The following is a 115,343-nucleotide window of genomic DNA, read 5'->3' on the forward strand; positions in this document are numbered from 1 at the left end:
ACCGCTTCCAGATTATTGAGCCCGGCGGCGTCCATTTTTTCGCCGCCCAGGGCGCTGACCGATAAGGGCACATCCTGCAGCGACTGCGGACGTTTTTGTGCAGTAACCACGATTTCTTCCAGCGTCAGATTGTCCTGCCCATGGCTTGCCGCCGCAATGCTGAAGGCCAACAACGCCATTCCGACACGGTGGGCTTTTGCAGTTTTTATTGTCATGCTTCTCGCTCTCCTTTTAACCGGTTTATCGTCCGGTTTGTTGATTATTCTTTTACATTGGTCAGCTCAAATCGCTGTGCTTTTCTGCACCAGGCAACCACGCCAAACCCAAACAGGTACATGGTGAGGGAATAGAAGGCCGCCGGCAGTGCGGCCTGATCGGATTGCATCAATGAACTGGCGATGACAATCGCCATGGCTGAATTCTGAATACCCACTTCAATCATGGCGGTTGCGGCATCCGCGTTTTGCATGTGCAACAAGCGCGCGGTAAGCCAGCCTAACAACAACGCCAGGCTGTTCAGCATGACAACCGGGAGTCCGATGTCGGGCAAGTGCGACCACAACCAACGGCCCTGCGATAACATCAGTCCCAGGGTCATCAACACCATAAACGCCAGCGCTAAGCGACTGAACCAACGCTCGGAGGCCACAGCCGTGCGCGGAAAAAAGTAGCGCCATTGCATGCCGAGCAGTACCGGCAAGAGTGTGAACAACACCAAAGTTTGCAGGGTATCCACAAAGGGCAACTGCAAATCACGCGCGCCTTCACCCAATAACCACAGCACCAGATTGACCCACAGGGGAATCGACACCACGGTGATCAAGCCCGCTACTGCGGTCAGGCTGATGGACAGTGCCACATTCGCGCGCGCCAGATGGCTGAACAAATTGGAAGTGGTGCCGCCAGGACAGGCGCTCAGCAACACCAAGCCCGCGGCCAGACTGGCTTCTTGCGCCCAACCCAATGCCAGAAGCAATCCACACAAAGGCAGGCCAATGAGTTGCGCAAGCAGAATGGCAATGAAGTTGCGTTTCAGACGCACTACCCGGAAAAAGTCTGCCGGTGTCAGGCTGGCGCCCATGCCAAACATGACCAGCGCCAGTGCCCACGGCAGCCATTGTGCGATGCTGGAGGTCGCCAAGGGTCAGGACAGAAAGCTGTCGTCTTTTTGCAACATCAACTGATAGCTGGGCTGAAAATTTGCCCACTTCACCAGGTCCGTCGCGTTGTAATTGCGGGTTTTCAACGCCACCTCGTGGTTGATCAGGCGCGTAGTACCGGCCGCTTCAGCCAGCAATTGCGATCGACAAGCGCTTTCCATGGCCATAAACAAACCGCAGGCAATGTCGACCGAACTTCCCGTGGTCAGCAGGCCATGGTTCTGCAAAATCGCCGCCGGTTTGTCACCTAAGGCACGGGCGATGGCATCACCCTCCGCCGTTTCATCCACCACGCCATTGAAGTCGTTGTAGAGCGCGTGGTTTTCATAAAACATGCAGGCGTCCTGCGAAATCGGGTCTAACAATTTGCCCAACGCACTGAAGGCGCGGCCGTAAGGCGAATGGGCATGCGCCACCGCATTGATGTCGGCGCGCGCGGCGTGCAGGCGGGAGTGAATGGCAAAAGCGGCGGTATTCACCAACTGATCGCCCTCCACAATCTGACCCTGATGATTGACCAACACCAGATCAGACGCTTTGATCAACGAAAAATGCACCGCCACCGGGTTGACCCAGAAATGATCCGGCCGGCCCGGGTCCCGCACGCTGATATGCCCAGCCACGCCTTCGTCGTAGCCCAGATGGCCGAACACCCGGAAGGCGCCCGCCAGCCGTTGCTTGATGTAGGTGCGTTCCGCCTGCTCGGATTCGAATTCGCTGGGCGGCAGCTCGACTTTGGCCGAGCCGATGGTGGTACGTGCAAGTTCTCTGGCAAAGTCTGACATGGGGCTCCTGACTGATTGGCTGGCGTTATTGACACCTCCATGCTAAAAACATCCAATTAATCAATCCAATGAATAGTTATTGGATTAAACAATTCGTGCTGTGCATAGTTAAAAAGCACAGCTGCAAGGACCACTCAGGCCATGAGCAAACTCGATATCAATCTCCTGGCGGTGCTGGAAGCCATCTACGACGAGGGCTCCATCACCCGCGCCGCCGACCGCTTATGCCTGAGTCAGCCGGCGGTGAGCCACGCACTGAATCGCTTGCGCAGCACCTACAAAGACCCACTGTTCACCCGCCTGGGTCATCGCATGCAACCCAGCCCGCTGACCGAGCGCATCATTCAGCCGGTGAAAGGCGCACTGCGCACCCTGCGCGACAGCGTCAACGCCGGCGAGGTGTTCGACCCCACGCAGCTGCAACGCGAATTCCGGCTGGGTTTGCGCGACGGTATGAATACTGCGGTAATGCCCGCGCTGCTGGCTGAAGTCAACCGGCAAGCACCCGACGTGGCCATTGCCAGCCACCCCTGCCATCCGCAACAGTTGGAGGAATCCCTGGCGCACGGCACACTCGATCTGGCCATCGACCTGCTCAAGCCTGTATCCGAATCCATTCAACACGCCCGCCTGATGTTTGAACCCCTGTGCGTTGCCGGCCGGCCCGGCCATCCCGCGCTTCAACAACCGCTGGATACGGCCACCTACCTCGCGCACAAACAAGTACTCGTATCGCCCCTGCAACAGGGACCGGAATGGGTGGATCACGAACTGGCGCGTCACGGTCTGCGCCGGAGGATTGGAGCGCGCTGCCACTCCTATCTGTGCGCGGCCTATCTGTTGAGAGAGTCGGACTACCTGAGCATTATTCCCCGAGGCATCGCCCTGATTCTGAATGAACACATCCCACTGTCGATGTGCGATGTGCCGTTTGACGTGCCGACATTGGAGCTGCACGCTTACTGGCACGAACGTGCCGATAAGGATCCCGCTCATTTATGGTTTCGGGAAAAGTTACTCAATGCATTGCGGTCCGTGCCCTATATCAGCCTCGAATCCGATGCACCCAAAAATATGCTCCGGGCTGCACAATCCGCGTAATACCTCGCTGTTTGCCGCATCATCCCCAAACGCTCAAATCGCCTACCACCGATCACCTCAATGAACAATGCCTAAAAGGGTGTACAGGGTTTTTAGTGCGGCACTGTGGATGTTTTTCGTCCCGTTTTAGTTGTCCATTGCAAACTATGGGTCCACACAAGGAATTCATACAAGCGTGCGATAACACGAAGGGAATAAATAATAATCAAATAAATATAAGAGATTGCTATGAAGAAAAATATTCTTGCCCACAGCATCCAAGGTGTAAGCGCACTAATGGTCGCCTGCACTCTAAATGCACATGCACAGACCGACGTCGATTCAACCAGCTCGCCCGCCGCCAGCCTCATAACCGAGGAAGTATTGGTTACCGCGCGCCGTAAAGAAGAAACGTTGATCGAAATTCCAATGGCGGTTTCGAGCATCTCAGCCACAGAGATTGCAGATAGGAACTACACGAGCGCGAGTGATATCTACCGGACGCTGGCAGGTGCAGCCTCCCCTCGCGGACAATTGATCTTGCGCGGATTAAGTGGCGGCAACTCCTCTGCCCCGGGCACCACAACCACCTTTGTGGATGACATCCCTTATTCGTTCACCAATTTGTCAGACGTAGAACGGGTTGAAGTTCTGCGCGGGCCACAGGGTACACTTTATGGCTCCAATGCCATTGGCGGCACCGTACGGATCATCACCAAGCAGCCCCAGCTGAATGAATTCGAAGTGTTCAGTAATATTCAGGCGTCTACCGAAGCCGATGTTGACGGCGTCAGCAGTAACGGCACGCTCGGCGTGAATATCCCGCTGATTGAAGACAAACTCGCATTACGCGTGTCGGCCAACCGCGAGCATGAAAAACTCCAGATGGTGAATATGAACACTGGCCTGCAGGGATCTGTTGACCGCGGTTTTGTTCGCGCACGCCTGCTCTGGCAAATCAACGAACAGATGGATATGACATTTGGCTATGCCAGAGTCAATTATTCAGACCGTGGCACCGATACCGGTGACCGCTCGACACCTGGCTATCGCTATACCTACAGCCTGACCGAGAACACCAGTGCACCCTATGGCTACGATGTCGCATTTGACACAGTGGATTGCGACCCTGCCGCCGAACGCCCCGCGTGCATGGGTGGCAACGCACCCATCTCTGCCTCTGGTGTACCTGCAAAATACCAGATCTGGGAAAGCATAGATGGCTGGTACAAAAGCCAGTCAGATTTGTACACCTTGAACTTCAATCACGATAACCTTTTTGATCTTGCCACGCTGACTTACGCCGGCTCCTACCGCAAGTTTGATACTCAGTCACTGGACAACTGGTCGCGTCTCGACGCGGATGATTTGTTCAAAACTTGGATTATCAACGACGATTTCTACAATGAAACCACACATGAAGTGCGCCTGCAGAATATCGATGCCTCCAGCCCCCTGAGCTGGACGGTGGGGATGTTCTACGACAAAGTAGAAACCGATAACGCTCTGAACAACCAGAACCAATACCACGAAGCAGGTGATATCGCATCAGCAGTGGCAATGAACTGGTGGTGGGGTATCGACGTAACCCAACTGGGCATCGACACCTTTGGCAATCCCCAAAATAACTGGCGCAACTCGGTCATCAAAGATCGCGCTGAAGAGCTGGCCTACTTTGCCGATGTGGCATACACCTTCGATATCGGCGCTGCTGGCGAGCTTGAACTGAATGCCGGTGTACGTCACTACGAACTCGAAGACGAATACCATGGCGAAACCATGGGCTTGTGGTCTGAAAACGTAACCCAGACAGCGGGTGAAGAAAGCGGCGAGCGCTACAAATTCAGCGCATCCTGGCGCCCCACAGACACCATGTCCGTATACGCGCTCTATTCCGAAGGCTACCGTCCGGGCGGCAACAATGGTCCACTGGCGGGCTCTTGTGAGAATGACCCCAATGCCAGCCAACGCAAAGACCGTTACACCTCGGACGCCATCGACAACTACGAGCTGGGCTTGAAAATGTCGGCGATGGACGGTCGGGTTAACTTTGCAACAGCGGTTTATCAGATCGACTGGACCGACATCAAAACTAACGTGTACATGCCAACCTGTGGTTTCAGCTTTACCGCTAACGGTGGTGAAGCGCGTTCACGCGGCTGGGAATTTGAATCCACTGCATTGCTGACCGACAGCCTGAAGATGACGTTTAATACTTCCTATACCAATTCTGTGGTGCTGGAAGATAACGATGCCATCAGCGCCGAAGCCGGCGACGACATGACCATGGTGCCCGAATGGAATGCGTATCTCGCGCTTGACCAGTCTTTCACCCTGTTCAATAAGCCGATGAGCGTGCGGGGTGATTACACCTACTACGGTGAATACAAAACCCACTTCAACGTGCGAGATGAAGACGTAGTACCTGCCTATAGCTACTTCAATTTGTCCGGCCGTGTTGAGTTGTCAGATAACCTGCAGCTCAGCGCGCACCTGAACAACGTGTTCGATAAAGAGGCCATCAGCTATAAACGTGCTCGCAGCCGCAGTGAAAGCAACACCACGGCACAGCAGTACATTAACTACCTGTCAGGCCGTACGTTGGCAATCCGTTTGGATATGACCTTCGATTAATCGCGCCGGTGAATGACCCCAAGTCATTGGGTTAGCTAAAAAAAACACCCTGCGTTGCAGGGTGTTTTTTTATGAGCACATTTTAGTTAACCGCTATTCCTGAGTGCGTGGCATATGCCGCTAAAAAACCCAGGCAATTAAAAACCAGATCGTCAGAAAAAAACCGAAAAAGCCTGCCAGCATGAACTGGATCTCGCCCAGCAAACCGTCGCCGGCGGTGATCGCAAAAAAGGCCAGGGTTATCACGGTAATAAAAAAGCTGATGATGGCCGCCTGCTTGATGCCCACGCCGGGTTCTAGCGAGGTGGTGACGAATTCACCGATCATGGGCAGCATCAGCGCCACTGCCGCTGCGACAGCCACCAGTACAACGATGAGTACAATCAGCAATTTGCGCGCTTCAATCTTATCCTTATCGTCTGCACTCACCTGAATTCTCCTTTGTTGATTACTGCAATCAGGTCAATTCGCGGAACTTATTCGGATCGGGTATGCCATCCACTTCAAATTCGGGGTTATCACCGGCCGTAAACACGGTAATACGACCTACGCCGGTAATCCGGTTCAGAAAGCTCTGGTACACACGCACGGAGCGCACAGATTCCAGATTGAGCTCGATGCGTTCCTTACTCAGTAAGCCGCGCTCAAGCACCACTTCGTTATCAATGATTTCCAGCTTGGTGGCTTTGCACTTGACGTACCACACCATCAGGATAATAAAACCGATACCCACTGCACACAGCAACACACTCAGGATAAAGCTGAATGGACGCGCCTTGAACATGGCGGGATGGGCTGAAAACTTGACACCTGGACGGACAGCCGCCGCTTCTGAATCACTCATACTGTTCCTCTAAAGAGTGAGGTTGCCGGACACCTGAAGGTAAAGGAGCGGCCGGCAAAACGCAAATCCACGGTGCCGGCCAGTGGCTGTTAATCCGTTGCGGTATTCAGCAATCTCACTTCGCGCTGGGGGAATGGAATCTGAACGCCAGCACCTTTAAAGGCCTCGTAAATCGCGTGATTCACCGCATAGCGGGTCTGGAACAATTGCGCGGTTTCCACTTTGTAGCGAAAGCCGACATTGATGCTGCTATCGCCAAAGTCTTCGATACCGATGGTTGCCTGCTCGCCGTCCACAACGCCTTCCACGCCGGTGATCGCTTGCCGGATCAGACCCATGACCTGATCCATGTCCGAGTCGTAAGCCACACCGATACTGGCTTCCACCAGCGTACAGCCATGAGAGTTGTGCAATATTTCGCCAATAATGTGCTTGTTGGGAATGGTGATGATGACCTTGTCTTCGTTGATCAACCGGGTTTGCCCCAATTTCACTTCGGTCACCTGGCCACTGACGCCACAAACGCTGATGGTGTCGCCCACCACAAAAGGCCGGCCAATGATGATATTGAATCCCGCACCGTAGTTGGAAATCAGCCCCTGCGCGGCCAATGACACACCAAAGGTCAGTGCACCAATTGCGGCCACAAACGGCGTCACCGAAATGCCCAGCTTACCCAGCGCCACGATCGCCACCATGGCTACCACGATGATGCGCACCGATGAGCCGATAAACCGGCTCAGGGTGACATCGATGCCGCGTCGTTCACACAGATTGCTGGTAATTTTTGCCAGCTTGCCGGCGATCACCAAGCCGATGATCAATATGACTATCGCACCCAGTATCTGGAAGCTGTAGTTCACCAAAAATTCTGTGGCCAGGTTATACACCTGGTTTATCTGTTCCAATTCCTTTTCCATGGGGAAGCCCTGTACTGAATGCCTGCTACATTCTAACCAATTCTGCCAAATCTGCCCTATTCTTCTCGGCAAATGCGGTACCATGGCGGCAAAAGAATCACAGGGGAGTCACATGCCCAAACCTACACAACACCCCAGCTGGCAGGCCCTGGCCCGCCATCGGGACGCCATCGCCGAAACACCGATCAAGCACTGGTTTGAACAAAATCCGGCAAGAGCCGAACAGTTCAGTGCCCAGGCCTGCGGTATCTATCTGGACTTCAGCAAGCACCGCATCAACCACGACACCATGACATTGTTGCTGCAACTGGCGCGCGAACAACATCTGGAGCAGCGCGTGCAGGCCATGTATCAGGGCGAACCCATCAATACCACCGAACAACGCCAGGTGTTGCACGTGGCGTTGCGCTCTCAATGCGGCGCGCTGCCCGATCACATGGCCGATGTGTGCCGCGTAAATGAACAAATGGCCCGGTTTGTGGAGGCGGTGCACGCTGGGCACTGGCGGGGGCATACCGGCGAGCGAATATCAGACGTGGTCAATATCGGCATTGGCGGATCCGATCTTGGCCCGATGATGGTGACCCAGGCCCTGACCCCGTTTCACAAACCGGGTATCAAGGCACACTTTGTTTCCAATGTGGACGCCTCAGATTTGTGCGAAACGCTCAAGGGGCTGAATCCCGCCACAACACTGTTCGTGGTAGCCTCCAAAACCTTTACCACCACCGAAACACTCACCAACGCGCGCTCTGCGCGCGACTGGCTGTTGGCGGACTTAAAACACGAATCCGCCGTGGCAAAACACTTTGTTGCGGTCAGTGTGAATGTAGAAAAAGTCAAAGCGTTCGGGATCGCTGAGGACAACATTTTCCCCATGTGGGACTGGGTCGGCGGCCGCTATTCGCTCTGGTCTGCCATCGGTTTGCCCATCGCCCTGGCCTGTGGCATGGAACACTTCAATGCCCTGCGCGCTGGCGCGGCGGATATGGACAACCATTTTGCCAGCGCGCCACTGGAGCAAAACCTGCCGGTCATTCTCGCCATGCTGGGAATCTGGTATGTGAATTTCTGGGATGCACAAAGCCACGCGATTCTGCCCTACGATCACTACCTGGGCGCCTTTACCAAATACATTCAGCAGCTGGACATGGAAAGCAATGGCAAGAATGCGTACCTGGATGGCGGCTACCTCGAACACCACACGGGCCCCGTTATCTGGGGCGAAGTCGGCACCAATGGACAGCATTCCTTTCACCAGCTGTTGCATCAGGGCACCCGCTTGGTGCCCGTTGATTTCATTGTCGCGCTCAACAGCCATAACCCGTTGGGCGATCACCACGCCCAATTGTTCGCCAATTGCCTGAGCCAAAGCCGCGCGCTGATGCTGGGCAAAAGCGCGGCGCAGGCCGCGGCAGAGTTTGAGGCAATGGGGTACTCACCCGATCAGGCTGAGCAACTCGCGCACCACAAAGTCATGCCCGGCAATCGCCCCTCCAGCACATTGGTACTGGAGCACCTGACACCGCAGACACTCGGTGCCTTGATCGCGCTCTATGAACACAAAATATTTGTGCAATCGGTGATCTGGGGTATCAATGCATTCGACCAGTGGGGTGTAGAACTGGGTAAACAGCTGTGTAATGAAATACATCCGGTGTTGGTAAACAAGAATACCGAAGCGGATTTTGATGGCTCTACCAATACGCTGATCAGCATCTATAAACATGCCCACTGAATACAGGCCTTTTTTTGCGCGCGCAGCCGTCGACGCCCGCGCTTCGGCATTGAAGCTATGACAAGCTTGAACGCTTATCAACGCTTGCGCGCGCAGGTCGGCGAAACCTCCACCCGCACCTATGCGGCCAGGGGTATCCTTGCCGTTCGCTGTGAGCGCTGTCAATTGAAAGTCAGCCACTGCATTTGTGCACACCAACAAACCGGGCCATGTTGCGCCGATTTTGTGTTAGTTCTGCATCGGGATGAACTGTTTAAGCCCACCAACAGTGGCCGCCTGATCGCCGATTGTTTTCCCGACAATACATATGCCTTTTGCTGGAGTCGGCTGGCGCCCGAGCCTGCACTGATCGCGTTGCTGAATGATCCCGGGCGCCGGTGTTTTATTGTATTTCCGGCCGACGATGCCTCAGAACGGCCAGTCCATAGCCAGGTAAACGTCCAGGATAAACGGCGCACGACGTTTATTATGCTCGATGGCACCTGGAAGCAAGCGCGTCGGATGTACAACCTGAGTCCGTGGCTCGCCGCCTTTCCCGCATTGAAAATCAATCCCGCCGCACGCGCAGCCTATGTGAGCCGGGAAGCGGCATTCGAGCATTATTTGTCTACCGCGGAATCCGCTGCCCTGGCCCTGGACGCGGCCGATGACAAGCGTGCCAGCCAGCTATTGTTTCGCTGGTTCACCGTCTTTAACCAACACTACGGCGCCATGCGGGCCAATATGTCGCTGACCCAATGGCAAACCGCACAGGCAATCAGCCTTCAGCCAACGCCCGATTGAGCGAGGCCAGCTGGGCATTGAGGGGAAAAGACGCTGGCATGTTCAGCGCGCCCATCTGTTGGGCACATCGATTGGTCAGCAGGCGTGCGCCCGATCGGTCGCCTTGAGCCAGAGACAAATTCGCCGCCAGGCAATAGCCCGTGGCGTGCAGCGGGTGGTCTGTGGGGAAGCCGTCGCGCAAAGCCTGTCGCGCCAACGCCAGTTCGGCATCGGCGCCGGCATAATCCTGCATTTGCAACAGCGCTTGTGCCCAGCGCATGTGAAAATGGGCAGACTTGGAAGGCCGTCCGTATAATTGTCGTTCGCCAATCGTGCGCGATTGAGCCAACAGTGCGCGGGCTTTTTCCGTATCGCCCGCGCCCGCGTAGGCCAAGGCCAATTCGCCCAGCGTATACAGCGTCCAAAGATGGTCTGCGCCCAATCCCTGTTGGTACACAGCCAGCACCGTGTTCAGCGTACTGATGGCATCGGCCCAGCGTTGGGTTTCGTTATACATCACGCCCAGGCTGTAGGCCGGCGATACCGATTCCACATGTTCCGGCCCCAGCGTGACCGTAAAAATTTCCTGCGCCCGCCCGAGCAAGGTATTGGCTTGCTCGAACCGCCCCACATGCACGAGAAAATCACCGTAATCCGTATAGGCCCAGGCTATCAGGGGATGATTGGACGGGTGTAATTGTTGACGGCTTTCCAGCAATGCTTTGAAAGCAGCATCGGCGTCATCAAAGCGCGCGAGCTTTCTGAGCGAAAGCCCCAGAAACCAATGCGCATCCGCGATGATGTGCTGATCTGTCGCAGGTCCGGCTGACACCAATACCATCATCAGCTCGTCCACAGCGGCTTGGTAGCGGCCGATTTCAAACAATAATTTGGCGCGTTCAACCCGCACCGCCGACAGGCCCGGCGCGTCAACCCTCGCGGCATTGGTGACCGCGATGTCACAGGCCTGTTCAGCCGCGTGAGTTTTGCCTGCCAGGCGTAAATGGTTGCACAGAGATGCTTCAAGCGCGATCGTCTCTGCCCGCAACGCCTGCGCTTCGGCCAAGCGCTTGGCCTGTTGTAAATGGCTGACCGCTTTGTCGTATTCACCCCAGCCGCTGAAGGCACGCGCCACGGCATGGTGCAAGGTCATCAGTACGTTGGGTTCACCGGCGAAACGGGTGTCCATGGTGGTGACAATGCGCTCAACCATGAAACGCATTTCATTTTGTTTTTCCAGGTTGGCGGGCGCGGCATAGGGGTCCACGCTGACCAGCAGGTCTTCAGCAAGAAACTGAAGCAGCGCATCGGCCTGTGCATTATCCGTGTATTCCTGCCAATAGTAGGTACCCGCAGCGATGGCCGAAAGGCACAGGCAGACGACGGCTGCGATCAACACAGCAAACGACTTTTTTCTGACCGGGCGCACGGGCATGCCAGCGGGCACAGGTGGCTGCCGTGGCTCTGTCGCCATCCGCTCCAACGCGGCCGCCTCCAGCCTGTACCCGAATCCGTGCACGGCTTTGATGTCCACCGCATCGGGTTTAAGTGCAGTGCGCAAACGACTGATCGCCTTTGCCAGTGAATTTTCATGCACCACGCGGTTCGGCCAACCCTCGAGCAGCAGTTGCTCTTTGGTGACCGGCTCGCCATGGGCCGTCACCAGCGCGAGCAAAACCAACAGGCTGCTCCGGTCCAGTGACACCGGCTGTCCATTGCGGAGCAATTCCGGCGGCGACGCATGGAGTAATAGTTCGCCCATGCGCCAACTGTCACTGTGCGTGTTTGACACTTGCATGCGACCGACCTTACACCTTTTTCACAAACTCGGTTTTCAGACTCATGGCGCCAATGCCATCTATTTTGCAGTCGATGTCGTGGTCGCCATCCACCAGACGGATGCCCTTCACTTTGGTGCCCACTTTCACCACCAACGAGGAGCCTTTGACCTTGAGATCTTTGATCACCGTGACAGTATCGCCGTCCTGAAGAACATTGCCATTGGCGTCTTTGTAGACCTTGGCGACCGGCTCTGCCGCGACCGGCGCGTCTTTAGACCATTCGTGGCCGCACTCGGGGCACACGTGGTTCAACCCGTCATCGTAACCATAGGGAGAATTGCATTCCGGGCAAGGCGGGATTTGGCTCATCAAACTGCTCGCAAAACCGCCATTATAGGGCCGGAGTAGGACGCAGGTCACAAAACAGCGTGACTGATGATCCACATCTGGTCAACGTTGAGCCATGGGCTTTCGCGCACGGGCGTCTTTAATTATCCACACGTATCGCATACAGCAGAGAGCTTCCGCACGCTGAACCCAAGCGTCGGGCCGTAGCCATCCTTGGATATAAAAAGCCGGCGCGGGGCCGGCTTTGTGTATTGCCTGAGTCGCCCGTTAATAGGGCAGGAAATCAAACGAGTAAGTGAGTGGCGTTTGCAGCACGTTTTCGCTGGCAAAGCGGATCAGCTTCAACCGAGAAAGGATCTTGCTTTCCAGATCCGGGTCGTTCAGATCGCTCGACACTAACGAGGCCGCGCTCACCGAACCGTTGGGCTCGATGATCATCTTGACCACCACCTTGCCCTGCAGGGTCGGGTTTTTACGCAAGGCGCGGTTGTAAATAGCAAAGATCGCCGCTTTGTTTTTGTCCATCACGCGACGAATTTCTTCCTCGCTCCGACCGGACACTTCACGATTGTTCTTCTCGGCTTTTACCGCCGTACCGCCCGCGGCCAGTTTGGAATCCACCTTGGTGGTTTCGCGCCCGGCCATGGCCACGCCACCCGTATCGCGGCTGACTGCAGCAGAACTGATACCACCGGACGTGGCTTTGGCGCCACTGGTGATCATGGAGCGATCCATTTGTTCTGCTTCCGCTGCGCCGCGGGTGATGTTGGCACTGGCGATGTCGGAGGCATCCAACGCTTCGCGCATGTCCATCAGATCATCCTGGAATTGCAACAAACCGGACGTGGCGGCCTTTTCACGGGCTTTGGCAACATCCTGAGGCTTGGGCTCTTCCTTTGGTTTCTCTTTGGGCTTTTCAGGCTCTTTCGGCTTTTCCTTAGGCTTCTCTTCCTTGGGTTTTTCCGGCTCTTTGGGCTTGGGCGGTGGCGGTGGTGGCAGCTCTTTTTTCTCCAAAATAATTTTGGCCAGCTGCGGCGGCAACGCCTCGGCTTTTTCCCGTTCTATTTCCGGCACGTCAATCAGTGGCACCAGGATGCCCAGCACCAGAAACAGCGCCAGTAACACCAGCAGGATTTTTTTGTAGCGCTCGTTGTCCTGCTCCAAAGAGGTCCAGGGCAATAGTAGCGCCGGCGGAATAATGACTTGTCGTATGCTCATAGTGCCCGCCTCAACTGTCTTCTTCCGCAGTATTGCCGGCCTTGCTCACAGCAAGGGCAATATTGCGGTAGTCGTTTTGGGCACACGTGGCCATTACCCGCTTCAACAGCGTATAGGGAATACCCTTGTCACCCATGATGGTGACCGGGCGACCTATCTGCTCTTCTTCCGGCGTCATGCGTCCGGCCTTGGCACTCAGGTATTTCAGCTCCTGCGCCAAGGCCTGGATTTCATTGTCCTTGTCTGCCAGTACATCGGCGACTTTGGCAACCGGACGACTGCCCACCAGAATGTCATTGGCATTCACCCGGACCACCAGTGTGGTTTCAGGCATTTTTTCCGCCGATGACGTGGGCAAGGTAATGGTTTTGTCGTTCTGCAGCACTTCCACATCGGAGGAATTCACCAACAGAAAAAATACCAGGATGGTGAAAATATCCATCAGCGATACCAGGTTCAGCTTGGATTGCTGCTGGTTGCGCTTGTGGTGTTTGGCCATGCGTTTCGCGCGAAGGGACTGTTTCATTGCGCAGCACCTCCTTCGGCAACGGGTGACGCATCAAAGGCGAGATTAGCCGGCGCATCGCCCAGAGAAATATCCGGGAACAGCACGGCATCCACCTCATTGGCGGCCACGACAGCTTTAAACGAACGGGCGGTATCCATAACGGAAACCAGGGTTTGGTAGTCGGTGTCTTTTTGTGACAACACCACAATGTCTCGCTTTTCTTCACTCAGCTCTTCCAGGCGCGCTTTGACGGCCTGTAAAGTTTGCGACAGGGTTTCGTAGTCCTGCTCGCCCGTTTCCGCATTCACGGGAATGGCGCGCAGCCTGCGACCGGCCGGCTGATTGATGACGAACCCCTCTTTGTAAATCACCACTTCCAATGAGTACTGATCGGGTTTGTCCGGTGTGGAGGAGCTATCAGCCGCCAGGTCGGGCAGCTTCAGGTCCAGCACCGTAATGTGCGAAAACACCATGGAGAGCAATAACACCGGCACCAACACGATCATGAGGTTCATGAAGGACGTGATGTCCAACTCCGCCTCTTGCTTGTGTTTGTGTTTGCGTCTCAACATGAGTCAACCTATGTGTGGGTGTATTTCAGCGTTCTGTAATGCAGGCAGTCGCTTACTGACCACTGTCGGCTGTGCGGGTTTTGGTGGCCACCACGCGCGCATTGGCCATCAGGTTCAGACACTTAACGCCGGCCATTTCCAGGCTGTCCACAATTTCGGTGGTTTTGGTCTGCAACATGGCGTGCAGCAGCAGCAAGGGAATTGCGGCAATCAGGCCGAATGCGGTGGTGTTCATCGCCACCGAAATAGACTGGGACAAGAGCGTGGCCTTTTCGGTGGGATCGGCATTGGCTACGGCGGTAAAGGCGGCAATCAGACCGATAATGGTACCCAACAGCCCCAGCAGGGTGGCAATATTGGCGAGTGTCGCCAGGTAAGGCGTACGCTTTTCCAGACGCGGCACCACTTCCATCACACCTTCTTCCATCGCCAGTTCGATGTCGTCGCGACGCTGGGATTCGGCCATGCGGGCAACACCCGAGGCGACCATGCGGGCGACGGGAGCATCTTCCGAATTACCCAGTTGCACCACTTTCTTGTATTCGCCCTTGGACAGCAACGGCAGGATGCGATCAAACGCGCGCCGATTGGAAATCTTGGCGTGGGTGAGGAACAACCAGCGCTCGATGGCAATGGCTACACCAACGATCAAAACGATAGAGATCGGGTACATAAAAGGTCCGCCGTCCTGAAAGAAACGGAGGATGGTGTTCATAAAGTCCATAACTGGCTCCTCGGGTTGGATTTTTTAATGCACAGAGCTTAGCAGGCCCCTCTGCATTGATTTTTTAAAGTTTGTGTTAAAGAAAAATGTTTTTATGCAAATCAGTTATTCAGTAATGGTGGCGCTGTGGGTATCCGGGATCAACGCTTCCAGCGTATCAATTTCGCGTTTGAGTTCGTTGCGGTCCACCAATGCGAACACATCCTTGAGCGCGGAGTCCATCGAACCTTCAGGCGCCTCACCCCGCTCCGCATTCTGCCAGGGGATGATGTAGAGCACTTTTGGTTGTTCCTGGTTACCGGTAACCGTGGTGCTCAGGTTGACTTCCTGTGCGTCGGCCGCAAGGGCCAGCAAGCAACCCAATGTGAATAATCCCAGATTTTTCACTCTGCATTCTCCTCGCTATCGGGCGCTGATTCCACCGGTGCAGCGGGCGCGGGCTCGGCGGGCAAACGCCGCTCCAGATCGACAATCCACGCGGTCATCAACCGGTCGTCCTCCGCTTGCAACGCCTGAAACTGGCGGTACTGTTCCAGCGCATCCTGCAAGCGACCCATATACAGGTCGTACAGGATACCCAGGTTTTTATAGCTGTCGGCATGGTCGGGCCACACGGCTAACGCCTGTTTGTAGAGGGCTTCCGCCTCGTTGAACTTACCCTGCGTACGTTTAATGCGGGCCAAAGCGTTCATGGCGTAAATGTTGTTGCCATTCATGGCGATGGCATTTTCATACTGGGCGACCGCGTCATCCAGCCGGGTCAGGCCCTCGTACACGCGCCCCAGATTGAAATACAACCCGGAATAGTTCGGCCCCAGCGCAATGGCGTCCATCAACAGGGCTTCCGCTTTGGCCCATTGTTTGTTGACGATGGCGGCATTGGCTTTGTCAAACAAGGCGCGCACCTGCGCGTTGTCCGGTTCAGGTGTGGCGTCGTAAGGGTTCGGGCCCGGGCTACGTTTGACAATGACGCCCTCTGGTTCACCCTCTGGCAGTACTATCTCCGGCTCGGGTTCGGGCGCGGGTTTAGGCGCCGTGCTACAGGCCGCCAGCAGGAACAGGAGCGCCAGCGCGAACACATATTTAACGCAACGCATTGCTGTATTCCTCCACGGCTTCGGGCTTGCGATAACGCGCCGGCAGCAAACGCTCCAGTTCTTTGAAGCTCTCTTTGACCCAATCGTCATAGGTGCCGGTCCAACTGCGCTGGGCGTTGGCTTCAAAAATTTCGATGGCCTGTTCTTCAAACGGGAACGCCTGCTCTTCCAACAGAATTTCGTATTGCTCCAATTCCAGTTCATCCAGGCCCTTGGGTCTTTGTGAATCCATCAGATCGCGCGACAGTTGCGAGTAAATCGCACCGATGCGGTGACTGGCCTGGGTGGTGTATTCGGCCACGCCGTATTTCATCAATCGTTCATACATACCCAGCGTGTCCTGCAGGGCTTTTTTCTTTTTCTGCAGCGATTGTTTGAGCGGCAGCTTCAGCGGAATACGCTGGAACTCCTGGTAGAAATCGTCGGCGCGCACGCTGGTGGCCATGGCCGCCAGGGTAATGGAACGGTCACTCCGCTGTTCACCGGCTGTGCGATCGGTCTCGATGATTTTTCGCAGCCAGTAGTCGCGGTTCTGGACATTACCCGCTTCGCGGTAGAGTTCGCTCAACCGGTATTGCGCTTCCAGATTCTGGCCGAAGGGCTCAGGGTAATTGTGGGCGTACTCGCGGTAAAAATTAATCGCCTGATCCTGATCGCCATCTTTTTCATAATACTCCGCGGCCACATACAGACTTTGTTGCTGCAATACCGGGTCGCCACTGGCACGCGCCTGCTTGAGCAACTCATCTGCGGCCAGCGACCAGCGCGACTGCTTCTCGTAAATCACGATCATTTTTGGCGTGATGGTGGCGGTCAGTTTGTTATCCGGATAACGCTTGCGGAAATCCAGCAACAACTGCTCGGCTTCATCGTAGCGCTCCAGCGCCATCAGATGGTTGGCCGCGTCGTACTGGGCGCTGATGGCAATTTCGCTGTTGGGCGCCAGGGCCTGGACCCGCACCAGCTGATCCACGGCCGCCGCCACCGAACCCGCCGCCAGCAACTGCTCGGATGATTTGTACACGCTGGCCGCGATACGGGTGGTGATATCTTCCCGCTGCGGATCGTTTTTCGGCAGCAGATTCAGCACTTCGGTATAGGCGACTTCAGCCTGCTGGTACTGCTCCGTGTCGTAATAGCTTTGGCCCAGAATCAGCCACGCGGTTTTGCGCAGGTCCTGGTTGGCTTCCGGCTGCCACTGGGTTACCCGGGTCGCTGCCGGAATCGCTTCCAACGGACGGCCCTGCTTGATCAGTTCGTTAGCGGCCTGGGTGAGCACGGCCACCGCCCGGCTGTCGGTGGCAAAGGTATCGGCGAAGCGCAGGCTGCTGGCGATTTTTAATTCTGTCCACGCGGCCCGGTCATCCACAGTCAGCAGTTCGCTGTCGAGCACACGGTCGGCGGCCAGCAGTGCACTGTAGCCGGCTTCCGCACCACGGGCAGGATCTTTGTATTGGTAGGCAACGGATTCAAACGCAGCAAACGCCTGCTCCATCTTGCCGGCCTCGTACAGGGCTTCGCCCATCAGGAACGCCATCTCGGAGGTTTTCGGATCTTCCGGGAAGGTGCTGATAAATTCAGAATACCAGAGCGCGGCCTGCTCATAGTGGCGGGCGCGTTTGGCCACCAGTTCCGCACGCACTTTTTCCCGGTCTTCCGGTTTGACGGCTTTATCCGTGTCCAGTTTGGCGAGATCGGTGCTGACCTCCTGGGCGCTGCTGTGCTCGTAGCTGGCCAGTTCATCCAGATAGGTATGCAGGTAGGTTTTGATCGGCTGGCGCTGTTCCTCGCTCAATCCGGTCCAGAAGGCACTGGTAAAACCGTAGTTGCGCACAAAGGTTTCTTTCGCCGGCAGGATCAGCGAAGGGAAATTACCAAGGCCGTACACTTCGATCTGGCGCACTGAAAATCCGGGGGAATATTCGTTCAGCGCATTGTGCGCCACGTAGTGCCCGTAGGTATCGGCGCTGTCGCGGTAGCGCTCTTTTTCCAGGTAGAGTTCGCCCAGTTTTTCGTACAGTAAATGATGGTAATGGCGTTTACCGATATCCGCGTAGGTTTGCTCGATAGTGTCGGGGCCGTCCAGGTAGGAGAAGGTCACCGCCATGATCCGCAAAGAATCATCCAGCAGGTTTTTGTTGGATGCTGTCAGGCTGTCTGCTTTGGCGCCTTCCGGCAGTAACAAATCCAGAACCGCAGTAAACGAATCCAACGACTGCGGATACCATCCCCGCTTGAACATGGCCCAGCCGCGCATGTAGTTGGCGTTGACGAAATAGGGTGTGGCCGGACCGAAATCGATCACTGCCTGATAGCCGTCGGCCGCTTCCACGTAATCGCCACGACTGAACGCCGCTTCGGCGCGGCGGAATTGCGCCTCGGCAACAAATTCCGCGTCCGGATGTGCTTCGGTCAGTTGGGTCAGTGTTTGTGTGGACTCTTCCACGGCGCCGGTCAGAGCATAGGCCTTGGCCAATTGGTAGATGGCTTCCTGACGCGCTTCTGGCTTGTAATGCTCATCCATCGGATAAGCCAGGAGTGCCTGGTACTGGTTAATCACTTCCGCGAAATAAGGCGCCGGGTCTTCCGTGCCCTCCAGCAACTTTTGTTCGGCGCGCAGCATCGCCAATTCTGCCAGGCGCTCGTGAATGTCGCGGCGAATGGATTCGTCTTCGGCCACTTCCAGAGCGGAATGGTAGCGCGCCTGCACTTTGTCCAACTCGGCGTCGGCGACAATCGGCTTGACCTCGGGAATGCGCGCGGGTTCAAGCTGTTCGAGTTTCGGGCTGTCGTCAACCAGCTCATCGTCCAGAAACGAACAGGCCGGTAACAGCAGAGTGCCGGATAGCGCAATGGCGCAGGCGAGCGGTTTCAGGTTTGCGTACTTCATCATCACTGCTTTAACCGCTCATCGTAGAGACGCGCAATCGACAGACGTGCACGCGCCAGATAATTTTTCACCCGTACTTTGTGGTCATTGAGGGCCTGATCCAGCTGCGCACGCAGTGCGGCTTCTTCCGACGCCAGCTGCTGTTCCAATGCAACCGATTCAGCGGCAATGCGCTGATCGAGCAGCCCCATACGCTGCTGGTAAGGCAGGATTTCCGGCGCTTCGTCAATGGCCTTTTGCAACGACATCTGGTTAGACGCCAGATTTTCCAGTTCCTTATCCAGCAACTGCAAAGAGCGCTTTTGCTCCCACAAATTGGCGGAAAAAGATTCCTGTGCGTTCCACAACAGGATGCCGCGATAAAAATTCAGCTGTCGCAGTTCTTCTTCGTAGTCGTCGTCTTCATTCAGGGCTGCGAGGTTTTCCAACGCGCCGTCCACAATCTCCAGATTGTCGATGGCATCTTCATCGGTCAGCAGGGCCAGGTAGTCGCGGTTTTTTTCCACGCTGAACAGCCAGGCCGCCAAGCGGGATTTTTCGTCGCGCAGCGCGGCTTCCTGTTGCAACTTGCCTTGTTCATTCATGCGCGCGAGTTTTTCGGTGCGCACCTGGCCCCGCTGGACCAACAGGTCGGCATAGATGCCAAGCTTCTGTTGCCAGTCTGCCAGTGTGCTCTGCAAAAACAGCAGATCGCGGATGGCCTGAACCCGGGTCTGAAAATCATTGCGGGCGAACACTTCGCCTAAAAAAGCTACTTCCGGCTGCAACGCCTGATCCAGGTCGAGCGCGAACCAGCTCTGGTTGCCGCGGGTGTCACTCTGGCGGATGCTGTTCAGCAACAATTGCTGACTGAGTTGCTGGCGGATGGCTTCCACTTTCTGCAATTCACCCATGAACACCTGTTCCGCGCCTTCATAGGCGGCCAGGGCATCCACATCGGCACCCAGCTGCTCGTAGGCCCAGGGCACTGCCATCAGGCTTTCCAATACACTGGCCTGCTGCAATGAGCCGTTGGCCAGTTTCTGCCAGGGCGAGAGCGCGTTGGGCCAATCCTGTTTCGAGGCATAGGCCCAACCCAAACCCAACAACGCGCGGTCGGAATAGGGGCCGGACAGACGCACTTTCTGGAATTGCGCTACGGCCTTGTCGTACTCGCCTTGCTGGATATGAACATAGCCGCTGGCGGTGTAGGCGCGGTCGCGCAGTGCGCGCTGGATTTTTTGTTGCTCGGGGTTGACGCGCAGCGGCGTGGAAACCACGCGGTTGAGATAAGTCTGGGCCGCCACAGCATCGCCCTCGCGGCCCAGTGCGACACCCAGGTTATAATTCGCCAACTCGCCCCACTGCTCGGGATTATCGGCCGCTTCGTACAGGGCGCGGGCTTCTTTGAAGTCGTCATTGCGCAACAGGATCTGCAAACGCATGACCGCCAGTTCGTGGGTCAGCCGCTGATCGATGTCGGCCGAAACCTGTTCAAAACTCTGCCGGGCGCCGGCCCAATCACCCTGTTGATATTGCAGTTTCCCCAGATAAAACCAGGCCGTATCGCGCACGGCCTGCGGCCGGCTGGCGTCCAACAAGCGGGTGAACACATCGCCCGCGCGTTGCTCCATGCCGAATGCCAGGCCGATGGAGCCGGCAATCAATTCGGGGTTGTCGCTGTGGCCCTGAATACCGCCGCGTGCTTCGGCCACCATCAGTTCGCTCAAGGCGCCGAAATAATTGCTCTGGTAATACTCGTACAGGGTCACGCCGTAGCGTAAGTCGGCCACGCTGCTGGGCAATGGCTCATCGGCCAGCGTTGTACATGATGCGCCTAGTCCGACCGCCAGCAGCCACGCGCGCAAGGAAAACGTCCGCACGATCAGCTATCCCATTCCTTGATATCAAACTCCGGCTGCATGGTGGCGGTGGAATCCGAAATGCGGATCTCCAGCACCTTGGGATCTTCGTCTTTGTCGATGGTCAGGCGCGCGCCGCGCTTGTATTCACGACCATCCGGGCCTTTACCCACGAAAATGGCGCTGACTTCGTGCGCACCGGATTTCAGGTTGCCCAGGTACAGGCGCTGCACGCCGCCACGGAACAGCGCATCCAGTTGCTGGCCGGTGTACAGATGGCTGGCCACCAGCTCGTCGTCGATCATCAGCTTGACCGCATCGAGGGTGAAGAATTTGCCCACGTCCATGGATACAAACACACTGATCTGCGTGGTGGCAGGAAACAGCAGTTCTTCTTCCAGAATCAACAGGTCGCGGTTCAATTCCAGTACCCGCTGTTTGAGGGATTCCACTTCACTGGCATCCTGGGCCTGGAGCGGCGCGGCCAATATGGCCAGGCCAAACACTGTCCCCAAAGTCTGCTGGAGCCTGCGCTTTAACATCGTGTGATTCCCTCAAAAATTACGTCTAAGTGTCTGATTTTTATGCAACTGCCGGGCTGGACACAGTCAGCGACCCGACAGTGTAGGGGTTCCATAGTACTGATTCTTTGGCACAGGCCACAAAAGGCGGATTTTACCGACCAAAGGCCCGCGTCACAGCTGGCCGAAAGCACTAACCCCTGCCCTATTCTGGTGCTGCCAGGCCACGGCTGTAATGCACCTGTCCGGTGGCGTCGATCACAATGGCGTCAAAACCGGGCAAGCGATCGATCAGGGCCAGGCCCCGCTCAGCCCCCAGGATAAATACTGTAGTGGACAAAGGGTCGGTATCAAAGCCCGAGGGGCCCAGCACGGTGGCACTCATCACGCCCTGACTGGCCTTACCCGTGCGCGGGTTAATGATGTGGTGTTCACGCTCGCCCGTGACCGGATCGAAAAAGAACCGCTCATAGTCGCCCGAGGTGGACATGGCGGTATCGGTTAACGGCAAACGCAGCGCCAGTTGCTGTTCATCGCGCGGATTTTTAATACCCACCATCCAGGGCCGGCCGCGTTTGTCGCCCAGAATGCGGCTGTCACCGCCGGCGCTGACAGACGCATGGGCAATGCCTTTTGCAGCCAACAGGGCGATGGCGCTGTCGACCGCATAGCCTTTGGCAATCCCGCCCAGGTCGATACGCACATTGGGGTGGATGAATTGCACCGTCCGGGCGGTCTTGTCCAATACCACCAGCCGGTAGTCAATCGCCGGCAACAAGGCCTCGCGTTCTGCATCGGTCGGCGCTTTACCTTGCCGGTAATCGTAGCGGTAGCCCACCGAGGCAAATGTAATATCGAAGGCACCTTCCGACAGCCGGCTCATGTAGGCCGCTTTATCCAGTATCTTGAACAGCGGCGCCGAAATGGGCACTGGCGCCTGGGCCGCAGTTTGGTTGACCTTGTACAACTCGCTGGTGTCGATCCAGGGGCTCAGCCATTGGTCGATGCGGCGCATCTCGGCCAACACCTCCAGGGCGGCCAGCTCGGCCTGGGCCGGGTCTTCGTGCCAGAGCTGCACGATGATTTCTGTGCCCATGGCCTGGCCGGTCTGGTAGTGCCAGTCGGCTCGGACGGCCGCCGCGCCCACTAGCAGCAGCGCAGCGCACAGGCGCAGGCAGACGTTCACGGCAGTTTCACATCCATCACAAAGCCGCCGTCGCGGGCTTCAAACCCGGCCATGCCGAGCATGTTTTCCCACTGCAGGCGATAGGATTCGGACAATTGCAGCTGCGTGCTCAGCAACATGTCGGGGCCCGCATGGGTAAGCGTGATCTCGGGTGCGCTGGCAAACCATTGGATCGCCTTGTCATCGCTGATGATATCGGCGGTAAACAGGGGAGTCTTGTCACCGGCCACCCCGACGGCCAGATTGAGGTTACCGAAGCTTTGCCAGTCGCGCCCCATCAACACGCTGAGGTTCTCAATCCGGCCGCTGCCACTGAGGCCGGTGATTCGGTTGCCCGAGAGTGAGAGTTCATCCAGCGCCAGCATCAATTTGCCGTTGGCCTCAATGGGCGCCATTAAACGAACAAAATTAGCGGGCACGTTGAGACGCAGATCGGAAATGCGGGTCTCACCGCCCAGGCCCGCGCATACCCGGCCCTGGAATTGTTGGCTGCTGAGACTGGCGCTGATGCGGGCGCAGGCGTTCAGGCCCAACAAGCTCATGGGTTCCAGTCGCCAGTCCAGTTCACCCAGATCAAATACCAGCGCGCGGCCGCGCACAGGTGCCAATTGCAGCCGTGCCGATTCCGCCGAACCGGTCCACAGGCTGCCATGCAAGCCGCTCAATTGCAGGCCACCGGCCGCCGCCGCTTGCGCCACCAAAGTGGCCGGTGCAGTCACCAACAACCACGCAGGCAGGAGTAACAGGGCAAGCAGTATCCAACGAAAATACACCATGGGTTTCCTTATCGGGGCTGTGCGAGACGCGCGGTGACCAACACAAAGCCGGCTTTCTCGGTGGGATTGACCGTCAGCTCATTGATGCCAACGCCTGCCACCGCTTCCATTTCATGCAACCAGCGCCACACCGCTGGCGTGGGCGCCGCTTCCAGCCGCACACATTTCGCCTTGCTGACCGGGCTGAATGCCCCGGATGGTGAGGCCGTGTTTGCGCAGACTGTTATCGATCAGCTCGGTCATGGAGCCGCTGGGCCGGCTGGATTTGCCACCCTTGCGCTCGGCTTCCAGACGCGACGCCAATTGGTCCACTTCGGCAAACACCAGACGGGTCGCCTCCAGTTGGCGCTCGGCCTTATCGCGCATGCCATTGACCGGTTTGATGATGGCCACCCAGGTCACCAGGATTGCAATGGCCAGACCGCCCACGGCCAGCAGCGCCTGTTCGCGCAGCGGGCGGGCGTAGAGAGACTGGGTAACGGATTCGGGCAGTTTCATCGCCGGGTCACCTTCATGCGGGCCTGATGCACGCCCTGGTTCACATTGACAGACAGCACCTCGGCGCCGAAGCCTTTGGTTTTCAGTTGATTGCTCATGGCTTCAATGTCGGACAGCGCCGGCGCCTGCACCGTGAGCCGCAATTCCTGTGCGTCGTTCAGAAATTGCAGGTTCTTCACTTCTACGCCCGGCTGTTCCACCAGCACCGGCACCGACTGGGACAGGATAAACAGCGCATTGCTGCCGCTGGACTGATTGCCGAGGCGCGACACCTGGTTGCGCAACTGCTTGAGCGGATCACTGATGGCGCCATTGGGCACCGCCGCGCGGTAGCGTTCGGTAATGGCGGTCTTCAGGTCCTCGGTCTGGCCGCGCAGCAATTGCCATTCGGTCAGGGTCAGGCCCAGATGCAGCACCACCGCAGCGGCGGCTGCGATGAGGGGCAGTTTGATTCGTTCAAACCAGCGTGCCAGGGGCATACGGGGAAAGAAAGGCGCCACCGCCAGATTCATCACCTGCGCCTCATCCGCCGCCAGGGGCTCTGCCAACAGGGATTTGAATGCGACCTTGTCAGCCAGTCCTTCGGGCAAAAGCTCGAGTAATTGATCCATCGCCTCGCCCTCTGCGGCCAGTAAACGGATCTGCTCGGGTTTGCTTGCGCGCGCCGCGCTGGCGAAGAAGGCGCGGGCATAGCTGATCCGCACACTGCCGAACAATTGCGGTGCCAGACGGTAAGCCAGTTGCTGACCATCGCTGTACAGCGTCCAGATGCCCGGCTGGGTCGCCGGCAACAGATCGGCATCGCTGACAATGTGGGTGACCGCCAACTCGCGCGCGTGAAACGCGGCCAATGCGTCAGCGAGTTGATCGCGCCGGGTATAGGCCAGATTCACCCAGTCATCGCCGAGCTCACCGTAGACGAAATGCAGCTCGTCCACATCGTCAATGATGTCTTCTTCCAGCTGGTAGGGCGCGAGCTTTTTGTAAAACCGACGCTCGTTTTCCGCCAGCGACAATCGGCGGGTAATCACCTGATCGCCCGGCAAAACCAACACCCAGCGCGCCAGCGGATCATCCACTGCCTGCACAATGGCATCGAGCGTGTCTTCACCTTCGGCCAGCCAGTGGCCTTCGCGGCGCTGGCGCCAGCGGTAAACGGCGGGGCTTTCTTCCGTGGCAGCGGCAACCAGCCGGCAATAAACGCCATCCAGGGATTGCGCGGCGGCGGGCTCCGCGGCCATCGACTCATTTACCAGAGTGTCTGTGGTCATCGTCTTTTCTGTTCGCTGTTGTCCCTGCCCTCATCCGGCACGGATCGTCGATTGTCGTCGTTCTTATCTTCAGCGCTGTCGCTGTCTTCATCCGGCCGGGTCTGACTCGCCAACGCCTGGATGGAGGTGGCCTGACCGGAGCTGTATTGAGCCAATACTTTGATCGTACCCTGATCCCGGTTCAGTAGTATACGCCGGTTGCTGGTGCGGTTTCCCAATTCGACTTCTACATTCAGCCAGAAGTAAGCCGTACTGATCGCCAAACCGTCAGGGTTCATAGTGCCTCCACTTAACAGCGCATTCATATCGGGCTGGTTCGCCAGATCAGCACCGCTACTGAAATAGCCGTCGGGCATACCCGTGCGCCAACCATCAAAGCCCTGCACATCCTGCAGCGCCAAAGGCACAATACTGTTTTCCTGATTCAGAGCCTGAATGATGGGCCCGTGCTTCTCAAATTCCAGTGTATTGATATTCAAATCAGCGTTACTGGGCAACACCACTAAATAAGGCTTAATTGCCTCATAAATTTCCGGCGTGATATGGCGAATCAGCTTCAGTTCCTCCAGGGATTGCATCTCGCCATTGGGCGGCACCCACGTCACCCCTTCCTGCTGGTATTGCAGTGATTCCGCGCCCCCAAACCCCGAAGCATTGTCATCATCATCCAGCCAATCCACCACCGCCTCGGTAATGGCGATGGCCAGGTTCTGATCTATGACCAACGGTTGCGTATCCGGAGGTGGATTTTTCACCTGACTGCCATCGAAGGTTTGCAAAAACCGTAAAAACCGGCGCTGACGTACATCGAACCGATTGGGGTCGTTGGGATTACTATTACTGTTTAATTGTTTACTCAGTCCATTGAGATTGATTTTGCTCTGGGCATCTTCCAAGGTCCCGTAAAGCACACCGCCCTCGATGGGAAACATCTGACCGTTGGTCCAGTCTTCATCCGCATGATCGACTTGGCCGTTTTTGGCATCGTCTTCGAGCACAAAGCTGGCCAACGCAATCGCACCATCCATGTAGGCATTTTGTTGGGCACCAAGCACCCGGTTTTCGGCGCGCGCCTGCATCAGCAACATATCGCCGGCGTAACTCACCGCCAATGTGGCCACCAGCGCCACGATCAGCAGCGCCATAATCAACACTGCACCCTGTTGCCGGGATGGTTTCATTCTTCGATCCCCAACAGCAACACGCGCTTGATCTCGCCCATATCCTTCAACTCAACGGCGATTTCAACCGCGCTTGGCAGACTGGCCTGAGTGGTGCGGCCGGTGCGACCGGCAGACGGCGGCCACTCAGTGGACCAACCACTTTCATCTTTGGGGTTAGCGCCTGGCGCCAGATAGCGGAAGGTCAGGTTATTCACATCTGTTAACAGGCGACGCGCCATCGACACATCTTCAAAATACACTTCATCCCCGGGCGCCTGCTCACCAAAAATTTCCCGGTCGATGGGCCGGAAAAAACGCCAGAGCGCGCCCTGGTGCCAGGCATAGGTCACATGCTGAAGATCAGACCGGCGGCTGATACCAAAATTTACCCAGTCGCCGCGCACAAACTGCAACAAACGATGCTGCCGGTCCAGAGTGGCCAGCAAATTTTTGCGTTGCTGTTTGATGTCGCGGGTTTCAAATGCTTCGCCGTAACCCAGAAAGGTCTGGTCTTCGGTCGCCTCGGCGCCGGACAATGTCTGATCCACTTCTTCGGCTTTGAACAAGGCGTCCTTGCCACCGCGGATCGATCGCAAATCCTGTTCGATGACAATAAAAAAACGATCCAGTTCAGCAAACTGGGTCGACACCGCGCGGCCGGATTCCATGGAGCGCGTGGCCACGTGAAATGACTGGGCCGCCATCATGGCAATCAGTGCCGCAATAAAAATTGCGATCAGCACTTCAACCAGGGTAAAGCCGCGCGCCCGATGCATCTCAGTAGCTCAGAATAATCATGAGGCCCGCCAGCGATTCGTCGGGCGATTTGCCCACCTCAATCTGGAGCTGTTGTTGTTTGATATCGTCAAAGTTGGTGGCAGTCATGCGCCAATACCAGCGCTGCTCCACCATCTCCACTTCACCGTTTTCGGAATCGCCCAGCTTGCCCGCCCCCAAACGATTTTGCAGCTGGTACTCGGCCGCCTTGTTCTGGGCCACATACAGGGCAATGGTTTTATCGCGCAGCATGGCCTGGGCATCGATCTGGGTCTGCATCTGGCCCAACAAGGCGGGCAAGGCCATGCCTACCACCATCAGGGCCACCAGCACTTCGACCAGACTGAATCCGCGTGCGCGCTTCATGGTTCCCACTCGTCGGCCTGGACCAGATCGCCGGTAAAGTCCACGGTCATCAACCGGATGGGTTTGTCGGCCAGACTGAAACGCAGTTCAAAATTGGAAATCTCGCCACTGCCGCTGAATACCACCTGCGGGCTCTGGCTTTCTTTGTTGAGGTCCACCGGTTGTTCATCCAGGCGCAATTCCAATTGGACAAATTCGGGGATTTCACTGGCGGCAAACGGCGCTTCGGCATCGAGCCAGTTGCCGCCACGAAAGCGCTTCCATTCCAACCGGGTGGTGCCCTGAAGGGTCTGTGACAGTTGTAAACCCACCAGGTCGCCTTGCAGGGCTGCGTTCTCATCGGCGTAACGCAACATCTGGAACAATTGGTCGAGGTCGTTGCGCGCGCGTCGCTCTTCATTGCCACCCACGTTGAAGTTGACCATGCCGATGGCCAGGCCGACCAGCAACAGCACTACCATCAACTCGATGAGCGTAAAGCCCCGCGCGCGCATGGTTTATTCTTGCTCGAGATCCGCCGGGTTCATCCAGTTGCCAATATCGGCATTCTGGCCTTCGCCGCCGGCCACGCCATCGGCTCCCAGGGTGTAAATATCAATTTCACCGTTCTCGCCCGGGCTCAGGTAGAGGTAGGCATTACCCCAGGGATCTTTCGGCAGTGAATCCAGATAACCATTGGCCGGATAGCGCTTGGGCACCGGGTCCAGCGAGGGCTTGTCTACCAGGGCCTCAAGGCCTTGCTCGCTGGTGGGGTAACCGAAGTTATCCAGGCGGTAGGTTTTCAATGCGGTTTCGATGGATTTGAAATCGGCAAACACTTTTTGCACGCGGGCGCCGTCGGCGCGGTCCAGTACATTGGGCGCGACGATACTGATCAACAGACCCAGAATCACCAGCACCACCATAATTTCAATCAGCGAAAAACCGCGGCTCAATTGTTTTTTCATTGCGTTTTACTCCCTAAGCACACACGCCCGGATGGCTTTATGTGTTTTACACCATGGTATTCATTTCAAAGATCGGCAACAGGATGGCCATGACAATGCCGGTCACCAGCACGCCCATGATGACCACCACCAAAGGCTCCATAATGCCCAGCGCGGCGGCCAGCCGCCATTCCAGTTCGCGGTCCATGTTTTTGGCCGCGTGTTCCAATTGTTTGTCGAGATCACCCGAGGACTCGCCGCTGGCCGTCATCTGCACCAACAGTGGCGGATACAGCTTGGTTTTTTCCATCGCACGCGACGCTCGACCCCTCTTGTACATCAACGGCGAGTTTTTCAGTGGCCTTCATCATCACCGCGTTGGTCATCACCTGGGTGGATATTTTGATCGCGTCCAGCAAAGGCACACCGGACCCGGCCAGCAGCGCCAGCGTCGATGCAAAGCGCGAGGCGTTGATTTGCGCGGAGATCTCACCGAATACCGGCATGCCCAGAATGATCTGGTGCCAGCGCAATTTACGCGACGGTTTTTCCAGCCATTTCTGGATAAAAATAATTCCCAGCAATACAGAACAAGGTCCACAAGCCCCAGTTGGCCAGGTAGTTACTCACCACTATCAACACTTGGGTGATGGTGGGCAATTCGCGACTGGAATGGGCGAATACCTGGGTCAGCTCCGGCACCACAAAGGTCATCAGCATGGCGATCACCCCGATGCTCACCACCAGCAGCACCACCGGATAAATCATCGCCATTTTCACCCGCTGGCGGGTTTCAAAGGTACTTTCGGTATAGACCGCTAACCGGTCCAGCACCGGCCCCAGATAACCTGCACTTTCGCCCGCGCGCACCAATGCGCGGTACATGGAATCGAATGCCTGTGGTGCTTCCGCCAGCGCCTGGGCAAAAGAGTGCCCCTCCAGCACGCGCGAGCGCACCTGCAGAATCATTTCTTTCACGTGCTGTTTGCGCTGCTGGTTAGCGGTGGATTGCAGTGCTTCCACCAGCGGCATCCCCGAGTTCAACAGCGAGGCCAGTTGACGGGTCATTACCACCAGATCGGCTTCTTTCATACCGCGCTGAAAGCGTGGCATTCTGAAGCCGGTGCTCACCGACGATTCACCTTTGCTGGCCGAACGGCCCGCCGGCTTAACGCTGATGGGCTTCAGATTGCGGCCGCGCAAATCAGCGCGTACCGCGCGTTCGGAATCGCCTTCCACAACCCCTTTTTGCTGGCGGCCGGCGGCGTCAATGGCTTGGTAGGAAAATGCGGGCATGGGTCAGACCTAGGTGAGCGTGGTAACGCGCAACACTTCTTCGACACTGGTTTCGCCGGCCAATATGCGCTGCTTGCCCGCGTCCATGATGGACGGGCTGAACTTGCGTGCGTAGGCCACCATGGTTTGCTCGCCTGCGCCCTCATGGATCAGTTGCCGCATGTGGTCATCGATGACGATGTGTTCGTAGATGCCGAGCCGGCCTTTGTAGCCGGTAAAACTGCATTTCTCGCAACCTTTGGCGGAATAGATTTCCACATCGGCCGGGAAGCCCAGTTGCTCGCACTCGGCCGGGGTCGGTTTGTGCGGCTGTTTACAGGAACACAAACGTCGCACCAATCGTTGCGCCATCACCAGGTCCAGACTGGACGACAACAGAAAGGCTTCCACCCCCATATCCAGCAAGCGGGTCACCGCGCCGATAGCGGTATTGGTGTGCAGTGTAGACAGCACCAGGTGACCGGTGAGCGACGACTGCACCGCAATGCTGGCGGTTTCGCCATCGCGGATTTCACCAATCATCACCACGTCCGGGTCCTGACGCAGAATGGCGCGCAAGCCGCGCACGAAGGTCATGTCGGCCTTGGTGTTCACCTGGGTCTGGGCAATGCCCGGCAACAGGTATTCCACCGGGTCCTCGATGGTCATGATGTTGCGTGAACGGTCGTTGATTTCCGTCAGGCCAGCGTACAGGCTGGTGGTTTTACCGGAACCGGTGGGACCGGTCACCAGAATAATGCCGTGCGGTTTTTGCAGGGCGCCGGCAAACGCCTTGTGGGTTTTTTCCGGCATTTGCAGCTGGTGTAATTTCAACGCGCCGGCGGCCTGATCGAGAATACGCAATACTGCGCGCTCGCCGTAGGCGGACGGCAAAGTACTGACCCGGATATCAATGGTGTGGCCGGCCAGGGTCACACTCATGCGACCATCCTGAGGCAAACGCTTTTCGGCGATGTCGAGCCGCGCCATCACCTTAATGCGGGAATTGATCAGCGGCGCCAACTGCGGTTTGGCCTGCATGATTTCATTTAACACGCCATCCACGCGAAAACGCACAGCCACCCGGTCTTCACAGGGCTCCAGGTGAATGTCGGAGGCTTTGGCTTTAACGGCCTGGGCGAGAATCGCATTGATCAGGCGGATCACCGGCGCATCGTTATTGCCGGCCAGCAAATCACCCTCTTCGGGGATGTCGTCAATCAGCTGGGACAGATCCATGTCGGCCACCGCCTGCTGCGCCGCATCAGAATCGTCGTGGTACACATCTTTCAGACGTTGTTTGAAATCGGCCTCGGCAATTTCTTCCAATTCAAACGGCTCGGCACAACAGCGCTGCAGTTCGGCCAACACCTCGTGGTGCAAGCCCGGCTTGTGCAACAACTTGCCCTCGTCCAACAGAACGCCGTGAGTCTGGGCAAAGCTGAAGGGCAGCAGATCACTCATGGTCAGTTACCGCTTTCTTCCGCCTGGGCTTTGGCGCCGGGCGTGACAAATAAGTCACCTTTTTTCGGGTCCCACGGGGCCATTTTATTCTGTTGCGGTGCTTCCAGAATCCAGCCCTGGTTGCTACCGGTTTTTTGCTGCATCTCGTAGATGTACTGGTATTTTTCTGCGGTGGCGCCGCGCATGGATTCATCGTCGCGCAATACCGTTGCGCGGATAAACACCATCAGGTTGGCTTTGGTGACGCCGGTGGAAGTGGACTTGAACAGGCGGCCCAGCAACGGAATGTCGCCGAGGATCGGCACCTTCTGCTCGCCGGTTTGCACGTCGTCACTCATCAAACCGCCCAACACAACCACCTCGCCGTCGGCGGCCAGTACGCGGGTTTCAATGGTGCGCTTGTTGGTGATCAGGTCAGTGGCCGACACTTCGTTTTTGGCAATACTGGACACTTCCTGCTTGATATCAAGCACCACCGAATTACCTTCGTTAATGTGTGGTGTTACCTCCAACATGATACCCACGTTCTCGCGCTGAATAGTCTGGAACGGATTGGAGCTGGAATTGTTGGTATTGGTGTAAGAACCGGTGACGAAGGGCACATTCTGGCCCACGTTGATGGTTGCAGTATGGTTGTCGCTGGTGAGCAGGCTCGGTGTGGACAGGATGTTGGCATCGGTCTGGTTTTGCAGCGCGTTGATCAGCACAACAAAATCGGTACCGCCGGTGCCGGTTTTGATCTGGCCCAATGTCTGGCCAGTGATGCCGGCCAGAGTGCCCACCAATGTGGCCTCATCGTCGTCGTCATCTCCGTCATCGTTTGTGGTCGCACCGGCGGCGACGCCGGCGATATTGCTGTTAATGCCGACGAGCCAAAGGTCCCATTCTGGGTACCGAAACCATTGAATGCCCAGGTTTTTGGCATTGGTATCGAGGATTTCAACGATGATGGCTTCAACCAGCACCTGCGCACGACGGATATCGAGCCGCGCGATCACGGCTTTCAATGCAGCCAGTGTTGAAGGGTCTGCGGTGATCAACAAAGAGTTGGTATCTTCATCCGCCTCGACGCTGGTTTCTGTTGCGGTGGCGCCTTCACCCTTGTCCATTTTGGACATATTTTTCACCACGTTGGTGAGTACGGTGGCCACTTGTTTGGCGTCGGCATATTCCAGATAAACCACCTGCACGTTGCCGCTTTGCTGCTGCGGCATGTCCAGGCGTTTGATCAGTACTTTCACTTTGCTGCGCGACAGATCGTCGCCGGAAATCAGTACACCATTGGAGCGCTTGTCTGCCACCAGCATGGGCGCGTTGTCGCTGCCGCCTTTGCCGGCTTCCTGACGCTGTAATTGGGTGAGCATGCGCACCACATCTTCGGCACCGGCATGCTTCAGCATCACCAATTCGGTATCGAACACGGCCGCTTTGTCGATGCGGTCGATCACTTCCTGCAGACGGGCAATATTCGATTCGGTGTCGGTAATGATGATGGCATTGCTCGGATCGTAGGCGGCCATGTGGGCGTGTTGCGGCACCATCGGGCGCAATACCGGCAGCGCTTTGGACGCTGCCACATTTTTCAGCTGGATCACCTGGGTGATCATGCCGTCGCTGTTGCGGGTGGCGGTTTCGGTCACCGGCAGAGGCAAACTGCGGGCCTCTTTGGAGGACACAATCCGGGTCACATTGCCGGATTCAATGGCGGCAAAACCGTGCACGTCCAGTACCGCGAGGAACAAATTGTAGAGTTCCTCCTGGGTCATCTGCTTGGACGAAATGACCTTGATGCGGCCTTTTACCGACGGGTCCACAATGAAAGTTTTGCCCGTGGTTTCCGCGACGTACTTCACCACTTCCTGAAGGTCGGCATCCTTGAAGTTCACCGTATAGGTGGGCTGCTGCGCCAGTACCGGTGCGGTCGCCAGACCCGCCGACAGGATGCTCGCGGCCAGGAGCGCCGGAATGAAAAGTTTCTGACGGTTTTTCTTGTTCTGCTTCATCATGGGGAGGTCTTGTAAAAAATGCTTACTCCAAAGACACTTCCAGGGTCTCTTCCTGGCCGTTTCTGAGTATGGTCAAGGTTGCTGAACGGGCTTCGCGCAATCCACGCGCCACGTCTACTGCCACGCGGGTATCTGACAAGGCCGTGCCATTCACTGCAGTCACCACATCGCCCGCTTGTAAGCCCATGGCATCAAAAACCCCGCGATCACGACCGGGGCGCACTTCAAAGCCCACCACTTCGCCGGCTTCGCGCTTCAGGCTGACTTTGACCACATCGGCCAGCGACTCGGCGGTGAGCTCGTTGGCATTGGCGTACTTGGTGGCCACATCGCGGCTGATCTTGGCGCTCGCCCGCAGGGGCTCCGGCGCCTTGGTTGCCGTTGGCTTCGGACGCGCGCGATTCGCTTCGTCGTACAGCCAAAGCAACTCGAAACGACCATTATTCTCCAGCAGCACGCGATCGGACAGGACTTTACTTAACTTGACGTTGGCGCCGCCCGGCAGGGCATCACCAATAGCGTAAAGCGCCTGGCTGGCGCCGTTGGCAATAATGGCCATATCCCGGCTGGCGTCCTCGGTGGCGAACACCCCCATCAACTGCAGTTGCAGCCGGGTTTCCTGGGCTTCGTCTTCAATGGCGGGCGGTGCCTGCTCTACCACCGCATCCACCGTGGCCTGGCCAAAGGGGTTGAGCGCGGCAAACTGATCGATGTCGATGCCCAGGCTGGCGGGCTGGCTGCTGAGCAAGGGCAGATTGACGCTTTCGCCGGCCACCACGTAATTCGGCGCCGGCGCGGCCACCAGCCAGATCAGGCGGGCCGCAGAGGCACACAACCAGATCACCACCGCGAGCATGCCCAGCCGCTGCCACCAGAGCAGCGGAACGAGGTTTATCAGGCCGGACATCTGGGCTACCAATGTGCGGGTAGCGGCCGGGAACTGTGTGACCAGGCTGTTAATGGGAGGCGTCCTCAAAAATTATTATCAGGGCTTGGCTGCAAGCCCCCGGCATTTCTTGCCGGGGCCACATCATAGCAGGTGTTTGACCGAGATTTGACATTAAGGTTTCAGCAAGGCGGCGGATTGTGCCGGCGAATAACTACAAAAGTATGAATTCCCCGCAATAAAACGAAAAAGGGGCCAACAGGCCCCTCTTCGCGGTATCAGCGTGCCAGTTCCATCAGGTCGGGCTGGTGATCACGCCGTTACAAATGGGCTGGAACGCGGTCATGCTGTCCAGGTCATTGCCCATGCCATTTTGCGGGAACCGGGTGGAGAAAAGGTTCTGCTCGTTGTGCAAAGCCATGTAGTTAAGCACCACCGTTTCCACCAACAGGTTGACGTTGTTGGCGGCCACAGAACCCCCGGTCTCCACATCGCCGCTCGGGCGCATCCAGCCCAGCTGGCGGTGGGTTTCCTGCAGATCCGGTGTGGCGCCCAGCAGTTGGGCCCGGCCATTGGGGTTATAAACCAGGAAGAACGCCGAGGCGGTTTGCTGGTTGTCGCCGGTCCAGACGCCTTTGCCGGCGCCGTCGGGCGAGTTATCCAGCATTCCGTTACTGAATACAGAGCCGTCTGAGCAGACGTAGATCATCACCGGCATGCTTAGTTTTTGCGCATATTCCAATACCGCACCAATACAACGACCTGCGCGTAAATCCCGGCGCTCACCGGTAGCGCGATCACCGGTGTGGTAATCGTAGCCACCCATAGTAATGGTGCCAGCACCAGCAAAGCCGTTCAGAACCATCTTAGCAACCGATGCTGTCTTTCGGAATTCACCATCGCTGGCAAACTCTTCTGCACTGAACACGCCAGCAGGGCCGACCAAATCTGGGTCTAATTCCGGATTCAATGCAGAGGGCTCACCAAAGGCATTAGCCAAATGCGCCGATTTAACGTACTGGCAGCGCAATGTTTCCTGCACTGCCGTGTGCTCCTCACCTGAAAGTCCGGTGTCAATACGGGCTATTTTTTTGTCGCTGACCCGGTACATGGACTCCATGACCTTAACGATGTCATCCTTGGAGAGAAGACTTGTTAAACCGCCTACATCCACCAAGCCGGTCACGTCTGAAGGCCTATCTACTTTTGTCGGCCTAACTGCCGGGTCAATCATTGCAGCAGGAGCCATAGAGTTGCCTCCCGACTCACTGGAGCGCGAGCCTACTAAGGCAACAAGATTTCCAAATGCTCCCGCCTTATTGATACCGTACATGGGGTTGTGCGGATTATTGCCGGTGTCATTTTCCGAACGAGCCGGAATCACACAGCCGTTGGTATTAGGCGCAGCTAAAATTGCTTTTTCGAGTATACCGCGCAGCATCGCAGAGTCCGAATGGAACCGCAGCCCCAGCGATTCGTCGATAAAGTTCTCGGTACTGGAAGAAGGCACCATATCGCCCGGCAAACCCTGCTTGTTGTAGCCCGCTGTGGACAGAAAGTCTAATTGACCTCCACGCCCCCCAATCAACACATTAGAACCGGCAAAGTTGGCACCGCCCGCCAAATCGAAACAAACAAAAGGAATTTTGCCAGCACCATTTAGTGGAATATTGCAGTCGAAGACTTTTTGCAACACGTCCATTGAGAGTTCGCCGTGAGCACGCGCACTCAACAATCCGAGCGCGGTGGATCCAACCACCGCACCGGCGCCCAACTGAAAGCCCTGGGCGATCATGTCGCGACGGGATACCGGGCGGTGCATATTGGGTGTGACCAGAGCATCGTCAGGCTGGAAATGGGTTTTGAATTTCTTGCTCATAATAGTTTCCTCGCCCCGATTATTGCAGCAGCATCACGGCGCTACCGGTTGCGGCAGCACACACAGCTTTAACGGTGTTGGCGGTTTTGGTCACACAGTCACTGCTACAGCTGGTCGCTGTCATCGCATCGATCAGACTGTTCAGCTCGGTTTGAATTTCGCCGTCAATGGGCTGGTCATCCATAACCGCATTGCCGGTATTGGGCACGGTTGCGAAACTGTGGCCCAACATTGCCGCCACCAGCGGATCAATAATCTGTGACCGGCCAGTTGCATCGAACGCGCTGTTGACGTTGGCACTGAAGTTAAAACCGGGGAAATAGCTGGCACGCATGCTGGTGCTGTCCACCAGTTCGTTGCAGTACTGCACCGCCAGCTGGGTAATGCCCATCTGGTGCGCCGCCAGGAAACCACGCGGGTTTTCTTCCGTGGGCATTTGCTGTTTGACCAACTCAAATACCGCGTTCACGGCCGGATCGGTTTTGGACACCCCGGTCAATGCCGCCAGTGTATTGTTGATTTCTTCGTAGTGACGCAAACCGATTGCGGTCTGTCCCTCAATGTCGGCCGGCGTCGCAGGTGGCGTGGGTACCGGCTCGGTGCGTGCAAAGGTATTGCTGCCGGCCTGGTCGAAGGTCAGGAAGAACTGATCCGAGGTCGGGCCCTTGTCCAGCGGGATAATGGTACCCAACTCGCTCAATACCACTCCACCCTCAACATAATTGCCGCTGCTGATTTCAACATTCAGGTTGGCATAAGCCTGACCTACACTGGCTTCGCGGCCGTTTACCCCTATGCGCATACCCGACAGGGTAAAGGGCGCTGATGGCGCGGCGGTGTTGTCCAGGCTGATGAAGAACGGCTTGTTAAACAGGTAGCCGTAGTTATCAAACTGCTGAACTTCAAACACCACAAACGCATCGGGCATGTCCACCAGGTGGCTGACGCTGAACAGCAGGAAGAATTTCTCCCCTACGCCGGCGTCATAATTGGTCACGATATCGGTGTCGCTGAGCGTGCGGTTATGGATCGCCAGCAAACGCACGGCGCCCAACCAGGCATCACCATTTGACACTTCTGCACCGAGCGCCAGGGCAAAACTCGGATCCCAGTTGGCCAACAAGCCGGGCTCGAGTTCATCTGCATCCGAAGACAACTCACCGTTCACGTAAATGCGGCGACCATTGACCGGACTGTAGGTCATTACCACGTGCTGCAATGTGGCCTGCAGCACTTCATCGGCGTTGGGGGTAGACAGCAACGGCATACCATTGGCGTCGTTGCCGGTGGACGACCGCAGGGCAAAGTCGTAGTTGTACAAGGTCTGGCCAACGGTGAAGTTGCGCGCCGTGTCGCCACCGGAATAGGTGATGATGCGCGCCGGGCCATCCTGGGTGGTGTTCTCGGGCACAACCCAGGCTTCGATGGAAAATTCATTGGTGGCGGTCAGCAAATCATACAATTTGCGGCTGGCCTGGGTTGAACCCTGGGCTTTACCACCATTGAATTTCACGCCCCAGGCACCCAGCCACTCGTGTGGCCCGCTCAGGGTTAAATGCAGGGCAGGTGACACGCCGGAGGTATCGAACGCCGTGGAGCCGGAACCGGTCTTGAACTGGTACAGGGCGATCACGTTGTTTTCCACTCGGCCGCCGGAAGACGCCACAATGCCGTCGTCCGCCAGGTTTACCGCCTTGGAAATCACCAGCGCAGGGTCCACTTCCACCGGCTCGATGCTATCGGCAAATGCGCGGATGGCCGCTTCCATTTCGTTGGAGGCCGACGGACAGTTATTGCCCCAGCAATTGTGGAACTCGTTGCGCAGCCGGACCACCAGGCGGGAATTTTCCGGCGTGTCCAGGCTGATGCGCGAACGCGCCGCATCATAGGCTACCTGTATATCGCCTTCGCCCAGATAGGGCTGCTGCTGGTTGGCGCTGGTGCTGGAATGGCACTGGCCACAGTAGGGTTGTAAAAGATCGTACACCGGCTGGAAGCCATCCGGCGTGGCAGGGAAACTTTTCGACGCGCCCACGTCTTTCAGCTCTGGCGCGGTCAACACCACCGTGTTGGAAATACTGCCGGAGGCTTGCGCCCAGCGGGTAATCCAGGTGGTCATGGTGTCGGCACAGGCGCTGGCTTCGGTTTCCCAGCAGTTGTGGCCGCCACCGACTTTGGTGACCAGTCGCGACGCAGCCGGGTTGGACAGATCCACCAGGGTATTGGCGATGGCGTAAGCCTCGTTCACATCGTCGCGGCGGACGAATTGAGGTGACTGACCGCCGTCAATGTGACAGGCACCACAGCGGTCATCGGCCACCAGGTTATCCCACACATTGATTTTGAAACTCTGCACATCGTCCGTGGCCGGCGCCGGGCCGGTATAGGTAAATCCGCCACCGCCGTTGTTGCCCTGATTGGGATTGTTGTTTTCAATCGTTTGCGCGCCGGAACCTCCGCCGCAGGCCACAATGGCAGCCAGGGAGACGGGGAGCAGGACGCGACCGAGTAAAGTGATAGTTGTTGTCATTGGTGCGCCCCTCAATTGCTGCTCAGGCAGTAGTCGGCCGACTCAGCAAAGACCTGCTTGAGTTGGTAACCGCCACTTTTGAAACTGGTAACCATGTCGCTGACGGCCGTGCGGTCGGCGGCATTGCCCGGCTCGCGCAGGCACACGGTTTTGAACACACGCTTGACCTGGCATTGCGCAAACGCATCGGAATGCGCCAGCTCCATGCCCATGGTTTTGGCGCCGTTGCCGCTACCGGGCAGGGTCTGGTCCCACCCCAGCAGCTGATTCTGGCCAGCGCGCCAGTAGTTGTCCCACTTGTCGTCGGGGGTCACAAAACCGTTCGGGAAGGTGGTGCTGTTGATGTGGTACTTGGCCTGCACCCGGGTGCCGGTTTCCGGGTCTGTTTCGCCGGCACTGTTGTAGACCAACTGGCCGTTTTCGCCGGTCAGGTCATTGTCTGCATCGTACTGGTAATTGTAGTAGGCGAAGGCCTGCGCCAAGGGGTCCATGCCGCTATGGCAACCGATGCAATTGTTGTTGAACACCCGGCTGTCACCGCCCGGACTGCGGCTCACATCCTGGCGGATGCGATCGGGGGTGCGGGTGATATCGTGCACCTGCTCCAGGTCCATGCACAGGTGATTCATCAGGGTAAACCGGAACATGGCGCGGTTGGTGCCCGCGATGAAAAACGCTTTGGCCGCTGCGCGGGTGGTCATCAGACCGGCGGTGGCCTCTGCCTCAAGTCCCGTTACCTGGGTTTGGGTGCGCTCCACCAGATTGTCTTTCAGGCTCGCGCCACTGGCATAAAGCTGGGCGTAATGGTTGTTGTTGTTGTTGGCGTAGGCGGGCAGCCCCAGGCTCGGGTCGCCCACATAGATGATGTTGTCATACAGCGCGGTGCGGAAATCCTTACCGTCGCGCACGATGCCAATCACGGTGGCCACATAATCGTTGAAATCCCTGAACACGTCGCCGTCGCGGTTGGTGGCCGGCATGAATAAGTTTTTCAGGGTGACCGCATAGAAACCTTCGTTTTCCATCGCGGTATTGGCGGCTGCAACCACGTTGCCGGCATCGATGTCGGCCGCCATGTCCAGCAGCACCGCCTCGCTGGGCGGGACGCCGGCAATGCGGTCGTGGATCATTTTGGCTTCTTCGCGCGCACCGGCCTGAACGGCAGTGGCACCCGCAGCCAAAATCAGAGCACCTGCAATCTGCAGGGCACGGGGAGTAAATGTTTTCATAGTGGCTCTTGTTCCTGGCTCGCGTTGCTGGCTGGAGCGCCCGGTCCGTTAGTGTAAAGCGCCGACTGGCGGATTCCTTGACGGCTCATGAGCCGCTTATTACCGCCTGTCAGTGACCACTTCCAAGATGTGATGAGGTTCAAATAATTGCTTGGCGAGACTTTCTAAATTCACTGCAACTGGAACACTGTATCAACATCCGAGCTGATCAATCCGCGAACAAACCCGCAAATCGCTCAAAAGTGTGCTGCTGTTCACAGCGAGCGTAGTACGAAGGTACCAATCAGGTGCCTGCAGAGATTCACCGGCACAGGGAAGTTTGCCAGCCCCTCTCGGCGCTGGCACCCTTGTAGCCGCCACGCAAGATTCCGTGGCCCTGAAAAAGAGTTGTTCATTCTATGCACATCGCCAAATTTCACCGTTTGCCCCTCGCTATGGGCCTGGTGGCTTTGCTCAACGCCTGCACATCCAGTGTCGAAACCGGCCCCATAGACGACCTGGAGCCAGACCCGGTTGTCCTGGATGTGCCCATGGCCTACATCGACCGCCCATTGCCGGTGGATGAAGACGACAACCCCATTGAAGACGATGTGCTCATGCCACAAACCTTCATGGCCGGCGCGGTGTTGTACCTGAAAGACCGCGCCTCCAGCTCAGCGGCACAGGTGGATATCACCTCTCAGGCCTGGCCAGAGGGCGAGTTGTACGACGTGAAGGATCTCACCGCCTCTTACGACGGTGAGCGCTTACTATTTGCCATGCGCGCGCCCAACATTGAAGGCGCGGACGAAGAAGACCAGCCGCGCTGGAACATCTGGGAATACGACATCCCTTCCGCTACCCTGCGCCGGGTCATTGCCGACGACATTCAGGCCGAAGTGGGCCACGACGTGGCACCCCGCTATTTGCCCGGTGTCGAGCGCAAAATTGTGTTTTCTTCCAACCGTCAGACCCGTTCGCGCGCGATTCTGCTGGACGACAGCAAACCCCAGTATTCGGCCCTGGACGACAGCCGCAACGAAGAAGCCTTCGTGCTGCACGTGATGGACAATGACGGCACCAACATCCAACAGCTGACCTACAACCAGTCGCACGAGATGTCGCCACTGGTAATGCCCGATGGGCGCATTATTTACACCCGCTGGGACCGCGTCGGCGGCAACAATCAGCTGAGCTTCTACACCATCGATCCCTACGGCATGCACCAGGCACTGCAATACGGCTATCACAGCCAGGATACCGGTACCGGTGGCAGTGACGCGGTGCTGGTGCGGCCCCAGGCCATGCCCGATGGCCGCGTCTTCGGCATCAATCGCGCCCGCATCAGCCAACGCTTTGGCGGCGACCTGGTGGCGGTGGATGTGACCAACTTTGTGTCTGCCACCCAGCCGGTCAATGGCGGCACCGGTACAGAGGGGCAGGTGTCCGTGTTTCCACTGCCCCTGACCACCGATGATTCGCCCGCACTGGCCGGCAGCTACTACTCGGCCCAGCCATTGTTTGATGCCACCAACCGCTATCTGGTGAGCTGGAGCCGTTGCCGCGTGCTCAATCCGGACACCGGCCTGCCGGTGAGCTGCACCGAAGACAATCTGGCAGCCGCCGATGTCCAGCTGGCCGACCCCCTGTTCGGGGTTTACATTTTCAATGCCGATGAGCAAACCCAACAGCCGATTCTGCTGCCCACCGAGGGTCGCATGCTGGTGGAACCCCTGTTGCTGATTCCGCGCACTCCCGACAACCTGATACCACCGCCGGTGGCCGACATTGACTACGATGCCGCCCTGGCCGAGGAAGGTCTGGGCAGCCTCTACATCAAGAGCGTCTACGATTTTGACGGCACCGCCAGCCTGGCAATTGAATCCGTGCGCAATCCCGCCAGTCCCGAGTTCGCCGCCCGCCCTGCCCGCTTCTTGCGGTTGGTCAAAGCCGTGTCCATTCCCTCCGACGAGGTGCTCGACTTTCCCAATACCGCCTTCGGTCGCTCGGCCGCCAATGGCATGCGCGAAATCCTGGGTTATGTGCCCATCGAGCCGGACGGCTCGGTCATGACCAAAGTGCCGGCCGATGTGGCTTTCACCTTCGACATCGTCGATGTCAACGGCCAGCGACTGAATGCTGGCTTGCGCCACAACAACTGGCTGCAGGTACGCCCCGGCGAAAAACGCACCTGCAATGGCTGCCACACCCGCCAGAGCGAGCTGCCCCACGGCCGTATAGATGCCGAAGCGCCGTCTGCCAATGCCGGCGCACCCACCGATGGCGTGTTCCCCAACACCAATCCTTTGCTGCCGGCGCTCATGGGCGAAACCATGGCAGAGGCCTACACGCGGGTTAATGGCGGCGACGTGCGCACCCCCAGCGTGAATATCGAGTACACCGATGAGTGGACCGATCCCATGGTCACAGCGCCCGAGGCCGACTTCAGCTATGCCTACAGCGAGGTCCCTGCCAGCCCGGATAACGCCAATTGTGGCCTGAAGGGCTCACCCTGGAACGGCTTGTGCCGTGTGACCATTCACTATGTGGACCACATTCAACCGATATGGGATCTGGCACGACCCGACGCCGTGGACCCGATGATCGACAACCAGTGCAGTGGCTGCCACCGCGCCACCGATGACATGGGTGTGCTGATTGATCCCGACGACCGCGGCCAACTGGAGTTGACCGCCGATCCGGACCCCCAGCAACAGGCGCACTTCGTCAGCTACCGCGAGCTGCTGTTCAACGATGTGATTCAGGAAATCAACGAAAATAACCAGCTGGTGGATAAACTGTTCCCGGTGTTTGATGCCAACGGCAACCCGGTGTACCTGGTTGAGCGGGATGCCAATGGCGATCCGATTCTGGACGAAAACGGCAATCCCATCCTGATTCTGGACGAAAACGGCATGCCCATTCAGGAAACCGAAACCCGTAACATTCCGGCGTCCATGAGCAGTAACGGCGCCGCCAACAGCAACCGGTTCATGAACAAGTTCACCCAGGCACCGGGCACCAACGACACCGTGGATCACCGCGGCATGCTTAAGCCCGGTGAGCTGAAACTGTTGCGCGAATGGCTGGATCTGGGCGCTCAGTACTATAACAATCCCTTTGCAGTGCCTGTAAACTAGGCCCTTTACTCTAATCGCGGGTGGCTCGTTGCCACCCGACTAACAATAATTCAGGCCTCCTTTGCATGTGGTTTAAGCAACTCAGCTGCGTATTGATAGCCGGACTCTTCAGCCTTCCCGGTTTTTCTCAGTCGGAAGCGACCTGACAACGACGGCTGGTTTGGCTTTTTTGCCGAACAACCCCCGCTGATAGTCACCGTGGACGACGCCTATATTGAAATGCGCACCGGCCCCGGCCGCGGCTTTCCGGTATTCCACGTAGTGGAAAAAGGCGAAGCCATTACCTTACTGAAGAAGCGCACCGACTGGGTCAAAGTCAAAACCAAGCGCGGCCAGAGCGGCTGGGTTTACCGGCATCAGCTGGCGCTGACCTTGGGTCCCGACCAATTACCGGTGACACTCAAACCCAGCGGCCGTGACCTTTATGAAGACCACAGCTGGGAATTGGGCCTGGCCATGGGCCAGTTCGGGGGCGTCGATTCGCTGAGCTTTTACGCCGGTCACCGCTTTACCCCGAATCTGCAAATGGGCTTCAGCCTGTCACAGGCCACCAGCCGCATTGCCGATTCCAAAATCGGTTACCTGCGCTTGCAACACCAGCCCTGGCCACATTGGCGCATTGCCCCCTTTTTCGAGTTGGGCGCGGGCGCCATCCACTCCACCAAGCGCTCGGCACTGGACCAGCCGCTGGACAGCACCGATGCCAGCTTGTTGATCGCCACGGGCGTGAATATTTATCTGAGCCGCAGCTTCATGGGCCGGCTCGAATACAACAACCATAGAATTCTCACCAGCCGGGATGAGAACGAAGAGGTCAGCGAATGGAAAGTTGGATTCAACGTGTTCTTTTAAGTGCGCTCATCGGCCTGCCAATGGCCGCGGCGGCACAGGACCAAAGTAACACCGAGAGCGTACTCGATAAAATTGTCACGCCCGATATGGAACGTCGGCACATCGAAGAAGATCAGCTGGATACAGAGGACTTCGAAATCGGCGTGTTTTATGGCTACATGAGTATCGAAGATTTCGCCGGCAGCTGGGGCCCGGGCCTGCGCGCTGCTTACCATATTTCCGAGGACTTTTTTCTCGAAGGCAATTACGGCCAGCACACCGCGGGCTTGAGTTCGGCAGAGATTGGCGGCGGCCTGCCCTCACTCACTGACGAGCAACGGCAATACACCTATTACAATCTGAACCTGGGCTACAACCTGTTTCCCGGTGAAGTATTTATCAGCGACGACTGGGCCTTCAACTCCACGTTTTATATTGTCGGTGGCGCGGGCAACACCACCTTCGCGGAAAATCAGCACTTCACCTACAGTTTTGGCGCCGGCTTCAAAATTTATTTTACCGACTGGATCAACCTGCACATTGATGCCCGCAACCACGTGTTCGAGCGCGAGCTGCTGGGCTACAACAAAAAGTGGGTCAACAATATGCAAGCCAATGTGGGCTTGGCCATTTTCTTCTGATTGAGGTACGCATTATGCTGAAAAAAATGCTGATTCTGGGCACCCTGTTATTTTCCGGTCTGGCACTGGCCTCCGGCGAACTCTCCGGCCCCGCACCGGATTTCACCCTGAAAAGCCGCGACGGCAAAAATATCCGCCTGTCCGATCTGCGCGGTCAGGTGGTGATGCTGAATTTCTGGGCCTCCTGGTGCGGTCCCTGCCGCCAGGAAATGCCGATTCTCGACGACCTGTACAAGCGCTACGGCAAAGCCGGTTTCACGCTGCTGGGTGTCAATGTGGAACAGGATTCTTCGCTCGGTGAAAAATACCTGAAAGACACACCGGTTAATTTTCCTATCCTTTGGGACCCCACCTCCAAGGTCTCGCAGATGTACAACGTGGACGCCATGCCCAGCACCGTCATGATCGATCGCGACGGCAACATGCGCTATCTGCACCGCGGCTACAAACCCGGTTATGAAAAAGACTACAAAAAACAAATCAAAGAGCTGATCCGCGAATGAAACTGGCCATCGTTGCCTTACTGGCACCTTTTTGCGTGGCCTGCTCCAGTGTGGAGCCCTGGGTCAAACCCTACGAACGTCAGAATCTGGCCGATCCGATCATGGCAATGGACCGCGATCCCGTCTCGACCCAGTACCTGAATCACGTGTATGAAGCGCGTGAAGCGGCGCGGGGTGCTGAAGGGGGATCAGGAGGTGGCTGTGGCTGTAATTAAATATTTGCGCACAGGTCTGCTGGCCGTCGCCGCAGTTGCAGTCTCTGTGCAGGCAGCGGTATTGCCCGAGGATCGCATCGATGTGCTTTACCACGGCTACGATGGTGGCGGTGCCGAAATCAAGGGCCCCAGTATTCTGGTGCGCAAACAATTTGCCGATACGGTCAGTGTTTACGGCAATTATTACGTGGACATGGTATCGAGCGCGTCCATCGATGTGGTGACCACCGCCAGCAGTTACGAAGAAGAGCGCACCCAGTATTCCGTGGGCGCCGATTACCTGACCGGCAAAACCACCATCAGCGGTGGCATTACCCGTTCCACAGAAAATGACTACGATGCAACCACCTACGGTTTCGGCGTCAGTCAGGATTTTTTTGGCGACCTCACCACCTTGTCGATGGGCGTGTCTTTCGGCGATGACATCGTACGCCGCAACGGCGATGAGGAATTTGAAGACGAAGCCAGCCGCGTGCGCTATTCGGTCAATTTGTCGCAAGTGATTACCCGCAACCTGATCATGGGTGCCACGCTGGAATCGGTCATTGACGAAGGCTTCCTGAACAACCCCTACCGCAGCGTGCGCTATTGCCTGGACGGCGACGCGGACACCTGCGGTTCGGCAGCCTACGAGGCCGAACTCTACCCGCGCACGCGCAACAGTGATGCATTGGCCATCCGCGCCAAATATTTTCTGCCCTACCGCGCCGCGTTAAAGTTCGAGGCGCGCGGCTATCAGGACAGCTGGGGTATTGAGGCCTACAACTGGGAACTCAAGTACGTTCACCCCATCAATGATCAGTGGCTGGTGGAAGCCAAGTTCCGGCAGTACAACCAGACCAAAGGTGCAGACTTTTACCGGGATTTGTTTGATTTCAAAGAACAAACTAATTTCCGCGCGCGCGATAAAGAACTCGCCGTTTACACCAACAATAATTTTGGTCTGGGCGTGACGTATGAAGTGCGCGCTGGCTGGCTATCCTGGTTTGATCGCACCACCGCCAATCTCTACTACGACTTCATGCAAATCAGTTACGACAATTTTCTCGATGCACGCCAGTCCGACAGCCGCTTCAATGATGCACCGGTGACGCCCGGACAGGAAGAAGCCTACGCCCTGGATGCGCATGTGATCCGCGCGTTTGTTTCGTTCTGGTATTGATGTATTGGTAGGAGCGGCGGGGCGGCCATCCGCTTCCCGGCCGCGAAAGGGTTAGCACAATTTCGATTCGATGGTGCCGTACCTTTCGCGGCAGGGAAGCCGCTCCGACAATTTACTTGGGGCACATATCCACCCACCAGAGATCCTTTTCGCACAGGGGGGTCGCTTCGGGCAATAACGGATTTTTCAGCGCGATAACGCGCCGCTCTGGCAATTTCAGCTGGCTGATCAGGTCACCAAAGTAGCACTGTCACCGGATCACCCACAAATGGCGCCGGCGTTTTTTGTGTTTGTGCTAGACGGAATTTTTACCGACCAACCCATCGCCCGCGCTGCCTGGCCGTTGGCGGTGGTGTGGGTTGCCGCCTTGCTGGTAAGTTTGTTGTTGCGTCTGGCGTGGAATCGCTGGCGTAAGAAAAAGGCCGAAGCACCGGCGGCGGAGGCCAATTAATCGCTTCAGTATATTCGCGGCGGGGCGGCCATCCGCTTCCCGGCCGCGAAAGGGTTAGCACAATTTCGATTCGATGGTGCCGTACCTTTCGCGGCAGGGAAGCCGCTCCGACAATTTACTTGGGGCACATATCCACCCACCAGAGATCCTTTTCGCACAGGGGGGTCGCTTCGGGCAATAACGGATTTTTCAGCGCGATAACGCGCCGCTCTGGCAATTTCAGCTGGCTGATCAGGTCACCAAAGTAGTGCTGGAATAAGTCATCAAAATCACCCTCGGCGATCATGCGTCGCAATCCTGCTTCAATGTCCCCGGCCAATTCAACGTCGTCCGGATGAACAAAAAAATACATGGCAGCGGGGTAGCGGATAATAAGGTGGGGATCCAACGCGAGTTGCGGTTGATGCTCCAGCTCCTGCAGCACTTCCGTCACTGAGCGCGGAAAATAGTCAAACCGGCCCGCCACCAGCATGCGGAACAAGGCGGCGTAGCCACTCCCCGGCACCACGGTGAGCTGGTTAGCCACCAACACCTCGGTATCGCTCCACACGTACATCTGGCCGGCACTGAACTGACGCAGTTGCTCCAGGTTTTTTACCCCCGCCAGCAAGTCGGTTTGATCCGCACGCACCAGCGCGACCCGGTTGCCCATCAATCCTTTATTCAGCGGAATCCGGATCGGGCGATGGCTTTGTTCCCGCTCGCGCGTGGTCATGCTCCAGACCACGTCCAGTCCCAGGCGGTTGCGCAAACGCAGGAAATTACGTGCCTTGGGCGCCTCGTGTTCGCTGGCACGGATCTGATAACAGCGGGGGCTGTTGGCCAGCGCCGAGCGGAGTAACTCGACCGGATAGGCCGCCCGCCAATGATCACTGGATTTGGGGTACACCAGTTGCCGGCAGCTATCGGTCCCGGCCAGTGCTACCGTCGCCGGCAACACCAACCAAAAAACGAAACACACAATGCGGACAGTGCCCATCCGACTCCTGGCTTTTGCAGTAACTAACGGCCCAGACGCTCGATCCCGGTCTGGATCAGACGTTCATGTTCGGGCGACAGTGTCTGTAAAGATACAAGCCCATTGCGCAATTCGCCAGCCATTGCACTGTCGGGTGGCAATAACTCGAGTATTTCAAAGCGTAGCAACCACTCTTCCGGGTAGTCAGAGAGCTTGTCGAGCACCGCCGCCAGCGCGGCCTCGTTTGCTTGGCCTGCGTTTCGCAAGTCACGTAACTCCTGATAGAGCGCAAATAACAGCGCTTCTTCGGTGCTGTGGTGCACCCGTTGGGTCTGCTCCGCAGGCGCGTGCTGATAAAGGCGATAGCGATCCTTATCGGCAGTGCCGCCGAACACGCTGACAATGCGGTCGCCCACAGCCATGTCGTAATTGCCCCAGGCGGGATCAAACAATACATCGCCCTCGGCACCATCGGGTTTGACCGGACCGGTGACCCGGCACTGGCTGAAAGAAAACAGAATGTTTTTATGATCGCGCCGTTCGATGTGATCCAGCTGCCCGGTGACTCGCACGCCCGACACAAAATCCAACACCACCGGTTGGCCCACGGCTATGCCCACCGCTTTCATCTCGTCGATGGTGTACTCGGACAGGCAGCGGGGCATGTCTTTGATCTTGCCCACCGGCGAGCCAAAACCCTCGGCGTGATAGTCGGTACTGTGGCCATGCAGCTCGCGATTGCCCCAGGCCAATTGCGTGGGACCTTCGGTGCCGAGATAAATCACATTGTCCATGGCATCGGTGAGCACGCGGACAAATTTGCCGCTGATCTGCAGGCCACTGTTGTAGACCGCGGTATTCACTGTCTGGCATTCGATGGCTTTGCGCAACGAACCGGCACCGCCCTTGCGATAGGCCATGCCGTGGGCAAAGGTCTCCAGTACCTGGGTCAGGTGTTTGCAGCTTTTGGTGACGAATAACTGGGGTTGTTCGCGAGTGATGTCGTAGGGCGTGTTAATCGCATCTACCGTCAGGGGCAGTTTGCGCACCCTGGTGTCATCGGTGCAGTTGACGCCCTCGCCCAACGATGAGAGCAGGCCGGCACCGAATATCTTGTAATTATCCACTTCGCCCACCAGGCCATACTCCACTGTCCACCAATGCAGGCGCGACAACAAACTGGCTTCGCTCGGTTTTTCCTGACTGTTGGTCGCCAGCGCCTGTTGCAAATGGGATTCCGCCTGTGCGATATCCTGTTCGGTTGAGCGGGGCGACTCTTTCACGATAGATAGGTGACGGATAGCTTCGTACACCGCGTAGTCGCTGGCGGTAGACAGGGCTTTCATGCCGATTTCGCCAAAGCGCTGCAAAAACTCTGCGTAGTCCACGTCCACGATAAACGGCGCGTGCCCGGCCGATTCGTGCACGATATCCGGCGCCGGGGTGTAAAGCATGTGGTGAACCGAACGCATATCCAGCGCGATCACAAGAATTTTTCGCGCCTGGAATTCCATGAAAATAGCCGGCGGAATAAAACCGTCTACCACCACCGCCTGCCAGCCGATGCGTTGCAGGCACTGATTCATATCGTCGATGGAGGGAATCTGGTCGAGGCTGATACCGGTTTTACGCAGCCCCTCCAGGTATACCGGATGGGCGTGTTGCGCCATGTGGCTCGCCAGCGATAACAGCAAAAACCGCCAGACCGCGTGATCGCGGGGCGTGTATTGGTTGTAATCCTGCAGTTTGACGAACTGGCGCAGGTGCGCGGGCAAGCTGGCTATCAACTCCTGCTGGCTCATAGACTTCCTCATGACAACGGGCATTGGACGCAGGCCGGACGAAATGCCGGCCAGAATGACTCAGTATAGAGTCTGTCCATCAGCAGTTTGTCTCTATTCGTGTCGGCAAGTGGGACATTTAAGGTGACTTTCACCGGAATATAGATCAATGGTGGTAAAAAACACCTAACCTTCCACCTCGAGCTTTTTAAACAGATCCGCAAACAAACGCCCGGGACGAGGCTTGGTCTGTTCACTGAAGGCCAACGGACGGCACAGGCTCATGGCGGTGATGCCGATGCGGTAGGTGTAGAGGCCGGCAGAGAAGCCCTGTGCGACCCGGCCCGACAAGCGCGCGAGCACTTCGTGAGACAAGGCCTGTCCCGCCACTTCCGACCCCAGCTCGATAGCGCCCATGGTGGCAATCTGGCGATAGACCTGAAGCAGTAACCGGGTTTCCAGAAACGGACTGGGCGGCAAGCCGTAGGCGCGAGCCACCTGCCCGATCAACGACAAATTGCCGGCCACCGCCAGAACGAGGTCCAGCGCCAGAAACGGGCTGGCCGCAACGCCCAGCGCCGTGCGCCGGGTCGCGCGCACAACCGCGGCCTGTGCCTGCTGGTCACATTGCGCGGCCAACAGTTGATCGAAATAATCAAAGCGCTCGTTGTCGTTGGCGTATGCACCGGTGCGTTGGGCCAGCCGGTTGAACCAGGCCGACGACGAGGGCAGCAGCCTTTTCACCTGTTCCGACCAGGGCCCGAACACGCCATCCACGGCACCGACCCGCAGTTGGCCTGCCTCTATACGCAAACCTTCCAACGCTTCTACCCGCCGCATATTGCGCCGGGCGCGCCAGAGCTTGTGGATCAACCAAACACCGGGAATGCCAACCAACAAGCCCGCCCCCAGTCCGAGGCTCCAGTGTAACTGGCCGGCACCCACCACCAGCATGGCGGCCTGCAGGCCGACAAAGCCGCCCACAAACCAGGCCGCCGCTTTAGCAATGCCGCTATAGGCCAGCAGCCGGTTGCCCGCCCAGCCCGGATCGGGCGTATCCTCAATGTCCTCGACCTCAGTGCTAGCCACCGCCAGTTGCTTTTGTTCTGCCGCTGAGATCGGCTCCAGCCAGGGGCTGGTCTGGGTTTTGGTGGGTCGGTTCACGGCATCAATTCCTTCAGTAACAGTTGGCACAGGTGATCCATATGGATGCTGGGCCAGGTGCTGTGGCTGGGATCGGCCAGGGGGGGCGGATCAAGCCGGGGCGGAGCCCAATCGGCCAGCCGGGTCCAATCATTGTCGGTTGGCCACCCCCTCGGTAAATGTGGGTGCTTAAGCCAGGCCGGCCCGGCAGGGGTCTCTACCCACAGCGCACGTTCGCCATCGCGTTCACCCAGATGGGTGCCGGCAATCGCTGACAACTCGAGGTGATCCACCTGGACCGATTCAAACCGGGCCGCCTGCACGGATTCGGCTACCAATGCCCGCATCAGCTCGGACAGCGCTTTGCGCTGACTGGGCAGCACGCAATCCAGTTTGGTGGCCACAAACGTGAGCTGTTCGATTTTGGGGGCCAACAGGCGATCAATCCAACTGTTGTGGCCGTAATGGAATAACTGCAGTACCCGGGCGAGCGATCGGCGTAATTCCTCCATCGCCAACTTGCCGTCACCCAGGGCACCGAGCAGATCAACCAGTACCAGTTGATGATCCACCTGCTCAAACACATCGGTCAGGAAGGGTTTAACCCAGTCCTGCACATAGGCGCGATAGCGCATCGCCATTTGCGCACCCCAGGAACCCGCCGGCCATTCGCTGCCATCCGCATTGACCATGGACAACAACGGAATGAACCGGGGTAACGACGCTGGCAGGTCGCCTTCGTCCAGGGCGTAGCGCCCGGGATTGATGATATGTAATCCGCGTGCTTTGCACGCCAGCAAGAAGGCGCGGTAATCGGCAAACAGAGATTCAAATACCGATGGCTCAAACGGAGCGCCGGGGTCGAGGTCAAGCAAAGCGCTGTACAGCGCAGGCGCCATGGCATTGCGGGGTTCGTTGTTGAACTGGGTGAAGCAATCCTGCAGCCATTGCTGGTGGGTCATGACCGCCAGAGGCAAGTCCATCAACCATTCACCGGGATAGTCCCACAGCTCCACCTGCGTGCTCACAAAACCCTTATTGCGCAGATCGCGCCACCGGGAACCGGGCTTTACCCTGACTTCCAACAGGGCACGGCTGAGCGCGCGGGTGGGCTCCGGCCATTCGCCGGTTTGCAGCCGTTGCTGTTGCTGCGCATAGGGGTAGTCGGGCAGGCTGCCATCGGTATTGAGCAACTTTGCAGATAGCCAGCAGTGGCCGATGTCGGGATACCAACCCTGCGCCTGCTGAAGGGGCAGGTGCTGAAGCTGGGTAATGAGGGATGTCAGCAAGGTGGATTTACCGGCGCCACTGAAACCGGTTATGGCAATACAGCGGCGATTGCCCAACGCACGGCGCAGACCGCGCTCGGCGTTGTGGGCAAGCTGGCTGGCGCTGTCACGCGACCGACGGGCCCCCGATTGCAGGCGCCGCTTGAGAGAATCAATCGATGGCAAGGTGTGTCCCTACATGGCAGAAGACCCTAAGCCTACGCAAAAATCCATCAAAACCCCAGTGACCGCTATCGCATGTCAGTTTCGCTTTAACGCCGACCCGGAAAGGGCATGATTTTGTCGCGTGTCACCGCGGCCGGCTGCCAGTGCGCACGCCAATACTCAAAGTCCTCACAGGTACGCGGCGGCAAGAAAAAATAGCCCTGCATCAACCGGCAATGAATACCAACCAGGTAGTCCATCTGTTCCTGGCTCTCAACGCCTTCAGCCACCACCCTGAGATTAAGCCCCTGCGCCAGCTTCATAATGCCTTCAGTCAGGCGCTGGTCCTGCGGATTGGTCAGTATGCCGTGAATAAAACTCTTATCCAGTTTCACCACATCAAAGGGCAAAGTGCGCAGATAGTTAAGAGAGGAATAGCCCACACCAAAGTCGTCGAGCGAGATTTTCAGCCCCATGGCCTTGATGTCGCTCACCACCGCCATCGCCACTTCGGCATCGGCAATGAGCACCGCCTCGGTCAGCTCAATGCCCAGGTACTCCGGTGGCAACTGGTGTGTCTCCAGCGCAGTGCGCAATTTTTCGAGGATGTTTTTGTCCCGGAAGTGCAACCCGGATAAGTTAATGGAAACCACCAGGGGCTTGCCCTGGTCGATCCACATTCTGGCCTGCTGGCAGGCCTGATCCAGCACGTAGTAATCCACCAGCTGGATCAGACCGGATTCTTCCGCATAGGGAATAAACACATCCGGCGCCAACAAGCCGTGTTTTTTATGGCGCCACCGCACCAGCACTTCACAGCCGTATACCGTGCCGGAGACTGCATCAATCTGCGGTTGATAATAAAGCCGGATATCGCCGGCCTTAACCGCATCGCGCAAATCATTTTGAACCATCAGGCGATGCTGCGTGGTTTTTTCCATCTCGCCATGGAATAACTTGTACTGGTTTTTGCCGGCTTCTTTGGCGGCATACATGGCAATGTCCGCGGCCCGCTTGAGGCTTGTCAGATCCGTACCATGTTCCGGATAGAGCGCGCCACCAATACTCATCGTCACGTCCAGTCGCTTGTTGTTCACCACGATGGGTTCGCTCAATGCACGCAATAGCTTGTAGGCTATCCGGTCGGCCGAGGTGGTGTGTTTCAGCTCCTCCGCCACAATCAGGAATTCATCACCGCCAAGCCGGCAAATAATGTCTTCATCTCGCATGGTGGCCAACAGCCGTTCAGCAATGGTTTTCAATAGCTCGTCACCCACGTCGTGACCCAGGGTATCGTTAATATTCTTGAAGTTATCCAGATCGATGAGAAACAAACCAAAAGGCAGGTTAACGCGCTTTGCGTGAGCCACCACCGAGCCGATTCTTTCTGCTAGCAGCGCGCGATTCGGCAGGCCGGTCAGCGCATCGTGAAAGGCCCGATGACGGAACTCGTCGGCCAGCTTCTCAAGCTCTGCCGTGCGTTGCTGGACGGTTTTTTCCAGCATCAGATCGCGTTGTTCAATCTGATCCAGCATCCGGTTAAAGTCAGCGGCCAGCTCACCCACTTCATCGTGGCTCATCACCGGCGCGCGCAAGGAGTAGTCGCCTTCCTCCGTGACTTTCCGCGACACCTGGTTCAGGGCCTGTACCGGACCGGTAATGGCTTTCTGTAAACGCAGGCTCAACAGATAAATCACTGCACTGATCACCATGAACACCAGCACCGCCTGCTCGACGGTGCTGGTCACCTGCGCCACCAGGCTTGCGTCACTCACGTAGGCCGTCAGTTCACCAATGGCTTCGCCGTCCAGAATCACCGGAATTGAAAAAGATTCACCACTGAAGGCTTCCGGGATGTTTTCCCAGGTATATTTCCGTGCCGCCTGGAACAACTCCACTGCCTGAAAGTCTGCGTCAGTTTTGGTGACGGAGATGGCGAGAAAATCGCCATCAACCTGCAAACTGCTCAATAATTCATGCGCACTTTGCTCATCCTCAAAGATCACCGCAGCGCTTATGTTGGTGGCCAGAATGGCTAATTGGGTTTCCACCTGATGATTGCGCTTGGTTTCCAGCAAGGCGATAGAGGTAGATAAATAAATCAGCGTTAATGAACCCATACCCAACAAAGCGCCAGCCATAACAATCGTCAGCAGACGCGTTCTGATTTTCCTGAATCTGAAGCCCTTCATCACGGATTCACCTCCCGGGCCAATCCAAGGAGTTTTGCGCTGATTTCAATATTATTGGTCTTGGCGTTGCCGCGATTAATATCGAAACTGAGTTTGGTACCACTCATCACCAGACTTACTGCGGCATCCGATGAATCCAGCCCTTCATCGACCACCAATAAGGTGCCAGACATCGCAGGCGGGTGATTCCAATTGCCCTGCACCCAAAACAGCAGATCGCAGTGGTTGGCCGTCTCGCCGGTGGGTAGCCAACGCACCGACAAGGCATCGCCGGCTTTGAGCTTGACCTTGTTCAATTCAACGGAAAGCTCCGGGTCTTCACCACTGATACACACCGTGCGGGCTTCGGATTCTTCCGGCCAATACACGAACTTGGTGAAGTAGTAGATGTAGGCCGCCTTGAGTGATGCCGTGCGATTTTGCGCAATTGCGTCGGCGTTCGGCATCAACGCCAACATCGCGGACAGGAGCAGCAACAACCTCACTTGAGCTGCCACTCCAATTTGACGGAAACCGCGGGTGCTACGCCGTAATCGCCGGTGTTGAAGATTTCCCGGGTCGCCTCAATAGTCACTGGCTGGCCCAGATTTCTGGCAATGACAGACAGTGAAGTTCTGCGGTTCAGCCGGTATTCAACCCGGGCGTCCAGCACCGTGTAGGCATCAAACCGGTTGGACCCGTCAACGTATCGTAGCCATGCGTCCAGCTGCCATTTGTCTGCGGGATTCCACAGACCGCGCACCGAATGCTGCCACGTTGGCACTCCGGCAGCATAAGCCAGATCGTCACCGATAATGCTGTCGCTCACGGGAATATCCATGTGGATGTAAGACCCGCTGTACTGAAAAAACACGCTCGATGCGGGCCGGTATTGCAGGCTCCACTCAATGCCGTCACTGCGCTGCTCGATGGTTCCCGTGGTCACCACTGGCAGATGCAAATAAGGCGTCCCGTCTTTGAGCCTGAGTTCAGGATCACCCACTTCACCGGCGCCCAGGATATTGTCGTAATCATGGCGATAAACGGTGATATCCAGATCAAACGCGTCCGACGCCGACCATCGATAGCCCAGCTCCCATGCCGTCAGTTCCACATCTGCCACCTGATTGCCATCGCTCACCAAAGAAATCCTGCTTGGCAGATTCGTGGGTGGGGACGGCGGCAGGGTCAGGATATCCAGTTCGCTCTCGCTGTTGAGCACCCGATTAGGCGTGCTTACAGCGCGGGACACCGCAGCCCACAAACGCTGGTTATCGCGAACTTGCCAGAGTGTGCGCAGCGAGGGTTGCAATGAACTGTCGGTCAGCGAGTTACTGTCATAGCGCAGGCCAAGGCTCATCAGAAAATCCGGATTGAGCTGCCAACTGTCCTGGAAAAAAATGCTAGTGGTAGAACCATTCTGTTCCGCAGGATTCAGGCGTACATCCAGGCCGTCATCGGTACTGGCAAAATAGGAGCTGGTATAGCGTGCATAAATGCCGGCGGTAAGCTGGTGACTGTTACCCCATCCTCCGGACCAGCGTAATTCCGCATCGATATTGTTGGTATCCCAGCGGTACAAAGAAGAACGGCGTACCATGTCATCGGTGCTCAGGCGCCAATCCCATTGGCCCGCGTCGGTAGGCAATTTGCCATACACCGCCAGGTAGTAGCCGCGTTTGGAATCGTCGCTCACGACAGCGATTGCGCCGGGCGGCGAGAGCGTCTGAACAGACCAGGGCACCTCTGATTCAACACCCACGGCGCCGGCGCGGATATCCAGTTCGCTACGTCCAAGAGGCATAGACACCGTGGCATCAAGGCGCAGATTTTGCCAATCCTGATCGTCGATCTGGGCGCGGCTTGAGTCCAGCCCTTGCAGGGTCTGGATATGCCCACTGAGGCGATAGTCAACGTCATCTCCCAGACGGCCCTGACCACCCACGAAGGCAGAACCCTTTTCCTCGCCCTCGCCCAATTGGGCTCTCAACTGCAAGCCCGGCTCACCCGACCCTTTACGGGTAATAATATTGAGTACGCCATTGACCGCATTCGCCCCCCACAGGGTGCCTCCCGGGCCGCGGATCACTTCTATGCGTTCAATGTTTTCCAGACTGACATTCAGTTCGTCCCAATTGACGCCAGAGAACAGTGAAGTGTATTGCGACCGACCGTCGATCAGGACCAGAAGGTAGCGCGAAAAACGGCCGCCCAGTCCGCGCGCGGATACCGCCCATTCCGTAGCGGTAATGCGCGAGACCTGAACCCCCGGCACCATACGCAGGGCATCCGGTATGTTTGATACGCCGCTGCGACGGATGTCTTCGCGGGTGATCACGAAAATGGCTGAAGGCGTATCCTGAAGCACTTCCTCGCGCTTGGACGCGCTGGTCACCACCGCATCCATTTGCATGAGTTCTTCGAGCGGAATGTCGATGAGATCGTCTGCGCCCATTTCGGGCATCGCATCGGCACAGGGTACAACGCCTGCCCCAACCAGACACCAAGCAATCATCCGACGCATACAGCAGCCTCCACACTAATGTAATAGTTATAGACGCTGCCGACGCTCGGGGTGATTCTTAGAATTTAACGTTCTATTCGGGCTTACTTTTATTAGAAGTGCGTAACCACCGATTTATAGGTTGCGGTCATTTTTTGCGGGTCGAATGGTGGCTTGAAAAAGCCGTGGTAATCACCCATTGGGTTGATCAGTGCTATGTGGGCCGAGTGATCCATCGTATAACTATCGCCCTGCATCACTTTGTTGAATGCCACATTCAACTGATTGGCAAAGCGCTTGATCTGCAGGAATTCACCGGTGACACCGATGAAGTCCGGATTGAAATAGGGCACATATTGATTAAGGATCTCTGGCGTATCCCGCGCGGGATCAACGGTCACCAGAATCACCTGAGTTCTGGCCTGCCACTCTGGATCCAGGCTCCCGTACCAGCCGTTGAGCTCGGCCAGGGTAGTGGGACAGATGTCAGGGCAATGGGTAAACCCGAAAAACACCAGACTCCACTTCCCTTGCAAACGGGCGCGATCAAACACCTGGTTGCTCTGATCGATCAGCGCAATGTCGGCAAAACGACGGGGCTGGTCAAACACAATCAGGCCATTGAGCTGCATTTCTATGTTGCTCATCTGCCGCGGCGTCAGCATTTTATTCAGAAAGCCGGCCAACACCAGCAGGATAAACAGTACCAGTAAGGTGACAGTGATTTTTATACCGCGCTTCTGCGCGGTACTTTGCTCAGTCATGAAAGGTCCTACAGCAATGTATGGGTCGGCGTGACCCAGTAGTGATCCAACAACATGATGACAAACAACGCCATCAAATAGACGATGGAATACTTGAAGGTATCCATACCGAATTTAGGGTCTTCACTGGTCAGCATGCGTACCGCCCAGTAGATAAAACCAGCGCCCAGACAAATGGCGCCCAGCAAATACAGCCAGCCCATCATGCCTGTTAGGTAGGGTAACAACGTCACCAAACAGAGGATGATGGTGTAAAGCAGAATGTGGATTTTGGTATAGCGCTCACCGTGCGTTACCGGCAGCATGGGAATATCCGCGTTGGCATATTCTTCTTTGCGATGCACCGCAAGCGCCCAGAAATGCGGCGGCGTCCAGGCGAAGATAATCAACGCCAGCAAAATGCCATTGGCATCCATGCTGCCAGTGACAGCCGTCCAGCCCAACAAGGGCGGCGCAGCTCCCGCCAGACCGCCAATCACAATGTTCTGTGGTGTGGCGCGCTTGAGAAACAGGGTGTAAATCACCGCATAGCCGAGCAGCGACGCGAGGGTCAGCCAGGCGGTCAATGCATTGACAAAAACCAGCAGGATGATCATGCCAGCAAGACCTAACAACAAGGCAAAGGTCAACGCCTGCAACGGCGCCAAACGCCCCTTTGCTACCGGCCGATTAAACGTGCGCGCCATGCGCTGGTCGATATGCCGGTCCACCAAATGATTGACCGTCGCCGCAGAGCCGGCACACAGGGCAATGCCCAGATTACCGAGCACGAGAATATCCAGGGGCACCATGCCCGGCACCGCCAGCATCATGCCGATGACCGAGGTCAGGATCATGAGCATGACCACGCGTGGCTTGGTCAGTTCGTAGTAATCCCGCCAGCCCAGCGATTGCTCCAGTGAAGTTGCGTTACTCATTGCGGTCTCCCGAGCGTTGCCCTGTTATTGTTTTCATTTCAATGTTCGCGCGTTAATTTCAACATGCGTTTGATATCGGCCAGCAAATCATTGCCAGAATGTTGCCGCTGATAAAACATCATGGCAAACCCCTGGTTATCCACCATGTAATAAATCGCGTCACGGCTGTTGGTCTGGGCCAACCATTGATGCCATTCGGCGGCATCGACCAACAGCGTTTCGCTGTCCTGATATTCATTGGCCAGGGTTTGTGCCAAAGCGGGATTCCATAGCGCGCGATCCACCAACACCCAACGCGCCACTTTGGGGTATTTTTCGTTCAGGCGCTTGTGCACCTGACGGGTCAGGTACAACGCTTGCTCGCAATCGGCTTCACAGGGCGACATGATCGGCACCAGAAAACGCCAATGGGCCTCGAACTGATCCCAGTTCACTGCGTTACCATCAACATCGGTCGCATTCAATTCAAACAACAGCTTGGCAGGTGTCAGCAGTTCGCCTTTGTTGATGGTGCCGGTGGGCATGCCGAGCCCGGTTTTGAACACCAGGTAGGCCGCTATCATCGGACCGAGAATGACCGCCAGCATGAGGTAGCCATTGCGGTTACTTTTTTGTTGCAGCGTCTGATCGGACGGCGCCGGACTGCTCACGTGATCATTGGACACGGTTACTTCATCCCTACACTTCATCATTATTATTGCTCTGCTGCAGGCCCAGCCATGGCAGGAGCGTTGTGTTGGTGCACACCAACAATATCAAGAGCGCCGCAGCCATGCAAAACCATTGCACCGCATAGGCCCGATGTTTTTCCGGGCGTACATTCACCACGGATTGCACAACCACCAATGCGGTAGCGGACACCGCATCCAGCTGTACCACTGCCTGCAGGTCCAGCCCACTGGCCACCCGCAAATCCGCGAGGTTGATATCCAGAATGCGAGGATCGTCCGGCGTAAGCGTCGCGGCCTGAGTCATCAGATTCAAACCGGGCTGGAGGATTTTGCCGGTCAGCAAATGGCGATCTTCAGCAAGATCAATCACCGGCAGGCGGCGGTCGGGGTATCCGGCTATCCAACCCCGGTCAATCAACAACCAGGTCTTGTCAGTTTGCACCGGCTGCAACAGGCGATAACCCACCTGACCGTGATAAACCTGATTGTCCAACAACCAAAACCGGGAGGGATGAAATGTGCCGGTCAGAACAACCGGCGTATGGGGCGCCAACGCTGTCAGTTGCTCACCGGCATGGCGGGAAATATCCAATGGCGCACTGAGAGACAGCTGCCGGGCTTCGAAAAGCATCTGTTGCTTCTCCCCCGCGCGGGACAATTGCCAGAAACCCAGACTCACGAGCAGTGGTAAAAAGCTCAGTCCAAGTACCAGTAACCTGATATTGGGGGTAAAACGAAATGCAACCGGGTCTGCTGCTGGCATCTGTACCTCATTGCCAGTGGGTCGTGTCGGGGGTTATGGTGTGACCCCGGCCATCTGAATGCATCAGGAAACGACTATGTGGCTTAAAGCGATCATTGTTTTGCTGTTTTTGGCTGTACTCGCCTCGTTGAGTAGCGGCCTGGTTTTTTTATTAAAGGATATCGGTCAAACCGATTCGCGTCGGACGTTATATGCACTTGGTATCCGGGTCAGTCTTGCCGCCTGTCTGTTGGCGGCAATTGCCTGGGGCTTCTATTCCGGCGAGCTGGCCAGTACTGCACCATGGGATCGCGCGCTGCGTTAACGCAGCGCGCTTTTACTGTTAACCAAACACATAGACAAAAATAAACAGGCCGACCCAGACCACATCCACAAAGTGCCAGTACCAACTGGCCGCTTCAAACCCGAAATTGTCATCGGATTTGAAATGCCCTTTCAGCACGCTGCGCAGCCACATAACCAGCAGCATGATGGTGCCCAGCGTGACGTGCGCGCCGTGGAAACCTGTGAGCATGAAGAAGGTGGTGCCGTAGATGCCGGACTCGAGCGTCAGGCCCAGGTCATTGTAGGCATGCCCATATTCCAGCGCCTGCAGTACCAGGAAGCCAAGACCCAGCGCCACGGTGATACCCAACCAAAGGTTAAAGCCTTTGCGGTTGTCATTTTTAATGGCGGTGTGGGCGAAATGGACGGTCACCGATGACGTCAACAGCACGATGGTGTTCCACAGCGGTAACCACGTCCACACGTTTTCCACCACGCTGCCACTGAGACTTTGCTCCGGGCCGACCACCGTGGCATTAGCGCCGTTTACCGCGGCATCCGGGGTGGTCATTAACGGCCACTGGTTTTCAAACCCGTTCCACAGCAGTTGATTGGTCATGCTGTCGTGATCGCCTTCGCCCGCCAGCCAAGGTAACGCGAAGGTGCGAATGTAGTAGAGCGCGCCGAAAAAGGCGGCAAAAAACATGACTTCAGAAAAAATAAACCAGCCCATACCCCAGACATAGGATCGTTTCAGCTGTGCAGAATTCAGACCATTCATGTTTTCATCGATGACCGTGGCAAACCAGTTCCACAACACCACTGCCATAATGAAACCACCCGCCATGAAAATCATCGGGCCGTTGTCATTGCCGTTGATCCAGTGGGCGGCACCGAAAACCGTCAGAAATAAACCGAGACTGGCAAAGATAGGTAATTTACTTTGCTCGGGAACGTAATAGGTTCCTTCAGTTGCCATATCGCTACCCCGCGTTATTTTATTTGTTCAGTTGTCCGGCTGCGTCAAGTGCTGCCACCTGCTCTGGTGCCACGCTGTCGGTGATATCGAACAACGTGTAGGACAGAGTGATGGTATTCACATGCGGTGGCACATCGAGATCGACAATAAACTGCAATCCCAGCTCCGCTTTTTCGCCGGCTTTTAAGGGTTGATTGTTAAAGCAAAAACATTCGGTTTTGTGAAAGTACTGTGCGGCTTTAAAGGGCACCACACTGGGAATCGCCTGCGCCACCATATCCTTGTTGGTCGGATTAAAGGCATGGTAGATCACATCCACGGGCTGCCCCGGATGAACACGGATCGATTGCACACCGGGCCGGAATTGCCACGGCATGGAGTCGTTATTGGTGGCGACAAACTGGACCACGATTTCACGACTGGTATCCACGGCGATGTCCCGTGCCTGATATTGCTCGCCGGTTTTGCCATTGAGTCCAGTGATTTCACAAAACGCATCGTACAGAGGCGGCATAACGAAAATCGCAAAGAAAAACATCCCCACACCCAGCGCCACCAATTTGGCGCTGAGCAGGGCGATATTTTTCTGCTGTTCGTTTGCCACGGCCGATTACTTCACTTCAGGCGGCGTGCTGAAGGTGTGGTATGGCGCGGGCGAGGGAACCGTCCACTCCAGACCATGGGAACCTTCCCACACTTCCGCGGTGGCTTTTTTGCCGTTGCGGATGGTCGCAATCACATTGAACAGGAACATAATCTGGGCCGCACCAAACAGGAAGGCACCGACTGAAGAGATCATATTCCAGTCTGCAAACATCATGTTGTAGTCCGGAATCCGGCGCGGCATGCCCGCGAGGCCCGCGAAGTGCATCGGGAAGAAGGTCAGATTCAAACCGATGAAGGCCATCCAGAAGTGGGTTTTACCCATCAGCTCGTTGTACATATGGCCGGTCCATTTGGGCAGCCAGTAGTAAACCGCGGCGGTGATCGAGAAAATCGCGCCCGGTACCAGTACATAGTGGAAGTGTGCCACCACAAAGTAAGTGTCGTGATACTGGAAGTCCGCCGGGGCAATCGCCAGCATCAGGCCGGAGAAGCCCCCGATGGTAAACAGGATCACGAACGCCACTGAGAACAGCATGGGTGTTTCAAAGGTCATGGAGCCTTTGAACATGGTGGTCACCCAGTTAAACACCTTCACACCGGTCGGCACGGCAATCAGCATGGTGGCATACATGAAGAAGAGTTCACCGGCAATGGGCATACCTACTGTAAACATATGGTGTGCCCACACAATGAAACTCAGGAATGCAATCGATGCTGTGGCATACACCATGGACGCATAGCCGAACAACGGCTTGCGCGCGAAGGTCGGGATGATTGCGCTCACGATACCGAAGGCCGGCAGGATCATGATGTACACCTCGGGATGACCGAAGAACCAGAACACGTGCTGGAACAGGACCGGATCACCACCGCCGGCGGCGCTGAAGAAGCTGGTGCCAAAGTGGATATCCATCAACATCATGGTCACCACGCCCGCCAGTACCGGCATTACCGCAATCAGCAGATAGGCGGTGATCAACCAGGTCCAGACGAACAACGGCATTTTCATCAGCGTCATGCCCGGTGCGCGCATGTTCAGGATGGTGGCGATGATGTTAATCGCGCCCATGATTGAACTCGCGCCCATGATGTGCACGGCAAAGATAAAGAAGGTCACGCTCGGGGGTGCGTATTCGGTCGACAAGGGTGCATAGAAAGTCCAACCGAAGTTGGGCGCACCGCCTTCCATCAGCAATGTGGAGGACAACATTGCAAACGCGAACGGCAGAATCCAGAAAGACCAGTTATTCATACGCGGCAGCGCCATATCGGGTGCGCCGATCATCATCGGCACCATCCAGTTGGCCAGCCCCACAAAGGCCGGCATGACCGCGCCGAACACCATCACCAAACCGTGCATGGTGGTCATCTGGTTAAAGAATTCCGGTTCAACGATTTGTAAACCGGGCTCAAACAATTCGGCGCGAATCACCAGTGCGAAAACACCGCCGAGTAAAAACATCGCAAAACTGAACCACAGGTACATAGTACCGATGTCTTTGTGGTTGGTGGTATAGAGCCAGCGGCCAATACCTTTTGCAGGACCGTGTGCCATGTGCGAGCTCCCCTTAATTGCCTTGTTGGTAGTTCACAACGTCGATTGGCTGCACCTCAGAACCGGTGTTGTTGCCAAAGGCGTTGCGCTGGAAGGTGATAACGGCGGCGGATTCCACCGGCGTTAACTGCTCACCAAAGGGAGGCATGCCCTGACCACCGTTGATCACGCGATTCAGATGCTCGCGCACATCACCGTTGGCGATGGGGCTGCCGGCAATGGCCGGGAAGGTTGGCGGAATGCCTTTACCGTCGGCCTGGTGACACGCCGCACAGTGCTTCACATACACCGCTTCGCCTTGCGCATATAACTCGTCAAAGGTCAGCGTTTGTTTGGCCGCCTCGGCAATCGCCGCGGCCGCCTCACGTTTTTTATCCATCCAGGTTTCAAATTCCGCCTGTTCTACCGCGCGCACCACAATGGGCATAAAGCCGTGGTCTTTACCGCACAGTTCAGCGCACTGACCACGGTAAATACCGGGCTCGTTCACGCGCGTCCAGGATTCATTGATAAAACCGGGAATGGCGTCTTTTTTCACCGCCAGATCCGGTACCCACCAGGCGTGAATCACGTCATTGGCAGTAATGAGGAAACGCACTTTTTTGCCCACCGGGATGACCAGTTCGTTATCCACTTCCAACAAATAATTTGGATTCTTGGGCGCAAGATTGTTGATTTCGTCAGCGGGCGTGGACAGGTTGGAGAAAAAACTCACATCCTGATTCAGGTATTCGTACTTCCACTTCCACTGATAACCGGTCACCACAATATCGATATCGGGTTCGCTGGTGTCATAGATTTTGATCAGGACTTTGGTGGCCGGCCAGGCCATTACCACCAGAATCACGATGGGGATAAAGGTCCAGGCCAGTTCGAGCGAAAGGCTCTCGTGGAAGTTGGCGGCTTTGGCGCCATTGGATTTACGGTGTGCGATCATGGTGTAGAACATGACACCAAACACCACCACACCTATGCCAACGCACCACCAGAAGATGTCCATGTGCAGCCCGTATATTTCCTGGCTGACATCGGTCACTCCCTCGGTCATGTTGACCCCCCAACGCTGCACCTCGTCAGACGCCCATAAAGGGGCTGACAGTGTGAGGCCCAGCAAGCAAGCAAAACTGCTCTTTGCTTGTTTCAGCATGCCCATTGTCTCCGTGTAGCAGGTACACCACACGCACCCAACGGCAGTGATGGCACCCAGTTATGCTTATTATTTCTACTTCACAAGGATGGACCCGGCGGAACGCAGACAGCGCTCACAAATCCCAGCCGGTTTCAACGGAGGATAAAAAAGACATTACAATCGGCTTTCGCCCATTGCCTGTGTATCGTTTGCGTGCCGGCGCTTGTGGCCCCGGACACAGTTACAGCAAAGCCGTCACACTGATACAAGCTAGTGCGATCTGCGCTCAAAAGTCAGCGGATACCAGGTGCTTTTTCATCAACCGAGGGGTACATCCAACAAACTGCGGCAAATCGTCGCATGAATAGCCTCTCTAAGAAGCCATAAGCCGAGAAAAAAATCAACAAATTTATTATGTTACGGTTACTTTTTAATCAGTTTGGGCATATAGCCTGTGACTGAAAATTCCTATCGCCTGAGACTCTGGACCATTGCCTGGCCCCTGATTCTCACCAACCTGACCCAACCGCTTTTAGGCATTGTCGATACAGCCCTGCTGGGCCATCTGCCCGATGCCCGCTATATCGGTGCCACCGCACTGGGCGGGTCGCTTTTAGCACTGGTGTTCTGGGGCTTTGGGTTTTTGCGCATGGGCACCACCAGCCTGGTGGCGCGTGCCTATGGCGCTGGCGAAATCCGGCTTGCCGATCATTACACGCGCCTCAGCCTGCACCTGGCGGCAATGATTGCGCTGGCACTCTGGCTGGTGGCGCCCTGGAGCCTTGGGCCCGCCATTGGTCTGATGGGCAGCAGCGCCGAGGTCGCCGAATCAGCGCGCAGCTACAGCCTGATCAGGCTTGCAGCCGCACCGGCAACCCTGTGCAATTACGTGCTGCTCGGTTGGTTTATCGCCCGGCAGGACAGTCGACGGCCTCTAGTGGTCGCGTTGACCACACAATTGCTCAATCTCTTGTTGGATATCCTGTTTATTCTCGTATTGGATCTGAAAAGCGACGGCGCGGCCCTTGCCAGTGCAATCAGCGAGTATCTGGGCCTGTTTTTATTCGCCTGGTTTTTCATCAGGAAGAACCCCGGATTTTCACTGTTTATTCGCGAAAATCGCAGCGGATACGGGGAGTTATTTCAAATTAACCGTGATCTGATGGTGCGTACCTGTTGTCTGCTGGCAAGCTTTCTTTTCTTTACCAGTCAGGGTGCCCAGCAGGGCGACGTCGTGCTGGCAGCCAACGCGATTCTGATTCAATGGGTCCATCTGGTGTCTTATGGCCTTGACGGCCTGGCGCACGCCACCGAGGCACTCACCGGCGAAGCCCATGGTGAAAACAAACCACACCGACAGCGCCAGATTCTGCATTGGGCGAGTATCGACAGCCTGTGGGTAGCTGGCGTTTTTTCTGCACTGCTGTGGCTTGGTAAAGACACCATCATTGCGCTTTTTACCGGCATTGCGCCGGTACAGGCGGCGGTCCATGACTATGTGGTTTGGGTGCTGATTCTGCCCCCGTTGTCTGTGGCCGCTTATGTGCTGGATGGGTTTGCCATCGGTACGGGCGCCAGCCGAGCCATGCGCAACAGTATGTTGGTGTCTTGTTTCCTGGTGTTTTTGCCCACCTGGTGGCTGACGCTGGATTACGCCAATCACGGTTTGTGGCTGGCGCTGACGCTCTTTAACGTGGCACGCGGTTGTTCTCTGGGCGCCCTCACCCTACCTGCGCTCAGGCATCAATTGCGCCAGAATTAGATGATCTTGATCTTAGGTCTGAGAAGATATCTGCTACATTCATATGACAGGGTTGTAACCGCTGCGGTGCCGGTACCACAGGTTTTGAACCTGACGTAAGGCACTTGGGCGTTGAAACATTTCAACTTACCCCGCACAAACCGGTATCAATTTTGTGATTTCGGTCTACTATTGACTGGTTGTCTGCAGAACACTTAGCAAACAACCGGATTATTAAAGAAAAATGCAGGATTGCTCGTGAGGCTGTGTGCCCAATGCGGCGCGGGTTAACGAGTGGCAAAAAGCTTTTTGTGATGTCGGCAAGGGGTTAGGGTGTTATTCCACAGACAAAAAACCAACCTCGACGCGTTGGCCAGCCAAACGCCGAGGGATGAAGAAATTGATCGTATCCGGCAGCTGATCGATCAGGCGCTTCGACACGAGCTGTCAGAAGGTCTGTACCTGAAAGTGCTGCGCGATAATTTCGACCGGCTGCACAGCGCTGTGGCATTGATGGATCCCAACGGCGAGCCCAATACCAGCCCGGATTCTTTGTTGAAGTTCGTGGTGAGTTACATCCGCCACGTGCCCGATTTTATTGATGCCGTAAACAAGATAGGTGCTGCACACAATATACAGGCAGTGACCACACCCTTCCTGCGCATTGCACAGGACTTTTTCCTGAGCCCGCCTGAACTGGTGGACGGTCATTCAGGCGTTGCCGCGTTATTGGATGAGGCTTATCTGGCCCACCGCATGATCGAAGAGGTAAACGATCACATCCTGGCGCGCTTCGGCATTCCGCTGGCACCTATGGATATGACCAAAGCCAATTTGATCGTGCACAGTCTGATTGGCGAACCCTTTGCCAATGATCTCGACCATGCCGTGCAATACAGCGTAGAGATGTTGATGATGCGCGGTTCACTGCTCGATAAATACCTGGTGTCAGATGCGTTCCAACGGTTTGTCGGTATGCATCAACAAAATGGCTGGGAGAACGAGCTGATGGAATTTCCGTGTCTGGCCGGTGATCTGAGCGCGGAATTATTTTTTACCCGCGCCCAAGGCATGTCAAAACACCTGCACTGACCGTCGATTATTCCGGTGGGAACTTCAACACCTGAGTCGGTGCCGAAACATCCTCCTCTGCCTGATTGACCCGCGTATCCAATTCACGCACCACCGGCTTAAAGCGCATTTCATCCTTAAAACCGCAGTCCACACATTCCCGGTAATCCACATCGTCGATGCGGTACATCTGAATGCGATCCATCGCCGAGCACTTGGGGCAAATCGCACCGGCAATAAAACGTTTTTTTACACTCATGCAGCCCTCCGGATACCGCTGTGACGCAACAATGGCTCTACCGAAGGCGCCCGACCGCGGAATTGGGCAAATAAGTCAGCCGCGGGCAAAGCACCACCGTAGGCAAGAATCGTGTCGCGGAACCGGGCACCCGTTTCCGGATCAAACACACCGTCTTCTTCAAACAATGAAAACGCATCGGCAGACAACACTTCAGCCCACTTGTAGCTGTAGTAGCCGGCGGCATAGCCACCCGCAAAAATATGACTGAAACTGTTCTGGAACCGATTATTGGCCGGCGGCAACACCACCGCGACAGATTGGCGCACCTGATCCAATAACTGCTGAACCTGTGCGGTGCTGCCGGGCGCCGGTTGGCGGTGCAACTCAAAATCAAAAAGGGCAAATTCCAGCTGCCGCACCATGAACATACCGGCATTGAAATGTTTGGCCGCCAGCATTTTTTCCAGTAATTCATCGGGCAGGATTTCACCGGTTTGGTAATGCCCGGAGATCAATGGAATGACCGACTTTTCCCAACACCAGTTTTCCAGAAACTGGCTGGGTAATTCCACCGCATCCCAGGCCACGCCATTGATTCCCGACACCGCCGCTACATCCATTTTCGTCAGCATATGATGCAGGCCATGGCCAAATTCGTGAAATAAGGTGGTGACTTCATCAAAGGTGAGTAATGACGGCCTGTCTTTCAGGGGCGGGGTGAAATTACACGTGAGGTAAGCCACCGGTAGTTGGATGCCCTGACCGGTTTGACGGCGCACGCGGCATTCATCCATCCAGGCGCCGCCGCGCTTTTTGCTGCGGGCATACAGGTCCAGATAAAAATAGGCGCGGACTTCGTTATCGATACTGATGCTGTACACCTGAACATCCGGGTGCCAGACCTGTACCTGGGCTACCGGCGCCACATCAATGCCAAATAATTTTTTCACCACCGCGAACATACCGTCCACCACCCGCTGGGCCGGGAAGTAGGGTCGCAACATTTCCTGCGAGACAGCGTAATCGCGTTGCTTGAGTTTTTCCGACACATAACTGACGTCCCAAGGCTCCAGTGACGTCAAACCCAATTCGGTGCGGGCAAATTCTGACAGTGCGGCAAACTCCTGTTCGGCCACGGGCTTGGATTCGCGCGCCAGATCGTGCAAAAAATCCAACACCTGAGCAGGCGTGTCGGCCATTTTTTTTGCCAGGCTCAAGGCCGCATAATGCTCAAAACCCAACAGGCCTGCGAGCTCCTGACGCAAGGTCAGAATCTCGACAATCAACGGGCCATTATCGAGCGATGCATCGCCAAACTCTGACGCGCGCGTGCCATACGCGGTATACACCTGTTCGCGCAAGTCGCGCTGGTCGGCATAGGTCATCACCGCCAGATAGGACGGAAAATCCAACGTCACTACCCAGCCACTCAGCTGCTTTTGCTCAGCGGCTTGTGCCGCTTGTGCCAGCGCCGACTCAGGCAATCCGGCCAGGTCCTCGACCTTGTCGGTGTGGTAATGCCAGTTCTGGGTTGCATCCAATACGTGGTTGGAAAAAGTGTTCGCCAAACTGCTCAAACGTTCTTTAATCGCCTTGAAACGCGCACGTTGCTCAGTGGGCAAGTCGATACCCGCCAGGCGGAAATTGCGCAGCGCCAATTCCACACCTGAGCGCGCGGCCAAAGGCAGCTGCCCGAATGCGGGTGATGCCTGAATCGACTGGTACAAGGCAAACAAACCTTCGTGTTGGCCCATATCGGTGCTGTAATCAGTCAGTTGTTGCAGACAATTTTCATACACAGCGCGGAGCTCATCGGAATTGCACACGCTGTTGAGATGGCTGACCGGTGACCACAGACGATTGAGTTTGTCCCCGATGGCTTCCAGCGCGCGTAAGCAGGCCATGGGCTCGGCCGGCGGCGACGCCACCAGTGCGTCAACGGCGGCACGGTTTTCTGCGATCTGGTGGCTCACCGCATCGGCCGCTTGGGCCGGGGTAAATTCGCCGAATGGGGGAAAGAAATCATCCCGCATCAAAGGGTTACTGGCTTGAGTCATAGGTTACCGCTGGTAGTTCGGGTCAGTTAAAATGGGATTTTAACCCAACCAAGGTACGCACATGCAGTCTGTCCGGCGCTTTAACAGTCACACGCCCACTTTGGGCGCAAAGGTTTTCGTTGATCCCACCGCCGTGGTCACCGGCGATGTTCACCTGGGCGACGACAGCTCGGTGTGGCCCATGGCGGTAATCCGCGGCGATATGCATCGCATCCGCATCGGCGCCCGCACCAGCGTGCAGGATGGCGCGGTACTGCACATCACCCACGCAGGGCCTTTCAACGCCGACGGCTGGCCATTGATCATTGGCGATGAAGTGACCATCGGTCATGGCGCCATGCTGCATGGCTGTACCCTGGGCAATCGCATCCTGGTGGGCATTGGCGCCACCATTCTCGACGGTGCGGTGGTGGAAGATGAGGTGGTGATAGGCGCCGGCACGCTGGTGCCGCCGGGCAAGCGACTGGAATCCGGCTTTATGTATATGGGGTCACCCGCCCGACAAGCGCGTCCTCTATCTGAAAAAGAACGGCAATTCTTCAGTTACAGCGCGTCCAATTACGTGAAACTGAAAGACCAGCACAGAGCCGAACTGGGGCAGGACTAACTGGCTGCTAAACAGCCTTTAATTCCGCCCGCAGTGCGCTCAGCACGGGCCTGACATCCGGCCGTACACCGCGCCAGACGAAGAAGGCTTCCGCCGCCTGCCCCACCAGCATGCCCAGACCATCGGCCCGTATCCGGGCCCCCTGGCCTTCGGCCCAACGCAGGAAGGGCGTGGGTTCGGCGCCATAGGTCATGTCGTAAACCCGGGTCTGTTCACCAATGAAACCGTCCGGCAGCGCGGGCATTTCGCCGTTCAAGCCTGCCGACGTGGCATTGATCACCAGATCGTAAGGGCAATTCAAGGCCTCAAATGGCAGGCAGTCAATCCGGCCCTTGTGAGCGAACAGCTGGGCCAGGTCTTCGGCTTTGCTGAGCGTGCGATTGGCGATGGTCAGACTTGCAGGCGCAGCCTCCAGCAGTGGCCCGAGTACGCCGCGCACAGCACCACCGGCACCCAGAATCAGCAAACTCTGGCCCGCCACCGGCCAGCCCAGATTGTCGGTAATATCACTGACAAGGCCATATCCGTCGGTATTGTCGCCTAACAGGCTGCCATCTGGCAGCTTTTTCAAGGTATTCACCGCACCGGCCAAGCGGGCGCGTTCGGTCAACTGGTGGGCAAAGGCGTAAGCGTCCAGCTTGTAAGGCGCGGTTACATTCATGCCCCGGCCCTGCTCAAAGAACACCGCCGCATGGGCGGCAAAGCCTTCGGGTTCCGGCCGATGCCGGTCATAGTGAATCGCCTCACCGGTCTGGGCTGCGAAGGCCGCGTGAATCCAGGGTGATTTGGATTGGGCGATGGGGTTACCCACCACTTGATAGCGGTCGGTCACACCCAGTCCCTCGGCTTCAGGAAATGCTCGGTCAACTCGGCCTCCGGCGTTCCCGGCTCGGGTTGATAGTTGTATTCCCAGCGCACCAGCGGCGGTAAAGACATCAGAATGGACTCGGTGCGCCCGCCCGATTGCAGACCGAACAGGGTGCCGCGATCGAACACCAGATTGAATTCCACGTAGCGGCCCCGGCGATACAGTTGGAACTGCCGCTGGCGTTCGCTGTAGCTGCGGTTTTTCCAACGCTCCACGATCGGCAGGTAGGCCGGCAGGTAGCTGTCACCTACCGAGCGCATCAGGGCGAAGCTTTGCTCGAAGCCGGGCGCGTTGTAATCGTCAAAGAACAAGCCACCCACACCCCGGTGTTCATCCCGGTGTTTCAGATAAAAGTAGTCATCACACCATTGTTTGAAGCGTGGATAGACGTCGTCGCCGAAAGGTTCACAGGCGGCCTTGGCGGTCTGGTGCCAATGCACACAGTCTTCTTCGTTGGCGTAATAGGGCGTCAGATCATAACCGCCACCAAACCACCACACCGGCGTCTGGCCTTCCGCTTCGGCAATAAAGAAGCGCACATTGGCGTGGCTGGTGGGGACATAAGGATTGTGCGGATGGATCACCAGCGACACACCCATGGCTTCGAACGAACGGCCGGCCAGCTCGGGCCTTGCCGCGGTCGCCGACGGGGGCAATTTATCGCCAAATACGTGGGAGAAGTTCACGCCGGCCTTTTCAAACAAGCGGCCCTCGGCCAGGACACGAGAACGACCGCCACCGCCCTCTTCGCGGGTCCAGCTGTCTTCCTGGAATTCGGTGCCATCCAGATCAGACAAGCCTTTGCAAATCTTGTCCTGCAGCTCGAGCAGGTAGGCTTTAACAGCCGTTTTGTCTACGTTTTGCATCGCTGTCTGCTCCTCAGGGTCGGATTTCTGCGCCGGTTTCCAGGTCCCGGATGCGGCTGGCCTTACCCGGTGTCTGCACCTCGCCGGGCGCCAGCGCATCGAGGCTGGCACCGAAGTAAGCTCTCACTTCCTGCTCGTTTACTGCCGCCGGTGCCCCCTGGGGGTTGGCCGAGGTAGACACCAGGGCCGAGCCGCACAGCTCACACAACGCCTGCACAACCGGGTGCGCACTGACCCGGATCGCCACCTTGTCGTGGATCCCGGTCACCAATACCGGCACCTTGCCCTGGTGGGGCACCAACCAGGTATTGGGGCCCGGCCAACTCTCCCGCAACTGCGCCATTTCGCGGCTGCTCAGGGTATCCAACCAGGGACTCACCTGATTGAGGTTTGCCGCCACCAGAATCAGGCCCTTCTCGGGCGAGCGGCCCTTCATGTCCAGAATGCGATTGACCGCTTGGGTATCCTCGGGCAGGCAGCCCAGGCCCCAGACGCCTTCGGTGGGGTAAGCCACAACGCCGCCGGCTTTTATGGCCTCGGCGGCTGCGATCAATTGGGGGTCCTGTAACCAGGGATTGGACATGGGATCTATTCCGGTCGCTCAAAACGGCGGCCATTGTCACACCTCGGCCAGCCCGCTTCAATGCGCTATCACAGAGTGCGTTCGTAGCCTGCGTCCGAACTCCGCACCATCCCCTGCAATTCAAGCTGCAGCAGCTGACGTTGCAGTTCGCCCAAGGGCAGGCCGGATTGGGACAACAACTGTTCGAGACCGACCCGCTCCAGCCCGATCAACTGCAACAATTGCCGTGCGCTGCCATCGAGCCCGGCGGGGTCCTTCGGCGCCGGCCGCCGACTGGATGCGACACAGGGGCCGGCTAAGTGGGCAATTAGATGTGAAGGCTCACTTACCAGCTGCGCGCCGTCCCGGATCAGGCTGTTGCAGCCTTCGGCCAGCGGGTTCAGGGGCGAGCCGGGAATCGCATAGACATCCCTGCCCTGTTCTGCCGCCAGCCGCGCGGTAATGAGAGAACCGCTTTTTTGCGCCGCTTCCACCACCAGCGTGGCCTCTGCCAACCCCGAAATGATCCGGTTCCGGCGCGGGAAGTGTCCGGTTTGCGCCTGCACGCCCAGACAGAACTCCGATACCAACACCCCTTGCTCAGCGACTCTCTCAGCCAACGCGAGGTGCCGGCTCGGGTAAATGTTGTCGAGCCCGCCAGCCAGCACCGCGATGGTTTTGCCCCCCGCATCCAGGCAGGCGGCATGCGCCAGGCCATCGATGCCGAGCGCCAGACCGCTGGTAATGACCCAGCCGGCGCGGGCCAGATCGCCCGCGAACCATTGCGCCAGCCTGGCGCCGGACGCGCTGGGCTTGCGACTGCCCACGATCGCCAGCTGTTTGTGGTTGAGCACGCCGGGATCACCCATGCCATGCAGTAACAAGGGGCCATTCGCTTCACGCAGCAGTGATGGGTATTCGGGATCGAGTCGGGTCAACAGGTGATTGCGCGGATGGTCGGCCAACCAGCGCGCCAACCGGTCGAGCCGGGTTTGCAGCCAGTTGCCCGGTCGCTGGTTGCGCCAGTCGCGCCATAACTGAAATCCGTTTTCGCCCAGCCATTGGCGCAACAGGCTGTCCGGCCAATGCAGCATGGCGAGCGGCGGTTCGCCGGTTTCGGCCAATTGATACCACTTGCGGGGCCCGATGCCGGGCAGGTGATGGAGCGCAATCAACAGCTCCCTGTCGGTGATAGGCATGGTTCTTCCCTGAACGCTGGTTGTTCAGGCAAGAGTACATCAAGGCGCGGCAAAAACAAAAAAGCCGGCGATTCGCCGGCTTTTATAGGAGGTTCCCTGCAATCAGGGATTCAGTACCTTGTCGTTGATTGCCAACGGACGGGTGGCATCCAACACAATGGCAAAACTCATTTTTTCAAACACGCGGAACACCATCAGCAGCCCCGCACGCTCGTCCGGCAGCTTCACTGGACGGCCGGTAACGCGGTCCTTCACCACCTTGCCATCTTTATGAATGGCCAGTACATCCCCCGCCTGCAGGCTGTCGCGACCACCTTTGTTGATCGCTACCACGTTCATCCGGCCCACCTGAGTCACACCACCTTCAACGGTCATGATCACACCGTTGATGTCCTGCTCGGGTGCCTTCGGGTAAAAGGTGGATTCAACGGCGCGGTCGGCGTTGGGCAACAGGCGGTCTTCGATACGGATTTCCTGCGAGGTGCGGGTAATATCCATGGTGGCGATATCATCGTTGATGGCGGCCACTTTAACCGATCCGATATCCAACGCCTGATAGCCCAGGAATTCGCCGGTGACCGGGTCGCGGAAGCTCTTGCCTTTGCGGTAGATACCGTACACCGGTACGTTGGAATCGATCTGGCCACGGGCATAGAGGAAATCGCCGGCGCCGGTCACCAGGCGACCGTCTTCGCCAGCCAACACATAGGGTGCGTTGTTGTACTCATTGGGCATGACGATGCGGCTGCCGGTCAGGAAGCTGTTGATCACATCCAATGGAATCGCGGGAATTGCCGCGGCAACCGGCTCATAGCGGATTTTCGGCGACAGCTTTTCGGTACCCGGCGCCAGCTTCACGGTTTGCTGGCCACGCTCTACGTTCAGGCGGGGCTTGCCGTCCATGTATACCAGGGACACGATGTCGCCCGGGTAAATCAGGTGCGGGTTGTCGATCTGGGGGTTAACCTGCCAGATTTCCGGCCACATCCAGGGATTTTCTAAGAATTTACCGGAGATATCCCAGAGGGTATCGCCCTCGGTGACGCGGTAGCTATCCGGGCGATCGGAGCGGACCTGGACATCTTCTGCCCAGACACCGGCCGAAATCAGCAGGGAAGCCGCTAAACCCAACACGAGCTTTTTCATAGAAACCAATCCTGTTTCCTGCCCTGAGCACCAATGCAGGCCTCCGGGACTATTTAGGGGTTATAATAGCGCACCGTTCACCGATGGCTGCGTGCGTCTGCACTAAAAGCCTTGGGAGCAATGCCAGCCCTTGTCATACTTCGGCAACGGTTTGCGAACTGCGTCCCGGCTATCAGGCGCCCGCCAGGCGGTTATAATACGGGTAATTGCTGTCTGATCATAATGTTAGCAGCCAAAGTTGCCTTTTTACTAGAAGTTTGTCACACCCTTATATGAAACGAGAAATATTGGAATTTCCCGATCCGCGCTTGCGCACCAAGGCCAAACCCGTGGCTGAAGTAACCGACGCCGTGCGTGAACTGATCGATGACATGTTCGAAACCATGTACGACTGCCCCGGCATCGGCCTGGCTGCGACCCAGATCAACGTACACGAACAGATCATCGTGATCGACATCAGCGAAGAACAGAACCAGCCGATGGTGTTCATTAACCCGGAGATCGAGGTACTGGATCAGGAAACCGGCACCTACGATGAGGGTTGCCTGAGTGTGCCCGGTTTCTCGGAGACGGTCGAACGCCCCATCCATATCCGTGTGCGCGCACTAGACCGCGACGGCAAGGCGTTCGAAATACAGCCCGATGGCCTGCTCGCCACCTGTATCCAGCACGAGATAGACCACCTGAATGGCAAGTTGTTTGTGGACCACATCTCCACACTCAAACGCGACCGCATCCGCAAGAAACTCGAAAAGCAACACCGGCAGCGCGCCTGAGGAAACTCCCTATGAGCGCTCTGCGCCTGGTTTTTGCGGGTACGCCCGAATTTGCGGCCCACCACCTGCAAGCCCTGCTCGACAGCCATCACCAGGTTGTGGCGGTGTTCACCCAACCCGACCGGCCGGCCGGCCGGGGCAAGCAGTTGCAGGCCAGCCCGGTTAAACAGTTGGCCGAACAGCACGGACTGCCCGTGCACCAGCCAGAGAAACTGAAAGCCGCCGACGATCAGGCGCTGTTGGCCCAGTACCAGGCCGATGTGCTAGTGGTAGTGGCCTATGGCCTGCTACTGCCCAAAGCCGTGCTCGATCTGCCGCGGCTGGGGTGTATCAACGTGCATGCGTCTTTATTACCGCGCTGGCGCGGTGCGGCGCCGATCCAGCGCGCCATCGAAGCCGGTGACAGTGAAACCGGCGTCACCATCATGCAAATGGATGTGGGCCTGGATACCGGCGACATGCTGCACAAAACCCACTTACCCATAACCGCCGATGAAACCGGTGGCAGCCTGCACGACAAACTCTGGCAAGCCGGTTGCCCGGCCTTAGTCGCCACCCTCGACCAGATGTCCGAGGGAAAGCAGACGCCCGAGTCTCAGGACGATAATCTGGCGACCTACGCCCATAAACTCAGCAAGCAAGAAGCCCAACTCGATTGGACCCGCAGCGCGCAGGCCCTGGCCCTTCAGGTGCGCGCCTTCAATCCGTTTCCCGTGTGCTTCTCCGAACTCAATGGCGAACGCCTGCGGGTCTGGCAGGCGCAGGCAATTGCTATGAAGCACCAGGCCGTGCCCGGTACGTTACTGAATCATCCTGAGCATCCATTACTGGTGGCCTGCGCGGACGGCGCACTGGCCTTGACCCTGGTGCAGCTGGCCGGCAAAAAAGCCATGAGCGCCAATGACCTGATGCTGGGCTACCGGCAAAAGTTCCAGGCCGGGATGCAATTCGGGACGGTGAGTGAATAGTCGCGCACTGGCCGCCCGGGCCATCGCTGCGGTACTGGCGAAAGGTGAATCACTGTCCGCCAGTTTACCCCGGATTCTGGAACACACCCCCGAGCGCGATCAGGGGCTGGTGCAAGCCTTGTGTTATGGCACCCTGCGCTGGTTTCACCGCTACAACCCCCTGCTCAATCAGCTCTTGAGTGAGCCTTTAAAACCCAAAGACGCCGATGTCCAGGCCTTGCTGTTGCTCGGGTTTTACCAGCTGGATCAATTGCGCGTGCCGGATCACGCCGCCATCGATGCCACCGTGGATGCCTGCCGGCAACTGAAAAAGAACTGGGCCATCAAACTGGTCAATGGCGTATTGCGGCGCTATCAACGCGAGCAGGACACGCTGTTAAGCGCATTGGATGCACAGCCCAGCGCCCGCCATGCACACCCCAAATGGCTGATCAACGCTATCAGCCAGGCCTGGCCCGAGCAGGCCGAAGCAATTCTTGACGCCAACAACCAGCAACCGCCCATGACCCTGCGATTAGCATCGGGCGACCGGGCCGACTACATCGACACCCTGGCCCGGCAGAATGTTCAGGCTGTACCCGGTGCGGTGGCCGAGACCGCCGTGGAGCTTTTGCAGGCAGTCGATGTGCAACTGCTGCCCGGTTTCGCCAGCGGTCAGGTCAGTGTGCAGGACCAGGCCACCCAGCTGGCCGCCAGCCTGTTGCCGGTCAAACCCGGTGACCGAGTACTGGATTGCTGTGCCGCACCCGGTGGAAAAACCCTGCACCTGGCGCAATTACCTGCCAAACCGCAGGTGACGGCGATTGATATCGAACGCAAGCGGCTGCAACGGGTGCATGAAAATCTGAACCGCGCGGGGGTCAAAGCCAAGGTCCTCTGTGCCGATGCCGCCCGGCCGGATCAATGGTGGGACGGTAAACCGTTTAACCAGATACTGCTCGACGCGCCCTGTTCAGCTACCGGCGTCATCCGTCGTCATCCGGATATCAAACTACTGCGCAAGCCCGAGGATATTGCCCGCCTGGCCGCACTGCAGGCACAGATTATCGATGCGGTCTGGCCGCTACTGGCGCCCGGAGGCTACCTGCTGTACGCCACCTGTTCTATCATGCCGGCGGAAAACACCGATTTGACCCAGGCGTTTCTGGCGCGCACGCCCGACGCGCGTGAAGTGCCGATCAACGCCGGTTGGGGACTGGCACAGGCCACTGGTCGGCAATTGCTGCCCGGGCCCGAAAACACCGATGGTTTCTACTATTGTCTGCTCACCAAGCGGGCCTGAAGGAAGTGTAGGCTGTGAAAATTATTATTCTGGGTGCGGGGCAGGTGGGCGGCACACTCGCCATCAACCTCGCCAGTGAGTCCATCGATATCACCATTGTCGATACCAATGCAGCCCTGCTCGAGGATCTGCGCGATCGCATCGATATCGGTGTGGTCACCGGCTGTGCCTCACACCCGGACGTATTGATCAACGCCGGTATTGAAGACGCCGACATGCTGGTGGCGGTAACGAGCGATGACGAGATCAACATGATCGCCTGCCAGATCGCCCACAGTCTGTTTCACACGCCCACAAAAATCGCGCGGGTGCGCTCTCAGAGTTATCTGGCGCACGGCAATCTGTTTTGTAATGAAGTCATTCCCATCGACGTGCTGATCAGCCCCGAGCGGTTGGTGTCGGATTACATCTATCGATTGATTGAGCATCCCGGCGCATTACAGGTACTCGATTTTGCCGAAGGCCGGGTGCAATTGGTGGCGGTGCGCGCCTATTACGGCGGCCCGTTGGTGGGCCAGGAGTTGCGTTACCTGCGCCAGCATATGCCCAATATCGATACCCGTGTGGCGGCTATTTATCGGCGCGGTAAAGCCATCATGCCGGAAGGATCCACCGTAATCGAAGCGGACGATGAAGTATTTTTCATTGCCGCCAAAAACGATATCCGCGCAGTCATGAGTGAGTTGCGCCGGCTCGAAAGTTCTTATAAGCGCATGATCATTGCCGGCGGTGGCAACATTGGCGCGCGTCTGGCGGCGCAATTGGAAAAACACTATTCCGTCAAGATCATCGAATATTCAGAACAGCGTTGTCAGCAGTTGTCGGAAGAACTGGACGACACCATCGTGTTGTTCGGCAGTGCATCCGATCAGGATCTGTTGCTGGAAGAGAATATTGAAGATACCGATGTGTTTCTCGCGCTCACCAACGATGACGAAGCCAACATCATGTCGTCCATGCTGGCCAAACGGCTGGGCGCGCGCAAAGTGATGTGTCTGATCAACAATCCGGCCTACGTCGACCTTGTCCAGGGCGGCGAAATCGATATCGCCATCAGCCCACAAACCACCACCATTGGCAGCTTGCTGACCCACGTGCGCCGGGGTGACATGGTGAACGTGCACTCGCTGCGCCGGGGTGCCGCCGAAGCCATTGAAGTGATTGCGCACGGTGATGAAAAAACCTCGCGCGTAGTGGGCCGTGCCATCGAAGATGTGGACCTGCCGGAGGGCGCCAGCATCGGCGCCATCGTGCGCGAACACGACACCGGCAGTGAGGTCATTATTGCCCACGACGACGTGGTCATTAAATCCGGTGACCACGTCATCGTGTTTCTGGTCAATAAAAAATACACCCAGGACGTGGAGCGTTTGTTTCAGGTCGGCTTCTCCTTTTTCTGACGGTCGGGCATTTCCCTATGCACTTTTCAGTGATTTTCCGTGTCCTGGGTGTGCTGCTGATGATCTTCAGCCTGACACTGCTACCGCCCATTGGCATTTCACTCTGGTACGCCGACAGCCACCACTACGCATTCCTCGCCGCCTTCGGTATCACCTTTGCCACAGGCCTTGGCATGTGGCTGCCGGTTTATCGCGCCAAACACGACCTGCAAACCCGCGACGGGTTTCTGATTACCGCGCTGTTCTGGGTGGTGCTGGGCTTGTTCGGTTCTCTGCCGTTTGTAATCAGCGCCGAGCTGGACGCCAGTTTTACCGACGCCATGTTTGAATCCATGTCCGGACTCACCACTACCGGTGCAACGGTGTTTACCGGCCTGGATTTTTTACCCAAATCCATTTTGTATTACCGCCAGCAATTGCAATGGCTTGGCGGTATCGGAATTATCGTGATTGCCGTGGCGGTATTGCCCATGCTGGGAATCGGCGGCATGCAGTTGTATCGCGCCGAGACGCCTGGACCTGTCAAAGACAACAAGCTGACACCGCGCATTACCGAAACCGCCAAAGCACTGTTTATCATGTACCTTGGCATCACCTTCATTTGCGCGCTGGCCTATTATCTGGCGGGCATGTCCGAGTTTGATGCCATCGGGCACGCGTTCTCCACCGTCGCCATCGGCGGGTTCTCTACCCATGACGCCAGCATTGGTTATTTCAACAGCCCGTTGATTATGGGGATCTGCACTTTCTTTATGTTTTTCTCCGGGGTGAATTTTGCGCTGCATTATTTTGGCTGGCGCGAGCACAGCGTCAGCCATTATTTCAAAGATCCCGAATTCCGTTTTTACGGCAGCTGGGTACTGGTGGGAATGGCCATCACCATTTTGTATCTCTACTACACCGGTACTTATGGCTTTTTTGACAGTGTCATGCACGGCAGTTTTGAGTTTGTCTCGGTGCTGACTACTACGGGCTTCGGTACCGCCGACTTCAGTGCCTGGCCCACGTTTTTACCTTTTATGCTGATTTTATTTGCGTTCATGGGCGGCTGTGGCGGCTCGACCGCGGGCGGTATGAAAGTGATGCGGGTCATGCTGATTTGCAAACAGGGTTACCGCGAGATCAAACGCCTGATTCATCCCAGCGCTATCTTCCCCATTAAAGTCGGAAAAAAATCGGTACCCGATCGGGTGGTAGAAGCGGTATGGGGATTTTTCGCTGTGTTCATCATCAGTTTCATGGTGATGTTTTTATTGCTACTGGCCAGCGGGCTGGATTTCACCACCTCGTTTTCGGCAGTGGCCGCTTGTATCACCAACCTGGGCCCAGGCATGGGCGACGTAGCCGCGCACTACGGCAATATCAACGATTTCTCGAAGTGGATCCTGTGCTTTGCCATGCTGTTGGGACGACTGGAAGTGTTTACCTTGCTGGTATTGTTCAGCCCCATGTTCTGGCGCCGTTAATCAGCGCCGTTTGAACTGATAACGCCGCGGCTCGTCCGGATGCTGGCGCCGGCGGAAGCGTTTGTATTCCCACTGGTATTGCGCGGGCGCCATTGCCACCACGGATTCCACACTGTGGTTCAACGCCGCGAGCGACTCTGCTTCCTGGTCGCTGTAGATTGCAGCATCCGGCTCAGAAAACGTTAACCTGAGTTTGTCGCCATCGCGCAGGCAGGCGCCCATCAGCACCTGGCAGCCGGTACGCTGTATCAGATTGTGAACCAGCGTCATGGTGTAAGCCGGAATATCATAAAATGGCGCGAAAGCACCGCCCTGATCCGGAACCTGATCGGGCAATATGCCTGTGAAACCGCCGGCTTTAAGAGATTTAAACAGCCCCATGACACCGCGCTTGTCGGTGGGCAACAGGGTCGAACCATGTCGCTGCCGGCAATCCAACACCAACTCATTGACCGACTGGGCTAACACCGGCTGGTACAGAATAGTTATGGGTGCCAGTGACTGGAGATAAATACCCAGCAGCTCCCAATTGCCAATATGGGGCGCGAGAATCACCAAGCCCCGATCATCAGCCAACGCTTGTTTCAGCACAGGTTCGCCCTGTATCTCGTGTTGCAGCAGCGTCTGTAGCCGGGGCCAGTCCCAGGTCCAGACCTTGGCCAGTTCAAACGCCATGTAGGCGGTATGTTGCAGACTGTCGCGGGTCAGTTTATGACGCTCATCGGCGGACAAGGCCGGCATGCACAGCGCCAGATTCTCATCCGTCACACGGGCGGAACGGCTGCCGGACAACTGCATCCAACGGGCACTGACGCCTGCCACCCACCAACCCAAGGATCGGGGCAGAAACGACAGGCACTTCAGGCCGAAACGCAGGCTTTTGCCTTTATAGGTCAGCTGTGATTGTGACATGGAGCCGGTGTGCTAGCAGAAAGGCCCGCAGATTACCGCAAAACCTGCGCCCACGCACCTTTTGCCCTTACACCTGACAAGCCCTGCCGCTATAATTCCGGCCTTCGAATTGATCACACCCATTGCCTGGAGGCAAAGTGTCTAATCTCACCGCTCCCGATGTGAGCACGTTTCAAGGGCTCATTCTGGCCCTGCAACAATACTGGGCCGAGCATGGCTGCGTCATCCTTCAACCACTGGATATGGAAGTAGGCGCAGGTACCTTTCACCCGGCCACTTTTTTGCGCGCCGTCGGACCTGAAACCTGGAACAGTGCCTACGTACAGCCTTGCCGTCGCCCCACCGACGGCCGCTACGGAGAGAACCCCAATCGCCTGCAGCACTATTACCAATTCCAGGTGGTAATGAAGCCTTCACCCGATAATATCCAGGAGCTCTATCTGGGTTCCTTGCAGCAGCTGGGTATCGACACCCAGGTACACGATATCCGGTTTGTGGAAGACAACTGGGAGTCGCCCACTTTGGGTGCCTGGGGACTGGGATGGGAAGTGTGGCTCAACGGCATGGAAGTCACCCAGTTCACCTATTTCCAGCAAGTGGGTGGTCTCGAGTGCTACCCGGTTACCGGCGAAATCACCTACGGCCTCGAACGCATTGCCATGTACCTGCAGGGCGTCGATTCCATTTTTGATCTGGTGTGGACCATTGGCCCGAACGGAGAAAAAGTGACCTACGGCGATGTATTCCATCAGAACGAGGTGGAGATGTCGCACTATAACTTTGAGCAGGCAGACGTGCCTTTCCTGTTCAACAGCTTCGATGTGTATGAACGCGAAAGCCAGCGCCTGATTGAACGCGGCCTGCCCCTGCCCGCCTATGAAATGGTGATGAAAGCGTCGCACGCATTCAACCTGCTGGACGCTCGCCACGCCATTTCGGTCACCGAGCGCCAACGTTTTATCCTGCGCGTGCGCACCCTGGCCCGCGCCGTGGCGCAGGCCTATTTCGATGCCCGGTTGAAACTGGGTTTCCCTCTCGCCGATGAGCGACTGAAGCAAGAAGTATTGGCACAGCAGGGAGAGGCAAAATGAACCGCCGCGATTTATTGATTGAAATAGGCACTGAAGAGTTGCCACCCAAAGCCCTGAAGCAACTGTCGGCGGCTTTTTGCGACAGCCTTTGCCAAAGCCTGAGCGCCGCCGGCTGTCAGCATGGCACGGTAACGCCCTATGCCGCACCGCGCCGGTTAGCAGTGCTGATCAAGGATGTGCCCACTCAAACGCCTGTGGTCAGCGTTGAAGTCTGGGGCCCGCCCGCGCGCATTGCATTCGACGACAAGGGTGAACTCACCAAAGCCGGTTTGGCCTTTGCCGATAAAAATGGCCTCAAGGCTGATCAACTGATCACCAAAAATGACGGCAAAGCAGACAAACTGTTCGCACAGATCAACAAAGGCGGCGATGCTATCGCTCAATTGATTCCCGCGATGGTTAACGACGCCTTGAACGCACTGCCGATTCCCAAACGCATGCGCTGGGGCGCCAAGCGGGAGGAGTTTGTCCGGCCGGTGCATTGGTTGGTGATGTTAATGGGCGACGAGGTGATTGAAGGCTCCGTGATGGGTCTGACCGCCGGACGTGAAACCCGTGGCCACCGGTTCCATTGCAACCGCACCCTGGTGTTGGAAAAGGCCACCGATTACGCCGCGCAATTGCAGTCGCCGGGTTACGTGATGGCGGATTTCGATGCCCGGCAAAAAACCATCGTGCAACAAGTCAATGACCAGGCCAAACGGTTGGGTGGCGTTGCGCAGATGGACCCGGCATTGTTGGATGAAGTGACCGCATTGGTGGAGTGGCCGGTGGCGCTTGCCGGCAAGTTCGAAGAGCGTTTTCTGGCGGTACCTGCCGAAGCCCTGATTTCGTCCATGGGCGAGCACCAGAAATACTTCCACGTGCTGGATAAAGACGGCAAGCTCATGCCGTACTTTATCACTGTGGCCAACCTCGAGAGTAAAGATCCCGCGCAGGTCATCGACGGCAACGAACGCGTCATCCGACCCCGCCTGTCTGACGCTGCTTTCTTTTTTGAAACCGATAAAAAAACCCGCCTGGATACCCAGCGAGAGCGATTGAAGACGATCGTGTTTCAGGCGCAACTCGGCACGTTGTACGACAAAACCGAGCGCATCGCCGGTTTAGCACACGTCATCGCTGAGCGACTGGGCGCCGACGCCGCTGCCGCCCGGCGGGCGGCAGAGCTTTGTAAAAGCGACCTGGTCACGAATATGGTGGGCGAGTTCGATACCATGCAAGGTATTGCCGGTTACTACTACGCGCTCAACGATGGTGAGTCCGAAGAAGTGGCCAAAGCATTGAATGAGCAATACCTGCCACGTTTTGCCGGCGACGCGCTGCCAGAAACCACCACCGGCACCGTATTGGCATTGGCCGACCGGCTCGACACACTGGTGGGCATTTTCGGCATTGGCCAGTTACCCACGGGTTCCAAGGATCCGTTTGCCTTGCGTCGCGCCAGTCTCGGCGTGTTGCGCCTGCTGGTAGAGAAGCAGCTGCCATTGGACCTGAAGGCACTGGTGCAGGCCGCGATTGAACAGCATCAGCCATTGCCGGAGGCCAACGGCCTGGTGGACCAGGTGGTGGGTTACATGCTTGAACGCTTCCGCGCCTGGTATGAAGAAGCCAGTATCGCCACCGAAGTGTTCCTGTCTGTCGCAGCAAAATCATTGACCCAACCGCTGGATATCGACAATCGCGTCCAGGCCGTGCATGCCTTCAGTCAATTGCCGGAAGCCCAGGCGCTGGCTGCCGCCAACAAGCGGGTCGGTAACATCCTGGCCAAGCTTGATTCACTGCCGGCCGACGCTATCGATACTGACTTATTGGCAGAGCCGGCGGAGAAAGCCCTGGCTGAGGCAATAGCTGCAAAACGCGCCAGCACCCAGCCCCTGTTTGATCAGAGTGAGTATAAGTTGGCACTCACCAACCTGGCAGACCTCCAGGCTCCTGTAGACGCCTTCTTTGACCAGGTGATGGTGATGGCTGACGACGACGCCCTGCGGAACAATCGCCTGGCGTTATTACAGCAACTTCGCGCTCTTTTTCTGGAAGTTGCCGACATTTCCCAGCTGGTTCCAGCCAAGGCCTGATGCATGGACGACAACCTCAAACTGGTGATACTCGACCGGGACGGCGTGATCAACGAAGACTCGGATGCATTCATCAAATCCGAATCAGAGTGGGTTCCCCTGCCCGGCGCCATTGATGCCATGGCGAGCTTGTCCAAGGCCGGCTTTACGCTGGTGGTTGCCACCAACCAATCGGGATTGGCGCGTGGTTTGTTCGATCTCGATGATCTCGAAGCCATGCACGCCAAAATGGCCCAATTGGTGGAAAGCCAGGGTGGGGCATTATCAGCGGTGTTTTATTGTCCCCACGGGCCGGACGACGGCTGCAACTGCCGCAAACCCAAGCCCGGGCTGATCGACGCCATCGAAGCGGAGTTTGATACCAGTGCTTCGGGTGTACCGCTGGTTGGCGATAGCTTGCGGGATCTTGAAGCAGGCATCAGTAAAGGCTGTGACCCCATTCTGGTGCTCACGGGCAAAGGCCGTAAAACCCAGGCCAGTATCGAACAGCAGGCACCTGATTGGGCGAACAAGCTGGTTGTCTGCGAAGATCTCGCCGCTGCAGCGCACCACATACAAACAGTTTACGGATAAGCACCTTGTTACTCACACTAAGGAATTTGTTGTTTTACACGGTCTACTGGCTGTCTCTGCCGGTATTCAGTTTTACCGGCTTGTTGCTATGGCCGGTTACCAGCTACCGCTGGCGGTCCGGCTTTGTGACCTTGTGGAATCGACTCGTTGTGTGGTGGTTGAAAATCACCTGCGGAGCGACCTATGAAATCCGCGGTCGGGAAAACCTTCCCAGCGGTCCGAGCGTGGTGTTGTCCAACCACCAGTCAGCCTGGGAAACCCTGGCATTGCAGTACTTGTTCAGCCCGGCTTCAACGGTACTGAAACGGGAGTTGTTAAACATCCCGGTATTCGGTTGGGGATTGAGGGCCATGGAACCCATCGCGATTGATCGCAGCAACCCCAGAGAAGCCTTAAAAGCGGTGAAGGAGCAAGGGCAGGCCCGCCTCGCCAGCGGTAATCATGTGTTGATCTTCCCTGAGGGCACACGCAAAGCACCCGGTGAGTTGGGCAGCTTTGCCCGCTCCGGCGCCGATATTGCCTGCGCGGCCGGCGTGCCCATCGTACCGGTTGCACACAACGCCGGCACCGTTTGGCCCACCCGTCAGTGGAAAAAGCGCCCAGGGCATGTGGTATTGAGTATTGGTCCAAGCCTTCAGACCGAGGGAAACAACAGCAAACAGGTCACAGAACAAGCCCGTCAGTGGATCGAACAAGAACTGCATCGCATTGCCGGTTAAGCATTGTAGGTAATAAAAAAGGCGGTCTTTAGACCGCCTTTTTTATTACCGGATGTTTTTACACATCCAGATTTTCCACGCTCAGGGCGTTGGTCTCAATGAAATCACGCCGGGGTTCTACCTGATCCCCCATCAAACAGGTAAAGATCTGGTCAGCAGCCACCGCATCTTCGATGGTAACCCGCAGCATGCGACGGCTTTCCGGATCCATGGTGGTTTCCCACAATTGACCAGGGTTCATTTCACCCAGGCCTTTGTAGCGCTGAATGTTGTATCCACGACGGGATTCGCCCATCAGCCATTCCAGGGCTGCCTTGAAGCTTTGGGTGGCAAAGGTACGTTCGCCACGCTTGATGAAACCGGTAGGCTCCAGCAATCCATTGAGCTTGTCACCCAGAGCAACCATAGCAGCGTACTCGCGCCCACCCAGAAAATCCTGACCAAGGGTGTAGTCAGTTGGCACACCATGGGCGATCACTTCGATACAGGGTTCATAAATATGGCGTTCGCCGTTTTCCAGTGCTTTGACCTGGAAACGGTGCGTGCCGGTAGCCACATTCGCGAGTCGGGCATTGAGCTGGTCACACCAGGCGGCTACCGAGCCTTCATCCGTTAATGTCGCCGTATCAATGCCTTGCAGGTATACCAGCGATTCGAGTACTTCTGCCGGGTATACCCGCGACAGGCGATCAATCATGCGCATGACGCGACGGTATTCTTCCACCAGAGCACCCAGCGCTTCGCCTGAAATACCAGGCGCTTCGGCATTTACATGCAAAGAGGCATTTTCAAGGGCCGCTTGCGTGAGATAGGCGGTAAGTGCTTCATCGTCCTTCAGGTACTGTTCCTGCTTGCCCTTGCTGATCTTATACAGCGGCGGTTGGGCAATGAAAATGTGCCCACGTTCCACCAGCTCACGCATTTGACGGAAGAAAAAGGTCAATAACAGGGTCCGGATATGGGAACCATCCACGTCCGCATCCGTCATGATAATAATGGAATGGTAACGCAGCTTTTCCGGGTTAAATTCTTCCTTGCCAATGCCACAGCCAAGCGCCGTGATCAGGGTGCCCACCTCTGCAGACGAGAGCATTTTGTCGAACCGGGCCTTTTCAACGTTCAGGATTTTACCTTTCAAAGGCAAAATAGCCTGCGTGCGGCGGTCCCTGCCCTGCTTGGCGGATCCACCGGCGGAATCACCCTCCACCAGGTAGATTTCAGATAATGCCGGGTCTTTTTCCTGACAATCTGCCAGCTTACCGGGCAAACCGGCAATATCCAGCGCACCTTTACGGCGGGTCATTTCACGGGCTTTACGGGCCGCCTCACGGGCACGGGCCGCTTCGATCATCTTGGTCACCACGGCTTTGGCATCACCGGGGTTTTCTAACAAGTAGTCCGTAAATGCCTGGCCCATCTCCTGCTCCACGGCGGTTTTCACCTCAGAGGAAACCAATTTGTCTTTGGTTTGTGAGGAGAACTTCGGATCCGGTACCTTGACTGAAATGATCGCGGTTAAACCTTCGCGGGCGTCGTCACCGGTGGTGGCAACCTTGGCATTTTTGCCCAGACCTTCCTTCTCGATATAGGTATTCAGGCCGCGCGTCAGTGCAGCGCGGAAGCCTGCCAGGTGAGTACCGCCATCCCGCTGAGGGATATTATTGGTATAGCAATAAATATTCTCCTGGAAGCTGTCGTTCCACTGGAGTGCCACCTCAACGCCTATACCATCTTCGCGCTGGGTATTGAAATGCATGGTTTTATTAATAGACGTCTTATTGACGTTCAGGTATTCCACAAAAGCATGCAGACCGCCCGCATACTCGTAGACCTCTTCCTTACCGGTGCGCTCGTCTTTCAGTACGATACGCACGCCTGAATTCAGGAAAGACAGTTCACGCAGACGTTTGGCCAGGTAATCGTAATGGAATTCTATGTTGGTGAAGGTGTTCGCCGATGGCTTGAAGTAAACCTGCGTACCGGTAGTCGCCGCGTCGCCAACCACCGTCAATGGGCCCTGTGGCACGCCATGATGGTAGATCTGCTCATGGATCTTTCCACCACGGCGAATGGTCAGTTTCAGCTCTTCGGACAAGGCATTTACTACCGAAACACCCACACCGTGAAGTCCGCCAGACACCTTATAGGTGTTGTCATCGAACTTGCCGCCAGCATGCAACACGGTCATGATCACTTCCGCTGCTGAAACGCCTTCCTCGTGCATTTCAGTAGGGATACCACGGCCATTATCGGATACAGAAATGGATTCGTTAGGGTGAATGACGACGCGGATTTCGGAGCAGTAGCCTGCCAGCGCTTCATCAATGGAGTTATCCACCACCTCGAACACCATATGGTGCAAGCCGGTGCCATCGTCCGTGTCGCCGATATACATGCCAGGACGCTTACGAACGGCATCCAGGCCTTTCAGGACCTTAATACTGGACGAATCATAGTTCTTCTGTTCGGACATTCAGGTCACTCCAAATCAACCATTATTTTGTTCTAATTTGCTTATCACACCTTGTTCCACGTGGAACAAGTCGAAGGAAACGCCCAAGGCCTGCCAGGCGCCCGTCAATTGCCCAGGGTCTATGCCGGTCACAAATATCTGGGCATCCAACGCTAACAGCCACTGCGCAAGCAGTTGCCTATGTTCTTCATCTAGTTCCGCTGGCAGATCATCCAACAGGTATACACAGGTTCTGTGTGTCGTCTGCTGAAATACCTGGCCAGCGCTGATTTTTAGTGCACAGGCCAGTATTTTTTGCTGACCACGAGAAAGAAACTCTTCTGCAGGCGCCCTGTTCAAGCGTATTCTCAAATCCGCCCGGTGTGGTCCAAGAAGGGTGTAGCCGGATGCTCGATCCCTGTCTAACCCTTCTTGCAGCACATCAACCAGATTCTGGTCGGCAGGCCAACCACGGTGGTATTCAAGGGTCAGATCAGCCAATGCCGGGACCGTGCCCTTAAGCGCGTTAAAAGCATCTTTAAATCGCGTGAAAGCCTGCTGCCGACACTGATCCAACAGCCCGGCTTCCTTTGCCAGCAGCGAGTCCCAGACAGCCAATGCAGAAGCCTCTATTCTACCAGAACGCAGCAGACTATTGCGCTGTTTCAGCGCCCTGCGGACCTGCTGCCAGGCCGGGAAGAACTGTTGTTCCACGTGGAACACCAACCAATCCAAGAACTGACGCCGCTCGCCCGGCCCGCCGGTGATTAACTCAAAGGTGTCTGCATAAATACTTTGCACGGGCAATACTTTCGCCAACTCTGCCGCCGACCCGACAGCTTCACCATTGAGCCTGAACTGGTCCTGTGACCGTCGATTACGTTCTACACCGAGCTTATCTGCCCTCCCCTGGGCTTTGATCACCCCGAAAACGACCACAGACGGCTGATCGGTCTGAATGAGTGGCTTCAGTTTATGAGAACGAAAGGATCGACCACGCCCCAACAAGGATATGGCTTCGAGAACACTGGTTTTACCCGCGCCGTTCTCACCAAAAAAGAGGTTAATCCGAGGGTGAAACTGCAGTTTAGCCGCGGTGATATTGCGGAAATGCTGGATATGAAGAGTATCGATAGACATAAAAAAGGCGACCTGAACGGTCGCCCTATCGCTGTTGATTACAGGCGCATTGGCATTACAACGTAGGCCGAATCACCATTTTCCGGCGCCTCTAGCAAGGCGCTGCTGTTGGAATCGGCAAGCGTTATTTTGACGTTTTCTGTATTCAACACATTAGTGACATCCAACAGGTAACTGACATTGAATCCGATTTCCATGGACTCACCGGTATAATCAACGGTTACAGTTTCTTCTGCCTCTTCCTGCTCTGGATTGTTGGCTACGATGGTTAACTGGCCAGCTTCTAACTGCAATCGAACACCACGGTATTTTTCATTGGATAAGATGGCCGTGCGCCCAAACGCCTGCTTCAACTCTTCCCGAACGCCGATGATCACCCGTGAACCACCCTTGGGAAGGACGCGTTCATAGTCGGGGAACTTGCCGTCCACCAGCTTGCTGGTAAAGGTGAAATCCGTGGTTACGGCTCGCACATGATTAGCACCTAGCACCACCTCTGCTGTTTGGTCACCATCACTCAACAGACGTGCAAGCTCAATCACGCCCTTTCTGGGGAGAATCGCCTGAACTTTTTCCGCACTTTGAATCTCCATGGTGCGCGTGCACATGGCCAAACGATGGCCATCCGTCGCAACCACACGCAATTGACCGGACGTAACCTCCCAAAGCATACCGTTCAGATAATAGCGAACGTCTTGCTGCGCCATCGCAAAGGACGTGCTATCAATTAAACGTTTGATATCTTTTTGCGGGCAGGTGAACGACAGATCACTGGGCCCATCTTCTACATTGGGGAAATCATTGGCCGGCAAGGTAGACAGCGTAAAACGGCTACGGCCGCTCTTAACCATCAGCTTTTGGTTGTCTTCTTTGAATTCAATATCAGCGCCATCGGGCAATGAGCGACAGATGTCGAGTAACTTACGCGCAGGCACGGTAATCTCACCAGAATCACCCGGGTGTTCCAGCTGAATCCGCCCCACAATTTCCACTTCGAGATCAGTACCGGTGAGTGACAGTTTTTCGCCATCCAACACGATCAATACGTTAGACAAGACCGGCAACGTCTGACGCCGCTCGACCACACCGGCGACCAATTGCAACGGTTTTAACAACGCATCCCGCGATACTGTAAATTTCATAACCACTCTCTTATAGGAAATCTAATAGGTCAGTTTGGGCTTATTATATCCAGATTACTCTGCGGTTGTTGCAGGCGTTCCGGGCTTTTTAGCTGGTGAGCAGCCGTTGCAAATTTTTTGTATCCTCGCGGATATCAGCGCTTTCCTCTTGCAGCTCTTTGATCTTACGGCACGCGTGCAACACCGTGGTATGGTCGCGACCGCCAAAGGCTTCACCGATTTCCGGCAGACTGTGGTTGGTCAGCTCTTTGGCCAGGCTCATCGCTACCTGGCGAGGACGTGCAACAGACCGACTGCGCCGCTTGGAATGCAAATCGCTGACTTTTATTTTGTAATATTCCGCCACTACCCGCTGGATATTATCGATCGATACCTGTTTATCCTGCAGCGCCAACAGATCTTTGAGTGACTCCCTCACCAACTCCACGTCTATCGGTCTGCCGGTAAAACTGGCATTGGCGACAACCCGTTTTAACGCGCCTTCGAGCTCTCGCACATTGGAACGTATCCGTTGGGCAATAAAAAACGCGGCATCATGAGGTAATGTCAGATTTTGCTGAGTCGCCTTTTTCATCAGGATGGCCACCCGGGTTTCGAGCTCCGGCGGCTCTACAGCCACCGTTAATCCCCAACCGAAGCGCGATTTTAATCGCTCTTCTAGCCCTTCAATCTCCCTGGGATAACGGTCACAGGTCAGAATGATTTGCTGCCCACCCTCTAATAACGCATTAAAGGTGTGGAAAAACTCTTCCTGCGAACGCTCCTTGCCGGCAAAAAATTGAATATCGTCAATGAGCAGTGCGTCGAGCGACCGGTAGTAACGCTTAAAATCGTTGATGGCATTGAGCTGCAATGCCTTCACCATATCCGCAACAAAACGTTCGGAATGCAGGTAAAGAATTTTTGCGTTCGGGTTTCGCTCTAACATGGCGTTACCCACGGCGTGCATCAAGTGGGTCTTACCCAATCCAACGCCACCATAAATAAACAGGGGGTTATAGGCCCCGCCGGGATTTTCGGCCACCTGCCGTGCTGCTGCCAGGCCCAACTGGTTGGACTTACCCTCAACAAAGCGCGGAAAGGTAAACTGGGTATTCAGGCGATGTTGGTGCTTCAGACCACCATCCACATTGGCAGCGCGTTCTTGTGGCGCAGTGGCCCGCGCTGGCTCAGGAGCAACAACCTCCCTCACCTGCACGGCATCCTGGCTCACGGGCGACGTGGCCCGTGATCGCACAGCTGGCTGTTGGCGGTTAGCCACGCCCAACACCACTTCTATACTGTCACCGGCCTGGGAGCTCACCAGCTCGGCAATGCGCGGCAGAAACTTATCGGACACCCAGGACTTAATAAACTGGTTGGGCGCCAGCAGCGTGAGTTGGGCATGCCCAGCGCTCACATCCAGTTGAAGCGGGCGAATCCAGGTGTTGAACTGCTCGGGCGAGAGTTCATTTTGCAGGCTGGTCACGCACTGGTTCCAGATTGTTTCTGGCAAAGGGATATCCCCCAACATCAATTGGCTTTCAAAATAATTCAGAAAAAATCGCTGACAAAGACTCTGGGTGGCAGCCTGTAAGCCCCACCGAATAACCGGTCAGGGGTTCTTTATTATCAGGTCACACCGTATCTTTTGATCACTATCTCGCGCGCAACACCGGCAAGATTGGGGAAGCGAATCGTTTCAGCGTTTGCTTATTCCCTTTCCACTTCCCCGGCTCTCGGATACAAGCACCGATTACAAGCTCCCCTTACAAGCTCCTATTAACTGAAATAGTCGATTACGGTTAATAGGCACCCGAACATCAGGTAGTGCAACCTGCTCCGGTCATTCTGGAACGCTGCGAAAAAAACACTCAAACGGCGTCATTTCTCACCAGCTCCGCCCCCAAACTGAACACCGGAAAACGAGTCCTTAGCGAAGGTGGATTATTCTACCTGTGTCGGTTTGAGTTATCCACAGACAATCTCAGGTTTGTTCGCATATTATTTTAATTTGTTTATTTTTCAATAAGTTAACTATCAATTTCTGAGTGAATCGCTGGATCCGTAACCTTAGCGCATACTCAATCATGGTTTATAAACTGTGGATAAATATCTGAATAAGTAGGTGATAAGTGGGGTAAAACCGGCGCATTAGTTGTCGTAAAAACAAACAACCACAACATCTGGTAGCATGCCGTCAGCGCCCAAAAATTATGCAACTTTTACGTTGATTTACCCCTCCCGATTCATTAGAATCCGCCCTCTTTTCGCGTACTGGTTGCGCGATTGATCCACCCCATATTTATTTGGCAGGTTTTAGTTCCATGAAAAGAACATTTCAGCCCAGCAATCTGAAGCGCGCCCGCGTACATGGTTTCCGTGCTCGCATGGCTACCAAGAATGGTCGCAAAGTTCTGGCCGCTCGTCGCGCCAAGGGTCGTAAGCAGCTTTCCGTTGCTTAATCCCTCCTGAGGTTCTGGGGTGTCAGCCCAAACGTACGGCAAAACGCTGCGTTTGCTGAGCCCCGGAGACTTCAAGCAGGTCTTTGACAAGGCCACATTCCGCGCACCACACCAGCATTTTATGCTTCTCGCATGCAGCAATGGGTTAGAACACCCAAGGCTCGGCTTAGTCATTTCTAAAAAAAATGTCCGTCACGCGGTCAACCGTAATCGCATAAAACGCCAGGTGCGCGAATACTTTCGGCTGCATCAACAAGAACTGCCCGCCATAGATTGTATTTTTCTGGCGCGCCGCGGTTTGGATCAGGTGGATTCCCCCACACTGGTCAAACAGTTACAGGCCCAGTTCAAACGTCTGAGTAAAAAAGCACTGCGAGACAACCCGTAACCAACCATGAAATGGTTGATGCTCGGGTTTATCAAAGTCTACCGATGGCTATTGAGTCCCTGGATTGGCAACCAATGCCGCTTTCACCCCACCTGCTCCGTGTATGCTGAAGAAGCAATAAAAAAGTACGGGGCCATAAAAGGGGGTTATTTAATGTGCGCGCGCCTTATAAAATGCCACCCCTGGCATCCGGGCGGTTTTGATCCCGTGCCCGGTACCCCACAAGACATCCAAAACGGCTGACAATGAAAAAAGATCCGATTAAGTACCTGCTGATCATTGGCATGGTAGTAACGGCCGCCCTGTTGGTGGGCCAATGGTCCGACTTTCAGGATCGGAGAAAAGCCCCTGTAATAAAAGAAGAGACCACACTTTCAGCCCCCATGCAGGAGTTGGTCGCGACGACAGAGGTCGCACCCTCTGACGATGACATCCCCACCGTGGAAGCCGCTGCCCCAACGGTGCAATCGCAGACCCAGCAATTGATCAGCGTGGAAACAGACACCCTGTCATTGAAGATCGATACCCAGGGTGGAGACATCGTTTACGCAGCGCTGCCGCTACACTATGCGGTGCTGAACGAACCGGATAATCCTTTCGTTCTGCTGAACCAGACCGCCAATCATACCTACGTGGCCCAAAGTGGTCTTGTGGGTACCCATGGCACAGACAAATCCGGGCAACGTCCCATTTTCGCCACCGCAGCGACGCACTATGCGTTATCCCAAGGTGACGACACACTGATTGTGGACCTGGTCTACCAACAGGGATCGGTGGGCATCACCAAACGCTTTACCTTTACCCGCGGTTCTTACGTGGTTGACCTCCGCTATCTCATCGACAACCGGAGCGACGCCAACTGGCATGCAAACCTGTATGCCCAACTCAAGCGCGATAGCCAGCCAGTGATCACCGATGTGGGTATCGGTCTGAACCCCTACCTGGGCGCGGCGCTGACCACTGCCGACGAGAAATACCGTAAAGTCGATTTCGAAGAAATGGCCGAAACCCGCGGTGGCGTAAAAGTCGATGTGGACGGCGGCTGGGTTGCATTAGTGCAGCACTATTTTATCAGTGCCTGGATTCCCGCCTCGGACACCCGCAACAGTTTCAATCTGCGTAAAGCCAATACCAACGATATGTACTTTGCCGGATTTACCACACCGGCACTGACGGTTGCGCCCGGAAGCCAGGGTGAGATTGCTGCACAGTTCTATGCCGGCCCTAAAGACGTGGATACGCTGGAAGGCTTGGCACCCTATCTGGACCTGACCGTCGACTACGGCTGGCTTTGGTGGATCGCCAAGCCGCTGTTCGCCTTCTTGCAGTGGATTTACGGATTTATCGGTAATTGGGGATGGTCAATTATTGTTTTAACAATAATTATTAAAGCAATATTCTTCCCGCTATCGGCCGCCAGCTACAAGTCCATGGCAAAAATGCGCAAGCTCGGCCCCCTGATGCAGGACCTGAAAGAGCGCTATGGCGACGACCGTCAGAAAATGTCGGCCGAGCTGATGAAAATGTATAAAAAGGAAAAGGTAAACCCAATGGGTGGCTGTTTACCTATCCTGATCCAGATGCCGGTGTTCATTGCACTGTACTGGGTATTGATGGAATCGGTGGAATTGCGCCACACGCCGTTCCTCGGATGGATTGACGACCTGTCGGTCAAAGATCCCTATTTCATTCTGCCCATCCTTATGGGTGCCACCATGTTTGTTCAGTTCAGACTGAACCCGACACCGCCGGACCCTACCCAGGCCAAGGTGATGCAGATGATGCCCATTGTCATGACTTTTATGTTCATGTGGTTCCCGGCCGGTCTGGTGCTTTATTGGGTGGCCAACAACGCCATTTCGATCGTTCAACAATATGTGATCACCAAACAAATCGAAAACGCGGACACCGCCAAATAACCGCACCCCGTATAATGAGGCCCTCCATTGAGGGCCTTTTTTATGAGCTACAGCAAAGACACCATCGCCGCCATTGCCACACCAACCGGACGCGGTGGCGTCGGCATCATCCGTGTCTCTGGTCCCGCGAGCCTAGCCATTGCCGAGGCCATCACCGGGCGCACGCCCACACCCCGCCAGGCACACTACCTTCCGTTTATCGATGACGAGGGGCGGACGCTGGACCAGGGGATTGCTCTCTTTTTCAAATCGCCTAACTCCTTTACTGGCGAAGACATACTGGAACTGCAAGGCCACGGTGGGCCGATCGTGATGGATTGGCTATTGCGCCGCTGCCTCAATCTGGGCGCACGCCTGGCACGGCCCGGAGAATTTTCCGAACGTGCGTTCCTGAATGACAAACTGGACCTGACCCAAGCGGAAGCCATTGCGGACCTGATTGATGCCGATACCGATCAGGCCGCGCGCAATGCCCTGAATAGCCTGCAGGGCGCTTTTTCCCAACGCGTTGAAGCGCTTCAACACGCCCTGACACAACTGCGCATTTACGTGGAAGCGGCCATCGATTTCCCGGAAGAAGAAATCGATTTTCTGAGTGACGGCCGGGTTGAGACGGACCTGCAAGCCATACTCAGTCACCTGTCACAGGTTTACGCTGAAGCCAGGCAGGGCGTGCTGACCCGCGAAGGCATGACCGTTGTGATTGCCGGGCGACCCAACGCCGGCAAATCCAGCCTACTGAATGCCCTCGCGGGCAGGGACACGGCCATTGTGACCGATATAGAAGGCACCACTCGCGATATATTGCGCGAACACATACAAATAGACGGCCTGCCACTGCACATCATTGATACCGCAGGCCTCAGGGACAATCCAGACCAGGTCGAGGCCATCGGTATCGAGCGGGCACTGGCGGCTATCCGCACCGCGGACCGCATCCTGTTGGTGCAGGACCCATTGCGAAAAGACGCCCAGACGCTGGACGCACTCATGGGCGACTTAGCAGCCCACGTAAATCCCGACAAGATCACGTGGCTGACCAACAAATGCGACCAAACGGAACACCTACCGGGCTGGGTCAACGAACAGCCGCCGACCATTGCCATCAGCGCAAAAACCGGCGCTGGCCTCGACTGCCTGCGGCAACACCTCAAACAGGTAATGGGTTACCAGATGGGGACAGAAGGCAGCTTCACCGCACGTCGTCGTCACCTGGATGCCCTCTCGCGCTGCGAACAACACCTGCTCACAGGCCAGGCTCAACTGAAGCACCTGGCCGCCGGCGAGCTACTGGCGGAGGACTTGCGTGCAGCCCAGCGGGCACTTGGCGAAATCACCGGTAGTATGAGCGCGGATGAATTGCTGGGTAAGATTTTCTCGTCATTTTGTATCGGTAAATAATCCTGCTGCCAGATGATCTGAGACGACAGGTTGTCTGGCCCACTTCCCGCGCCCTTCTTTAATAGCCTCTATCTCATCGCTGCACGCTCTCACACCTGTATAAAAAGGATACAAATACACGAATTTCAACCGCTTGCACTCAAGTTATTAACAATGATTCACAGGTTTATCCACTAACCGTCTGTTTTATATACAAATTTGTCGCCAAGCCACCTGTGGCTGTGGATAACCGGTTGGACAAACCGTAAAAACCCTTAGTGTAAAAACTGTCTGTTTTTTGACCGTCGGCCCTTCTGTGGAAAAGCGCCACTTTTACAGACAGCTTGCCCCCGCCAAATAACCGCCTTGCCCAAGGCATTTCCCCGTTCTTACCCTCTCACCAACCTATTGATTTATATGACGTTTAATTACTTATCCACAGAAATCCGCCCGCCTATATATAACAACATCATTAAAAAACTCTTTTTATATACATACATATATTTAATAACTTATTTGTTTACTGATTAATTCAAATTGTTCAATCGATGTTTTTTTGAACAAAGCTGAACATAGGCATATAATCGCCGCCCTTTTTCTTAACCGAAGCGATTCCATGGACTACCCGAGCCAGTTTGATGTGATTGTGATTGGTGGTGGCCATGCGGGCACAGAGGCCTGCCTGGCTTCTGCCCGCATGGGTATGAAAACCCTGCTGCTGACCCACAACGTAGAAACGCTCGGGCAGATGTCCTGTAATCCCGCTATCGGCGGTATCGGCAAAAGCCATCTGGTCAAGGAGATTGACGCGCTGGGAGGGGCCATGGCCACCGCCACTGATCTCGGCGGCATCCAGTTCCGTGTGCTCAATGCCCGAAAAGGCCCTGCGGTGCGAGCGACCCGTGCACAAGCGGACCGGGTGCTCTACAAGGCGGCCGTGCGTGAAATACTCGAAAACCAACCCAATTTATGGATTTTCCAGCAGGCGGCGGAAGACCTGATCGTGGAAAACCACCGCGTGACCGGCGTCCTGACCCAAATGGGCTTGCGGTTCCGCGCCCCGGCGGTGGTGTTGACTACCGGGACTTTCCTGGGCGGCAAAATCCATATCGGATTACAGAATTACGCGGGCGGCCGCGCGGGCGATCCGCCCAGCATCGCGCTCGCAGACCGCTTGCGCGCGCTGGACTTGCCGGTAGACCGGCTGAAAACCGGGACGCCGCCGCGCATCGATGCGCGCTCGGTCAACTTTGAGGGGCTCGAACAACAATGGGGCGACGACCCCAGACCGGTGATGTCGTATCTGGGCAGCCGCAGTCAGCATCCGGAACAACGCTGCTGCTGGATTACCTACACCAACAGCCAGACCCACGACATCATTCGCGGCGGACTCGATCGTTCGCCCATGTATTCGGGCGTAATCGAGGGCGTTGGACCGCGTTATTGCCCGTCCATCGAAGATAAAATCCATCGCTTTGCCGACAAGGACAAGCACCAGGTATTCATTGAGCCCGAGGGCCTGACCACGCATGAACTGTATCCGAACGGCATTTCCACCAGCCTGCCGTTTGATGTGCAATTGAATCTGGTGCGCTCCATCAAAGGTTTTGAAAACGCCCACATTGTGCGTCCGGGCTACGCCATTGAGTACGATTACTTCAATCCACAAGCGTTGAGTTACAGTCTGGAAACCAAGGCCATTGGCGGTTTGTTTTTTGCCGGTCAGATCAACGGCACTACCGGCTATGAAGAGGCCGGTATTCAGGGTTTGTTGGCCGGTACCAATGCCGCCTTGCAGGTGCAGGGCAAAGCGCCCTGGTGTCCGGGCCGCGACGAAGCTTACCTCGGTGTGCTGGTGGATGACCTGATTACGCTCGGCACGCAAGAGCCCTATCGCATGTTTACCAGTCGCGCGGAATACCGCTTGCTGTTGCGCGAAGACAATGCCGATCTTCGATTGACCGAAAAAGGCCGTGAGCTGGGCCTGGTGGATGATGTGCGCTGGGCGGCATTCAATCAAAAACGTGAAGCAATTGCGCGAGAAAACCAGCGATTGAAAGATACCTGGATTCAGGCCAAAAGTGATGCGGCAAAAACATTGGCAAACATCACCGGCAGTGAACTGACGCGCGAATACAGTTTGCACGATCTGCTGAAACGTCCAGAACTGACGTATGCGCATGTCACCGCCTTTGATCCGGTGGCGGTGGACGAAGCGGTAGCAGAACAAGTGGAAATCGGCATCAAATATGCTGGTTACATTGATCGTCAGCAGGAAGACATCGATCGCCTGCGTGCCAATGAAGCCATGCTGTTACCTGCCGACCTCGACTACAGCGCTGTGGATGGCTTATCAAATGAAGTCAAACAGAAGCTGTCGCAGTTAAAACCGGAAACACTGGCTAAAGCGTCACGCATTCCCGGCGTTACGCCGGCGGCGGTGTCGCTGTTAATGATCTATCTGAAAAAGCGCGGGCTTTTGAAAAGACCTGCAACAGAAAACACCAGGGCCGTTTAAACGTTTATGGATTCGAACACGTTATTTTCAGATCAGCTGTCGCGCGGTCTGAAGTTGATGGGCATGACGGTTGCACCTGAACAACAACAACTACTGGTCAATTATTTGTGCCTGTTTGAGAAGTGGAACAAGGCTTACAACCTTTCAGCTATCCGTGAACGCGAACATATGGTCTCGCGTCATTTGTTAGACAGTTTGGTTGTCGCGCCCCATTTGCGCGGTGAAAATTTTATTGATGTGGGCACCGGCGGTGGTTTACCCGGTATACCGCTCAGCATTTTATGGCCCGAAAAAAAATTCACTCTGCTCGATGCGAACGGCAAAAAAACCCGCTTTTTATTTCAGGTAAAAACGGAGTAAACTGACCAATGTCACGATTGAAAATCGTCGTGTGGAAGAGTTCGTGCCAGTGCAAAAATTTGACGGGGTGATATCCCGCGCCTTCGCCAGCCTCTCCGATATGGTGCAGGGCTGTCATCAGCTTTTGTTACCCGAGGGCCGCTTCTGGGCGCTGAAAGGCGTCTACCCCACTGACGAGTTGAGTGCATTGGAAAAACACTATAATGTCGAGGCCTGTCACCGGCTCGACGTTCCCGGTTGTGACGGCGAGCGCCACTTGCTCGAATTGTCGGCCGGACCACAATAATTACTGACGGCCTTTCCGGCCCCGAAGCCCTGCATCCCGAGGGAAGTCTCTGTGAGCAAGATTTACGCAATTACCAATCAGAAAGGCGGCGTGGGCAAAACCACCACCTGCGTTAACCTGGCGGCATCTTTGGTTGCCACCAAAAAACGCGTCTTGTTGGTGGATCTGGACCCTCAGGGCAATGCCACTATGGGCTCCGGCATCGACAAAAACAGCCTGAAAGAATCCGTGTACGATGTCTTGCTGGGTGAGGCTGCCTTGCTGGATGTGATTCAGCGTTCGGAATCCGGTGGCTATGATGTGCTGCCGGCCAATGGCGACCTGACTGCCGCCGAAGTGCAGCTGCTCGACATGGACCGCAAAGAACAAAGGCTCAAGCTGGCACTGAAGGATGTGGCAGACAAGTGGGATTACGTGCTGATCGATTGCCCACCGTCACTCAACATGCTGACGGTCAACGCGCTCACAGCCGCACGCGGGGTTATCATCCCCATGCAGTGCGAATACTATGCATTGGAAGGTTTGTCGGCATTGGTGGAAACCATCAACCAGATTACGGCGGTGCTGAATCCGGGGCTTGTTATCGAGGGAATTCTGCGTACCATGCACGACCCACGCAACAGCCTGACGGTGGATGTGTCGGCCCAGTTGACCGAGTATTTCGGCGACAAACTCTACCGCACCTGCATTCCGCGCAATGTGCGCCTGGCCGAAGCGCCGTCGTTTGGTCAGCCGGCTTTGAGCTATGATGCCCAATCCAAGGGTGCCATTGCCTACCTGGCGCTGGCGGGAGAAATGCTGCGCCGCAATGAGGCCAGCCTGAAAGCCACTGAACACAGCGCCGTGTAAAGCACCGGGCGCACAGCAAGGAAACACAAGATGGCCGCAAAACGCAAAGGGTTGGGACGTGGATTGGACGCGCTGCTGGGCGCCAGTAAGCCCGCTACCGATGGCGCTGTACCCGCCGATGCGAACCCGGTTTCCTCAGACGGTAAACTGGCTGAGTTGCCAGTGGAGCTGATTCAGCGCGGCAAATACCAGCCCCGCCGCGACATGCACCCGGAAGCGCTGGAGGAACTGGCAGCATCCATCAAGGCCCAGGGCGTCATGCAGCCCATCGTGGTGCGCGGCATTGGCGAGGGTCGCTACGAAATCATCGCCGGTGAGCGCCGTTGGCGCGCCACGCAATTGGCGGGGCTGGAGAAAATTCCCGCGGTTGTGCGCGATGTACCGGATGAAGCCGCCATTGCCATGGCGCTGATTGAGAATATCCAGCGCGAAGACCTGAACCCGGTTGAAGAAGCGGTGGCGCTCAAACGCCTGCAGGACGAATTCGACCTGACCCATCAGGAAGTGGCCGATGCGGTGGGCAAGTCCCGTACCACCGTCACCAACCTGCTGCGACTGATTGCCCTCACGCCCGAAGTGAAGAAAATGCTCGAGCACGGGGACCTGGAAATGGGCCATGCCCGTTGCCTGCTCACCTTGGACGATGCTGACCAGCGCGAAGTAGCCCGCCAGGTGGCAGCCAAAGGTCTGTCGGTGCGCCAGACCGAAGCGTTGGTGCGAAAACTTCAGCAGGAGCAAACCAAAGCGGTACCGGCAGAGACCCAGAGTCCGGATGTACGCCATCTGGAAGAAGGTTTGTCGTCGCACGTGGGGGTTCCGGTTCAGGTGCAGCAATCCGCCAAAGGCAAGGGTAAGCTCATTCTGTCCTACAACAGCTTGGATGAGCTGGATGGAATTCTCGCCCACCTGCGTTATTCGGCTGATAGTTAGTACTTACCTAATCTTTACTTCACATGGGTGGCCTGAATAGCCACTATTGCGCTCAAACGACCGTTGGTTGCGGTTGAATGCCCACACCGATAAACCTATAATGCGCGACGCCCCAGTGCAGGCCGAAAGGCTTGCACCGGCAAAGCAGGTGCAAAATGGTCGAACCGCTGGCCCCACAAAACAATGCCTCAGACGTACCCGAGAGTACCCGTGGCCAGCCGTAGCAAGCCTCCGATTTTTACGTGGCTGGGAATAGAACTGGTGTGTTTAGCACTGGTTGTGGGCTCCGTTTGGGTGATTGAACCCGATAGCGTTGAGCCGCCCAGGCTGTGGATGTCTTGTCTTTTCGGCGGGCTGGTCGCCATCATTCCCCACACCTACTTTGCCGGGCTGGCCTGGCGTTTCGCCGGCGCACGCGCGGCCCGTGCTGTTGTAAACAGCTTCTACCGCGGTGAGAGTGGCAAGTTTGTGTTAACACTGGTGGGCTTTGGGTTGATCTTTGTGTCCCCGCTGCCAGTTAACCCGTTAGCGTTATTTGTGTCCTACGGACTGATGCTCGCCCTGCAGATAGGGCTCGCAGCACGGTTCGCCCGATAGGCCAAATGGGAAAACGCTTTGGTGCGATTTTTTTAAAATCATTGAGGTGCTTGAGTCACTATGGCAAGCGAAGGAATCACCGCAACCGGTTATATCCAACACCACCTGCAGAACATGGCCTATGGCAAATTGCCTGCTGGCTATGAGCGCGTTGGCGCTGACGGCACAGTTACCGTGCTGGAGCAGGATACCTGGACCCTGGCCCACACATCGCAAGAAGCGATCGATATGGGCTTCTGGGCTGTTCATCTGGACTCCTTGGGCTGGTCTATCGCTCTGGGTCTGTTGTTCGCGTTTCTGTTCCGTCGCGTAGCCGTCAAAGCCACCACCGGTGTTCCCACTGGCGTGCAAAGCTTTGTTGAGCTGGTAGTGGATTTCGTGGACAACACCGTGAAGGACACTTTCCATCACCGCAACACCATGATCGCGCCTATGGCACTCACAATTTTCATGTGGGTGTTCCTGATGAACCTGATGGACCTGATACCAGTAGACTGGCTGCCCATGGCGGCGGCGAAAATTGCCGGCGATGATCACCTGTTCTTCAAAGTGGTGCCCACCACCGACCCGAACATTACCCTGGGTATGGCCTTTGCCGTGTTCATGCTGATGATTTTCTTCAGCATCAAAGAGAAGGGTTTCATGGGCTTTGTGAAAGAGCTGACCTTGCACCCGTTCCACGCGGGCAAGTGGTACATCGACATCATTCTGATTCCGATCAACCTGATCCTGGAAACTGTATCCCTGATCGCCAAGCCGATTTCCCTGGGCTTGCGACTGTTCGGCAACCTGTATGCCGGTGAAATGATCTTCATCCTGATTGCCCTGATGTTTGGTGGCGGCTTGCTGCTGGGCTTGGGTGCGGGTGTACTGCAATGGGGCTGGGCGGTATTCCACATCCTGGTTATTACCCTGCAGGCGTTTGTATTCATGGTTCTCACCACTGTGTATATGGCAATGGCCCATAACACAGAGGAAGACCACTGATTTTTAACTTTGTTTTAACTTTTAACTTTACTCTACGCTAGGAGAAAACAATGGAAGCACTTGGTTTGGTATACGTAGCATCTGCACTGCTGATCGGTCTGGGCGCTCTGGGTACTGCAATTGGTTTCGGTACACTGGGTGGCAAGCTGCTGGAAGGTGCTGCGCGTCAGCCTGAACAAGCGCCGGCTCTGCAGGGCAAAATGTTCCTGATGGCAGGTCTGCTCGACGCCGTTCCAATGATCGGTGTTGGTATCGGCATGTACCTGATCTTCGTAGTGGCTCCTGGCCTGGCAGGTTAATCCCCCACTTTTTTGCCTTTTAACCACTCACATAAAGAGCAAGAGGTGTTGGTGTGAACATTAACCTGACCCTGATAGGCCAATCGATTACCTTTCTGGTATTCGTCTGGTTCTGTTGGAAATACGTGTGGCCCGCGCTGATTGGCGTGATGGCCGAGCGTGAAAAGAAAATTGCTGATGGTCTGCAGGCGGCTGAACGCGCTGACAAAGACCTGGAACTGGCGCAGAAGAAAGCCACCGATCAACTGAAAGAAGCCAAGGCGCAAGCGGCTTCAATCATTGAGCAGGCCAACAAGCGCGCCAGCCAGATCGTAGAAGAAGCGAAAGAGCAGGCCCGTGCCGAAGGCGATCGCCTGAAGGCCGCTGCCCAGTCTGAAATTGAGCAGGAAGCCAACCGTGCCAAAGAAGCCCTGCGCGCGCAGGTTGCTGGCCTGGCATTGGCGGGCGCCACCAAAGTACTGGGTGCATCGGTTGACGAAGCCAAGCACGCGGATCTGCTGAACCAACTGGCAGCTGAGCTGTAAGCGAGGAACCATGGCTGAATTGACCACCCTGGCCCGACCTTACGCCAAAGCGGCTTTCGAGTACGCGCAGGCGAACAAGGACCTCGCAGGTTGGTCTGCCATGCTGGCTACGGCGGCTGCCGTTGCCCAGCAGGACGTGATTCAGCAGGTGATCAGCCTGCCGTCTTACACAGCAGACCAGAAAGCGCAGATTTTTGTCGACGTGTGCGGCGATCAGCTGACAGGCCCCGGCCAAAACTTTATTAAGAACCTGGCGGCGAATAAGCGCCTGACCCTGTTGCCGCACATCGCAGCAATCTACGGTCAGCTTAAAGCCGAGCAGGAAAAATCCATCGACGTGGAAGTGGTATCCGCATTTACCCTTTCCGCCGACCTTCAAGAGAAATTGGCTACCGCACTCAGCAAGAAGCTGAGCTGTGACGTGCGTGTACAGGCCAGCGTTGATCAGAACCTGATCGGTGGTGCGATTATTCGCGCCGGCGATACCGTAATTGATGGTTCTGTCCGCGGTCGCCTGGCCAAGCTCGCCGAAGCGATGAACGCCTAACTCTTAGGATTGAGGAAATTAGCATGCAGCAACTGAATCCTTCGGAAATCAGTGAAATCATCAAAGGCCGCATCGACAAACTGGACGTTGCGACCGAAGCCAAAAATGAAGGCACCATTGTGTCCGTCTCCGACGGCATTATCCGCATCCACGGCCTGGCCGATGTGATGTACGGTGAAATGATCGAGTTCGACGGCGGCCTCTATGGCATGGCGTTGAACCTGGAGCAGGACTCTGTGGGTGCGGTAGTTCTGGGTGACACCAGCGGACTGGCCGAAGGCCAGAAAGCCCGTTGCACCGGCCGCATTCTCGAAGTACCCGTGGGCGAAGGCCTGCTGGGGCGCGTGGTTGACGCGCTGGGTAACCCCATCGACGGCAAAGGCGCACTTTCCACCACCGAAACCGATGCCATTGAAAAAATTGCCCCCGGTGTTATTGCCCGTCAGTCAGTGGATCAGCCAGTGCAGATCGGTCTGAAAGCCGTTGACGCGATGGTACCCATCGGCCGTGGCCAGCGCGAGCTGATCATTGGTGACCGCCAGACCGGTAAAACCGCCATCGCCGTTGATGCCATCATCAACCAGAAAGGCACCGGTATTAAGTGTGTGTACGTGGCCATCGGCCAGAAGGCCTCTTCTGTTGCCGCGGTGGTACGTAAGCTGGAAGAACACGGTGCCATGGATCACACCATCGTGATCGCTGCAACCGCGTCAGACCCAGCCGCCATGCAGTTCCTGGCGCCATTTGCCGGTTGCACCATGGGCGAATACTTCCGCGATCGCGGTGAAGACGCACTGATCATTTACGATGACCTGACCAAGCAGGCCTGGGCCTACCGTCAGATCTCCTTGTTGCTCCGTCGTCCACCAGGCCGTGAAGCCTACCCCGGTGACGTTTTCTACCTGCACTCCCGTCTGCTGGAGCGCGCTGCGCGTGTAAACGCTGAGTACGTAGAAAAATTCACCGACGGCAAAGTGAAAGGTAAGACCGGTTCTCTGACCGCGCTGCCGATCATTGAAACTCAGGCGGGTGACGTATCGGCATTCGTACCGACCAACGTGATCTCTATTACCGATGGTCAGATCTTCCTGGAAACCAGCTTGTTCAACGCCGGTATCCGCCCTGCCATGAACGCCGGTATCTCCGTATCGCGTGTAGGTGGTGCGGCGCAGACTAAGGCTGTTAAAAAGCTGTCAGGTGGTATCCGTACCGCGCTGGCTCAGTACCGTGAACTGGCGGCTTTCTCCCAGTTCGCATCTGACCTGGACGAGGCCACCAAGGCCCAGCTGAACCACGGTGAGCGCGTAACCGAGCTGATGAAGCAGAAGCAGTACCAGCCGCTGAAAGTAGCGGAACTGGCTGTAGTGGTTTACGCCGCTAACGAAGGCTTCCTCAAAGACGTTGAAGTAGCCAAGATTGGTGCCTTCGAGGCCGCCCTGCTCTCTTACATGAACAGCGAACACGCTGACCTCATGAAGAAAATTAACGAAACCGGCGATTACAACGATGAAATCGCGGCGACGTTCAAGGGCGCTCTGGAGAAATTCAAGGCAACCCAAACCTGGTAATCATTGGGGCCCTGTGCCCCTTTGATCAAAGCAACGAATCTGTTTGAGGCCCGACATGGCAGCCGGAAAAGAGATACGTACTCAGATAACGAGTATTAAAAATACGCAGAAGATCACTTCCGCCATGGAAATGGTGGCGGCGAGCAAGATGCGTAAAGCGCAGGATCGCATGCAACTTGGCAAGCCCTACGCACAGCGTATTCGTGCTGTGGTAGGTCATATTGCCAATGCTGCGCCCGAATACCAGCACCTGTACATGCAGGAGCGTGAGGTTAAGCGCGTTGGCTTCATCCTGATTTCAACCGACCGGGGTTTGTGTGGTGGTTTGAACATTAACCTGTTCAAAGCCGCGCTCAAATCCATGAAGGAATGGAACGCAAAGGGTGTTGGCATCGACATCTGCACCGTGGGCGCCAAAGCCCAGGCGTTTTTCAAGAGCTATGGCGGCAACGTGGTTGCCGGCGTACGCGATCTGGGTGAAGAGCCATCGCTCGCTACCTTGATCGGCAGCGTGAAAACCATGCTCGATGCCTATGCGGATGCAAAGATCGACCGTTTGTTCCTGGTGGGTAACGATTTCGTTAACACCATGACCCAAACACCTTACGTGAACCAGCTGTTGCCGTTGAAGGCAGAGCAGGATGAAAAGCTGACCCACACCTGGGACTACCTGTACGAGCCGGATGCCAAGGCACTGCTCGATGGTCTGTTAACCCGCTACCTCGAATCACAGGTCTATCAGGCCGTGGTTGAGAACGGAGCCTGTGAGCAGGCCGCGCGTATGCTGGCGATGAAAAACGCCACCGACAACGCCGGCGACCTCATCAAGGATCTGCAGCTGGCATACAACAAGGCCCGTCAGGCTGCGATTACGCAGGAACTGTCCGAGATTGTGGGTGGTGCAGCGGCCGTTTAAGGCCGGCGCTTTAAGAATTGAATTTAGGTTTTAAGAGGAACCGGAAATGAGTAGCGGACGCATTGTACAAATCATCGGTGCCGTTATTGACGTGGAGTTTCCGCGTGATTCCGTACCCCAGGTTTATGACGCACTGGTTGTATCTGGCAAGGGTCTGACCCTTGAAGTGCAGCAGCAGCTGGGTGACGGTGTAGTACGCGCAATTGCCATGGGCTCGTCGGAAGGCTTGTCCCGCGGACTGAGCGTTGATAACACCAAGGCACCAGTATCCGTACCCGTGGGTGTAGAAACCCTGGGTCGTATTATGGACGTATTGGGTAACCCCATCGATGAAGCGGGCGAGATCGGTGAAAAGGCACGTATGCCTATCCACCGTAAAGCCCCGGCTTACGACGAGCTGTCAGCCTCTGCTGACCTGCTGGAAACAGGCATCAAGGTTATTGACCTGGTGTGTCCTTTCGCCAAGGGCGGTAAGGTTGGCCTGTTCGGTGGTGCCGGTGTAGGCAAGACCGTAAACATGATGGAACTGATCAACAACATCGCCAAGGCGCACTCGGGTCTGTCCGTATTCGCCGGCGTGGGTGAGCGTACCCGTGAAGGGAACGACTTCTACCACGAGATGAAAGAGTCCAACGTACTGGACAAAGTGGCGATGGTGTACGGCCAGATGAACGAGCCGCCCGGCAACCGTTTGCGCGTGGCCCTGACCGGTCTGACCATGGCGGAAAAATTCCGTGACGAAGGTAAAGACGTTCTGCTGTTCGTAGACAACATTTACCGTTACACCCTGGCCGGTACTGAAGTATCTGCACTGTTGGGTCGTATGCCATCGGCGGTAGGTTACCAGCCGACTCTGGCGGAAGAGATGGGCGTGTTGCAGGAGCGTATTACCTCCACCAAGACCGGCTCAATCACCTCCGTACAGGCTGTTTACGTACCCGCGGATGACCTGACTGACCCGTCGCCAGCCACCACCTTCGCGCATTTGGACTCCACTGTAGTACTGAGCCGTGACATCGCCGCCAAGGGTATTTACCCGGCGATCGACCCGCTGGATTCCAGTTCACGTCAGCTGGACCCGCTGATCATCGGCACCGAACACTATGAAGTGGCCCGTGGCGTGCAGACCGTGCTGCAGCGTTACAAGGAATTGAAAGACATCATCGCGATTCTGGGTATGGACGAACTGTCTGAAGAAGACAAACAGACCGTATACCGCGCGCGTAAAATCGAGCGTTTCCTGTCGCAGCCATTCCACGTTGCCGAAGTATTTACCGGTGCTCCCGGCAAGTACGTGCCACTGAAGGACACTATCGCTGGCTTTAAGGGCCTTCTGTCCGGTGAGTTCGATCACCTGCCAGAGCAGGCGTTCTACATGGTTGGCTCAATCGACGAAGCCGTCGAAAAAGCCGGCAAAATGAAGAAGTAACAGCCCTTAAACGAGGCGAAAAGTATGGCTATGACAGTCCATTGCGATATTGTCAGTGCAGAAGAAGCCATCTACTCCGGCCTGGTTGAGCTGGTGGTAGCGGCGGGTACCGAAGGTGATCTGGGTATCACTTACGGTCACGCGCCCCTGCTGTCCGGTCTTAAACCCGGTCCGGTGCGGATCAAAAAGCAAGACGGCGAAGAAGAAATCTACTATGTGTCGGGCGGTTACCTAGAGGTTCAGCCCCACCATGTGACGATTCTGGCCGATGCGGCTCTGCGCGCTGACGACCTGGACGAAGCCGCTGCGCTGGAAGCGCAAAAGGCTGCCGAACAGCAATTGCACAACCAAAGCGGCGAGATCGACTTCTCCCGCGCGGCGGTGGAGTTGGCTGAGGCTTCCGCCAAGCTTCGTACATTGCAGCAAATCCGCAAGAACCTGAACAAGTAAACCGTTCAAAGGTTCAGGCGAAATTGCCGTAGAAAAAGGGTAGCATTAGCTGCCCTTTTTTATTTGTAACGCAAAAATTACGATGTTCCGTCGGGGCGTCCAGGGACGGCCGGGAACCGACACAAGAGAGCTTATGTTAGACATCGTTGTCCTCGCGGCCGGAAAAGGCACGCGCATGAAATCCGACCTGCCCAAGGTACTGCACCCGGTGGCGGGCAAACCCCTGCTTCAGCATGTACTGGATACCGCCCAGACCCTGGGTGATGAAGACACCCAGAACATCGTGGTGGTGGGCCATGGCGCTGAAAAAGTCAAACAGCGCGTCGCCGCCCCTCATCTGCATTTTGTCGAACAACTGCAGCAGTTGGGAACTGGCCATGCAGTTCAGCAAACCTTGGATCAGCTTCGCGATGATGCCATTGTGCTCATTCTCTACGGGGATGTTCCACTGATCGCACGGGAAACCCTGGCTAATATGCTCACCAAGGTGAACCATTTTGATATGGCCCTGCTGACCGTGAAATTGTCCGATCCGATGGGGTATGGCCGCATATTGCGCGATCACCAGGGCAACATTGTTGCGATTGTTGAACAAAAAGACTGCGTGCCGGAACAACTTAAAATTCAGGAAGTGAACACCGGCGTGATGGCTGTACAAGGCTCACACCTGAAGCGTTGGTTACCGGAGCTCACCAACGACAACGCGCAGGGCGAATATTACCTGACCGATGTGATTGCGCTGGCCAACCGGGACGGCATCAATGTCACCGGTGTACATCCCCTGTCTGAACTGGAAGTCTTGGGTGTAAACAACCGACGTCAGCAGGCTGAGCTTGAACGCTTCTACCAGAAAACCAACGCCGACAAGCTGATGGATGCGGGTGTTACCCTTCTCGACCCCTATCGCTTTGATGTGCGCGGTGAATTGCATTGCGGCACTGACGTGGTTGTTGATGTCAACTGTGTATTCGAAGGCAGGGTTCAGCTGGGCAATGGTGTCATCATCGAACCTAATTGCGTACTGAAAAATGTCGTCGTGGGCAATAACACGGTTATTAAAGCCAATAGTCACCTTGAAGACGCGATCGTTGCAGACAATTGCGACATAGGGCCTTATGCCCGATTAAGACCCGGCACTGAATTGGCCGAGGGCGCTAAAATTGGCAACTTTGTTGAAACAAAAAAAACCTATGTGGGTCGCGGCAGTAAAATCAATCACCTGAGTTATGTGGGGGATTCGACTCTGGGTGAAAAGGTCAACGTCGGTGCAGGCACCATTACCTGCAATTACGATGGCGTGAACAAATTCAAAACAGAAATAGGTGACGGCGCTTTCATCGGCTCCAATTCATCTCTGGTTGCACCGGTGTCCGTCGGTGCCGGCGCTACCGTCGGAGCAGGATCGACTGTCACTAAAAATGTAGAGCCAGATGAACTGGCCATTGCCCGTGGTAAGCAGCGAAATATCAAAGGCTGGCAAAAGCCAACTAAAAAATAGCGAGTTTCTAATTCCCAGTTCCAGAGTATTAGGGACTGGTGACTTTAAAAGACAGGAAAAAACTATGTGTGGAATTGTAGGTGCCGTCGCTCAACGCAATGTGACTGGCATTTTAATCGAAGGATTGAAGCGACTGGAATACCGCGGTTATGACTCTGCCGGTGTTGCATTGATTGAACAAAATGGCGACTTGGCCGTACGAAAAGCTGTGGGTAAAGTGAAAGCCATGACCGATAAGGTTGATGCAGCCCCGGTGTCAGGTACCACCGGTATTGCCCATACCCGCTGGGCAACCCATGGCAAGCCTTCCGAACTCAATGCGCACCCACACACCTCCACACACATCGCTGTGGTTCACAATGGCATTATCGAAAATCATGGAGCTTTGCGTGAAGCTCTGAAATCTAAAGGTTATGCATTTGTTTCAGAAACCGACACCGAAGTCATTGCTCACCAAATTGAGGACCTGATTAAGCAAGGGAACAATCTGAAGGTTGCGACCCAGAAGGCTGTGGCAATGTTCGAAGGAGCATACGCGATTGCAGTCATAGACACCCGCCGCCCCAATGAATTGGCCGCCTGCCGCTCTGGTAGCCCGTTGGTTCTTGGCTTGGGTATTGAAGAAAACTTTGTGGCATCTGACCAAATGGCGTTGCGCCAGGTTACGGACCGCTTTGTATTTCTGGAGGAAGGCGATTTTGTTTACCTCACGCTTGAAGGATACAGCCTGTTCAACGAGCAAGGAGAACCGGTAGAGCGCCCGGTTAAACAACTCACCGATGAACATGTGGTGGCCGACAAAGGCGGGTATCGCCATTTCATGCTGAAGGAAATTTTTGAGCAGCCCGCCGTATTGAGTCGTACCCTGCAGGGGCGTATCAGCAAAACACGGGTGATGGAGCAGGCTTTTGGCGCCGATGCAGAAAAAATATTCGATCAGGTTAAAGGCGTACAAATCGTTGCCTGTGGTACCAGTTATCATGCCGGTTTGGTTGCCAAGTACTGGCTGGAATCCATTGCTGGATTGCCCTGTAATGTAGAAGTAGCGAGTGAATACCGTTATCGCAGGGTTTTTGTATCAAAAGACACCTTGTTTATAACCATTTCCCAGTCGGGTGAAACCGCGGATACGCTTGCCGCTTTACGAGAAGCCAAAAAATCTCACTACTTAGCCAGCTTGGTTATCTGTAACGCACCCAATTCGTCGTTGGTACGAGAATCGGACCTGGTATTTATGACCCAAGCGGGTCCCGAGATAGGGGTCGCATCCACCAAAGCGTTCACCACCCAATTGGTTGCACTGCAGCTACTCACTATTGCATTGGGTCGGCGACACGGATTAGCGGAACAAACAGAAGCTGACATGGTCGGTTCGCTGGCAAGCCTGCCAGATCAGATCGAAACTGCTTTGGGATTGGATGATACCATCAAGCATGTGAGTGAAAAGTTCGCCGACAAACACCATGCATTGTTCCTTGGCCGCGGGGTTGAATACCCGGTGGCGATGGAAGGCGCGCTCAAGCTAAAAGAGATTTCATACATTCATGCAGAAAGTTACCCGGCAGGTGAGCTTAAGCATGGTCCTTTGGCCTTGGTAGATGCAAATATGCCCATTGTGGCCGTTGCACCCAATAACGACCTGATGGAAAAACTTAAATCCAATCTGGAAGAGGTACAGGCTCGGGGCGGTAAACTGTTTGTTTTTTCCGATCAGGCCGATGCCTTCCCCTCGTCGGAGGAAGTTACTGTTATAGATGTTCAGTCGGTACCCGATACTATCGCCCCTATGGTGTACACCATCCCTTTACAATTACTCAGCTACCACGTCGCCATCGTAAAAGGGACCGATGTTGACCAGCCACGCAACCTGGCGAAATCGGTCACTGTTGAGTAATGACAGAACGGCTTGACCAACGGCTGGTTCAACTGGGCCTGGCGCGCTCCCGTGCCCAGGCTCAAGCGCTGATCAAAGCCGGTAAAGTCACATTGGGCGGCAACGCAATCACCAAACCGTCACACCCCTGCCCCTCCGACGCGCTTCCGATCATTGAAGACAGCGAGCTCACCCGCTATGTGTCACGCGGGGGTAAAGCTGGAGGGCGCTATCAAAAAAGCAGGCATTGATGTGACTGGTCTTACATTATTGGATATGGGTCAATCCACTGGTGGCTTTACCGATTGCTTACTGCAGGCAGGCGCTAAAAAAGTGGTCGGTGTAGATGTAGGGTGCGATCAATTGGACAATTCCCTACGGAGCGATACCCGCGTGGTTTCCTTCGAGGGCATTAACGGCCGTGAGCTGCCTGCGGATGATCTCATGGCCTATGCACCTGACGGTTTTGACGGCGCTGTTATGGACGTGTCATTCATTTCCCAAACGCTTCTGTTGCCATCGCTCATACCGTTGATCCGCCCAGGTGGTTTTCTACTGTCCTTGGTTAAACCGCAATTTGAGTTGCAACCCAATCAGATTGGCAAGGGCGGCATAGTCCGGAATGTGGCTCACTACCATCTGGTAGAAGAAAAACTCCGAAGTTGCCTTTGCGAACACGCTATGTCTGTGAAAGATTACTTTGTTTCACCGATTGCAGGTGGCGATGGTAACCGGGAATTTTTTGTTTTTGCCTGGAAATAAAAATTAGTTGGCGTAATTGCCATTGAATTAACGCGCACAGCTTCCCAGTTTTTGTTCCCGTAGTGCAAGCTCCTCTTCAAAGGGTCTGAGTCCGTATTCTGCTCTTATTTGGTCGAGATTTGCGCGCGAAGAAACCCCGCTTACTGCTTTGTAAGCTCCGTCAATACAGCGTATAAAGGTGCCGTACTTCTGTGGTTTGCCTTCCTGGATGAGAATTTTGTCAGTAATATCAGGGTAGTACCAATCCTCTGCCTCACCATTTTTTGACCACTGTTCGAGCGCGGCTTGCACTTTTTTCATCAGATCGGGTCGGTTTGAGAAATGCTGCAAGACGGTAAAAAAATATTCTCCGATTGACTTTTCATACTTTGACCATACCGGCCATCCTCGTTCTGCAAGATATTGCTCAAAAAAAGGCGTCGCTGCTAAAACAGCCTCACATCGCCGTTGTGTCAGATGATACTCAAGGTATTGTCTGACGGCAGACGAACTGGTGAATTCCTTTGAATGTTCTACATAGAAATAGAGAATGGTGCCTTGATCTCCGGCAACGATATCAGCCAACTCTTCTGCGTGCGAAAAAGTACCTAGTTCATGTATAACTTCTTTACGGTAATCGCGCAGATAGCTATCAAGATTTGACAGAACTGTCTTAGCGATATGCCTGTTTATAATATACTGTTCGTAGGAGTCTGAACGGCTTATTAATTCCAATTCACTGATTTGTTGCCTGACTGCGTTCGCATCAAGGCACATTATTGGTGAAAATTCTGTAGTCTGCCACGCAAAGGGAAGTGACTCTGATGCTCTTGAGCGGAATGTCTCAATCAACGTATAAGCTTTCTCGATGTCTGATTTTATGTTTAAGGCTGATTTATCGTGCAGAAAGACATCTTTAGCGCGTACTTCCCAATAGTCAGAATTTGCATGCGCTTGAATTGAAAAAATAAAAATTTGAATAAGTATAAAAACTGTTCTGCACATATTCATAGATCCATTTTAGAATAGGTGGTAACAGGACGGCGTGTAATTAGAAAAAAATCTAAACTCGCAGTTTCCTCAAACCCTGTTTTAATCTGAATAAATGGTCATGTAGTTTAGGTCCTTTGTGTTTCGCAACACCAATGGCGAGCACATCAATAACAACCAGATGAGCGATGCGCGAGGATAGCGGCGTGTATATCTCAATATCTTCTTCCACATCCACTTCGATAGGAATGCTGGCCTTCTGAATCACGGGTGAGCCGGAGGGGGCAATACCGATGACGATCCCGCCCACGCTTTTTACTACGTCCATAGCATCCAGCAGCGCCTTAGTGCGGCCTGACTGAGAAATAGCCACCACTACATCGCCCGGTTGCATGCTCATGGCACTCATGCATTGAATGTGGTGGTCGGCGTAGGCGGCGGTGGCGAGTTGCAGGCGGAAAATTATGCTGGGCGTCGGCTGCCACTGCGCCACTGGCGCCAAAGCCGAAAAATTCCACCCGGTTAGCTTTGCACAGGGCGTTTACGGCGCGGTCGAGTACTTCGGCGTTCAATGAGTCGCGCACTTTCAATAAGGTATCTACGGTAGAGTCGAAAACCTTGTGGGAATAGTCGGCGACCGAATCGTCATCGGTCACTGCGATCTGGCCAAAACTAGGACTGGCGGCCAACTGTTGGGCCAGGTTGAGTTTGAAGTCCTGGAACCCTTCGCAGCCAATGGCGCGACAAAAGCGTACCACCGTGGGTTCGCTGACTTCTGCCTGCTTGGCCAGATCCACGATGCGCATGTGAATAATATCGGCAGGTCGGCTCAGAACAAACTCGGCCACTTTGCGTTCCGATTTTCGCATCGTTAAGATAGCATCACTGATTTTTTGCGTCATCAACGCGGGCTTCATAGTGAATTCCCTGTAAAATTATTCGATCTGGCGCGATCATCGCCTAAGTATTCTGTTTTTTCGCGTGTCGGTGACTTGCGTACCGGCTTTATTGTATCTGGTTATGTAGTAAAAACATCAGTTTTCTGTAGTTTTGCTACATCTTTATTGATTTGGTGTACATGGACGTTTCCCGTCTACTCGATGATCTCAATGACGCGCAGCGCGAAGCCGTATCGGCTGACCCCTGCAATCAACTCATTCTGGCGGGCGCCGGCTCGGGCAAGACCCGGGTGCTGGTGCACCGGATTGCCTGGCTGATAGAAGTGGAGCAGATATCGCCGGCCTCGGTGATGGCAGTTACCTTTACCAATAAGGCTGCG

General features: G+C 55.9%; 112 protein-coding genes and 1 pseudogene (2 of these 113 only partly in view). 47 read left to right on the plus strand and 66 right to left on the minus strand.

Annotated features, from left to right (window positions below; translation table 11 throughout):
• The 3 genes in view from M5M_RS11795 to M5M_RS11805 are tightly spaced (at most 44 nt apart) and all read right to left on the minus strand, a layout consistent with a single transcriptional unit that may run on beyond the window.
• Window positions 1-215: the start of a TonB-dependent receptor gene (locus M5M_RS11795; RefSeq protein WP_016389377.1), read on the minus strand. 2,176 nt of this gene lie to the left of the window's left edge; only the first 215 of its 2,391 coding nucleotides appear in the window; it begins with the start codon at window positions 213-215; the stop codon falls past the left edge of the window.
• Window positions 216-259: 44 nt separating this feature from the next.
• A complete protein-coding gene (locus tag M5M_RS11800) occupies window positions 260-1,141 on the minus strand; it encodes a bile acid:sodium symporter family protein (RefSeq protein WP_015047729.1) in 882 nt (293 codons plus the stop codon).
• 3 nt (window positions 1,142-1,144) lie between these two features.
• Window positions 1,145-1,945, minus strand: a complete 801-nt coding sequence (locus M5M_RS11805) for a class II aldolase/adducin family protein (RefSeq protein WP_015047730.1) — start codon at window positions 1,943-1,945, stop codon at window positions 1,145-1,147.
• 141 nt (window positions 1,946-2,086) lie between these two features.
• Between M5M_RS11805 and M5M_RS11810 the strand changes: the two genes are divergently transcribed.
• Complete coding sequence (locus M5M_RS11810; protein ID WP_015047731.1) at window positions 2,087-3,046, plus strand: LysR family transcriptional regulator; 960 nt, start codon at window positions 2,087-2,089, stop codon at window positions 3,044-3,046.
• Between the two features lie 228 nt (window positions 3,047-3,274).
• Entirely contained in the window at window positions 3,275-5,659 is a 2,385-nt protein-coding gene (locus tag M5M_RS11815) for a TonB-dependent receptor (protein ID WP_015047732.1), read from the plus strand.
• Window positions 5,660-5,779: 120 nt separating this feature from the next.
• On the opposite strand, the gene M5M_RS11820 is transcribed toward M5M_RS11815, so the two are convergent.
• The 3 genes from M5M_RS11820 to M5M_RS11830 form a co-directional block, all read right to left on the minus strand.
• Window positions 5,780-6,088 carry a hypothetical protein gene (locus M5M_RS11820; protein ID WP_016389378.1) on the minus strand — a complete coding sequence of 103 codons (309 nt, stop codon included), beginning with the start codon at window positions 6,086-6,088 and terminating at the stop codon, window positions 5,780-5,782.
• Window positions 6,089-6,116: 28 nt separating this feature from the next.
• Entirely contained in the window at window positions 6,117-6,503 is a 387-nt protein-coding gene (locus tag M5M_RS11825) for a PH domain-containing protein (protein WP_015047735.1), read from the minus strand.
• 89 nt (window positions 6,504-6,592) lie between these two features.
• Window positions 6,593-7,423 carry a mechanosensitive ion channel family protein gene (locus M5M_RS11830; protein WP_015047736.1) on the minus strand — a complete coding sequence of 277 codons (831 nt, stop codon included), beginning with the start codon at window positions 7,421-7,423 and terminating at the stop codon, window positions 6,593-6,595.
• Between the two features lie 112 nt (window positions 7,424-7,535).
• Here M5M_RS11830 and pgi point away from each other — a divergent pair, with 112 nt between their 5' ends.
• Window positions 7,536-9,161 carry a glucose-6-phosphate isomerase gene (pgi, locus tag M5M_RS11835; protein ID WP_015047737.1) on the plus strand — a complete coding sequence of 542 codons (1,626 nt, stop codon included), beginning with the start codon at window positions 7,536-7,538 and terminating at the stop codon, window positions 9,159-9,161.
• Between the two features lie 57 nt (window positions 9,162-9,218).
• Entirely contained in the window at window positions 9,219-9,944 is a 726-nt protein-coding gene (locus M5M_RS11840; protein ID WP_015047738.1) for a tRNA-uridine aminocarboxypropyltransferase, read from the plus strand.
• Here the strand turns inward: M5M_RS11840 and M5M_RS11845 are convergent.
• From M5M_RS11845 to M5M_RS11975, 30 genes are all read right to left on the minus strand, one after another.
• Window positions 9,919-11,721, minus strand: coding sequence for a tetratricopeptide repeat protein (locus M5M_RS11845; protein WP_015047739.1), 1,803 nt, complete (start codon window positions 11,719-11,721; stop codon window positions 9,919-9,921). The genes M5M_RS11840 and M5M_RS11845 overlap by 26 nt on opposite strands.
• Before the next feature lie 10 nt (window positions 11,722-11,731).
• Complete coding sequence (locus M5M_RS11850) at window positions 11,732-12,073, minus strand: zinc ribbon domain-containing protein YjdM (RefSeq protein WP_015047740.1); 342 nt, start codon at window positions 12,071-12,073, stop codon at window positions 11,732-11,734.
• Window positions 12,074-12,319: 246 nt separating this feature from the next.
• Window positions 12,320-13,270: an AgmX/PglI C-terminal domain-containing protein gene (locus M5M_RS11855; protein ID WP_015047741.1), complete on the minus strand. Its 951-nt coding sequence runs from the start codon at window positions 13,268-13,270 to the stop codon at window positions 12,320-12,322.
• Between the two features lie 10 nt (window positions 13,271-13,280).
• On the minus strand, window positions 13,281-13,796 hold the full coding sequence (locus tag M5M_RS11860; RefSeq protein WP_015047742.1) for an ExbD/TolR family protein: 516 nt from the start codon (window positions 13,794-13,796) through the stop codon (window positions 13,281-13,283).
• Complete coding sequence (locus M5M_RS11865) at window positions 13,793-14,350, minus strand: ExbD/TolR family protein (RefSeq protein WP_015047743.1); 558 nt, start codon at window positions 14,348-14,350, stop codon at window positions 13,793-13,795. Before M5M_RS11865 ends, M5M_RS11860 begins: the two co-directional genes overlap by 4 nt.
• Window positions 14,351-14,402: 52 nt before the next feature.
• Window positions 14,403-15,065: a MotA/TolQ/ExbB proton channel family protein gene (locus M5M_RS11870; protein WP_024330435.1), complete on the minus strand. Its 663-nt coding sequence runs from the start codon at window positions 15,063-15,065 to the stop codon at window positions 14,403-14,405.
• Between the two features lie 114 nt (window positions 15,066-15,179).
• The gene (locus M5M_RS11875) at window positions 15,180-15,461 is read right to left on the minus strand and encodes a hypothetical protein (RefSeq protein WP_015047745.1); all 282 of its coding nucleotides are present in this window, start codon (window positions 15,459-15,461) and stop codon (window positions 15,180-15,182) included.
• A complete protein-coding gene (locus tag M5M_RS11880; protein ID WP_015047746.1) occupies window positions 15,458-16,171 on the minus strand; it encodes a tetratricopeptide repeat protein in 714 nt (237 codons plus the stop codon). Before M5M_RS11880 ends, M5M_RS11875 begins: the two co-directional genes overlap by 4 nt.
• Complete coding sequence (locus M5M_RS11885) at window positions 16,158-19,061, minus strand: tetratricopeptide repeat protein (protein WP_051143418.1); 2,904 nt, start codon at window positions 19,059-19,061, stop codon at window positions 16,158-16,160. Before M5M_RS11885 ends, M5M_RS11880 begins: the two co-directional genes overlap by 14 nt.
• 2 nt (window positions 19,062-19,063) lie before the next feature.
• Window positions 19,064-20,923: a tetratricopeptide repeat protein gene (locus M5M_RS11890; protein ID WP_016389380.1), complete on the minus strand. Its 1,860-nt coding sequence runs from the start codon at window positions 20,921-20,923 to the stop codon at window positions 19,064-19,066.
• A 2-nt stretch (window positions 20,924-20,925) separates the two neighbouring features.
• On the minus strand, window positions 20,926-21,444 hold the full coding sequence (locus tag M5M_RS11895; RefSeq protein WP_016389381.1) for a hypothetical protein: 519 nt from the start codon (window positions 21,442-21,444) through the stop codon (window positions 20,926-20,928).
• 184 nt (window positions 21,445-21,628) lie between these two features.
• Window positions 21,629-22,609: an FAD:protein FMN transferase gene (locus tag M5M_RS11900; RefSeq protein ID WP_015047749.1), complete on the minus strand. Its 981-nt coding sequence runs from the start codon at window positions 22,607-22,609 to the stop codon at window positions 21,629-21,631.
• Complete coding sequence (gene gspN / locus M5M_RS19605; protein WP_015047750.1) at window positions 22,606-23,385, minus strand: type II secretion system protein N; 780 nt, start codon at window positions 23,383-23,385, stop codon at window positions 22,606-22,608. The genes M5M_RS11900 and gspN overlap by 4 nt, the downstream gene beginning before the upstream one ends.
• A gap of 8 nt (window positions 23,386-23,393) precedes the next feature.
• Window positions 23,394-23,546: a type II secretion system protein M gene (locus M5M_RS20190; RefSeq protein ID WP_169528921.1), complete on the minus strand. Its 153-nt coding sequence runs from the start codon at window positions 23,544-23,546 to the stop codon at window positions 23,394-23,396.
• Window positions 23,497-23,883 (minus strand): type II secretion system protein GspM, encoded by a 387-nt coding sequence (gene gspM, locus M5M_RS11910; protein ID WP_015047751.1) that lies wholly within the window; start codon window positions 23,881-23,883, stop codon window positions 23,497-23,499. The genes M5M_RS20190 and gspM overlap by 50 nt, the downstream gene beginning before the upstream one ends.
• The gene (gspL, locus tag M5M_RS11915; RefSeq protein ID WP_015047752.1) at window positions 23,880-25,154 is read right to left on the minus strand and encodes a type II secretion system protein GspL; all 1,275 of its coding nucleotides are present in this window, start codon (window positions 25,152-25,154) and stop codon (window positions 23,880-23,882) included. Before gspL ends, gspM begins: the two co-directional genes overlap by 4 nt.
• Window positions 25,151-26,335 carry a type II secretion system minor pseudopilin GspK gene (gene gspK, locus M5M_RS11920; protein ID WP_016389382.1) on the minus strand — a complete coding sequence of 395 codons (1,185 nt, stop codon included), beginning with the start codon at window positions 26,333-26,335 and terminating at the stop codon, window positions 25,151-25,153. Before gspK ends, gspL begins: the two co-directional genes overlap by 4 nt.
• On the minus strand, window positions 26,332-27,093 hold the full coding sequence (locus M5M_RS11925; RefSeq protein WP_015047753.1) for a type II secretion system protein GspJ: 762 nt from the start codon (window positions 27,091-27,093) through the stop codon (window positions 26,332-26,334). Before M5M_RS11925 ends, gspK begins: the two co-directional genes overlap by 4 nt.
• Before the next feature lies 1 nt (window position 27,094).
• Window positions 27,095-27,460, minus strand: coding sequence for a type II secretion system minor pseudopilin GspI (gene gspI / locus M5M_RS11930; protein ID WP_015047754.1), 366 nt, complete (start codon window positions 27,458-27,460; stop codon window positions 27,095-27,097).
• A complete protein-coding gene (gene gspH / locus M5M_RS11935; RefSeq protein WP_015047755.1) occupies window positions 27,457-27,954 on the minus strand; it encodes a type II secretion system minor pseudopilin GspH in 498 nt (165 codons plus the stop codon). The genes gspI and gspH overlap by 4 nt, the downstream gene beginning before the upstream one ends.
• Before the next feature lie 3 nt (window positions 27,955-27,957).
• On the minus strand, window positions 27,958-28,407 hold the full coding sequence (gene gspG / locus M5M_RS11940; protein ID WP_015047756.1) for a type II secretion system major pseudopilin GspG: 450 nt from the start codon (window positions 28,405-28,407) through the stop codon (window positions 27,958-27,960).
• A gap of 46 nt (window positions 28,408-28,453) precedes the next feature.
• Window positions 28,454-28,657, minus strand: a complete 204-nt coding sequence (locus M5M_RS20780) for a type II secretion system F family protein (RefSeq protein ID WP_244431029.1) — start codon at window positions 28,655-28,657, stop codon at window positions 28,454-28,456.
• On the minus strand, window positions 28,629-28,970 hold the full coding sequence (locus M5M_RS20785; RefSeq protein WP_244431030.1) for a hypothetical protein: 342 nt from the start codon (window positions 28,968-28,970) through the stop codon (window positions 28,629-28,631). Before M5M_RS20785 ends, M5M_RS20780 begins: the two co-directional genes overlap by 29 nt.
• Window positions 28,921-29,682, minus strand: a complete 762-nt coding sequence (locus M5M_RS20790) for a type II secretion system F family protein (protein ID WP_244431031.1) — start codon at window positions 29,680-29,682, stop codon at window positions 28,921-28,923. The genes M5M_RS20785 and M5M_RS20790 overlap by 50 nt, the downstream gene beginning before the upstream one ends.
• A gap of 9 nt (window positions 29,683-29,691) precedes the next feature.
• Window positions 29,692-31,125, minus strand: a complete 1,434-nt coding sequence (locus M5M_RS11950) for a GspE/PulE family protein (protein WP_015047757.1) — start codon at window positions 31,123-31,125, stop codon at window positions 29,692-29,694.
• A gap of 2 nt (window positions 31,126-31,127) precedes the next feature.
• Window positions 31,128-33,131, minus strand: coding sequence for a type II secretion system secretin GspD (gene gspD, locus M5M_RS11955; protein WP_016389383.1), 2,004 nt, complete (start codon window positions 33,129-33,131; stop codon window positions 31,128-31,130).
• 22 nt (window positions 33,132-33,153) lie between these two features.
• Complete coding sequence (gene gspC / locus M5M_RS11960) at window positions 33,154-34,038, minus strand: type II secretion system protein GspC (protein WP_015047758.1); 885 nt, start codon at window positions 34,036-34,038, stop codon at window positions 33,154-33,156.
• Between the two features lie 274 nt (window positions 34,039-34,312).
• On the minus strand, window positions 34,313-35,896 hold the full coding sequence (locus tag M5M_RS11965) for a twin-arginine translocation pathway signal protein (RefSeq protein WP_016389384.1): 1,584 nt from the start codon (window positions 35,894-35,896) through the stop codon (window positions 34,313-34,315).
• Between the two features lie 19 nt (window positions 35,897-35,915).
• The gene (locus M5M_RS11970) at window positions 35,916-38,426 is read right to left on the minus strand and encodes a LamG domain-containing protein (RefSeq protein WP_015047759.1); all 2,511 of its coding nucleotides are present in this window, start codon (window positions 38,424-38,426) and stop codon (window positions 35,916-35,918) included.
• 11 nt (window positions 38,427-38,437) lie between these two features.
• Window positions 38,438-39,655, minus strand: a complete 1,218-nt coding sequence (locus tag M5M_RS11975; protein ID WP_015047760.1) for a hypothetical protein — start codon at window positions 39,653-39,655, stop codon at window positions 38,438-38,440.
• 398 nt (window positions 39,656-40,053) lie between these two features.
• On the opposite strand from M5M_RS11975, the gene M5M_RS11980 reads away from it, so the two are divergent.
• From M5M_RS11980 to M5M_RS12010, 7 genes are all read left to right on the plus strand, one after another.
• Window positions 40,054-42,774: an HzsA-related protein gene (locus M5M_RS11980; protein ID WP_015047761.1), complete on the plus strand. Its 2,721-nt coding sequence runs from the start codon at window positions 40,054-40,056 to the stop codon at window positions 42,772-42,774.
• 198 nt (window positions 42,775-42,972) lie between these two features.
• On the plus strand, window positions 42,973-43,626 hold the full coding sequence (locus tag M5M_RS11985) for an SH3 domain-containing protein (RefSeq protein WP_015047762.1): 654 nt from the start codon (window positions 42,973-42,975) through the stop codon (window positions 43,624-43,626).
• Window positions 43,596-44,246, plus strand: a complete 651-nt coding sequence (locus M5M_RS11990; protein WP_015047763.1) for an outer membrane beta-barrel domain-containing protein — start codon at window positions 43,596-43,598, stop codon at window positions 44,244-44,246. The genes M5M_RS11985 and M5M_RS11990 overlap by 31 nt, the downstream gene beginning before the upstream one ends.
• 14 nt (window positions 44,247-44,260) lie before the next feature.
• The gene (locus tag M5M_RS11995) at window positions 44,261-44,749 is read left to right on the plus strand and encodes a peroxiredoxin family protein (protein WP_015047764.1); all 489 of its coding nucleotides are present in this window, start codon (window positions 44,261-44,263) and stop codon (window positions 44,747-44,749) included.
• Window positions 44,746-44,964: a DUF4266 domain-containing protein gene (locus M5M_RS12000; protein WP_015047765.1), complete on the plus strand. Its 219-nt coding sequence runs from the start codon at window positions 44,746-44,748 to the stop codon at window positions 44,962-44,964. Before M5M_RS11995 ends, M5M_RS12000 begins: the two co-directional genes overlap by 4 nt.
• A complete protein-coding gene (locus M5M_RS12005; protein ID WP_015047766.1) occupies window positions 44,951-46,126 on the plus strand; it encodes a DUF3570 domain-containing protein in 1,176 nt (391 codons plus the stop codon). The genes M5M_RS12000 and M5M_RS12005 overlap by 14 nt, the downstream gene beginning before the upstream one ends.
• Before the next feature lie 268 nt (window positions 46,127-46,394).
• On the plus strand, window positions 46,395-46,577 hold the full coding sequence (locus tag M5M_RS12010) for a hypothetical protein (protein ID WP_015047767.1): 183 nt from the start codon (window positions 46,395-46,397) through the stop codon (window positions 46,575-46,577).
• 115 nt (window positions 46,578-46,692) lie between these two features.
• Here the strand turns inward: M5M_RS12010 and M5M_RS12015 are convergent, their stop codons facing one another.
• From M5M_RS12015 to M5M_RS12065, 11 genes are all read right to left on the minus strand, one after another.
• Entirely contained in the window at window positions 46,693-47,556 is an 864-nt protein-coding gene (locus M5M_RS12015; RefSeq protein WP_015047768.1) for a substrate-binding periplasmic protein, read from the minus strand.
• A 23-nt stretch (window positions 47,557-47,579) separates the two neighbouring features.
• Window positions 47,580-49,337 (minus strand): aromatic amino acid hydroxylase, encoded by a 1,758-nt coding sequence (locus M5M_RS12020; RefSeq protein WP_016389385.1) that lies wholly within the window; start codon window positions 49,335-49,337, stop codon window positions 47,580-47,582.
• A gap of 165 nt (window positions 49,338-49,502) precedes the next feature.
• Window positions 49,503-50,480, minus strand: a complete 978-nt coding sequence (locus M5M_RS12025) for a YcjF family protein (protein ID WP_015047772.1) — start codon at window positions 50,478-50,480, stop codon at window positions 49,503-49,505.
• Window positions 50,477-51,913 carry a YcjX family GTP-binding protein gene (locus M5M_RS12030; RefSeq protein WP_015047773.1) on the minus strand — a complete coding sequence of 479 codons (1,437 nt, stop codon included), beginning with the start codon at window positions 51,911-51,913 and terminating at the stop codon, window positions 50,477-50,479. The genes M5M_RS12025 and M5M_RS12030 overlap by 4 nt, the downstream gene beginning before the upstream one ends.
• Before the next feature lie 86 nt (window positions 51,914-51,999).
• Window positions 52,000-54,084, minus strand: a complete 2,085-nt coding sequence (locus M5M_RS19610; protein WP_015047774.1) for a putative bifunctional diguanylate cyclase/phosphodiesterase — start codon at window positions 54,082-54,084, stop codon at window positions 52,000-52,002.
• Window positions 54,084-54,560, minus strand: a complete 477-nt coding sequence (locus tag M5M_RS12040; protein ID WP_144062440.1) for a YfiR family protein — start codon at window positions 54,558-54,560, stop codon at window positions 54,084-54,086. Before M5M_RS12040 ends, M5M_RS19610 begins: the two co-directional genes overlap by 1 nt.
• A gap of 5 nt (window positions 54,561-54,565) precedes the next feature.
• Window positions 54,566-56,587, minus strand: coding sequence for a TonB-dependent receptor plug domain-containing protein (locus tag M5M_RS12045; protein ID WP_016389387.1), 2,022 nt, complete (start codon window positions 56,585-56,587; stop codon window positions 54,566-54,568).
• A 92-nt stretch (window positions 56,588-56,679) separates the two neighbouring features.
• Window positions 56,680-57,330, minus strand: a complete 651-nt coding sequence (locus M5M_RS12050; protein ID WP_015047778.1) for an SCO family protein — start codon at window positions 57,328-57,330, stop codon at window positions 56,680-56,682.
• An 8-nt stretch (window positions 57,331-57,338) separates the two neighbouring features.
• Entirely contained in the window at window positions 57,339-58,247 is a 909-nt protein-coding gene (gene cyoE, locus M5M_RS12055; protein ID WP_015047779.1) for a heme o synthase, read from the minus strand.
• 38 nt (window positions 58,248-58,285) lie between these two features.
• Window positions 58,286-58,939 carry a hypothetical protein gene (locus tag M5M_RS12060; protein WP_144062441.1) on the minus strand — a complete coding sequence of 218 codons (654 nt, stop codon included), beginning with the start codon at window positions 58,937-58,939 and terminating at the stop codon, window positions 58,286-58,288.
• On the minus strand, window positions 58,926-59,681 hold the full coding sequence (locus M5M_RS12065; RefSeq protein WP_016389389.1) for an SURF1 family protein: 756 nt from the start codon (window positions 59,679-59,681) through the stop codon (window positions 58,926-58,928). Before M5M_RS12065 ends, M5M_RS12060 begins: the two co-directional genes overlap by 14 nt.
• Before the next feature lie 76 nt (window positions 59,682-59,757).
• Here M5M_RS12065 and M5M_RS12070 point away from each other — a divergent pair, with 76 nt between their 5' ends.
• Window positions 59,758-59,985, plus strand: coding sequence for a twin transmembrane helix small protein (locus M5M_RS12070; RefSeq protein WP_015047783.1), 228 nt, complete (start codon window positions 59,758-59,760; stop codon window positions 59,983-59,985).
• Between the two features lie 18 nt (window positions 59,986-60,003).
• On the opposite strand, the gene M5M_RS12075 is transcribed toward M5M_RS12070, so the two are convergent.
• The 4 genes from M5M_RS12075 to coxB are packed head-to-tail and all read right to left on the minus strand — an operon-like array spanning window position 60,004 to window position 64,232.
• Window positions 60,004-60,924: a cytochrome c oxidase subunit 3 gene (locus M5M_RS12075; protein WP_015047784.1), complete on the minus strand. Its 921-nt coding sequence runs from the start codon at window positions 60,922-60,924 to the stop codon at window positions 60,004-60,006.
• Window positions 60,925-60,943: 19 nt separating this feature from the next.
• Window positions 60,944-61,528, minus strand: coding sequence for a cytochrome c oxidase assembly protein (locus M5M_RS12080; RefSeq protein ID WP_015047785.1), 585 nt, complete (start codon window positions 61,526-61,528; stop codon window positions 60,944-60,946).
• Between the two features lie 6 nt (window positions 61,529-61,534).
• Window positions 61,535-63,085, minus strand: coding sequence for a cytochrome c oxidase subunit I (gene ctaD, locus M5M_RS12085; protein WP_015047786.1), 1,551 nt, complete (start codon window positions 63,083-63,085; stop codon window positions 61,535-61,537).
• 13 nt (window positions 63,086-63,098) lie between these two features.
• On the minus strand, window positions 63,099-64,232 hold the full coding sequence (gene coxB / locus M5M_RS12090; RefSeq protein ID WP_016389390.1) for a cytochrome c oxidase subunit II: 1,134 nt from the start codon (window positions 64,230-64,232) through the stop codon (window positions 63,099-63,101).
• Window positions 64,233-64,668: 436 nt separating this feature from the next.
• On the opposite strand from coxB, the gene M5M_RS12095 reads away from it, so the two are divergent.
• On the plus strand, window positions 64,669-65,976 hold the full coding sequence (locus M5M_RS12095; RefSeq protein WP_015047788.1) for an MATE family efflux transporter: 1,308 nt from the start codon (window positions 64,669-64,671) through the stop codon (window positions 65,974-65,976).
• A gap of 312 nt (window positions 65,977-66,288) precedes the next feature.
• Window positions 66,289-67,047, plus strand: a complete 759-nt coding sequence (locus tag M5M_RS12100) for a hypothetical protein (RefSeq protein WP_015047789.1) — start codon at window positions 66,289-66,291, stop codon at window positions 67,045-67,047.
• A gap of 7 nt (window positions 67,048-67,054) precedes the next feature.
• Here the strand turns inward: M5M_RS12100 and M5M_RS12105 are convergent, their stop codons facing one another.
• Together M5M_RS12105 and M5M_RS12110 are read right to left on the minus strand one after the other, a co-directional pair.
• Window positions 67,055-67,285 carry a YheV family putative zinc ribbon protein gene (locus tag M5M_RS12105; RefSeq protein ID WP_015047790.1) on the minus strand — a complete coding sequence of 77 codons (231 nt, stop codon included), beginning with the start codon at window positions 67,283-67,285 and terminating at the stop codon, window positions 67,055-67,057.
• Window positions 67,282-69,324: a M3 family metallopeptidase gene (locus M5M_RS12110; protein WP_024330446.1), complete on the minus strand. Its 2,043-nt coding sequence runs from the start codon at window positions 69,322-69,324 to the stop codon at window positions 67,282-67,284. Before M5M_RS12110 ends, M5M_RS12105 begins: the two co-directional genes overlap by 4 nt.
• A gap of 61 nt (window positions 69,325-69,385) precedes the next feature.
• Between M5M_RS12110 and M5M_RS12115 the strand changes: the two genes are divergently transcribed.
• Window positions 69,386-69,931, plus strand: a complete 546-nt coding sequence (locus M5M_RS12115; RefSeq protein WP_015047792.1) for a gamma carbonic anhydrase family protein — start codon at window positions 69,386-69,388, stop codon at window positions 69,929-69,931.
• Window positions 69,932-69,938: 7 nt separating this feature from the next.
• Here the strand turns inward: M5M_RS12115 and aroE are convergent, their stop codons facing one another.
• From aroE to M5M_RS12140, 5 genes are all read right to left on the minus strand, one after another.
• Window positions 69,939-70,763, minus strand: a complete 825-nt coding sequence (gene aroE / locus M5M_RS12120) for a shikimate dehydrogenase (protein ID WP_015047793.1) — start codon at window positions 70,761-70,763, stop codon at window positions 69,939-69,941.
• Window positions 70,760-71,665: an oxygen-dependent coproporphyrinogen oxidase gene (hemF, locus tag M5M_RS12125; RefSeq protein WP_015047794.1), complete on the minus strand. Its 906-nt coding sequence runs from the start codon at window positions 71,663-71,665 to the stop codon at window positions 70,760-70,762. The genes aroE and hemF overlap by 4 nt, the downstream gene beginning before the upstream one ends.
• A 13-nt stretch (window positions 71,666-71,678) precedes the next feature.
• On the minus strand, window positions 71,679-72,248 hold the full coding sequence (tsaC, locus tag M5M_RS12130; RefSeq protein ID WP_015047795.1) for an L-threonylcarbamoyladenylate synthase type 1 TsaC: 570 nt from the start codon (window positions 72,246-72,248) through the stop codon (window positions 71,679-71,681).
• Between the two features lie 68 nt (window positions 72,249-72,316).
• Entirely contained in the window at window positions 72,317-73,426 is a 1,110-nt protein-coding gene (dprA, locus tag M5M_RS12135; protein ID WP_015047796.1) for a DNA-processing protein DprA, read from the minus strand.
• A gap of 102 nt (window positions 73,427-73,528) precedes the next feature.
• Entirely contained in the window at window positions 73,529-74,572 is a 1,044-nt protein-coding gene (locus M5M_RS12140; protein ID WP_015047797.1) for a LysM peptidoglycan-binding domain-containing protein, read from the minus strand.
• Window positions 74,573-74,844: 272 nt separating this feature from the next.
• On the opposite strand from M5M_RS12140, the gene def reads away from it, so the two are divergent.
• The 5 genes from def to M5M_RS12165 are packed head-to-tail and all read left to right on the plus strand — an operon-like array spanning window position 74,845 to window position 80,464.
• Complete coding sequence (gene def / locus M5M_RS12145) at window positions 74,845-75,348, plus strand: peptide deformylase (protein WP_015047798.1); 504 nt, start codon at window positions 74,845-74,847, stop codon at window positions 75,346-75,348.
• A gap of 11 nt (window positions 75,349-75,359) precedes the next feature.
• Entirely contained in the window at window positions 75,360-76,316 is a 957-nt protein-coding gene (gene fmt, locus M5M_RS12150; protein WP_015047799.1) for a methionyl-tRNA formyltransferase, read from the plus strand.
• Window positions 76,309-77,598: a 16S rRNA (cytosine(967)-C(5))-methyltransferase RsmB gene (rsmB, locus tag M5M_RS12155; protein WP_016389391.1), complete on the plus strand. Its 1,290-nt coding sequence runs from the start codon at window positions 76,309-76,311 to the stop codon at window positions 77,596-77,598. Before fmt ends, rsmB begins: the two co-directional genes overlap by 8 nt.
• Window positions 77,599-77,612: 14 nt before the next feature.
• Window positions 77,613-78,998, plus strand: a complete 1,386-nt coding sequence (gene trkA, locus M5M_RS12160; RefSeq protein ID WP_016389392.1) for a Trk system potassium transporter TrkA — start codon at window positions 77,613-77,615, stop codon at window positions 78,996-78,998.
• A gap of 17 nt (window positions 78,999-79,015) precedes the next feature.
• Complete coding sequence (locus M5M_RS12165) at window positions 79,016-80,464, plus strand: TrkH family potassium uptake protein (protein WP_015047802.1); 1,449 nt, start codon at window positions 79,016-79,018, stop codon at window positions 80,462-80,464.
• On the opposite strand, the gene M5M_RS12170 is transcribed toward M5M_RS12165, so the two are convergent.
• The gene (locus M5M_RS12170) at window positions 80,465-81,376 is read right to left on the minus strand and encodes a lysophospholipid acyltransferase family protein (protein ID WP_015047803.1); all 912 of its coding nucleotides are present in this window, start codon (window positions 81,374-81,376) and stop codon (window positions 80,465-80,467) included. It abuts the gene before it with no gap.
• A 137-nt stretch (window positions 81,377-81,513) separates the two neighbouring features.
• Here M5M_RS12170 and glyQ point away from each other — a divergent pair, with 137 nt between their 5' ends.
• From glyQ to M5M_RS12190, 4 genes are read left to right on the plus strand one after another with little or no spacing between them, the layout of a single operon-like run.
• Complete coding sequence (gene glyQ, locus M5M_RS12175; protein WP_015047804.1) at window positions 81,514-82,467, plus strand: glycine--tRNA ligase subunit alpha; 954 nt, start codon at window positions 81,514-81,516, stop codon at window positions 82,465-82,467.
• On the plus strand, window positions 82,464-84,545 hold the full coding sequence (gene glyS, locus M5M_RS12180) for a glycine--tRNA ligase subunit beta (RefSeq protein ID WP_015047805.1): 2,082 nt from the start codon (window positions 82,464-82,466) through the stop codon (window positions 84,543-84,545). Before glyQ ends, glyS begins: the two co-directional genes overlap by 4 nt.
• A gap of 3 nt (window positions 84,546-84,548) precedes the next feature.
• A complete protein-coding gene (gmhB, locus tag M5M_RS12185) occupies window positions 84,549-85,118 on the plus strand; it encodes a D-glycero-beta-D-manno-heptose 1,7-bisphosphate 7-phosphatase (protein ID WP_015047806.1) in 570 nt (189 codons plus the stop codon).
• Window positions 85,119-85,123: 5 nt separating this feature from the next.
• A complete protein-coding gene (locus M5M_RS12190; RefSeq protein ID WP_244431032.1) occupies window positions 85,124-85,837 on the plus strand; it encodes a lysophospholipid acyltransferase family protein in 714 nt (237 codons plus the stop codon).
• A gap of 58 nt (window positions 85,838-85,895) precedes the next feature.
• On the opposite strand, the gene gyrB is transcribed toward M5M_RS12190, so the two are convergent.
• From gyrB to dnaA, 4 genes are all read right to left on the minus strand, one after another.
• Window positions 85,896-88,310: a DNA topoisomerase (ATP-hydrolyzing) subunit B gene (gyrB, locus tag M5M_RS12195; protein WP_016389393.1), complete on the minus strand. Its 2,415-nt coding sequence runs from the start codon at window positions 88,308-88,310 to the stop codon at window positions 85,896-85,898.
• A 15-nt stretch (window positions 88,311-88,325) separates the two neighbouring features.
• The gene (gene recF, locus M5M_RS12200) at window positions 88,326-89,429 is read right to left on the minus strand and encodes a DNA replication/repair protein RecF (protein ID WP_015047808.1); all 1,104 of its coding nucleotides are present in this window, start codon (window positions 89,427-89,429) and stop codon (window positions 88,326-88,328) included.
• 38 nt (window positions 89,430-89,467) lie between these two features.
• Complete coding sequence (gene dnaN / locus M5M_RS12205) at window positions 89,468-90,571, minus strand: DNA polymerase III subunit beta (protein ID WP_015047809.1); 1,104 nt, start codon at window positions 90,569-90,571, stop codon at window positions 89,468-89,470.
• Between the two features lie 88 nt (window positions 90,572-90,659).
• Window positions 90,660-92,084 carry a chromosomal replication initiator protein DnaA gene (dnaA, locus tag M5M_RS12210; RefSeq protein WP_029880000.1) on the minus strand — a complete coding sequence of 475 codons (1,425 nt, stop codon included), beginning with the start codon at window positions 92,082-92,084 and terminating at the stop codon, window positions 90,660-90,662.
• A gap of 793 nt (window positions 92,085-92,877) precedes the next feature.
• Here dnaA and rpmH point away from each other — a divergent pair.
• The 22 genes and pseudogenes from rpmH (at window position 92,878) to M5M_RS12305 (ending at window position 113,095) form a co-directional block, all read left to right on the plus strand.
• Entirely contained in the window at window positions 92,878-93,015 is a 138-nt protein-coding gene (gene rpmH / locus M5M_RS19915; RefSeq protein WP_015047811.1) for a 50S ribosomal protein L34, read from the plus strand.
• Between the two features lie 19 nt (window positions 93,016-93,034).
• Complete coding sequence (rnpA, locus tag M5M_RS12215) at window positions 93,035-93,403, plus strand: ribonuclease P protein component (RefSeq protein WP_015047812.1); 369 nt, start codon at window positions 93,035-93,037, stop codon at window positions 93,401-93,403.
• A gap of 18 nt (window positions 93,404-93,421) precedes the next feature.
• Window positions 93,422-93,646, plus strand: coding sequence for a membrane protein insertion efficiency factor YidD (gene yidD, locus M5M_RS19920; protein WP_476749547.1), 225 nt, complete (start codon window positions 93,422-93,424; stop codon window positions 93,644-93,646).
• A gap of 2 nt (window positions 93,647-93,648) precedes the next feature.
• Window positions 93,649-95,322, plus strand: a complete 1,674-nt coding sequence (gene yidC / locus M5M_RS12220; RefSeq protein ID WP_015047814.1) for a membrane protein insertase YidC — start codon at window positions 93,649-93,651, stop codon at window positions 95,320-95,322.
• Window positions 95,323-95,364: 42 nt separating this feature from the next.
• Window positions 95,365-96,723, plus strand: coding sequence for a tRNA uridine-5-carboxymethylaminomethyl(34) synthesis GTPase MnmE (gene mnmE, locus M5M_RS12225; protein ID WP_015047815.1), 1,359 nt, complete (start codon window positions 95,365-95,367; stop codon window positions 96,721-96,723).
• Between the two features lie 595 nt (window positions 96,724-97,318).
• Window positions 97,319-99,220, plus strand: coding sequence for a tRNA uridine-5-carboxymethylaminomethyl(34) synthesis enzyme MnmG (mnmG, locus tag M5M_RS12230; RefSeq protein ID WP_015047816.1), 1,902 nt, complete (start codon window positions 97,319-97,321; stop codon window positions 99,218-99,220).
• Window positions 99,221-99,226: 6 nt separating this feature from the next.
• Window positions 99,227-99,866, plus strand: a pseudogene (rsmG, locus tag M5M_RS12235) (16S rRNA (guanine(527)-N(7))-methyltransferase RsmG).
• Window positions 99,867-99,917: 51 nt separating this feature from the next.
• Window positions 99,918-100,715, plus strand: a complete 798-nt coding sequence (locus tag M5M_RS12240; protein ID WP_015047819.1) for a ParA family protein — start codon at window positions 99,918-99,920, stop codon at window positions 100,713-100,715.
• 30 nt (window positions 100,716-100,745) lie between these two features.
• Window positions 100,746-101,645, plus strand: a complete 900-nt coding sequence (locus M5M_RS12245) for a ParB/RepB/Spo0J family partition protein (protein ID WP_015047820.1) — start codon at window positions 100,746-100,748, stop codon at window positions 101,643-101,645.
• Window positions 101,646-101,906: 261 nt separating this feature from the next.
• The gene (locus M5M_RS19925) at window positions 101,907-102,242 is read left to right on the plus strand and encodes an ATP synthase subunit I (protein ID WP_015047821.1); all 336 of its coding nucleotides are present in this window, start codon (window positions 101,907-101,909) and stop codon (window positions 102,240-102,242) included.
• 60 nt (window positions 102,243-102,302) lie between these two features.
• On the plus strand, window positions 102,303-103,229 hold the full coding sequence (atpB, locus tag M5M_RS12255) for a F0F1 ATP synthase subunit A (RefSeq protein ID WP_015047822.1): 927 nt from the start codon (window positions 102,303-102,305) through the stop codon (window positions 103,227-103,229).
• Between the two features lie 50 nt (window positions 103,230-103,279).
• On the plus strand, window positions 103,280-103,528 hold the full coding sequence (gene atpE, locus M5M_RS12260; RefSeq protein ID WP_015047823.1) for a F0F1 ATP synthase subunit C: 249 nt from the start codon (window positions 103,280-103,282) through the stop codon (window positions 103,526-103,528).
• Window positions 103,529-103,581: 53 nt separating this feature from the next.
• Entirely contained in the window at window positions 103,582-104,052 is a 471-nt protein-coding gene (locus tag M5M_RS12265; protein ID WP_015047824.1) for a F0F1 ATP synthase subunit B, read from the plus strand.
• Between the two features lie 10 nt (window positions 104,053-104,062).
• On the plus strand, window positions 104,063-104,599 hold the full coding sequence (locus tag M5M_RS12270; protein ID WP_015047825.1) for a F0F1 ATP synthase subunit delta: 537 nt from the start codon (window positions 104,063-104,065) through the stop codon (window positions 104,597-104,599).
• 23 nt (window positions 104,600-104,622) lie between these two features.
• Entirely contained in the window at window positions 104,623-106,167 is a 1,545-nt protein-coding gene (atpA, locus tag M5M_RS12275) for a F0F1 ATP synthase subunit alpha (protein ID WP_015047826.1), read from the plus strand.
• 55 nt (window positions 106,168-106,222) lie between these two features.
• Window positions 106,223-107,083, plus strand: coding sequence for a F0F1 ATP synthase subunit gamma (gene atpG, locus M5M_RS12280; protein ID WP_015047827.1), 861 nt, complete (start codon window positions 106,223-106,225; stop codon window positions 107,081-107,083).
• Between the two features lie 46 nt (window positions 107,084-107,129).
• A complete protein-coding gene (gene atpD / locus M5M_RS12285; protein WP_015047828.1) occupies window positions 107,130-108,512 on the plus strand; it encodes a F0F1 ATP synthase subunit beta in 1,383 nt (460 codons plus the stop codon).
• Window positions 108,513-108,536: 24 nt separating this feature from the next.
• Window positions 108,537-108,962 carry a F0F1 ATP synthase subunit epsilon gene (locus tag M5M_RS12290; RefSeq protein WP_015047829.1) on the plus strand — a complete coding sequence of 142 codons (426 nt, stop codon included), beginning with the start codon at window positions 108,537-108,539 and terminating at the stop codon, window positions 108,960-108,962.
• Window positions 108,963-109,095: 133 nt separating this feature from the next.
• The gene (gene glmU / locus M5M_RS12295; RefSeq protein WP_015047830.1) at window positions 109,096-110,460 is read left to right on the plus strand and encodes a bifunctional UDP-N-acetylglucosamine diphosphorylase/glucosamine-1-phosphate N-acetyltransferase GlmU; all 1,365 of its coding nucleotides are present in this window, start codon (window positions 109,096-109,098) and stop codon (window positions 110,458-110,460) included.
• Between the two features lie 64 nt (window positions 110,461-110,524).
• The gene (gene glmS / locus M5M_RS12300; RefSeq protein ID WP_016389396.1) at window positions 110,525-112,354 is read left to right on the plus strand and encodes a glutamine--fructose-6-phosphate transaminase (isomerizing); all 1,830 of its coding nucleotides are present in this window, start codon (window positions 110,525-110,527) and stop codon (window positions 112,352-112,354) included.
• Entirely contained in the window at window positions 112,354-112,584 is a 231-nt protein-coding gene (locus tag M5M_RS20795) for a S4 domain-containing protein (protein ID WP_015047833.1), read from the plus strand. Before glmS ends, M5M_RS20795 begins: the two co-directional genes overlap by 1 nt.
• 1 nt (window position 112,585) lies before the next feature.
• Window positions 112,586-113,095 (plus strand): TlyA family RNA methyltransferase, encoded by a 510-nt coding sequence (locus M5M_RS12305; RefSeq protein WP_015047834.1) that lies wholly within the window; start codon window positions 112,586-112,588, stop codon window positions 113,093-113,095.
• Window positions 113,096-113,122: 27 nt separating this feature from the next.
• Here M5M_RS12305 and M5M_RS12310 read toward each other — a convergent pair whose 3' ends face one another.
• From M5M_RS12310 to M5M_RS12315, 3 genes are read right to left on the minus strand one after another with little or no spacing between them, the layout of a single operon-like run.
• Window positions 113,123-114,079 carry a DUF6624 domain-containing protein gene (locus M5M_RS12310; protein WP_015047835.1) on the minus strand — a complete coding sequence of 319 codons (957 nt, stop codon included), beginning with the start codon at window positions 114,077-114,079 and terminating at the stop codon, window positions 113,123-113,125.
• Window positions 114,080-114,137: 58 nt separating this feature from the next.
• Entirely contained in the window at window positions 114,138-114,473 is a 336-nt protein-coding gene (locus M5M_RS21100; protein ID WP_476749546.1) for an SIS domain-containing protein, read from the minus strand.
• Window positions 114,409-114,981, minus strand: a complete 573-nt coding sequence (locus tag M5M_RS12315) for a MurR/RpiR family transcriptional regulator (protein ID WP_016389400.1) — start codon at window positions 114,979-114,981, stop codon at window positions 114,409-114,411. Before M5M_RS12315 ends, M5M_RS21100 begins: the two co-directional genes overlap by 65 nt.
• 161 nt (window positions 114,982-115,142) lie before the next feature.
• Between M5M_RS12315 and uvrD the strand changes: the two genes are divergently transcribed.
• On the plus strand, window positions 115,143-115,343 hold the 5' end (the start) of the coding sequence (gene uvrD, locus M5M_RS12320; RefSeq protein WP_015047836.1) for a DNA helicase II. The gene runs 1,977 nt beyond the window's last position; only the first 201 of its 2,178 coding nucleotides appear in the window; its start codon is at window positions 115,143-115,145; its stop codon lies off the right edge, out of view.

Origin of the sequence: Simiduia agarivorans SA1 = DSM 21679, from assembly GCF_000305785.2 — a bacterium.
Classification (GTDB): Bacteria; Pseudomonadota; Gammaproteobacteria; order Pseudomonadales; family Cellvibrionaceae; genus Simiduia; species Simiduia agarivorans.

Excerpts from the sequence above, each read along its gene's own strand:
- gspI (WP_015047754.1), bottom strand. The coding sequence starts at position 27,460 with ATGAAGCGCGCACGCGGATTCAGTCTGGTCGAAGTGCTGGTGGCCCTG.
- gyrB (WP_016389393.1), bottom strand. The coding sequence starts at position 88,310 with ATGTCCGAACAGAAGAACTATGATTCGTCCAGTATTAAGGTCCTGAAA.
- gspC (WP_015047758.1), bottom strand. The coding sequence starts at position 34,038 with ATGTCCGGCCTGATAAACCTCGTTCCGCTGCTCTGGTGGCAGCGGCTG.
- M5M_RS12170 (WP_015047803.1), bottom strand. The coding sequence starts at position 81,376 with ATGTCACAATCACAGCTGACCTATAAAGGCAAAAGCCTGCGTTTCGGC.
- dprA (WP_015047796.1), bottom strand. The coding sequence starts at position 73,426 with ATGCCTATCACCGACAGGGAGCTGTTGATTGCGCTCCATCACCTGCCC.
- M5M_RS19610 (WP_015047774.1), bottom strand. The coding sequence starts at position 54,084 with ATGAAGGGCTTCAGATTCAGGAAAATCAGAACGCGTCTGCTGACGATT.
- yidC (WP_015047814.1), top strand. The coding sequence starts at position 93,649 with ATGAAAAAAGATCCGATTAAGTACCTGCTGATCATTGGCATGGTAGTA.
- M5M_RS11995 (WP_015047764.1), top strand. The coding sequence starts at position 44,261 with ATGCTGAAAAAAATGCTGATTCTGGGCACCCTGTTATTTTCCGGTCTG.
- M5M_RS12115 (WP_015047792.1), top strand. The coding sequence starts at position 69,386 with ATGCAGTCTGTCCGGCGCTTTAACAGTCACACGCCCACTTTGGGCGCA.
- gspD (WP_016389383.1), bottom strand. The coding sequence starts at position 33,131 with ATGATGAAGCAGAACAAGAAAAACCGTCAGAAACTTTTCATTCCGGCG.
- M5M_RS11815 (WP_015047732.1), top strand. The coding sequence starts at position 3,275 with ATGAAGAAAAATATTCTTGCCCACAGCATCCAAGGTGTAAGCGCACTA.
- atpA (WP_015047826.1), top strand. The coding sequence starts at position 104,623 with ATGCAGCAACTGAATCCTTCGGAAATCAGTGAAATCATCAAAGGCCGC.
- mnmG (WP_015047816.1), top strand. The coding sequence starts at position 97,319 with ATGGACTACCCGAGCCAGTTTGATGTGATTGTGATTGGTGGTGGCCAT.
- M5M_RS11840 (WP_015047738.1), top strand. The coding sequence starts at position 9,219 with ATGACAAGCTTGAACGCTTATCAACGCTTGCGCGCGCAGGTCGGCGAA.
- M5M_RS11970 (WP_015047759.1), bottom strand. The coding sequence starts at position 38,426 with ATGACAACAACTATCACTTTACTCGGTCGCGTCCTGCTCCCCGTCTCC.
- glyS (WP_015047805.1), top strand. The coding sequence starts at position 82,464 with ATGAACCGCCGCGATTTATTGATTGAAATAGGCACTGAAGAGTTGCCA.
- gspG (WP_015047756.1), bottom strand. The coding sequence starts at position 28,407 with ATGAAAAAACAATTGAGCCGCGGTTTTTCGCTGATTGAAATTATGGTG.
- atpE (WP_015047823.1), top strand. The coding sequence starts at position 103,280 with ATGGAAGCACTTGGTTTGGTATACGTAGCATCTGCACTGCTGATCGGT.
- M5M_RS12110 (WP_024330446.1), bottom strand. The coding sequence starts at position 69,324 with ATGACTCAAGCCAGTAACCCTTTGATGCGGGATGATTTCTTTCCCCCA.
- def (WP_015047798.1), top strand. The coding sequence starts at position 74,845 with ATGAAACGAGAAATATTGGAATTTCCCGATCCGCGCTTGCGCACCAAG.
- M5M_RS11860 (WP_015047742.1), bottom strand. The coding sequence starts at position 13,796 with ATGAAACAGTCCCTTCGCGCGAAACGCATGGCCAAACACCACAAGCGC.
- M5M_RS11895 (WP_016389381.1), bottom strand. The coding sequence starts at position 21,444 with ATGTTAAAGCGCAGGCTCCAGCAGACTTTGGGGACAGTGTTTGGCCTG.
- M5M_RS11990 (WP_015047763.1), top strand. The coding sequence starts at position 43,596 with ATGGAAAGTTGGATTCAACGTGTTCTTTTAAGTGCGCTCATCGGCCTG.
- yidD (WP_476749547.1), top strand. The coding sequence starts at position 93,422 with ATGCTCGGGTTTATCAAAGTCTACCGATGGCTATTGAGTCCCTGGATT.
- M5M_RS12050 (WP_015047778.1), bottom strand. The coding sequence starts at position 57,330 with ATGACTGAGCAAAGTACCGCGCAGAAGCGCGGTATAAAAATCACTGTC.
- gspM (WP_015047751.1), bottom strand. The coding sequence starts at position 23,883 with ATGAAACTGCCCGAATCCGTTACCCAGTCTCTCTACGCCCGCCCGCTG.
- atpB (WP_015047822.1), top strand. The coding sequence starts at position 102,303 with ATGGCAAGCGAAGGAATCACCGCAACCGGTTATATCCAACACCACCTG.
- M5M_RS12015 (WP_015047768.1), bottom strand. The coding sequence starts at position 47,556 with ATGGGCACTGTCCGCATTGTGTGTTTCGTTTTTTGGTTGGTGTTGCCG.
- M5M_RS12105 (WP_015047790.1), bottom strand. The coding sequence starts at position 67,285 with ATGAGTGTAAAAAAACGTTTTATTGCCGGTGCGATTTGCCCCAAGTGC.
- M5M_RS11950 (WP_015047757.1), bottom strand. The coding sequence starts at position 31,125 with ATGAGTGATCTGCTGCCCTTCAGCTTTGCCCAGACTCACGGCGTTCTG.
- gspH (WP_015047755.1), bottom strand. The coding sequence starts at position 27,954 with ATGCGCGCGCGGGGCTTTACGCTCATCGAGTTGATGGTAGTGCTGTTG.
- hemF (WP_015047794.1), bottom strand. The coding sequence starts at position 71,665 with ATGCAAAACGTAGACAAAACGGCTGTTAAAGCCTACCTGCTCGAGCTG.
- atpD (WP_015047828.1), top strand. The coding sequence starts at position 107,130 with ATGAGTAGCGGACGCATTGTACAAATCATCGGTGCCGTTATTGACGTG.
- M5M_RS12065 (WP_016389389.1), bottom strand. The coding sequence starts at position 59,681 with ATGCCAGCAGCAGACCCGGTTGCATTTCGTTTTACCCCCAATATCAGG.
- M5M_RS12315 (WP_016389400.1), bottom strand. The coding sequence starts at position 114,981 with ATGAAGCCCGCGTTGATGACGCAAAAAATCAGTGATGCTATCTTAACG.
- ctaD (WP_015047786.1), bottom strand. The coding sequence starts at position 63,085 with ATGGCACACGGTCCTGCAAAAGGTATTGGCCGCTGGCTCTATACCACC.
- M5M_RS12270 (WP_015047825.1), top strand. The coding sequence starts at position 104,063 with ATGGCTGAATTGACCACCCTGGCCCGACCTTACGCCAAAGCGGCTTTC.
- dnaA (WP_029880000.1), bottom strand. The coding sequence starts at position 92,084 with ATGTTGGGGGATATCCCTTTGCCAGAAACAATCTGGAACCAGTGCGTG.
- M5M_RS21100 (WP_476749546.1), bottom strand. The coding sequence starts at position 114,473 with ATGAGTGCCATGAGCATGCAACCGGGCGATGTAGTGGTGGCTATTTCT.
- M5M_RS11965 (WP_016389384.1), bottom strand. The coding sequence starts at position 35,896 with ATGAGCAAGAAATTCAAAACCCATTTCCAGCCTGACGATGCTCTGGTC.
- pgi (WP_015047737.1), top strand. The coding sequence starts at position 7,536 with ATGCCCAAACCTACACAACACCCCAGCTGGCAGGCCCTGGCCCGCCAT.
- M5M_RS12310 (WP_015047835.1), bottom strand. The coding sequence starts at position 114,079 with ATGTGCAGAACAGTTTTTATACTTATTCAAATTTTTATTTTTTCAATT.
- M5M_RS12000 (WP_015047765.1), top strand. The coding sequence starts at position 44,746 with ATGAAACTGGCCATCGTTGCCTTACTGGCACCTTTTTGCGTGGCCTGC.
- M5M_RS12045 (WP_016389387.1), bottom strand. The coding sequence starts at position 56,587 with ATGCGTCGGATGATTGCTTGGTGTCTGGTTGGGGCAGGCGTTGTACCC.
- M5M_RS11865 (WP_015047743.1), bottom strand. The coding sequence starts at position 14,350 with ATGTTGAGACGCAAACACAAACACAAGCAAGAGGCGGAGTTGGACATC.
- mnmE (WP_015047815.1), top strand. The coding sequence starts at position 95,365 with ATGAGCTACAGCAAAGACACCATCGCCGCCATTGCCACACCAACCGGA.
- M5M_RS11810 (WP_015047731.1), top strand. The coding sequence starts at position 2,087 with ATGAGCAAACTCGATATCAATCTCCTGGCGGTGCTGGAAGCCATCTAC.
- gmhB (WP_015047806.1), top strand. The coding sequence starts at position 84,549 with ATGGACGACAACCTCAAACTGGTGATACTCGACCGGGACGGCGTGATC.
- fmt (WP_015047799.1), top strand. The coding sequence starts at position 75,360 with ATGAGCGCTCTGCGCCTGGTTTTTGCGGGTACGCCCGAATTTGCGGCC.
- glmS (WP_016389396.1), top strand. The coding sequence starts at position 110,525 with ATGTGTGGAATTGTAGGTGCCGTCGCTCAACGCAATGTGACTGGCATT.
- recF (WP_015047808.1), bottom strand. The coding sequence starts at position 89,429 with ATGTCTATCGATACTCTTCATATCCAGCATTTCCGCAATATCACCGCG.
- gspL (WP_015047752.1), bottom strand. The coding sequence starts at position 25,154 with ATGACCACAGACACTCTGGTAAATGAGTCGATGGCCGCGGAGCCCGCC.
- M5M_RS11880 (WP_015047746.1), bottom strand. The coding sequence starts at position 16,171 with ATGCGTTGCGTTAAATATGTGTTCGCGCTGGCGCTCCTGTTCCTGCTG.
- M5M_RS11825 (WP_015047735.1), bottom strand. The coding sequence starts at position 6,503 with ATGAGTGATTCAGAAGCGGCGGCTGTCCGTCCAGGTGTCAAGTTTTCA.
- gspK (WP_016389382.1), bottom strand. The coding sequence starts at position 26,335 with ATGAAACCATCCCGGCAACAGGGTGCAGTGTTGATTATGGCGCTGCTG.
- atpG (WP_015047827.1), top strand. The coding sequence starts at position 106,223 with ATGGCAGCCGGAAAAGAGATACGTACTCAGATAACGAGTATTAAAAAT.
- M5M_RS11855 (WP_015047741.1), bottom strand. The coding sequence starts at position 13,270 with ATGAGCATACGACAAGTCATTATTCCGCCGGCGCTACTATTGCCCTGG.
- M5M_RS11885 (WP_051143418.1), bottom strand. The coding sequence starts at position 19,061 with ATGAAGTACGCAAACCTGAAACCGCTCGCCTGCGCCATTGCGCTATCC.
- M5M_RS12070 (WP_015047783.1), top strand. The coding sequence starts at position 59,758 with ATGTGGCTTAAAGCGATCATTGTTTTGCTGTTTTTGGCTGTACTCGCC.
- M5M_RS12075 (WP_015047784.1), bottom strand. The coding sequence starts at position 60,924 with ATGGCAACTGAAGGAACCTATTACGTTCCCGAGCAAAGTAAATTACCT.
- M5M_RS20790 (WP_244431031.1), bottom strand. The coding sequence starts at position 29,682 with ATGCCCGCATTTTCCTACCAAGCCATTGACGCCGCCGGCCGCCAGCAA.
- dnaN (WP_015047809.1), bottom strand. The coding sequence starts at position 90,571 with ATGAAATTTACAGTATCGCGGGATGCGTTGTTAAAACCGTTGCAATTG.
- M5M_RS12245 (WP_015047820.1), top strand. The coding sequence starts at position 100,746 with ATGGCCGCAAAACGCAAAGGGTTGGGACGTGGATTGGACGCGCTGCTG.
- M5M_RS11830 (WP_015047736.1), bottom strand. The coding sequence starts at position 7,423 with ATGGAAAAGGAATTGGAACAGATAAACCAGGTGTATAACCTGGCCACA.
- M5M_RS12140 (WP_015047797.1), bottom strand. The coding sequence starts at position 74,572 with ATGAAAAAGCTCGTGTTGGGTTTAGCGGCTTCCCTGCTGATTTCGGCC.
- glmU (WP_015047830.1), top strand. The coding sequence starts at position 109,096 with ATGTTAGACATCGTTGTCCTCGCGGCCGGAAAAGGCACGCGCATGAAA.
- M5M_RS12290 (WP_015047829.1), top strand. The coding sequence starts at position 108,537 with ATGGCTATGACAGTCCATTGCGATATTGTCAGTGCAGAAGAAGCCATC.
- M5M_RS20780 (WP_244431029.1), bottom strand. The coding sequence starts at position 28,657 with ATGACGGCCAGCGGCGAGTCCTCGGGTGATCTCGACAAACAATTGGAA.
- rpmH (WP_015047811.1), top strand. The coding sequence starts at position 92,878 with ATGAAAAGAACATTTCAGCCCAGCAATCTGAAGCGCGCCCGCGTACAT.
- M5M_RS12060 (WP_144062441.1), bottom strand. The coding sequence starts at position 58,939 with ATGATGAAGTGTAGGGATGAAGTAACCGTGTCCAATGATCACGTGAGC.
- M5M_RS11980 (WP_015047761.1), top strand. The coding sequence starts at position 40,054 with ATGCACATCGCCAAATTTCACCGTTTGCCCCTCGCTATGGGCCTGGTG.
- M5M_RS12010 (WP_015047767.1), top strand. The coding sequence starts at position 46,395 with ATGGCGCCGGCGTTTTTTGTGTTTGTGCTAGACGGAATTTTTACCGAC.
- M5M_RS12020 (WP_016389385.1), bottom strand. The coding sequence starts at position 49,337 with ATGAGCCAGCAGGAGTTGATAGCCAGCTTGCCCGCGCACCTGCGCCAG.
- gspN (WP_015047750.1), bottom strand. The coding sequence starts at position 23,385 with ATGGTGTATTTTCGTTGGATACTGCTTGCCCTGTTACTCCTGCCTGCG.
- M5M_RS11870 (WP_024330435.1), bottom strand. The coding sequence starts at position 15,065 with ATGAACACCATCCTCCGTTTCTTTCAGGACGGCGGACCTTTTATGTAC.
- M5M_RS11850 (WP_015047740.1), bottom strand. The coding sequence starts at position 12,073 with ATGAGCCAAATCCCGCCTTGCCCGGAATGCAATTCTCCCTATGGTTAC.
- cyoE (WP_015047779.1), bottom strand. The coding sequence starts at position 58,247 with ATGAGTAACGCAACTTCACTGGAGCAATCGCTGGGCTGGCGGGATTAC.
- M5M_RS11975 (WP_015047760.1), bottom strand. The coding sequence starts at position 39,655 with ATGAAAACATTTACTCCCCGTGCCCTGCAGATTGCAGGTGCTCTGATT.
- M5M_RS20795 (WP_015047833.1), top strand. The coding sequence starts at position 112,354 with ATGACAGAACGGCTTGACCAACGGCTGGTTCAACTGGGCCTGGCGCGC.
- coxB (WP_016389390.1), bottom strand. The coding sequence starts at position 64,232 with ATGCTGAAACAAGCAAAGAGCAGTTTTGCTTGCTTGCTGGGCCTCACA.
- M5M_RS12165 (WP_015047802.1), top strand. The coding sequence starts at position 79,016 with ATGCACTTTTCAGTGATTTTCCGTGTCCTGGGTGTGCTGCTGATGATC.
- M5M_RS11805 (WP_015047730.1), bottom strand. The coding sequence starts at position 1,945 with ATGTCAGACTTTGCCAGAGAACTTGCACGTACCACCATCGGCTCGGCC.
- M5M_RS11845 (WP_015047739.1), bottom strand. The coding sequence starts at position 11,721 with ATGCAAGTGTCAAACACGCACAGTGACAGTTGGCGCATGGGCGAACTA.
- tsaC (WP_015047795.1), bottom strand. The coding sequence starts at position 72,248 with ATGTCCAATCCCTGGTTACAGGACCCCCAATTGATCGCAGCCGCCGAG.
- M5M_RS11925 (WP_015047753.1), bottom strand. The coding sequence starts at position 27,093 with ATGCATCGGGCGCGCGGCTTTACCCTGGTTGAAGTGCTGATCGCAATT.